The 115,343-nt window shown below is 38.6% G+C and carries 102 protein-coding genes and 1 other RNA gene (1 of these 103 running past the window's edge); 38 read left to right on the top strand and 65 right to left on the bottom strand.

Features of this window, described 5'->3' with window-relative positions:
- Positions 1–486 precede the first annotated feature (486 nt).
- An RNA gene (ffs, locus tag J8L70_RS07025) (signal recognition particle sRNA small type) lies at positions 487–583 on the bottom strand.
- 150 nt (positions 584–733) lie between these two features.
- A complete protein-coding gene (locus J8L70_RS07030) occupies positions 734–1,612 on the bottom strand; it encodes a DUF3014 domain-containing protein (RefSeq protein ID WP_211054831.1) in 879 nt (292 codons plus the stop codon).
- 166 nt (positions 1,613–1,778) lie between these two features.
- Between J8L70_RS07030 and J8L70_RS07035 the strand changes: the two genes are divergently transcribed.
- Positions 1,779–2,924, top strand: a complete 1,146-nt coding sequence (locus J8L70_RS07035; protein WP_211054832.1) for a patatin-like phospholipase family protein — start codon at positions 1,779–1,781, stop codon at positions 2,922–2,924.
- A gap of 55 nt (positions 2,925–2,979) precedes the next feature.
- On the opposite strand, the gene J8L70_RS07040 is transcribed toward J8L70_RS07035, so the two are convergent.
- Positions 2,980–4,953 carry a cation:proton antiporter gene (locus J8L70_RS07040; protein WP_211054833.1) on the bottom strand — a complete coding sequence of 658 codons (1,974 nt, stop codon included), beginning with the start codon at positions 4,951–4,953 and terminating at the stop codon, positions 2,980–2,982.
- Positions 4,954–5,085: 132 nt separating this feature from the next.
- On the opposite strand from J8L70_RS07040, the gene J8L70_RS07045 reads away from it, so the two are divergent.
- Positions 5,086–5,982, top strand: coding sequence for a GGDEF domain-containing protein (locus tag J8L70_RS07045; protein ID WP_211054834.1), 897 nt, complete (start codon positions 5,086–5,088; stop codon positions 5,980–5,982).
- A gap of 21 nt (positions 5,983–6,003) precedes the next feature.
- Here J8L70_RS07045 and J8L70_RS07050 read toward each other — a convergent pair whose 3' ends face one another.
- The 6 genes from J8L70_RS07050 to lpxB form a co-directional block, all read right to left on the bottom strand.
- A complete protein-coding gene (locus J8L70_RS07050; protein ID WP_211054835.1) occupies positions 6,004–6,360 on the bottom strand; it encodes a hypothetical protein in 357 nt (118 codons plus the stop codon).
- On the bottom strand, positions 6,348–7,655 hold the full coding sequence (tilS, locus tag J8L70_RS07055) for a tRNA lysidine(34) synthetase TilS (protein WP_211054836.1): 1,308 nt from the start codon (positions 7,653–7,655) through the stop codon (positions 6,348–6,350). The genes J8L70_RS07050 and tilS overlap by 13 nt, the downstream gene beginning before the upstream one ends.
- A gap of 127 nt (positions 7,656–7,782) precedes the next feature.
- Complete coding sequence (accA, locus tag J8L70_RS07060; protein ID WP_211054837.1) at positions 7,783–8,739, bottom strand: acetyl-CoA carboxylase carboxyl transferase subunit alpha; 957 nt, start codon at positions 8,737–8,739, stop codon at positions 7,783–7,785.
- A 16-nt stretch (positions 8,740–8,755) separates the two neighbouring features.
- Positions 8,756–12,247 carry a DNA polymerase III subunit alpha gene (gene dnaE / locus J8L70_RS07065; RefSeq protein WP_211054838.1) on the bottom strand — a complete coding sequence of 1,164 codons (3,492 nt, stop codon included), beginning with the start codon at positions 12,245–12,247 and terminating at the stop codon, positions 8,756–8,758.
- Positions 12,248–12,250: 3 nt separating this feature from the next.
- Positions 12,251–12,853 (bottom strand): ribonuclease HII, encoded by a 603-nt coding sequence (gene rnhB, locus J8L70_RS07070; protein ID WP_211054839.1) that lies wholly within the window; start codon positions 12,851–12,853, stop codon positions 12,251–12,253.
- On the bottom strand, positions 12,843–14,000 hold the full coding sequence (gene lpxB, locus J8L70_RS07075; RefSeq protein WP_211054840.1) for a lipid-A-disaccharide synthase: 1,158 nt from the start codon (positions 13,998–14,000) through the stop codon (positions 12,843–12,845). The genes rnhB and lpxB overlap by 11 nt, the downstream gene beginning before the upstream one ends.
- Before the next feature lie 276 nt (positions 14,001–14,276).
- Here lpxB and J8L70_RS07080 point away from each other — a divergent pair, with 276 nt between their 5' ends.
- From J8L70_RS07080 to cydC, 5 genes are read left to right on the top strand one after another with little or no spacing between them, the layout of a single operon-like run.
- Positions 14,277–15,860, top strand: a complete 1,584-nt coding sequence (locus J8L70_RS07080; protein WP_211054841.1) for a cytochrome ubiquinol oxidase subunit I — start codon at positions 14,277–14,279, stop codon at positions 15,858–15,860.
- Positions 15,857–16,996, top strand: coding sequence for a cytochrome d ubiquinol oxidase subunit II (cydB, locus tag J8L70_RS07085; protein ID WP_247664731.1), 1,140 nt, complete (start codon positions 15,857–15,859; stop codon positions 16,994–16,996). The genes J8L70_RS07080 and cydB overlap by 4 nt, the downstream gene beginning before the upstream one ends.
- Positions 16,997–17,008: 12 nt before the next feature.
- Entirely contained in the window at positions 17,009–17,173 is a 165-nt protein-coding gene (cydX, locus tag J8L70_RS07090) for a cytochrome bd-I oxidase subunit CydX (protein WP_211054842.1), read from the top strand.
- Complete coding sequence (cydD, locus tag J8L70_RS07095; RefSeq protein WP_211054843.1) at positions 17,163–18,935, top strand: thiol reductant ABC exporter subunit CydD; 1,773 nt, start codon at positions 17,163–17,165, stop codon at positions 18,933–18,935. The genes cydX and cydD overlap by 11 nt, the downstream gene beginning before the upstream one ends.
- Complete coding sequence (gene cydC, locus J8L70_RS07100; RefSeq protein ID WP_211054844.1) at positions 18,928–20,670, top strand: thiol reductant ABC exporter subunit CydC; 1,743 nt, start codon at positions 18,928–18,930, stop codon at positions 20,668–20,670. Before cydD ends, cydC begins: the two co-directional genes overlap by 8 nt.
- A gap of 155 nt (positions 20,671–20,825) precedes the next feature.
- Here the strand turns inward: cydC and lpxA are convergent, their stop codons facing one another.
- From lpxA to rpsB, 13 genes are all read right to left on the bottom strand, one after another.
- Complete coding sequence (gene lpxA, locus J8L70_RS07105; protein WP_211054845.1) at positions 20,826–21,596, bottom strand: acyl-ACP--UDP-N-acetylglucosamine O-acyltransferase; 771 nt, start codon at positions 21,594–21,596, stop codon at positions 20,826–20,828.
- 1 nt (position 21,597) lies between these two features.
- On the bottom strand, positions 21,598–22,050 hold the full coding sequence (gene fabZ, locus J8L70_RS07110; protein WP_211054846.1) for a 3-hydroxyacyl-ACP dehydratase FabZ: 453 nt from the start codon (positions 22,048–22,050) through the stop codon (positions 21,598–21,600).
- 10 nt (positions 22,051–22,060) lie between these two features.
- A complete protein-coding gene (gene lpxD / locus J8L70_RS07115; RefSeq protein ID WP_211054847.1) occupies positions 22,061–23,101 on the bottom strand; it encodes a UDP-3-O-(3-hydroxymyristoyl)glucosamine N-acyltransferase in 1,041 nt (346 codons plus the stop codon).
- 7 nt (positions 23,102–23,108) lie between these two features.
- Positions 23,109–23,627 (bottom strand): OmpH family outer membrane protein, encoded by a 519-nt coding sequence (locus tag J8L70_RS07120; RefSeq protein WP_211054848.1) that lies wholly within the window; start codon positions 23,625–23,627, stop codon positions 23,109–23,111.
- A gap of 11 nt (positions 23,628–23,638) precedes the next feature.
- A complete protein-coding gene (gene bamA, locus J8L70_RS07125; RefSeq protein WP_211054849.1) occupies positions 23,639–26,110 on the bottom strand; it encodes an outer membrane protein assembly factor BamA in 2,472 nt (823 codons plus the stop codon).
- A 99-nt stretch (positions 26,111–26,209) separates the two neighbouring features.
- A complete protein-coding gene (gene rseP, locus J8L70_RS07130) occupies positions 26,210–27,562 on the bottom strand; it encodes a sigma E protease regulator RseP (protein ID WP_211054850.1) in 1,353 nt (450 codons plus the stop codon).
- A gap of 3 nt (positions 27,563–27,565) precedes the next feature.
- The gene (gene ispC / locus J8L70_RS07135) at positions 27,566–28,771 is read right to left on the bottom strand and encodes a 1-deoxy-D-xylulose-5-phosphate reductoisomerase (RefSeq protein ID WP_211054851.1); all 1,206 of its coding nucleotides are present in this window, start codon (positions 28,769–28,771) and stop codon (positions 27,566–27,568) included.
- The gene (locus J8L70_RS07140; protein ID WP_211054852.1) at positions 28,768–29,634 is read right to left on the bottom strand and encodes a phosphatidate cytidylyltransferase; all 867 of its coding nucleotides are present in this window, start codon (positions 29,632–29,634) and stop codon (positions 28,768–28,770) included. The genes ispC and J8L70_RS07140 overlap by 4 nt, the downstream gene beginning before the upstream one ends.
- 21 nt (positions 29,635–29,655) lie before the next feature.
- On the bottom strand, positions 29,656–30,417 hold the full coding sequence (locus J8L70_RS07145) for an isoprenyl transferase (protein WP_211054853.1): 762 nt from the start codon (positions 30,415–30,417) through the stop codon (positions 29,656–29,658).
- Positions 30,418–30,512: 95 nt separating this feature from the next.
- Positions 30,513–31,070, bottom strand: coding sequence for a ribosome recycling factor (gene frr, locus J8L70_RS07150; protein WP_211054854.1), 558 nt, complete (start codon positions 31,068–31,070; stop codon positions 30,513–30,515).
- Between the two features lie 14 nt (positions 31,071–31,084).
- Complete coding sequence (gene pyrH / locus J8L70_RS07155; RefSeq protein ID WP_211054855.1) at positions 31,085–31,834, bottom strand: UMP kinase; 750 nt, start codon at positions 31,832–31,834, stop codon at positions 31,085–31,087.
- Between the two features lie 161 nt (positions 31,835–31,995).
- The gene (gene tsf / locus J8L70_RS07160) at positions 31,996–32,847 is read right to left on the bottom strand and encodes a translation elongation factor Ts (protein ID WP_211054856.1); all 852 of its coding nucleotides are present in this window, start codon (positions 32,845–32,847) and stop codon (positions 31,996–31,998) included.
- A gap of 106 nt (positions 32,848–32,953) precedes the next feature.
- Positions 32,954–33,682, bottom strand: a complete 729-nt coding sequence (gene rpsB / locus J8L70_RS07165; protein WP_211054857.1) for a 30S ribosomal protein S2 — start codon at positions 33,680–33,682, stop codon at positions 32,954–32,956.
- A 273-nt stretch (positions 33,683–33,955) separates the two neighbouring features.
- On the opposite strand from rpsB, the gene map reads away from it, so the two are divergent.
- From map to dapD, 3 genes are read left to right on the top strand one after another with little or no spacing between them, the layout of a single operon-like run.
- Entirely contained in the window at positions 33,956–34,744 is a 789-nt protein-coding gene (map, locus tag J8L70_RS07170) for a type I methionyl aminopeptidase (protein WP_211054858.1), read from the top strand.
- Between the two features lie 29 nt (positions 34,745–34,773).
- Positions 34,774–37,392: a [protein-PII] uridylyltransferase gene (glnD, locus tag J8L70_RS07175; protein WP_211054859.1), complete on the top strand. Its 2,619-nt coding sequence runs from the start codon at positions 34,774–34,776 to the stop codon at positions 37,390–37,392.
- An 8-nt stretch (positions 37,393–37,400) separates the two neighbouring features.
- Positions 37,401–38,228, top strand: a complete 828-nt coding sequence (gene dapD, locus J8L70_RS07180; RefSeq protein WP_211054860.1) for a 2,3,4,5-tetrahydropyridine-2,6-dicarboxylate N-succinyltransferase — start codon at positions 37,401–37,403, stop codon at positions 38,226–38,228.
- Positions 38,229–38,513: 285 nt separating this feature from the next.
- Here dapD and J8L70_RS07185 read toward each other — a convergent pair whose 3' ends face one another.
- The 7 genes from J8L70_RS07185 to pspA form a co-directional block, all read right to left on the bottom strand.
- Complete coding sequence (locus J8L70_RS07185; RefSeq protein ID WP_211054861.1) at positions 38,514–38,858, bottom strand: 4a-hydroxytetrahydrobiopterin dehydratase; 345 nt, start codon at positions 38,856–38,858, stop codon at positions 38,514–38,516.
- A 37-nt stretch (positions 38,859–38,895) separates the two neighbouring features.
- Entirely contained in the window at positions 38,896–39,693 is a 798-nt protein-coding gene (phhA, locus tag J8L70_RS07190) for a phenylalanine 4-monooxygenase (RefSeq protein WP_211054862.1), read from the bottom strand.
- A gap of 349 nt (positions 39,694–40,042) precedes the next feature.
- A complete protein-coding gene (locus J8L70_RS07195) occupies positions 40,043–41,068 on the bottom strand; it encodes a TIGR01620 family protein (RefSeq protein WP_211054863.1) in 1,026 nt (341 codons plus the stop codon).
- Positions 41,065–42,483 carry a YcjX family protein gene (locus J8L70_RS07200; RefSeq protein ID WP_211054864.1) on the bottom strand — a complete coding sequence of 473 codons (1,419 nt, stop codon included), beginning with the start codon at positions 42,481–42,483 and terminating at the stop codon, positions 41,065–41,067. Before J8L70_RS07200 ends, J8L70_RS07195 begins: the two co-directional genes overlap by 4 nt.
- Before the next feature lie 63 nt (positions 42,484–42,546).
- Positions 42,547–42,945, bottom strand: a complete 399-nt coding sequence (gene pspC / locus J8L70_RS07205; protein ID WP_211054865.1) for an envelope stress response membrane protein PspC — start codon at positions 42,943–42,945, stop codon at positions 42,547–42,549.
- Entirely contained in the window at positions 42,942–43,175 is a 234-nt protein-coding gene (gene pspB / locus J8L70_RS07210) for an envelope stress response membrane protein PspB (RefSeq protein ID WP_211054866.1), read from the bottom strand. The genes pspC and pspB overlap by 4 nt, the downstream gene beginning before the upstream one ends.
- A 74-nt stretch (positions 43,176–43,249) precedes the next feature.
- Entirely contained in the window at positions 43,250–43,909 is a 660-nt protein-coding gene (gene pspA, locus J8L70_RS07215) for a phage shock protein PspA (RefSeq protein ID WP_211054867.1), read from the bottom strand.
- A gap of 184 nt (positions 43,910–44,093) precedes the next feature.
- On the opposite strand from pspA, the gene pspF reads away from it, so the two are divergent.
- From pspF to J8L70_RS07250, 7 genes are all read left to right on the top strand, one after another.
- Positions 44,094–45,155, top strand: coding sequence for a phage shock protein operon transcriptional activator (gene pspF / locus J8L70_RS07220; protein WP_211054868.1), 1,062 nt, complete (start codon positions 44,094–44,096; stop codon positions 45,153–45,155).
- Between the two features lie 15 nt (positions 45,156–45,170).
- Positions 45,171–46,778, top strand: coding sequence for an ABC transporter substrate-binding protein (locus J8L70_RS07225; RefSeq protein WP_211054869.1), 1,608 nt, complete (start codon positions 45,171–45,173; stop codon positions 46,776–46,778).
- The gene (locus J8L70_RS07230; protein WP_211054870.1) at positions 46,778–47,812 is read left to right on the top strand and encodes an ABC transporter permease; all 1,035 of its coding nucleotides are present in this window, start codon (positions 46,778–46,780) and stop codon (positions 47,810–47,812) included. The genes J8L70_RS07225 and J8L70_RS07230 overlap by 1 nt, the downstream gene beginning before the upstream one ends.
- On the top strand, positions 47,799–48,692 hold the full coding sequence (locus J8L70_RS07235; protein WP_211054871.1) for an ABC transporter permease subunit: 894 nt from the start codon (positions 47,799–47,801) through the stop codon (positions 48,690–48,692). The genes J8L70_RS07230 and J8L70_RS07235 overlap by 14 nt, the downstream gene beginning before the upstream one ends.
- Positions 48,693–49,685, top strand: a complete 993-nt coding sequence (locus tag J8L70_RS07240) for an oligopeptide/dipeptide ABC transporter ATP-binding protein (RefSeq protein WP_211054872.1) — start codon at positions 48,693–48,695, stop codon at positions 49,683–49,685.
- The gene (locus tag J8L70_RS07245; RefSeq protein WP_211054873.1) at positions 49,685–50,446 is read left to right on the top strand and encodes an ATP-binding cassette domain-containing protein; all 762 of its coding nucleotides are present in this window, start codon (positions 49,685–49,687) and stop codon (positions 50,444–50,446) included. Before J8L70_RS07240 ends, J8L70_RS07245 begins: the two co-directional genes overlap by 1 nt.
- Positions 50,447–50,537: 91 nt before the next feature.
- The gene (locus J8L70_RS07250) at positions 50,538–51,035 is read left to right on the top strand and encodes a VOC family protein (RefSeq protein ID WP_211054874.1); all 498 of its coding nucleotides are present in this window, start codon (positions 50,538–50,540) and stop codon (positions 51,033–51,035) included.
- Between the two features lie 43 nt (positions 51,036–51,078).
- On the opposite strand, the gene J8L70_RS07255 is transcribed toward J8L70_RS07250, so the two are convergent.
- Positions 51,079–51,255 carry an SEC-C metal-binding domain-containing protein gene (locus J8L70_RS07255; RefSeq protein WP_211054875.1) on the bottom strand — a complete coding sequence of 59 codons (177 nt, stop codon included), beginning with the start codon at positions 51,253–51,255 and terminating at the stop codon, positions 51,079–51,081.
- A gap of 391 nt (positions 51,256–51,646) precedes the next feature.
- Here J8L70_RS07255 and J8L70_RS07260 point away from each other — a divergent pair, with 391 nt between their 5' ends.
- Entirely contained in the window at positions 51,647–53,536 is a 1,890-nt protein-coding gene (locus J8L70_RS07260; RefSeq protein WP_211054876.1) for an MFS transporter, read from the top strand.
- Positions 53,537–53,605: 69 nt separating this feature from the next.
- Here J8L70_RS07260 and J8L70_RS07265 read toward each other — a convergent pair whose 3' ends face one another.
- The 4 genes from J8L70_RS07265 to J8L70_RS07280 all read right to left on the bottom strand — a co-directional run bounded on the left by J8L70_RS07265 (position 53,606) and on the right by J8L70_RS07280 (position 57,543).
- Positions 53,606–54,796 carry an amino acid aminotransferase gene (locus J8L70_RS07265; protein ID WP_211054877.1) on the bottom strand — a complete coding sequence of 397 codons (1,191 nt, stop codon included), beginning with the start codon at positions 54,794–54,796 and terminating at the stop codon, positions 53,606–53,608.
- Positions 54,797–54,873: 77 nt separating this feature from the next.
- Positions 54,874–55,533 (bottom strand): GAF domain-containing protein, encoded by a 660-nt coding sequence (locus tag J8L70_RS07270; RefSeq protein WP_211054878.1) that lies wholly within the window; start codon positions 55,531–55,533, stop codon positions 54,874–54,876.
- Between the two features lie 55 nt (positions 55,534–55,588).
- The gene (locus tag J8L70_RS07275; RefSeq protein ID WP_211054879.1) at positions 55,589–57,238 is read right to left on the bottom strand and encodes a fused response regulator/phosphatase; all 1,650 of its coding nucleotides are present in this window, start codon (positions 57,236–57,238) and stop codon (positions 55,589–55,591) included.
- Positions 57,238–57,543 carry an STAS domain-containing protein gene (locus J8L70_RS07280; RefSeq protein WP_211054880.1) on the bottom strand — a complete coding sequence of 102 codons (306 nt, stop codon included), beginning with the start codon at positions 57,541–57,543 and terminating at the stop codon, positions 57,238–57,240. The genes J8L70_RS07275 and J8L70_RS07280 overlap by 1 nt, the downstream gene beginning before the upstream one ends.
- Positions 57,544–57,700: 157 nt before the next feature.
- Here J8L70_RS07280 and J8L70_RS07285 point away from each other — a divergent pair, with 157 nt between their 5' ends.
- A complete protein-coding gene (locus J8L70_RS07285) occupies positions 57,701–58,030 on the top strand; it encodes a stress response translation initiation inhibitor YciH (RefSeq protein WP_211054881.1) in 330 nt (109 codons plus the stop codon).
- A 53-nt stretch (positions 58,031–58,083) separates the two neighbouring features.
- Here J8L70_RS07285 and J8L70_RS07290 read toward each other — a convergent pair whose 3' ends face one another.
- Entirely contained in the window at positions 58,084–61,071 is a 2,988-nt protein-coding gene (locus tag J8L70_RS07290; protein WP_211054882.1) for an EAL domain-containing protein, read from the bottom strand.
- 468 nt (positions 61,072–61,539) lie between these two features.
- On the opposite strand from J8L70_RS07290, the gene J8L70_RS07295 reads away from it, so the two are divergent.
- Complete coding sequence (locus J8L70_RS07295; RefSeq protein ID WP_211054883.1) at positions 61,540–62,697, top strand: chorismate mutase; 1,158 nt, start codon at positions 61,540–61,542, stop codon at positions 62,695–62,697.
- Positions 62,698–62,777: 80 nt separating this feature from the next.
- Here J8L70_RS07295 and tyrA read toward each other — a convergent pair whose 3' ends face one another.
- From tyrA to ffh, 6 genes are all read right to left on the bottom strand, one after another.
- Complete coding sequence (tyrA, locus tag J8L70_RS07300; protein WP_211054884.1) at positions 62,778–63,911, bottom strand: bifunctional chorismate mutase/prephenate dehydrogenase; 1,134 nt, start codon at positions 63,909–63,911, stop codon at positions 62,778–62,780.
- A 388-nt stretch (positions 63,912–64,299) separates the two neighbouring features.
- Positions 64,300–64,659, bottom strand: coding sequence for a 50S ribosomal protein L19 (gene rplS, locus J8L70_RS07305; protein WP_211054885.1), 360 nt, complete (start codon positions 64,657–64,659; stop codon positions 64,300–64,302).
- Positions 64,660–64,692: 33 nt separating this feature from the next.
- Complete coding sequence (trmD, locus tag J8L70_RS07310) at positions 64,693–65,460, bottom strand: tRNA (guanosine(37)-N1)-methyltransferase TrmD (protein WP_211054886.1); 768 nt, start codon at positions 65,458–65,460, stop codon at positions 64,693–64,695.
- Entirely contained in the window at positions 65,460–65,996 is a 537-nt protein-coding gene (rimM, locus tag J8L70_RS07315) for a ribosome maturation factor RimM (RefSeq protein WP_211054887.1), read from the bottom strand. The genes trmD and rimM overlap by 1 nt, the downstream gene beginning before the upstream one ends.
- A gap of 17 nt (positions 65,997–66,013) precedes the next feature.
- A complete protein-coding gene (gene rpsP, locus J8L70_RS07320; protein WP_058561214.1) occupies positions 66,014–66,262 on the bottom strand; it encodes a 30S ribosomal protein S16 in 249 nt (82 codons plus the stop codon).
- 238 nt (positions 66,263–66,500) lie between these two features.
- Complete coding sequence (gene ffh, locus J8L70_RS07325) at positions 66,501–67,880, bottom strand: signal recognition particle protein (protein WP_211054888.1); 1,380 nt, start codon at positions 67,878–67,880, stop codon at positions 66,501–66,503.
- A gap of 252 nt (positions 67,881–68,132) precedes the next feature.
- On the opposite strand from ffh, the gene ccsA reads away from it, so the two are divergent.
- Together ccsA and J8L70_RS07335 are read left to right on the top strand one after the other, a co-directional pair.
- Positions 68,133–68,939, top strand: a complete 807-nt coding sequence (gene ccsA, locus J8L70_RS07330) for a cytochrome c biogenesis protein CcsA (RefSeq protein WP_211054889.1) — start codon at positions 68,133–68,135, stop codon at positions 68,937–68,939.
- Between the two features lie 61 nt (positions 68,940–69,000).
- Positions 69,001–70,269 (top strand): CNNM domain-containing protein, encoded by a 1,269-nt coding sequence (locus tag J8L70_RS07335; RefSeq protein WP_211054890.1) that lies wholly within the window; start codon positions 69,001–69,003, stop codon positions 70,267–70,269.
- 62 nt (positions 70,270–70,331) lie between these two features.
- Here J8L70_RS07335 and J8L70_RS07340 read toward each other — a convergent pair whose 3' ends face one another.
- A complete protein-coding gene (locus J8L70_RS07340) occupies positions 70,332–70,937 on the bottom strand; it encodes a transglycosylase SLT domain-containing protein (RefSeq protein ID WP_211054891.1) in 606 nt (201 codons plus the stop codon).
- A 114-nt stretch (positions 70,938–71,051) separates the two neighbouring features.
- Entirely contained in the window at positions 71,052–72,626 is a 1,575-nt protein-coding gene (gene gshA / locus J8L70_RS07345; protein ID WP_211054892.1) for a glutamate--cysteine ligase, read from the bottom strand.
- Positions 72,627–73,171: 545 nt separating this feature from the next.
- Between gshA and J8L70_RS07350 the strand changes: the two genes are divergently transcribed.
- Positions 73,172–74,719, top strand: a complete 1,548-nt coding sequence (locus J8L70_RS07350) for a methyl-accepting chemotaxis protein (protein WP_211054893.1) — start codon at positions 73,172–73,174, stop codon at positions 74,717–74,719.
- Between the two features lie 54 nt (positions 74,720–74,773).
- On the opposite strand, the gene clpB is transcribed toward J8L70_RS07350, so the two are convergent.
- From clpB to rluD, 3 genes are all read right to left on the bottom strand, one after another.
- A complete protein-coding gene (clpB, locus tag J8L70_RS07355; RefSeq protein WP_211054894.1) occupies positions 74,774–77,350 on the bottom strand; it encodes an ATP-dependent chaperone ClpB in 2,577 nt (858 codons plus the stop codon).
- Between the two features lie 96 nt (positions 77,351–77,446).
- Complete coding sequence (gene pgeF, locus J8L70_RS07360) at positions 77,447–78,178, bottom strand: peptidoglycan editing factor PgeF (RefSeq protein ID WP_211054895.1); 732 nt, start codon at positions 78,176–78,178, stop codon at positions 77,447–77,449.
- The gene (gene rluD, locus J8L70_RS07365; RefSeq protein ID WP_211054896.1) at positions 78,178–79,155 is read right to left on the bottom strand and encodes a 23S rRNA pseudouridine(1911/1915/1917) synthase RluD; all 978 of its coding nucleotides are present in this window, start codon (positions 79,153–79,155) and stop codon (positions 78,178–78,180) included. The genes pgeF and rluD overlap by 1 nt, the downstream gene beginning before the upstream one ends.
- Before the next feature lie 141 nt (positions 79,156–79,296).
- Between rluD and J8L70_RS07370 the strand changes: the two genes are divergently transcribed.
- Positions 79,297–80,058: an outer membrane protein assembly factor BamD gene (locus J8L70_RS07370; protein WP_211054897.1), complete on the top strand. Its 762-nt coding sequence runs from the start codon at positions 79,297–79,299 to the stop codon at positions 80,056–80,058.
- Between the two features lie 66 nt (positions 80,059–80,124).
- On the opposite strand, the gene J8L70_RS07375 is transcribed toward J8L70_RS07370, so the two are convergent.
- A complete protein-coding gene (locus J8L70_RS07375) occupies positions 80,125–80,463 on the bottom strand; it encodes a P-II family nitrogen regulator (RefSeq protein ID WP_211054898.1) in 339 nt (112 codons plus the stop codon).
- A 152-nt stretch (positions 80,464–80,615) separates the two neighbouring features.
- Between J8L70_RS07375 and J8L70_RS07380 the strand changes: the two genes are divergently transcribed.
- Together J8L70_RS07380 and J8L70_RS07385 are read left to right on the top strand one after the other, a co-directional pair.
- Entirely contained in the window at positions 80,616–81,179 is a 564-nt protein-coding gene (locus J8L70_RS07380) for a GspH/FimT family pseudopilin (protein ID WP_211054899.1), read from the top strand.
- Positions 81,180–81,311: 132 nt separating this feature from the next.
- Positions 81,312–81,845, top strand: a complete 534-nt coding sequence (locus J8L70_RS07385; RefSeq protein WP_211054900.1) for a GspH/FimT family pseudopilin — start codon at positions 81,312–81,314, stop codon at positions 81,843–81,845.
- A gap of 19 nt (positions 81,846–81,864) precedes the next feature.
- Here the strand turns inward: J8L70_RS07385 and J8L70_RS07390 are convergent, their stop codons facing one another.
- From J8L70_RS07390 to murJ, 13 genes are all read right to left on the bottom strand, one after another.
- Positions 81,865–82,278, bottom strand: coding sequence for a type IV pilin protein (locus tag J8L70_RS07390; RefSeq protein WP_211054901.1), 414 nt, complete (start codon positions 82,276–82,278; stop codon positions 81,865–81,867).
- 16 nt (positions 82,279–82,294) lie between these two features.
- Positions 82,295–85,405: a PilC/PilY family type IV pilus protein gene (locus J8L70_RS07395; protein ID WP_211054902.1), complete on the bottom strand. Its 3,111-nt coding sequence runs from the start codon at positions 85,403–85,405 to the stop codon at positions 82,295–82,297.
- Between the two features lie 2 nt (positions 85,406–85,407).
- Positions 85,408–85,893, bottom strand: coding sequence for a pilus assembly protein PilX (locus J8L70_RS07400; protein ID WP_211054903.1), 486 nt, complete (start codon positions 85,891–85,893; stop codon positions 85,408–85,410).
- Positions 85,881–86,876 carry a PilW family protein gene (locus J8L70_RS07405; RefSeq protein ID WP_211054904.1) on the bottom strand — a complete coding sequence of 332 codons (996 nt, stop codon included), beginning with the start codon at positions 86,874–86,876 and terminating at the stop codon, positions 85,881–85,883. The genes J8L70_RS07400 and J8L70_RS07405 overlap by 13 nt, the downstream gene beginning before the upstream one ends.
- 1 nt (position 86,877) lies before the next feature.
- Complete coding sequence (pilV, locus tag J8L70_RS07410) at positions 86,878–87,435, bottom strand: type IV pilus modification protein PilV (protein WP_211054905.1); 558 nt, start codon at positions 87,433–87,435, stop codon at positions 86,878–86,880.
- 101 nt (positions 87,436–87,536) lie between these two features.
- Complete coding sequence (locus J8L70_RS07415) at positions 87,537–88,232, bottom strand: response regulator transcription factor (protein ID WP_211054906.1); 696 nt, start codon at positions 88,230–88,232, stop codon at positions 87,537–87,539.
- A complete protein-coding gene (locus tag J8L70_RS07420) occupies positions 88,229–89,263 on the bottom strand; it encodes a histidine kinase (protein ID WP_211054907.1) in 1,035 nt (344 codons plus the stop codon). The genes J8L70_RS07415 and J8L70_RS07420 overlap by 4 nt, the downstream gene beginning before the upstream one ends.
- Positions 89,264–89,295: 32 nt before the next feature.
- Entirely contained in the window at positions 89,296–90,225 is a 930-nt protein-coding gene (ispH, locus tag J8L70_RS07425) for a 4-hydroxy-3-methylbut-2-enyl diphosphate reductase (RefSeq protein ID WP_211054908.1), read from the bottom strand.
- The gene (gene fkpB / locus J8L70_RS07430) at positions 90,225–90,665 is read right to left on the bottom strand and encodes an FKBP-type peptidyl-prolyl cis-trans isomerase (RefSeq protein WP_211054909.1); all 441 of its coding nucleotides are present in this window, start codon (positions 90,663–90,665) and stop codon (positions 90,225–90,227) included. The genes ispH and fkpB overlap by 1 nt, the downstream gene beginning before the upstream one ends.
- The gene (gene lspA, locus J8L70_RS07435; RefSeq protein ID WP_211054910.1) at positions 90,662–91,162 is read right to left on the bottom strand and encodes a signal peptidase II; all 501 of its coding nucleotides are present in this window, start codon (positions 91,160–91,162) and stop codon (positions 90,662–90,664) included. The genes fkpB and lspA overlap by 4 nt, the downstream gene beginning before the upstream one ends.
- Before the next feature lie 9 nt (positions 91,163–91,171).
- Complete coding sequence (gene ileS, locus J8L70_RS07440) at positions 91,172–94,000, bottom strand: isoleucine--tRNA ligase (RefSeq protein ID WP_211054911.1); 2,829 nt, start codon at positions 93,998–94,000, stop codon at positions 91,172–91,174.
- 21 nt (positions 94,001–94,021) lie between these two features.
- Positions 94,022–94,951 (bottom strand): bifunctional riboflavin kinase/FAD synthetase, encoded by a 930-nt coding sequence (ribF, locus tag J8L70_RS07445; RefSeq protein ID WP_211054912.1) that lies wholly within the window; start codon positions 94,949–94,951, stop codon positions 94,022–94,024.
- A gap of 84 nt (positions 94,952–95,035) precedes the next feature.
- Complete coding sequence (gene murJ, locus J8L70_RS07450; protein ID WP_348772138.1) at positions 95,036–96,616, bottom strand: murein biosynthesis integral membrane protein MurJ; 1,581 nt, start codon at positions 96,614–96,616, stop codon at positions 95,036–95,038.
- Positions 96,617–96,856: 240 nt separating this feature from the next.
- Between murJ and rpsT the strand changes: the two genes are divergently transcribed.
- A complete protein-coding gene (gene rpsT / locus J8L70_RS07455) occupies positions 96,857–97,117 on the top strand; it encodes a 30S ribosomal protein S20 (RefSeq protein WP_211054913.1) in 261 nt (86 codons plus the stop codon).
- 62 nt (positions 97,118–97,179) lie between these two features.
- Here rpsT and J8L70_RS07460 read toward each other — a convergent pair whose 3' ends face one another.
- On the bottom strand, positions 97,180–97,563 hold the full coding sequence (locus tag J8L70_RS07460) for a response regulator (protein WP_211054914.1): 384 nt from the start codon (positions 97,561–97,563) through the stop codon (positions 97,180–97,182).
- A gap of 102 nt (positions 97,564–97,665) precedes the next feature.
- Here J8L70_RS07460 and J8L70_RS07465 point away from each other — a divergent pair, with 102 nt between their 5' ends.
- From J8L70_RS07465 to smrA, 3 genes are all read left to right on the top strand, one after another.
- Positions 97,666–98,118 (top strand): hypothetical protein, encoded by a 453-nt coding sequence (locus tag J8L70_RS07465; protein WP_211054915.1) that lies wholly within the window; start codon positions 97,666–97,668, stop codon positions 98,116–98,118.
- Between the two features lie 100 nt (positions 98,119–98,218).
- The gene (locus tag J8L70_RS16060; RefSeq protein ID WP_247664733.1) at positions 98,219–98,464 is read left to right on the top strand and encodes a hypothetical protein; all 246 of its coding nucleotides are present in this window, start codon (positions 98,219–98,221) and stop codon (positions 98,462–98,464) included.
- Between the two features lie 122 nt (positions 98,465–98,586).
- Positions 98,587–99,165, top strand: coding sequence for a DNA endonuclease SmrA (gene smrA / locus J8L70_RS07475; RefSeq protein ID WP_211054917.1), 579 nt, complete (start codon positions 98,587–98,589; stop codon positions 99,163–99,165).
- Here the strand turns inward: smrA and J8L70_RS07480 are convergent.
- Complete coding sequence (locus tag J8L70_RS07480; RefSeq protein ID WP_211054918.1) at positions 99,162–99,308, bottom strand: hypothetical protein; 147 nt, start codon at positions 99,306–99,308, stop codon at positions 99,162–99,164. The genes smrA and J8L70_RS07480 overlap by 4 nt on opposite strands.
- A 99-nt stretch (positions 99,309–99,407) precedes the next feature.
- Positions 99,408–100,328 (bottom strand): glyoxylate/hydroxypyruvate reductase A, encoded by a 921-nt coding sequence (locus J8L70_RS07485; protein ID WP_211054919.1) that lies wholly within the window; start codon positions 100,326–100,328, stop codon positions 99,408–99,410.
- Between the two features lie 137 nt (positions 100,329–100,465).
- Here J8L70_RS07485 and J8L70_RS07490 point away from each other — a divergent pair, with 137 nt between their 5' ends.
- The 3 genes from J8L70_RS07490 to J8L70_RS07500 all read left to right on the top strand — a co-directional run bounded on the left by J8L70_RS07490 (position 100,466) and on the right by J8L70_RS07500 (position 103,765).
- The gene (locus J8L70_RS07490; RefSeq protein WP_211054920.1) at positions 100,466–102,172 is read left to right on the top strand and encodes a lysophospholipid acyltransferase family protein; all 1,707 of its coding nucleotides are present in this window, start codon (positions 100,466–100,468) and stop codon (positions 102,170–102,172) included.
- A gap of 66 nt (positions 102,173–102,238) precedes the next feature.
- Positions 102,239–102,748 carry a GNAT family protein gene (locus tag J8L70_RS07495; RefSeq protein WP_211054921.1) on the top strand — a complete coding sequence of 170 codons (510 nt, stop codon included), beginning with the start codon at positions 102,239–102,241 and terminating at the stop codon, positions 102,746–102,748.
- A 363-nt stretch (positions 102,749–103,111) separates the two neighbouring features.
- Positions 103,112–103,765: an OmpW family outer membrane protein gene (locus J8L70_RS07500; protein ID WP_211054922.1), complete on the top strand. Its 654-nt coding sequence runs from the start codon at positions 103,112–103,114 to the stop codon at positions 103,763–103,765.
- Between the two features lie 78 nt (positions 103,766–103,843).
- On the opposite strand, the gene J8L70_RS07505 is transcribed toward J8L70_RS07500, so the two are convergent.
- Positions 103,844–104,386 carry a thioesterase family protein gene (locus J8L70_RS07505; RefSeq protein ID WP_211054923.1) on the bottom strand — a complete coding sequence of 181 codons (543 nt, stop codon included), beginning with the start codon at positions 104,384–104,386 and terminating at the stop codon, positions 103,844–103,846.
- A gap of 105 nt (positions 104,387–104,491) precedes the next feature.
- Between J8L70_RS07505 and J8L70_RS07510 the strand changes: the two genes are divergently transcribed.
- Positions 104,492–104,986 (top strand): hypothetical protein, encoded by a 495-nt coding sequence (locus J8L70_RS07510; RefSeq protein WP_211054924.1) that lies wholly within the window; start codon positions 104,492–104,494, stop codon positions 104,984–104,986.
- Positions 104,987–104,999: 13 nt separating this feature from the next.
- Here the strand turns inward: J8L70_RS07510 and tyrR are convergent, their stop codons facing one another.
- The gene (tyrR, locus tag J8L70_RS07515) at positions 105,000–106,556 is read right to left on the bottom strand and encodes a transcriptional regulator TyrR (protein WP_211054925.1); all 1,557 of its coding nucleotides are present in this window, start codon (positions 106,554–106,556) and stop codon (positions 105,000–105,002) included.
- A 272-nt stretch (positions 106,557–106,828) separates the two neighbouring features.
- Between tyrR and J8L70_RS07520 the strand changes: the two genes are divergently transcribed.
- The 4 genes in view from J8L70_RS07520 to J8L70_RS07535 are tightly spaced (at most 21 nt apart) and all read left to right on the top strand, a layout consistent with a single transcriptional unit that may run on beyond the window.
- Complete coding sequence (locus J8L70_RS07520) at positions 106,829–109,045, top strand: CapA family protein (protein ID WP_211054926.1); 2,217 nt, start codon at positions 106,829–106,831, stop codon at positions 109,043–109,045.
- Between the two features lie 21 nt (positions 109,046–109,066).
- Positions 109,067–111,031, top strand: coding sequence for a CHASE2 domain-containing protein (locus J8L70_RS07525; protein ID WP_211054927.1), 1,965 nt, complete (start codon positions 109,067–109,069; stop codon positions 111,029–111,031).
- A complete protein-coding gene (locus tag J8L70_RS07530; protein ID WP_211054928.1) occupies positions 111,031–114,147 on the top strand; it encodes a poly-gamma-glutamate biosynthesis protein PgsC/CapC in 3,117 nt (1,038 codons plus the stop codon). Before J8L70_RS07525 ends, J8L70_RS07530 begins: the two co-directional genes overlap by 1 nt.
- A protein-coding gene (locus J8L70_RS07535) for a hypothetical protein (protein WP_211054929.1) crosses the window boundary here: on the top strand, positions 114,134–115,343 show its 5' portion. 1,064 nt of this gene lie beyond the right edge of the window; the window shows 1,210 of its 2,274 coding nt (coding positions 1–1,210); its start codon is at positions 114,134–114,136; the stop codon falls past the right edge of the window. Before J8L70_RS07530 ends, J8L70_RS07535 begins: the two co-directional genes overlap by 14 nt.

The raw sequence follows: 115,343 nt of genomic DNA on the forward strand, positions 1-115,343 counted from the left end.
TTCTTTAAACTCTTGGGTATAACGTTTGCCTTTGCTCATAAAACACCTCTTATTAGAAGTTACAATGTAACTTAGTGGGTGTCTAGCAAACTATGGTGGGTGTCTAGCAAACTTGGGACCTGTTGTAACTATCGTTTTTAGAAGGAATGTACCTAAAGCGCTATGCTAAAAGTACTTTAAAGCATATTTATACTGGAAGTTTCGTTATATGTTTTAACTCTATGGGGCATCCAAAAGCTCATGGGTTTAAAGTGAGTGGGTTTAAAGTGAATGGGGTCAAATTTTACTTCATACATCATCATTTTAATTGGCTGTTTCGGGCTCATAACCCCCTTATAAAATTTACCTGAGGATCTGTGAGGGGCTGAAAATTATTGCTGCGATGCAAACGCTTTAAATTATTTTTCAATAAAAAGGGTGTATTGATAATTTACATGATTTTAAAAGGAAAATTTATATCACCCAAATGAGGAATTTGGGTGGCAGTCTTACCAGCCACATCTCGGCACACACGTCACAAACTGTGGCTGCTCCCTTCCGGGCCTGACCAGGTTCGCCTGCTAGTGTTGCGAGAGGACCAATAAGACTACCATTGAGGGCCTTGGTTGGCGCGGGAGAGATTATCCCTACTTTTGCTACGTTATTCAAGGGCTAATCTAAAAAGAAAGTGCGATTGCATGTTTCATATACAATCGCACTGGTTTTTTATGACTTTTACGTTATTTACGGTGAATTATTGTTTTTCTAATTCTTGTTTTACGCGCATGAGTACCGATTTTATTTGTTTCATATTTTCGGGGCCTGTGCGCAATAGCTGCTTTTGCGCATCGGGTAAAAGTTCCCACTCTGAAAAAGCGTACTGGTATGTCACCGAATCACGTAATAAAGGCAGTGCTCCTTTTGGCTCGGGTGTATCTAATAGTAGGTCTATGGCATCGATTAATGTGTTATTAAACTCATTTTCGCCGTAGCCAATTTCGCTGTATGCTTCGTTAATTAACGGTGTGTACTCATTGTATAAACGCACAATTTGAGCGCTGCTCATGCTTGTAAATATTTTTACATAAGGGGTATAACGCTCATAACTGTTTGGATCAATTGTGAGTATTTCACCTTCGCGTACACTAAAGCTTTCTTCTGGTTGCACTATAGGGTTATGCTTTTTTGCTAATTTACCTTGGGCTAAATTATCAATATATACAACACCACGGCGGATCATGTCGTCGTTAACTAATAAGCTCATGGCGGTGTCTGGTAAATACTCATTTATTTTTGCATAAACGTTACTGTCGCTTTCATCAAGTGTTGGTAAAGGATTTACAACGGGTTCTGGCGCTTTTTCAATGGGTTTAGGTGGTACATTAACCTTTGGTTCCTCATTGACTTGCTCAGGCTCTTTTATTGGCTCAGGCTCAGCAACCGGTGCGGGTTTATATTCGTTAACGCTCTTTTGTGCTGTTACATGTGCGGGTTGTCTTACGGGTTCAGGCTCGGTAGGTTTAAACAATATAAAAACCACAACCGCAGCAAGTACGATTAAAACAATAACGGCAAAAATTAGGTTCTTTTTAGATTTATCTTGAGTGTCTAACCCATCTGATTTATCAGACATATAAACTCCATACAATTGAAGATAGATAATCACTTAGAGTGTACTAAGTGGAGAAAATTCATTTTTAACAAAAAAGGGCCAAGCTGCCAAGGTATCCTTTGATTCTTCTAGCTTAAAGACTTACAGTGCATAAATAAAGTAAAGCTGTAGAACTGTTACTGTTAATATGAAAATAAAAAAAATTGATCCAAACAAACCTAAAATTGCATTATTGCTAACAGGAGGTGGCGCGCGTGCGGCGTATCAAGTTGGTGTACTCAAAGCATTAGCGCATAGTATGCCAAGAACCGCCCCTTTGCCTTTTCGTATTATTAACGGTACTTCAGCCGGCGCTATCAATTCGGCCGGGTTAGCTTGTTATGCCTCTTGTGCCCATTTAGCGGTAAGAAAACTCGAAAACGTTTGGAAAAACTTTTCTACCTCAATGGTATATAAAAGTGATTTTGTCAGTGTATTTAGCCATATTGCGCGTAATATTTTAACCAGTTTTCAATCAGAGCATATTAACCACCCTCCTGCTAGCTTATTAAATAACAGTCCTCTTAGGGGGTTACTGCAAAATATATTAGAGCTACAAGGGATTGAGCGTAACTTACATCGACAGTTTTTAGATGCTATATCTATTACGGCTTCAAGTTATACGACCGGCGATTCGGTCGCCTTTTTTCAGTCGAATACTCAAACACCATGGCAACGAGCTAAACGCGAAGGTAAAGCAACTAAAATAAATGTAGAGCACTTAATGGCATCCAGCGCTATTCCTATGGTGTTCCCAAGCGTAAATGTGCAAAACCACTATTTTGGCGATGGGTCTATTCATCAGTTATCGCCGCTAAGCCCCGCTATTCATTTAGGCGCAGAAAAAATATTAATTATTGGTGTTGAGCAACCCAAAGAGCTTCATCCGCCAGGCTACTCTCCTCATTACCCAGGACTTTCTTCGATTGCGGGGCATTTACTCGACAGCGTATTTACCGATACCATGCAAGCCGACTTAGAGCGACTAGAACGTGTAAACCGTACATTGGGGTTGTTACCCGCTCGCGATAAACATCAAGAGTTAAAACAAATCCAAACGTGCATAATCAACCCTTCGCAAAACTTTAATGCCATTGCGGCGCAATATTACAGCGATATGCCGTGGGCCATTAAAGTATTATTACGTATGATTGGGGTAAAAAAACACTCACAATCAAGCTTAACTAGCTATTTATTATTTGAGCAACGCTACACTCAGCATCTTATAAAAATAGGCTACGAAGATGGACTAAAAAAACTACCACAAATGCGGCAGTTTTTAGATTTAGATTAAACTAAATTTAACTGGCGATGGGGTATAAAGTGGCTACTATTATGCGCTTTATCTTTTAGTTAATGCCATCGAGCAAGTAGTGCTCAAGTTTTTCTATACGCCTTGGTTTACCCTGTAACACCAAAATATCGTTTGCTAATAAAACGGTTTGCGATGAAGGGGCGTCAATTTCGCGCCCTTGCCTACGCAGCGCTTTTATCTGTACTTTATATTGCATAATATTTAGCTCATAAATGCTTTTATTAACGGCAAATGCAAGCTCTGGTAATGCCACTAAATGTAAGTACTTTAAGCCATCTGAGTTTAAATCTTCAGTATCAACCTGCTCACCTGCGTAAAAGCTTTGTAGTAATGGGTATCTGTTGTTTCGCTCATTACTGACACGTCTAATGATTCGGCTCATGGGCACGCCCGACATCGACAACACATGCGATACCAACATTAAACTCGCTTCAAGGGTTTCGGGTACAACCTCGGTTACACCAAGCTCTCTTAAACGCGCTAATTGTGTATCGTCTTTACTACGAAGTAATATTTTCACCTCGGGCGCAATATGTTTAATAGCATTAATGACCACTTGGGTTTGCTCAAATTCGGTAAATGTAATAATCACTAAACGAGCACGCTCAACCCCAAGCGTTTTTAAAATATCGCTTTGTTTTACATGACCAAAAATAACGGGTTCACCGGCGTTTATTCCTTCTTGTACTAATAAGGGGTTACTTTCAGCGGCAACATATTCAATCATTTCGGTTTTTAAAAATCGCGCAATGGTTTGCCCTACGCGAGAAAACCCACAAATCACGACATGGTTTGTATATAAAGGACTAACGTTAACGGGATTAGGCTGCTGTAAATGAGGCGAATTTAACATGCCTAAATGTTTTAAAATAAAAGGCGTTTTGTCTATTAGCGCAGGGGTAAGTGCCATCGAAAGCACACCTAAGGCAATTAAAAACGAACCTTGTTCAGAGCTAAGTAATTGATGCTGCCCAGCCAAGGCAATAAGTACAAAGCCAAACTCTCCCATTTGCCATAGCATAATAGCGCAGGCTATCGCATCTTGCTTGCGCTCGCCCATAAGCCGAGCGCAAATAGTAACAATACCAATTTTAACGCTAAACACTGCAACTAATGCAACAATAATCCAGAGTGAATTAAGTACCACAAACTGTATATTGAGCTGCATGCCTACAGTAACAAAGAACAAGCCCATTAATATGTCGCGAAATGGCCTAATATCCGCTTCTAGTTGGTGGCGATAATGGCTTTCTCCTAACATCATCCCCGCTAAAAAAGCGCCCAACGCCATTGATAAACCAAATGCATGAGTAAGCCCGCCCGCAAGTAAAGCGACTAAAAGGGTTGTTAAAACAAATAGCTCGTCGGTACGCACTTGGGCTATTTCATTAAATACTTTTGGTAAAATCCATTTACCAATTGCCCACAGTAATACACACACAAACGCGCCTTTTGATAACGCGCTTACTAACGCCCAACCAATTCCTTGCACATCACTGTTTGCCAATAAAGGCAATATAATTAACAGTGGGACAACTGCAATATCTTGAAATAACAATACACCAATTGCTAATTGGCCTCGGCGCTGATTTAGCTGCGCATTTTCTTTGAGTAATTTAACCACTACCGCCGTAGACGATAACGTTACAATTACGGCAATGGTAAATGCATTTAATAGTGAAAACCCTAAGCAGCCTAGCAATACTATCACCACAATTGCAGTGATAATGACTTGCAGCGACCCTAAACCAAACACTAAGTTGCGCATTGCCATTAAGCGCGAAACCGAAAACTCTAAACCTAAACTAAACAATAAAAAAACAATGCCAAGTTCAGCTATTAGCGCCATATCGTTTGATTGTGTTAACCAACCGACACCGTGGCCTCCAGCTAATACGCCGGTTGCTAAATACGCTAAAATGGGGGGTAAACCAATACGCTTAAAAACCCATACAAATAATACCGCAGCGATTAATAAGCCAAAAAATTGAACATTCATGCCTTGCAATGCCTATCTCCCTTGCCATTTTTTATTTGTTTATAAATTAACTATAGCAACCTTATGTTTTTCGACCAGTTTTAAAATGTGGCATAAAAATAGCTTATAACAATTAAAGTAACACTCCTGGGGGAGAATTTAATGGAAAATGTCCATATATTGACGCAACGCATATCTGCTCGTGGCGAATTTTTGCCGTTTTCGGCAGAGCAGTTTCGAAATAACGAACCTGAATCAGTTCATAAATTAGTAAGCGAATTACAGACCAGTTTAATTATTGAAGATGTATTAGCTATATACGTGGGTTATGCTAAACAATTACTGAATTTTTCGGGCGTGCAATTTAAATCAAATATTGGGGTTAACTCAACGTCAGAGAGTGATTTAAAGCAAACACCTTATTCATTTGATTTACACATTGCTGGCGAGTATTTAGGTCAACTTACATACTTTAGTAAGTACCCTTTAAGTGATGCTATAGAAGATAAGTTATTACAATTACATAACGCGCTTTTATACCCATTGCGTAATGCTTTAATGTACAGCCGAATGCTAAAGCTTGCCACTAAAGATGCCTTAACGGGTTTAAATAATCGCAGTCAATTTAATGAAATTTTAAAGCAAAAAATAGAAAACTGTCATCGCTTCAATCGTCCTTTTAGCTTAATGCTATTAGACTTAGATAACTTTAAACGGGTTAATGACAACTATGGCCATAAAGTGGGTGACGAAATGTTACAAACATTTTCAAACTTACTTAACTCAAGTATTAGAGGAACCGACTCGGTTTTCAGATTTGGTGGCGACGAATTTGCTATTTTAATTGAAGATCCTAAATTTACCACTAATCAAGTGATCGCACAGCGGATAATGAAATCGGTTAAGTGCTCTAAATTAATGGCAAAACATCATGTCACCACCAGTATTGGTTATACGCTAGCGACTAACAAAGATAACGAGAATGCCATTTTCTCTCGGGCCGACACCGGTTTATACAAAGCAAAAGCCGCTGGACGCAATTGCGCTAAAGCGTTTTAAATAATAAAAACCTAGCCCCAGCTAGGTTTTTTTTACTTTAGAAAGCAATTTAAAGCCCACCAGCAAAATAAAAAAGCCCAAGAAAAACCCACTGACCAAGTTAATTAAGGCAGCTAAATTCGTTAACGGTGTCAACAACACCACTAACAATGGAATGCTCACGCCTACAACAAAAAATACGCCGCCTTTGCCTAACCAATACGCTAACAAACTTGCGCCACAAAACCCCCCACCCACTAACGCATATATTAAGGTGGTTATATTCAACTCAAGTAACGCATTGGCTAAACCCGCAATTAAAATATTTACAAGTACTGCCACTGGGGCATAATTTACCAATGATAAGCCAACATGTGGCTCATTTTTTAATTGTTGCATTGCCAATACACTCCATTTTCATCTTTGTGTTTTTCACTTATAAAGTAACCCACTACTTGTACCAATTCATCGTTATAAAATATTAATGGGATTTGAGCGCGTAACCAAGGCGCAACTTTTGCATCCTTAAACCAGTGTTTAAGTGTATTACTACCGGGTTTATTTAGCGGTTGTATTCGCGCTGCATTGCAATTAAAGCGCACGCTTATTTGCTCATTTTCAGTTGCTTGTCTAACACCCGGGCCTTGCTGAAGTGTTAATATTCGCCCATCATTTAAGCAAACCCGATGACTATTTATTTCGCTATCATTCATTATCGTTAAGTTGCTCACAAAATATAAAGCCCCTTGATGACGACGTATTTGCCCTTGGGAAAATTCAATTACAAGTTGAGCATCTGCTTTTGCGTTTAATGCTTGTTGAATCAATTGCGATAACTGTTTTTGAGAAGGCATGGTTTGGCTAAACAGTGCAATCCAAGCACGCACTACGTTAGCAATACGAATATCACTAAACTGTTTAAATGATTGAATATTCAGCGCTTTATCGGGATTTAAACATTGTATTAAATCTGTTTGTGTATACTCGTCAAGCAATGCTTGTTGTTGCTGTAATAAGTTAACACTACGTGCTACACAATGCTCAAAACCTTGAAAACGCTCACTAAGTAGCGGCACGACACTGGCGCGTAAAAAGTTACGGTCAAACTGCTCATCGCTATTTGAATCATCGGTTATGTAACTAATTGCAAATTTATCTGCAAATTGTTCGATATCGCTGCGCTTTATATTAAGTAAAGGCCTAAAACACACACGGCCACTGGGTAAGCGTCTTGTTTGATGCATTGCCCCAAGCCCCTTTAAACCAGAGCCTCTTTTAAGTCGTAATAAAAACGTTTCAAGCTGATCGTTTACATGCTGACCTAATAAAATAATGCTGTTTTTAGCTGCTAAATTATCCAGTGCAGTATAGCGTGCATCACGCGCTTGGGCTTCTAAACTGGTACGACTCTGCGGTAAAATATCAACGCAAGCAAACTGAAAAGACACCGATAACTTTGCACATAACTGTGCACAAAAATCTTGCCACTGCTGTGCATACTCACTTAAACCATGATTAACATAGATAGCCGATACACTCACGCGTTCATCTTGTTTACTCAATGCATGAACCAAATGCAATAATACAACCGAATCAACCCCACCTGATAACGCCACAGTAAAATGTGTATTGTCAGCCTTTATCAAGGGGTTTAATGTGAGTGTAACTTGTTTAAAAATCGTGGTGGAATGCATTTTTTACCATATAAAAATCAATAAAAACCGATGAAGTGCCCTATTCTAAAGTAAAAAAGCCGCATTAGCGGCTTTTTTTATATTTAATACGACTTGCTTGAACTTAAAAAGTTAGCAGCCTATCGTTTTAGCAGTAACCAAACGACATTAAACGCTGGTAACGTTGCTCTAGCATGTCATCTAGTGATAAAGCTTGCAGCTCATCGAGATCACGCTTTAAACGTGTTTTTAAATTACGTGCCATTGCATCGTAATTACGGTGCGCGCCACCAAGTGGTTCATCAACTAAATTGTTAATTAAATCTAGCTCTTTAACACGTTCAGCGGTAACCCCCATGGCCTCAGCAGCCAATGGGGCTTTATCAGCACTTTTCCACAAAATAGATGCACAGCCTTCTGGTGAAATAACCGAGTACGTGCTGTATTGCAACATATTTACTCTGTCGCCAACACCAATGGCTAATGCACCGCCCGATCCACCTTCACCAATAACGGTACAAATGGTAGGCACTTTAAGTGCAGCCATCACTTTTAAGTTACGCGCAATGGCCTCTGATTGGCCACGCTCTTCGGCACCAACACCAGGATAGGCACCTGGGGTGTCAATAAAAGTCATAATAGGCATTTTAAAACGCTCGGCCATTTCCATTAAACGCAGTGCTTTACGGTAGCCTTCAGGTTTTGGCATACCAAAATTACGTTTAATTTTTTCAGCTGTATCGCGCCCTTTTTGCTGACCGATAACCATAACAGGTTGGCCTTCAAAACGCGCAACACCACCTAAAATTGCAGGGTCGTTTGCAAATGTACGATCGCCAGCAAATTCGTCAAATTCCGTAAAAATACGCTCGATGTAATCTCGAGTATAAGGACGCAACGGATGACGCGCTAACTGCGATACTTGCCAAGCACCTAACTCAGAAAATATTTTCTGCTTTAATTGTGCGCTTTTTTCTTTTAGTCGGCTAACTTCTTCTTCTAAACCTAGGTCTAATTCACCAGCGCGACTAACATTTTGTAATTCTTCAATTTTTACTTCTAATTCTGCAATTGGAAGCTCAAAATCAAGATAATTGAGGCTCATGCTCTAAACTACCTAATCAGTTAAATTCTAGTTCTACATCTTGCGCCGCCATCAGTGATAGCTTATGTATTAAGTCATCACTTGGCGTAACACACCATTCAATCCCTAATGTTAATTGTACCAACGCATCTGGACGCTGATAAAACACTTGGATTGGACACGTTCCCATTTTATAAGGTTCGAGTACTTTTTGTAATTTTTCGAAAAATCCAGCTTCGATCTGTACCATGTTCAGGGTCATTTTTATCGCTTTAATACGCTTTTCACGCGCCTGAGCAATGGTATTAACTTCTCTGGCGGTCATTGTAATACCCCCAGTGAAGTTATCAAAGCTGACCTGTCCAGATATCACCAAGATATTATTAACTTGCAGCATATCTTGGTACTTTTCAAACTCGTCTGAATACAAGCGTACATCAATACGGGCGCTCTTGTCATCTAAAGTTATTAAGCCCCAACGGTTGCCTTTTTTATTCACTAATACTCTAGCAGAAATAACTAAACCCGCTGCGGTGGCAAACACATCACGGTTAGTGGGTTGTAAATCAACAATTTTTCCACTGGTATAATGCTTAAGTTCACGGCGATACTGGTTTATTGGATGGCCCGTTAAATATAACCCTAATGTGTCTTTTTCACCATCAAGCCATTGATTATCGGTCAGTGGCGTTGCCGTAATAAAAGCCTGTTCAACTTCATCTGACTCCGTGGCTAACAAACCAAATAAATCAGCTTGGCCTAACGATTCTGCTTTTTTATGCTGATCTGCCGCACGCATTGCATCTTTTAAACTTGCTAGCAATGTGGCACGCCCGGGTTGAGTTTTATCTGGTCCGAGTTTATCAAGCGCACCGGCGTAAATAAGTTTTTCGGTTACGCGTTTATTTAGGCGTTTTAAATCAACACGAGCACAAAAATCAAATAAATCTTTAAATTCGCCACCTTGAGCACGGGCTTCTAAAATAGCATCAACAGGGGCTTCACCCACCCCTTTAATCGCGCCAATACCGTATACAATTTCCCCTTGAAGATTAACAGTAAACTTATATTCACCGGCATTTACATCGGGGGGTAACAAGGTCAGTTTCATGTTTTCACATTCATCAACCAAGGTTACAATTTTATCGGTATTGTCCATATCGGCCGACATTACTGCCGCCATAAATTCTGCAGGATGATGGGTTTTCATCCATAAGGTTTGATACGAAACGAGGGCATATGCAGCCGAGTGAGATTTGTTAAAACCATAGCCGGCAAATTTTTCTACTAAGTCGAAAATTTTAATAGCGAGTTCGCCATCAATGCCGTTGTCTCTGGCGCCATCTTCAAAGGTAGATCGTTGCTTGGCCATTTCTTCGGGCTTTTTCTTACCCATTGCACGGCGAAGCATATCGGCGCCGCCTAAGGTATAACCAGCTAACACCTGCGCTATTTGCATTACTTGTTCTTGATATAAAATAATGCCGTAAGTGGGATCAAGAATCGGTTTCAAGCTTTCGTGTTGATACTGAGCATCGGGGTAAGATATTTCTTCTCGCCCTAACTTTCTGTCGATAAAGTTATCTACCATGCCCGATTGCAGTGGGCCGGGTCTAAATAACGCCACTAGGGCAATCATATCTTCAAAGCAATCGGGTTTTAAGCGCCTAACTAGGTCTTTCATACCACGCGACTCTAGCTGGAAAACCGCAGTGGTTTCGGCGCGTAATAATAACTCAATACTTTTTTTATCATCCAGTGGAATGGTATTGATATCGACAGGCTCTTTGCCTTCACGGGCCATTCGCTCGTTGGTCATATCAACCGCCCACTGTAATATCGTGAGGGTACGCAAACCTAAGAAGTCAAATTTTACCAATCCGGCCGTTTCTACATCGTTTTTATCAAACTGAGTAACCGGAAATTTACCTTCGTCGTCGCAATACAAAGCAGCAAAGTCGGTAATGGTGGTGGGTGATATAACCACCCCACCAGCATGCTTACCGGCGTTACGAGTACAACCTTCTAAAATACGACACATGTCGATAAGGTCTTTTACTTCGTTATCACCATCGTAAGCTTCTTGTAATCGAGGCTCTACATCAAATGCTTTGGCCAGCGTCATCCCCGGATCGCCAGGGATCATCTTAGAAATACGGTCAACAAATCCATACGGGTGGCCCAGTACACGCCCTACATCACGAATTACCGCTTTTGCCGCCATGGTGCCAAAAGTAATAATTTGCGACACGGCATCACGGCCATATAAAGCCGATACATGATCAATAACTTCATCACGTCTGTCCATACAAAAATCGACATCAAAATCGGGCATTGATACCCGCTCTGGATTCAAAAATCGCTCAAACAGTAAATCAAACTCAAGTGGATCTAGGTCGGTGATTTTAAGTGCATATGCCACCAATGAACCTGCACCTGAACCCCGTCCGGGTCCGACAGGAATGTTATTATCTTTACTCCATTGAATAAACTCCATAACGATTAAGAAGTAACCTGGGAATCCCATTTGGTTGATTACATCTAACTCTATTTTTAAGCGTTCGTCGTATTCAACGCGTTTTTCTTGGCGCTCTTGTTCATCTGGAAATAAAAATAACAACCGTTCTTCAAGGCCATCCTCTGAGACTTTAACTAAAAAGTCTTCAATTTTAAGCGAGCCGGTTGGGTAATCGGGTAAAAAGTACTTGCCTAGCTCAACGGTTACATTACACCGTTTTGCTATTTCTACTGTATTTTGCAATGCCTCAGGAATATCGCTAAATAACTGCGCCATTTGTTCTGGGGTTTTTAAATACTGCTCTTGCGAGAAACGTTTTGGGCGGCGTTTATCATCTAAGGTATAGCCATCAAAAATAGCCACTCGAATTTCGTGAGCTTCAAAGTTTTCGGGCTTTAAAAAAACCACTTCGTTGGTGGCAACCACGGGAAGTTGTTCATTAGATGCAAGCTCTACCGCTAAATGAAGGTAATCCTCCTCAAGTGGGCGCTCTGTTCGTACTAATTCAATATAATAATTATCGCTAAAATGCTGTTTATAAAAACTAACAACCGACTCAATAACACCTGGGTTACCTTTTAATAATGCTTTACCTAGGTCGCCGTCTTTTGCGCCCGATAAAATAATAAGCCCTGCTTTTAATTCAACTAACCATTGACGGTCTATAACGGGACGATGAAAAACATGCCCCCGTTGATACGCTTTTGAAATAAGTAAGGTGAGGTTTTTATACCCTAAGTTGTCTTTGGCTAAAATGGTAATTCGACACGGTTCGCTTTCAAACTCTGGACTACGCAACCAAAAATCAGCCCCAACAATTGGTTTAATCCCCGCATTATGCGCAGCCCCATAAAAGCGTACTAAACCACATAAATTCATCTGATCGGTTATTGCTAAAGCTGGTAATTCAAGTTCTTGTGCTTTGGCTACAATGGGCTTTGTTTTCGCTAAGCCATCAACCATCGAAAAATCAGAGTGTACCCTTAAATGCACAAATTCTGGAGCAGCCATAATTTACGCCCCGCCCTTAGCGTTTAACAATACACGCTGAACCGGTTTAAAGCTTTTTCGGTGCTCGTCAATAGCGCCATACTGCTCAAGAGCCGCAAAGTGAGCTTTAGTCGGGTAGCCTTTATGCCCAGCAAAACCATATTGTGGATAGCGTGCATCAAGGGCTAACATTTCATCATCGCGAGCGACTTTAGCTAAAATTGATGCGGCTGAAATTTCAGCGACTAAGCTATCGCCTTTAACCACCGCTTGCGCTGGCATTGTTAATTTAGGTAAACGGTTACCATCAACAAACACAAACTCAGGTGTAATTGATAGCGCCTCGACTGCTCGACTCATAGCAAGCATAGTGGCCTGTAAAATATTAAGCTCATCGATTTCTACTGGGCTGCAACGGCCATACGCATAACACAATGCTTTTTCTTTTATTTCAATGGCTAATGCTTGGCGTTTTTTATCTGTTAATTTTTTCGAATCAGCTAAGCCTGCAATGGGCTTTTTAGGATCTAAAATCACTGCGGCGGTCACTACATCACCCACAAGCGGGCCGCGTCCTACTTCATCAACACCCGCAATGGCGGTTAAATTAGGTCGTTCAATTTGCATTTAATAACTCCGCAACAGCCGCAGCTGCCTGCTCACTGGCATTTAGTCTAATATTTTTGTGCATGGCTAAAAATTTTGCCTTTAATTGGGCATTATCAGTATTTAACATTGGAGTTAATGCCGCTGTGAGGTTGTCTACATTACACTCGTGTTGCAAAAATTCGGGGATAAGTGGCTCATCGGCCAGTAAATTAGGCAATGAAAAATACTTAATATTAAAAGTGAAAAAAGTTTTAAATATCCAGTAACTCATGGCTTTAATTTTATAGCCCACCACCATGGGTTTTTTATAAAGCATTCCTTCTAAGGTGGCTGTACCCGATGCTAATAAAATTGCATCAGCAGCTTGCATTGCCTCTTTCGATTGGCCATCAAGTAATATCACATTTAACGATGGCGCACTGGTTGCTAAAATAGCTTCAAATTGTGCTCTGCGTTTTTCGTTTACTAAAGGCACAATGACTTTAAGGGCCGGATTTTGTATTTGTAGTTGCTGCGCTGTGCGAATATAAGTATCGCTTAATAAACCCACTTCAGATCCACGGCTACCGGGCAGTAATGCAAGTACTTTATCTTGTGTATTCAATCCCAAAGCGGCTCTGGCTTTGCTGTCGTCAAGCTCAAGGGCAATATCATCTGCCAAGGTGTGCCCGACAAACGTACAGGGTACTTGATGTTTGTCGTAAAATTCTTTTTCAAAAGGTAATAACGCTAATACTAAATTGGTTGCCGCACTAATAGTATGAATTCGTTTTTCGCGCCATGCCCATACCGATGGGCTTACGTATTGAATTGTTTTGATACCGGCATCTTTGAGTGGTTTTTCTACCCGAAGGTTAAAATCAGGTGCATCAATACCAATAAATACATCGGGTGGGTTATCAATAAAATGCTGTACTAATTGTTTACGGATTTTAAGTAAACGCGGTAAACGCCCGAGTACTTCTACTAACCCCATGACTGATAATTCATCCATGTCATATAACGTTTTACAGCCTTGGGCCTGCATTTTAGGCCCAGCGATGCCTTCAAAAATCGCTTCAGGGTAATGTTGTTTCAATGCTTTTATTAGGCCTTCGCCTAAAATATCGCCCGACAGTTCGCCTGCAACAATTCCGATACGTAGTTGCTTTTTTTGTTTGTTCATTTGATTTTATTCATATATCAACGAGGCATTCATAATAAGTAGTTTAACGTGTTTTAGTGTTTGATTAAACGGCTAGCGTAGGTTTATCTTTAACAGCTTAAATCATAATCAAACAAGTTGATTTTAGGAACATCTAAGCATACTGTTTATGAATAATTTAGTTGACAAATTTTGAGCAAACACAAATAATACATAAAGTTTCAGTAATTACTGAAAATTCGCTAATTACAAAAGCTAATCATAAAATGAGTTTATTCACCCCTTTAGGAGCTACCAATGATAGATGAAACCTTTGTCGATCTATCCCGATTACAGTTTGCTGTTACCGCCCTATTTCACTTTCTATTTGTGCCATTAACAATAGGTATGACCTGGATTTTAGTTATTATGGAATCGGTTTATGTTATGACCGGCCGTGAAATATATCGCGATATGACTAAGTTTTGGGGCAAGTTGTTTGGGATTAACTTTGCTATTGGTGTGGCAACAGGCCTAACCATGGAATTTGAATTTGGTACAAACTGGTCGTATTACTCTCATTACGTAGGTGATGTGTTTGGCGCGCCACTGGCCATTGAAGGGTTAATGGCCTTCTTTTTAGAATCAACCTTTGTTGGTATGTTCTTTTTAGGCTGGGATAGACTCACTAAACGCCAGCACTTAGGGGCCACATTTTTGATGGCACTAGGGACAAATATGTCGGCATTATGGATTCTAATTGCCAATGGTTGGATGCAAAACCCAGTTGGAGCCGAATTTAATTACCAAACAATGCGCATGGAAATGACCAGTTTTGCTGAGCTTGTATTTAACCCTGTTGCACAAGTTAAATTTATTCACACAGTCTCTGCAGGTTATGTTGCAGCATCTATGTTTGTGTTGGGTATTAGTAGTTGGTACATCTTAAAAGGCCGCGATTTGGCTTTTGCTAAGCGTTCATTTTCGGTCGCATCAGGCTTTGGTTTGGCTTCGGTGTTGTGTGTGATCTTACTTGGTGATGAGTCGGGCTACGAGGTAGGCGAAGTACAAAAAGTGAAGCTGGCAACCATTGAAGCTGAGTGGCATACCGAACCTGCACCTGCAGCATTTACCGCAATTGGTTTCCCCGATTCTGAAGAGCAAGTAACCCATGGCGCGGTTAAAATACCTTATGCATTAGGACTGATAGCTACGCGCTCTCTTGATGAACAAGTTACCGGTATTTCAGATTTAGAAAAACAACACGAAGTACGCATTCGCAATGGGATGATTGCTTATGAGTATTTGCAAAAACTGAGAAATGGCGAAGATACCCCCGAAAATATAGCCCGTTTTAATAATTTAAAAGACGATTTAGGTTATGGCTTGTTACTTAAACGCTACACCGAAAATGTAGTCGATGCGACAGAAGAGCAGATACAAAAAGCCGTTAAAGATTCATTCCCTAAAGTAGGCCCAATGTTTTGGTCGTTTAGAATTATGGTTGCCTGTGGTGTGGCTATGTTAGCGGTATTTATACTGGCTTTTTATTACAACGCTCAACGCGTTATCGAGAATAAACGCTGGTTACTATGGGCTGCAGTATTAAGTATTCCATTGCCTTGGATAGCCATTGAGTTTGGCTGGATAGTTGCTGAATATGGCCGCCAACCTTGGGCTATTTCTGAAATACTGCCAACGTTTTTAGCAACCTCGTCACTGACGGTAAACGATATTTTAATTAGCTTAACTGGGTTTATTATTTTCTACACGGGATTAGCGATTGTAGAAGGTTGGTTGATGGTGCGCTTTATTAAGCAAGGGCCAAGTTCACTGCACACTGGTAAGTATCATTTTGAATTACCAAATAAAGCAAATAATAGCGCAGGAGAGCAATTATGATTTTTGATTATGAAACATTAAAAATGCTGTGGTGGTTACTCATTGGCGTATTGTTAATTGGTTTTGCTATTACCGATGGCATGGATATGGGTGTTGCTATGCTGTTACGCCTAGTCGGAAAAACCGATTCAGAACGACGTACAGTAATTAATACCATTGGTGCCCATTGGGATGGTAACCAAGTGTGGTTTATTACCGCTGGTGGCGCACTCTTTGCCGCATGGCCTATGGTTTATGCGGCTGCCTTTTCGGGCTTTTATTTTGCCATGATGCTGGTGCTTTTTGCGTTATTTTTTAGACCTCTTGGTTTTGATTATCGCTCAAAAATAGATTCTCCACGCTGGCGCAATAACTGGGACTGGGGCATATTTGCTGGCAGTGCTATTCCAGCTTTAGTATTTGGTGTGGCATTTGGTAACTTATTTTTAGGGGTGCCGTTTAATATAGATAACTTATTACGTGTAAGCTACCAAGGCTCGTTTTTTGCTTTATTAAATCCATTTGCGCTGCTTGCTGGTTTAATTAGTATCGCTATGTTGGTGGGTCATGCTGGTATGTGGTTGCAACTTCGTACTGCAGATAAAGTCGCTGAGCGTTCGGGGCAATATGGCCGCTATGCATTAATGGCATTTATAGTACTCTTTGCAGCAGCTGGGTTTTGGGTTGCTAATTTAAATGGTTATCAAATCGTGTCTATGGGTGATACCCAAGGCCATGCCGATCCGCTTACAAAAGTTGTTAGCACGGCACAAGGCGCATGGCTTAATAACTACAGTGAACGTCCGTGGACGATGACATTCCCAATATTAGGGTTTGCAATGGCTCTAGTTGCTTTATTGTTTTCAAAATTAAACAAACCTGCGCTGAGCTTAATTTCAACCAGCCTCATGTTAGTGGGCGTTATTATGACAGCAGGTGTGTCTTTATTCCCATTTATTATGCCCTCAAGCAATAACCCAGATATTAGCTTAACCATTTGGGATGCCGTTTCGAGCCATAAAACACTTAACATCATGTTTATTGCCGTAGCTATATTTTTGCCAATTATATTAACTTATACCACTTGGTGTTACGTTAAAATGTGGCGCAGAGTAACAGTTGACGAAATTGAAACAAACACACACGGCAGCTATTAAGGAGATTAAATTATGTGGTATTTCGCTTGGATTTTAGGGGTGTTATTAGCCTGTACCTTAGGGGTTATCAATGTAATGTGGTATGAATTTCATCAAAACAAAAACAGCATAGCTGATGATGAAAAAGCCGTACACGCGTTGTTAAACGATAACCTCCCCCCGAACGATGACAATTAAATCCCGACCAACTCGCGCGCAGCAACAATCACTGCGCGCGTTTTTAAAGCAACACAGTCAACCTGCCGCAACGTGGTTAAAACTTAGTATTGCTTTAGGTACATGTAATGCAATTTTAATGATTGCAGCAGCTTACCTATTAGCACAAGCAGTCCATAACGTCATGTTTGAACATCAACGTTTAGAGCAGGTAACTTATTTACTCTGGCCGCTTGCTGGCATTATCATTTTAAGAGCTCTTTTTATTGCCTTAAGTGAGCGTATTAGTGCGTATGCCGCCTTAAAAATAAAATCAGCTTTACGACAAAGTTTGTTATCGAAGTTAATGATGTTAGGGCCACATTACATAGAAAAACATGGCCAAGGCGCAACGTTAAACGTTTTACATGATGGTGTAGAAGCCTTACATGATTACTACGCAAAATATTTACCCGCGGTAGCCTATAGCGCGCTGATCCCTCTTGCCATTTTAGTGGTTATTTTTCCAACCGATTATAAAGCAGGACTGATTTTTTTATTAACGGCTCCGCTAATCCCATTTTTTATGATTTTGGTTGGCAGTAAAGCCGAAACATTGAATCAACAACGCTGGCAGCAGCTAGCCTTGCTTAGCAACTATTTTTTTGACCGAGTACAAGGGCTTACACAACTCAAACTGTTTAATGCAACGCGTACCGAGCTTAAACATATTGCCAAAATATCTGACGATTTTAGACACGCAACGTTAAGTGTTTTAAAAATAGCTTTTTTATCGTCTTTTGCACTGGAGTTTTTAGCGACAATTAGCGTGGCTTTGGTGGCTGTTATTATTGGCTTTAGGCTATTTTTTGGTACGCTTGATTTTGCGACAGGTTTTGTTGTTTTACTTCTCGCGCCTGAATTTTACTTACCACTTCGTCAATTAGGTAGCCATTATCATGCCCGATTACAAGGCATTAGTGCCGCCGCCGATATGGTCGATATTTTAAATGCTTCTGTTGATACACAAGAGCAACAAGCACCGTTAAACGACAGCAAAAACATAAATCGTATTACCCTAACTGACTTAAACTTTACTTATCCAAATAGCAACGAAGGCATTAAAAATATCAACCTCACTCTTCCTGATAAAGGCTTAATTGCAATCGTTGGGGCCAGTGGTTCAGGTAAAAGTACCTTATTTGATTGCTTATTAGGTTTTCATCCTCAAGCAATTAACGGCATCAGTATTAATGATCAGCCCTTAACTGCCCAAAACATATCAGAGTTACAAAATAGTGTTGCGTGGATACCACAAAAACCAACGCTATTTTATCAAAGTATCGGTGATAATTTAAAAATTGCAGACCCCGAAGCGACTCAACAACAGCTAGAGTACGCAGCTCAGCAAGCGGGTGCCCTCGAATTTATCAGCACGCTTAAAAATGGCTTTAATACACTTATTGGAGAGCAAGGTGAAGGGCTTTCTGGCGGCCAAAAACAACGTATTGCATTGGCTCGTGCATTTTTAAAGCAAGCCCCTATCCTTATGCTCGATGAGCCAACGGCTCACCTTGATAGCCACAGTGAGCATGTGATCCAAAATGCCATTAAAGCTTACGCTAAAAATAATTTAGTTCTTGTGATCGCGCATCGATTAAATACGGTAAAACATGCCGATAACATTATTGTGATGCACAATGGTGAAATCACTGAGCAAGGAAAATACTCACAACTTGCACAACAAAATGGTGCATTTACAGCCCTTTTGAATTCATCAGTAGAAAGAGTACACAATGACTAATTTTATTCGGCTATTAAAACTATGTCGTACGCATTATAAAGCGATGCTACTGGGGACTTTATTAGCAACTTTAACCGTGTTAGCCAATGTGGGTTTATTGGCTATATCGGGCTGGTTTTTAGCTTCGATGGCCGCAGCCGGTATTGCAGGGGTGCAAATGAATTACTTTACTCCTGCTGGCACCATTCGTTTTTTAGCGATTGTTCGTACTGCCTCTCGCTATGGTGAGCGTTTAGTTACACATAACGCTACATTTTTATTATTAAGTGAAATTAGAGTAAAAATGTTTGCCACATTAAGTGCGCTTAATAATCATGATTTGGCAATGAGTCGTAGCGCTGATTTAGTTAACCGCCTACAAAATGATGTAGATGCACTTGATAAGTTCTACCTTAATATACTATTACCCATGTTAGTGGCTTTATTTAGCGTGCCGGTGATCATGTTATTTATGTCGGCTTATAATGCGAATGTTGCGCTTATATGTTTTATGGGGATCCTCTGTATTGGGGTTATTATTCCCGCTTTATTGAGTATTAAGCTAAATAAAAATAGCCATAAAGAAACCCAATTGAGCGCCCAGCTGCGTGCAGAATTATCGGATACTCTCACAGGCTTAAGAGAGCTAAGTATTTATCAGGCACGTAACCAACAACTAAATAAATGCGACAACCTCAGCGAGCAATATAACCAACAGCTCTTTATTCGTCATAAAGCATTGGCAAATGCTGATGGCTTAAGTTTACTCATTGTGCAGCTAGCTATGTTGGCAAGTATGGTTACTCTTATCCCACTTGTGTATACAAATAGCATGGTCAATGTAGAGCTTGCTATGCTGTGTTTATTTGTTTTAGCAAGTTTTGAAAGCGTATTACAGCTTCCCAATGCATTTATAGAGCTTCCTAATGTGCTTAAAGCCGCACAAAGACTTTTTTCTTTAGAAGATAAAGCGCTTGCAAGTAAACACAATCACACGCAAACAATAGACACTGCATTTGATAAAAATAACATCACAATTAACCTTAAAAATATACGCTATCAGTATGATGAACAAATTGCGGTTGATAATGTTAACTTTAGTTTAAAGCCAAAACAAAAAGTGGCAATGGTTGGCACAAGCGGCAGTGGTAAAACAACTTTGGTGAATTTACTCACCGGGTTGTGGCCATTACAACAAGGTCAAATTTTAATAAGTGATGAAACCAATACTGCACAGTTACATTCATTAACCAATAATGCTCGTGCAGATATTATTAATGTTTTAGCCCAACAGCATCATATTTTTGATGGCACACTTAAAGATAACTTACGCTATAGCGCCCCAAAAGCGACAAATGATGAAATGCGACATGCGTTGAGTTTGGCCCAACTTCAACCTTGGTTTGAAAACTTAGACGAGGGATTAAATACCCGTTTAGGAACCGCCGGACGTAAAGTGTCACAAGGGCAATCAAGACGTATAGCAATGGCTCAGGCATTGTTAAAGGCTCCTGCGGTGCTTGTTTTAGATGAACCCACTGAAGGACTTGATAATCAGTCCAAACAAAGTGTTATGCAAGCTATTATGCAAGTAATGAACAACGCGACGGTGTTAACGATAACTCATGATCCCGCATTACTAAGGCACATGGATCATATTGTTTGGCTAGAAAACGGCCACGTAATAGCACAGGGTAGCCATCAAGAACTGAGTGAGAAATTTGATGATTACCTCGCACTCACAACCCAGTTTTAATCACGCTAACAGATAATAATAGCGCTTAATATCCCTTACATTGAGCAATGCATTAAATGCCGCGCAGTTATTACAAACCCAATCAGCGAGTAAAACCTAAACATAAAAAAACCACCCAACGTTGCCATTGGGTGGTTATTTAGCGCTCATCTACATTAACGTAAAATACCGCGCTCTGAACTTTTCACAAAATCGATCATTGTTTGTACTGCTGGATAGGTTTTAGCATCTTCAGCAAGCGCTGCCATTGCTTCATCTACAGACAAACTCTTACGATAAATTGTTTTATAGGCACGGCGTACAGCCATTACTTCGTCGCTTTCAAAACCACGACGTTTCATACCTTCGGTGTTAATAGCAACCGGTCCCGCAGGGATCCCTATCGTGGTCACAAACGGAGGAACATCTTTATTAATGGCTGAATACATACCAACAAATGCATGTGCACCAATTTTACAAAACTGATGAATGCCTGAGTTTCCAGCAAGAATAACCCAATCACCAACATGTACATGCCCTGCTACACTGGCATTATTGGCAAAAATAACGTTATCACCAACCACAGCATCATGAGCAACATGGGTATATGCCATAAATAGGTTATTGCTGCCTATTTTAGTAACACCTTCATCTTGGATCGTACCACGGTGTATAGTGGCACATTCACGAATCACATTGTTATCACCAATGATCAAAGAAGTCGGTTCATTATTATACTTTTTGTCTTGGCAGGCTTCACCCACTGAGGCAAACTGAAAAATATGATTACCAGATCCAATAGTTGAAGGTCCCTTAATAACGACATGTGATTCAATAATACAATTATCACCTATCACTACGTCATTACCTATAAAGCTATATGGCCCAACTGAAACGTTATTGCCTAGCTTTGCGCCTGGTTCGATTATCGCTGTAGAATGGATCACGTTAAAACTCTCTTCTCGCACACATTATTTCGGCAGTACACACGACTTTGCCATCAACTTTAGCTTCAGCAGCAAACTTCCATATATTGCGGCGCTCTTTTAAAAATGTTACATGCAAATGCATTGTATCACCAGGAACAACAGGCTGTTTAAAACGTGCATTGTCTACCGCTGCAAATAAATAGAGTTCATTATCGCTACGGTTTTCAACTGTTTTAAACCCTAATAATCCTGTCGCTTGTGCCATTGCTTCAAGGATTAATACCCCAGGAAAAATAGGTTGATGCGGAAAATGTCCGGTAAAAATAGGTTCATTTACTGAAACATTTTTAATGGCATGTAAAGATTCTCCAGGTGTGAAATCTATCACACGGTCAATTAGTAGCATCGGGTAACGATGCGGTAATAGACTTAAAATCTCTTGAATATCAAGGCTATTTAATTCATTTGCCAAAATAGCATCCTTATTTTTGTTCAACATTAATAGATTTGGTTAATTGCTCAAGCGCTTTTATACGATCTTTCATATCTGTAAGATTACGTAAATGAGCAATTGATTTTCGCCATTCTTTATTTGTTAAATGCGGCATACCTGATGAAAAAACACCAGACTCAGTAATTGATTTAGTGACCATTGACATACCGGTTAATATCACGCCATCACAAATACTAATATGGCCATTTATTCCAACCAAACCTGCAATTTGACAATACTTACCTATCGTTGTACTTCCTGCAACAACTGTACAACCCGCAATTGCAGTGCCAAAACCCACTTCAACATTGTGGGCTAGATGAACTTGGTTATCTAAAATCACGTTACTTTCGATAACCGTATTATCTATTGCGCCTCGGTCTATAGTTGCACCTGCGCCAACTTCAACATTATCACCAATTAACACTGAGCCTAGTTGTGGGATTTTAATCCACTGGCCTTGTTCATTTGCATAACCAAAGCCATCACTGCCAATGGTACAATTTGCTTGAAATAAACAATGACTACCGATTTCAACATCATGGTAAATACTCACATTCGACCATAATTTTGTTTTCGCGCCTATTCTAACACGTTCACCGATAAAACTGTTCGGACCAATCTGTACCTGTTCTGCTATCACAGCGTCCGCTTCAATCACCGCATTAGCCCCAATACTGGCTGAGTCGCTTATGATTGCACTTGGGTGTACCACTGCGCTTGGGTGTATCGCCCCTTTTGCTGAACGGGGTGTTGTATCCATTTTTTGAGCAAGCTTGGCATAACTTACATAGGGATTTTCAACGATGACCTTATTACCTTCATAATAAGGGGCGTCACTAGGACTGAGAATAACCGCGGTGGCATTAGTGGCTTCTAATTGCGGGCGATATTTCTTGTTCGCTAAAAATGCAATATGCCCAGTATGGGCATTTGCAAGTGTTGCTATTTTTGTTATCTCTACAGCGCCATCACCTTGAAGCTCGGCGCCGAGATATTCCGCTATTTGCGAAAGTGTATAAATGTGCATAAATAATTTATTTCTTACTTACTTGTTCAATCACTTTGTCTGATAAATCAGTCACTTCTTTTGGATTAAAGTAAATTACACCATCACGTGTTTTTACTTCATCAAAATCATCATCTTTTGCAATTTTAGTGATCGTATCAATAATTAACGTTTGTACTTTACCGATTTCTTCTTGTTGACGAGCTTTCATTGCTTGTTCAAGTGGCGCTGCTTTATCGGTTAAGTTTTTGCGCATACCTGTAATTTTTTTAATTAATTCATCTTTTTGCGCTTGGCTCATAGTTGTGCTTTCACGCTGAAACTTTTCAGTTTCAAAACGAATATCGCCTTGCAGCTTATCAAGCTCTTGACGACGCTCAGCAAACTCAGTTTGCATCGACGTTTCGATTTGTCTAGTTTGCGGGATTTGTTTAAACACTTGTTGCATATCAACAATGCCTACTTTATGAGCTAATGCACTTGCTGATGTTCCCATCATAAGTGTTGCTAAAACGGCTACCGCTGTTGATTTAAATAATTTTTTCACAATAAACTCCTTTAGAAAGTGTTACTAATATTAAAACTGATTGTTTTGGTATCATCGTCTTCTTCTTTTTGCAATGGATATGCAAAACTAATCAGCATTGGACCCATAGGTGAGATCCATTGTATTGATAGACCCGTTGACACTCTAAAGCGCATTGGATCTGCATAATCGTTAAGTTTTGCACGTTCGTCAACCAATAAGTTTTGGTAACGATCTACATTAAATTCGGTATCCCACACATTCGCGGCATCAACAAACAAACTGGTACGTACAGAACTGGTATTTTCTTCATCTAAGAATGGAGTCGGTACAATTAACTCCATGCCAGCTACCGCTTTAGCATTACCACCGATTCGACCAAGTGGTGTTAGTGTATCAAACTCACTTGCACTACCAATAGAACCGGTAGAAGTGCCATCTACACCAGGAGTACCTGGAATAGCTTGTGCACTTCGGGCAACCGCTTGCGGTAAGATGGTATTACGGTCAAAGCCTCGTAATTCCATTTCAGTAATTCTGAAAAACTCTTGGAATGGCAGCACTTGGTCATAGCCATTTGTATTACCGTAACCATTACCATAACCTAAAGCCGCGCGGGTAGAGAATACCCAACGGTGGTCATTACTAATTGGCCAGTAAAAACGCGAGTCGTAGTTAATTTTAAAGTAGGTTAAATCTGAATTTGGTGCAGTACCTGTTAAATTAAGCGTTTGTTTTGAACCCGCTGTTGGAAATAAACCACGGTTAACAGTCACTCGTGACCAACCAACACTCAACTCATACTTAGTAAAGTTAAAGCCTGCATCAGGGTCATCTGCATCTAAGAACGTTTCACGTAATACACGTGTTTGTTCATATTCAGCAATATCTGATAATTCTTCTTGAACCCAGCGAACACCAAAATTAACTCGGTTTACTGAGTCAATTGGAAAACCAATATTAGTTCCGATACCATAACTTTTTGACTTATAGTCAACTAAGCTAAACGCACTTGCATCATAGTTAGTGTAAAAAATACTACTACCTTGTGATACACCATCTGGCGTAAAATATGGGTCGGTATACGATAAACTAATGCTCTCAGAGCCTCGTGATGTATTTAAACTAAGCCCAACTTGGTTACCTGTCCCTAAAAAGTTAGATTCAGTGACACCAATGTTAAATTGCAGACCTAAATAAGAGCCATACGCTAAACCAGCACTAAAGCTACCTGCTGATTGCTCTTTTACTGTAAAATCAACATCCACTTGGTCATCAGCACCCGGGACCGGTAAAATATTAAAATCAACGGTTTCCATATACGGTAAACGTTGTATTTGTAATTTTGAGCGTTCAAGGTTTTGATTAGATAACCATGCACCTTCAAGCTGCGTCATTTCACGACGTAATACTTCATCTGCGGTATTTTGGTTACCACCCACAATAATACGACGAACATAAACTCGCTTACCCGGATTTACAGATAAAGTAAGTTGAACTTCTTTATTTTCATCATCAATATCTGGAATTGTTCGTACTTCAGCATTGGCATAACCAAAGCGTGCTAAATAACTTTTAATGAATTCTTCAGACGAAGTAACCACTGAACCGTTATATAGTTCACCGGCACGAAGTGGTATAACACTTTTAATTAAATCTTCTCTGCCAAGTAAATCACCTATAAAGTCAAAACCTTTAACTTTATATTTGACCCCTTCGGTAATATTGGCGGTCACATAAACCGATTCACGCTCTGGGCTCACCGATACTTGCGTAGAATCGATATTGAAACGTAAATAGCCTCGGTCTAAATAAAAGCTGCGAATGTTTTCTAAATCGCCTTCGATCGTTTGCTTTTGGTAGCGATCGCTGCCCATAAACTGCCACCACGGTAAATCTTGTTGCGATTCAGCCAGTGCTAGTAGTTCTTCATTTGAGAACAACTCATTACCCACTAAGTTAATTTGACGAATAGAGGCGGCATCGCCCTCATCAAATTCAAGTAACAGTTTTACCCGATTACGCGGCAGCTTAGTGACACTAATATCAATTTTTGCATTGTATTTACCAATACTATGGAAAAATTCAATTAAACCTTTTTCAATGTTATCAAGCACTGTTTTATCAAGGGGTTCACCTTGACGTATATCTTGTTGATTAAGTGAGTCAGTTAATTGCTCATCTTTAATATCATCGTTGCCTTCAAATTCAATTAAACTGATAGTCGGGCGTTCTGTTACTTTAAAAATAACATTATTACCATCACGCAACACTTTGATGTTGTCAAAGTGACCAGAGCGATACAACGACTTAATTGTTTTTGAAATTGTATAGTCATCAACATTATCGCCAACATTAATTGGGATATGAGTCAGTGCAGCACCAAGTGCAACACGCTGTAAACCATCAACTTTTAAATCTTCTACAATAAAGGAGTCTTGGCCCAGGGCTGCAAAGCTCGCCCCCAGTAAACTTGTAACTGCCAAATGTTTTTTTATAGCCATTTTATTATCTTTATCCTTTACAACTGTATTACCGCTCAATACCTATTAATTTAAATCGGTATTTTACAATCGTGTTCTAATTTGTAACTTGTGCACTAACTACAAGCGCGATACATCATTAAACAAAGCGAAACATGTTAGAAAAATGAGTAGCAAGGCTCCCACTTTAAAACCAACCTCTTGTGTCTTTTCAGAGACCGGTTTTTTACGAATAAGTTCAATAATGTAATACATTAAGTGTCCGCCATCGAGTACTGGCAGCGGTAATAAATTAAATACGCCCAGATTTACACTAATTAAGGCTAAAAAGCCTAAAAAAGCAGTAAAACCATAGCTCACGCTATTACCCGCACCCACAGCGATACCCACAGGCCCACTTAAATTCTTTACCGATACTTGGCCTGTAATTAAATTACCAATCATATCAAAGCTAAGTGTAATTAGTTGCCACGTTTTTTTTGTGCCAAGCACAATACTATCTAGCGGCCCTGAATGTCTAGTTTCAATATATCCCTCTGGCCAAGGCGCAATAAAAGGAGCAACCCCTAAAAAACCTTGTACTTCACCTTGCGCATTCTCACGCGCTTTAGGAGTAACTAACACAGTCACTATACTATCGTTCCTTTTTACACTAAATTGTAAAGATTTGTTAGCCGATTGCGTAATAAGATTAACTAATTGCGTCCAATTGTTTATTGTTTCACCGTCTACAGCCAAAATTGTATCATTAACTTGCAAATTTGCTTGTTCTGCGGCGGAACCTTCAGAAATAACGGCTACCTTTAATGTGACTTCAGGTCTGTAAGGAGTGATCCCTAACGACTGCAGTGGAGGTACATCTTGCTTATCGAGCTTCCACCCTGTTAGGTTGAGCGTTTTAATTTCAGTTTGATAGCGTTCATTTCGAACCGTAATGGGGACTTCTTTTTCGCCTAAACTAGCCATTAATGCAAACGTAGCATCTTGCCAGTCATTAATTTTGCTCTCACCAATATGTGTTATTTGTTGGTTAGTCACAAGACCTGCTTGAGCGGCCCTGCTGCCTTGTTCAATCTCACCAATGACCGGTTTAATAGATTGCACTCCAACCATGTACATGGTCGCTAAAGCGATAATTGCAAAAATAAAGTTAGCCATAGGCCCCGCTGCTACAATGGCAATACGTGCTTTAACTGACTTGGCATTAAACGATAAGTGCTTTTGCTCTTTTGGTACCTCATCCACACGCTCATCGAGCATTTTTACATAACCACCTAGAGGAATAGCGGCAATAACATACTCGGTTTTATATTTATCGTGCCATTTTAAAAGCGGCTTTCCAAAACCAATAGAAAAACGTAAAACCTTTACCCCAGCCTTTCGAGCAACCCAAAAATGACCATACTCATGCACGGTTACTAAAATACCCAAAGCTAAAACAAATGAGCCTAAGTTCCAAAAAAAATCTAACATCGTTTAATGACTCACTTTAGCTAATAATTGCGTTGCACAAAGGCGTGCTGCTTTGTCGCAAGCAAGTATATCATCAAGACTATTCACCGCATTAACCGGTGTTGAATCGAGTGTTTTTGCGTTAATAGAATAAATATCAGTAAATGCAATTTTACCTTGTAAAAAAGCAGCCACGGCGACTTCGTTTGCCGCATTAACGGTCGTGGTCGCGCCCTGCCCTGCATCACATGCATCAATCGCTAATTGTAAGTTAGGGTAGCGAGCAAAGTCTGGTTTGGTAAATGAAAAATCGCTGATCTCAGCAAAATTTAAAGCTTTAACTCCAGCATTAATACGCTTAGGGTATGAAAGCGCATGCGCTATTGGAGTACGCATATCTGGGTTCCCCATTTGCGCTAAAATAGAACCATCGTGATACGCGACCATTGAATGAATAATACTTTGTGGATGAATCACAACTTCGATATCACTGGCTTGGCAATTAAACAGCCATTTAGCCTCAATAAACTCCAAGCCTTTATTCATCATCGTAGCCGAATCAACGGAGATTTTTTGGCCCATTGACCAATTAGGATGGGCAACAGCTTCGCTAACGGTTACATTTTTTAAGGTATTTATATCACGCGTTAAAAATGGCCCACCAGAGCCGGTCAGTAATATTTTACTGACACCGTGTTCTTCTAATTGCTGATCTGCGTGAGCATTTTGTAGCGATGCAGGTAAACACTGAAAAATAGCATTGTGTTCACTATCGATAGGTAATAGCGTTGCGTTATGTTTTTTTACTTTGTCTATAAATAGCTGGCCAGACATAACCAGCGATTCTTTGTTAGCAAGTAGAACTTTCTTACCGGCCTCAACCGCACTTAACGTCGGTAACAAGCCCGCAGCACCAACAATAGCAGACATCACAGTATCTACATCTGGATGTGCGCACAAATCGCTCATCGCTTGCACAGAGTGCATCACTAAGGTTTGGCATGATGTGCCATTTAAATGAGCTGATAACTGCTCTGCGGCTGCTTGGTTAGCCATAACAGCATAAAGAGGCTCATGCTCTATACACAGTTCAGCCATTTTTTTTGCATTTTGCCCTGCTGTTAGCGCAAAAACATTAAATAACTCACTATTGCGCTTTACGACATCTAACGTACTTAGGCCTATAGAGCCTGTCGCACCTAGCACAACAAGGTTTTGTTTTTCACTCATAAACTCAATGCCCAGGCATAGCAAATAACAAACATAGGTGCTGCAGCTGTTAAGCTATCAATGCGATCTAAAATACCACCGTGGCCAGGTAAACAACTGCCACTATCTTTTAAACCGGCTTCGCGTTTAAACATACTTTCAAGTAAATCGCCCACAGCAGAAAAAAGTGCGATTAAAGCCGTCATCACTGCATATACAGGCCATAATGCTGGTTTTATTTCAGCAAAATAACAAAACACAACAACAAACACCATGGATGCAACCACACCACCAACTAAACCTTCTATGGTTTTATTAGGGCTGACTTTTGGCATTAATTTATGTTTGCCAAAGCTTTTTCCTGAAAAATAAGCGCCTACATCAGCACTCCAAACGATACCTAACACGACTAAAATGAGCACCGAGCCAAAGTGTGTTGACTCGCTATATTGCGCACTACGTAGCGTATTAAGTGCTAACCATAATGGGATCAAAGTGAGTAATCCCGCAATGCCACGCATTATTAAGCCTTCATTCCATGCTTTTGCCATAGCAGGATAACGCCATACTAAATAACTCGCCACAATCCACCATGCAAACGACAAAGTAAACAAGTAGTTAGCATCACCTACTAGACGGTTATTTTGCCATAAGCTTTCAATAGGCCAGTGTAAGTTAAGGGCAAAAAGTAACGCTGCGATTAATACGACAAATGCGCCGCGTTTCACTTTATCGCATAAATTCATAAACGCAGACCACTCCCACGCGCCGAGCAAAATAATGGCGCCTGCAAAGTAACTAAATAGCGTAAGCGGAGTATAAAAAACTAATGCTAACGCAAGAGGCGCCAACACCAGTGAAGTTAAAATACGTTGTTTTAACAAAATAAAATACCTTTATTGAAATTAGGTTTGAGCGAGTAATTGTTTTATTTGTTCGCCCGTACAACCAAAACGTCGCTCTCTGGCAACGTAACACGCTATGGCTTCAGCAAAAACAGCTTCATCAAAATCAGGCCATAATGTGTCAGTAAAATACAGTTCAGCGTAGGCTATTTGCCACAGTAAAAAATTACTAATGCGTACATCGCCACCAGTACGGATAAGTAGATCTGGCTGAGCCTGATCTGCCATACACATTTTTTCAGCTAAACGTTCTTCGTTAATATCTTCAGCACGTAAAGTGCCCTCAGCAACTTGTTCTGCTAACTGCTTAGCTGCGTTGGCAACATCCCAACGACCACCATAATTTGCAGCAACATTTAACTGCAAACCAGTATTATTTGCAGTTAACTCATGAGCCGAATCAACTTTATCGCGTAAACTATCTGAAAAGCGAGATAAGTCGCCAATAATCGTTAGTTTTACATTATTTTTATGGAGCTTTTTCACTTCTTTGCTTAAAACAAATAAAAAAAGCTCCATCAGTGTATTAACTTCATCTTCAGGGCGGCGCCAGTTTTCACTGCTAAAGGCAAATAAAGTCAACGACTCAATACCTAACTTGGTACAAAATTGCACTGATTGACGCACAGCATCAACGCCCTTTTTATGACCAAATACACGGGGTCTATTTCTAGCTTGCGCCCAACGTCCGTTGCCATCCATAATAATGGCAACATGTTTAGGCAAACATTGCTGTGAAATTGTATCAGTGTCCAGAACCATAAATATCGTTTATTCCATAAAAAAACGCCGCCTAGTATACCCTAGACGGCGTTTCAAAACTAATATATTTGTTATACCTGGTGCAGGTACTTCAATTAGATTTCCATTAACTCGGTTTCTTTAGCCGCTAAATGGGTATCCATTTCTTTTACAAATTTATCGGTTAATTTCTGAATAGCATCTTCGCCTTGACGCGCTTCATCTTCAGAGATTTCTTTATCTTTTAATAACGATTTAATATCGCCATTTGCATCACGACGAATATTACGAACAGCAACACGGCCGCCTTCAACTTCACCACGTACAATTTTGATTAAGTCTTTACGACGTTCTTCAGTCAGTGGAGGTAATGGAACACGAATAACCGTCCCGGCAGACATAGGGTTTAAACCTAAGTCAGAAGCCATAATCGCTTTTTCTACTGCTTGCGCTAATGACTTATCAAAGACGTTAATTGCTAAAGTACGTGAGTCTTCGATGACTACATTAGCCACTTGGTTTAATGGTGTATCTGCACCATAGTAAGATACCATTATGCCATCAAGTATTGCAGGGTGTGCACGGCCGGTACGAATTTTTGATAATTGACTTGTTAGTGCTGAAACACTTTTTGTCATGCGTTCTTGCGCATCTTTTTGAATATCGTTAATCACGGTTCAATCCTAATCTATTTGCTTGTTGGTTCAGAAGCTTGTGAAGAGATAAGCGTGCCTTCTTCTTCACCCATTATAACACGTTTTAATGCGCCTGATTTGTTCATATTAAATACGCTCAATGGCATATTGTGATCACGAGCAAGCGTAAACGCCGCTAGATCCATTACTTTTAATTCTTTATCAATAATTTCATTGTAACTTAAGTGGCGATAAAGCGTTGCATCAGGGTTTTTAACTGGATCGTCACTAAATACACCGTCAACTTTAGTTGCTTTAATTACTGTATCTGCTTCAATTTCGATTCCGCGTAAACACGCTGCAGAATCAGTGGTAAAAAATGGATTACCTGTGCCAGCTGCAAAAATAACAACACGGCCTGTTTTTAATAAACTAATTGCTTCAGCCCAGTTATAAGCATCACAAACACCATTTAATGGGATAGCCGACATTAAACGACAATTTACAAACGCACGATGCAGCGCATCACGCATTGCTAAGCCATTCATTACTGTTGCAAGCATACCCATATGGTCGCCTACAACGCGGTTCATACCCGCTTCAGCTAACGAGCCTCCACGTAAAAAGTTACCGCCGCCAATAACTAAACCCACTTCAACGTCAAGCTCTACTAACTCTTTAATTTCTTGCGCCATGCGATCTAACACTTTAGGGTCGATGCCGAATCCCTCATCGCCCATTAAAGCTTCACCGCTTAATTTGAGAAGAACGCGTCTAAAAATAGGTTTACGATTGATAGTCATAGTATTTTGGCCAACTTTTTTTAATAAATTATGGGTAAAAAATAACCGCGCTTATGATAAACATAAAAGCGCGGTTATTTTAAAGAATTTCTAAGCGTGAAGCAAAAGCAAATAGTACTTTAATTTCATCTAATTTCCTTTTGCATCACAAATAGTGAATCTTACTCGCCTTTAGCAGCTGCTATTTGAGCAGCAACTTCAGCAGCAAAATCTTCTTCTTTCTTTTCGATACCTTCACCAACTTCTACACGTACGAAGCTAGTAACTGTTGCGTTTTTCTCTTTAAGAACATCGCCAACAGACTTTTTAGGTTCCATGATGAATGCTTGACCAGTAAGAGAAACCTCACCAGTAAATTTCTTCATGCGACCGATAACCATTTTTTCAGCGATTTCAGCAGGCTTGCCTTCATTCATCGCGATATCGATTTGTACTTGCTTCTCTTTTTCTACAACATCTGCTGGAACATCACCAGGTGTTAAGTACTCAGGGCTTGAAGCAGCAACGTGCATTGCAACGTGCTTAAGTGTTTCTTCATCAGCAACACCAGCAACAACAACACCAATACGCTCACCGTGACGGTACTCAACAAGTGTTTCACCTGCGATGTACTGTAAACGACGAACATTGATGTTTTCACCAATTTTAGTTACTAACTCAACGCGAGCTTCTTCAAACTTAGCTTGTAAGTCTTCGATAGTCACAGTGTCAGCAATCGCAGCGTCAGCTACTTTGTTAGCAAATGCTAGGAAGCTTTCATCTTTAGCAACAAAGTCAGTTTGACAGTTAACTTCTACAAGAACTGCAACACCTTCTTTTTGCTTGATGATGATAGTACCTTCAGCAGCAATGTTACCTGCTTTTTTAGCAGCCTTTGCAGCACCGCTCTTACGCATATTTTCAATCGCTAACTCGATGTCGCCATCAGTTTCAGTTAACGCTTTTTTACAATCCATCATGCCAGCGCCAGTACGCTCGCGTAATTCTTTAACTAGGGCAGTAGTTACAGCCATTAGTAAATCCTCAAATCTGAAATCAGGTATTAGATAAGCGGGTTACCCGCTCTACAACAATAGCAAGTCTTCACCTTAAAAAGATGAAGACTTGATGACAGCTAAATTATTCAGCTTCTACGAAGTCGTCTTTTTCAGCTTGAGCAACGATGTTGTTCTCACGACCTTCAGTGATAGCAGCTGCAACAGAGCTAGTGTAAAGGTTGATTGCACGGATAGCATCATCGTTACCAGGTACGATGTAATCAACACCGTCTGGGTTAGAGTTAGTATCAACGATTGCAACAACTGGAATACCTAGGTTGTTTGCTTCACGGATAGCAATGTGCTCGTGGTCAGCATCGATAACGAAGATAGCGTCTGGAAGGCCACCCATATTTTTGATACCACCAAGGCTCTTTTCAAGCTTGTCCATTTCACGAGTAAGCATTAACGCTTCTTTCTTAGTTAATTTTTCGAAAGTACCGTCAGCGCTTTGAACTTCAAGATCTTTTAAACGCTTGATTGATTGACGAACTGTTTTCCAGTTAGTCAACATACCACCTAACCAACGGTGGTTTACGTAGAACTGATCACTCGCGATTGCAGCGTCTTTTACTGCTTCGCTTGCTGCGCGCTTAGTACCAACGAAAAGAACTTTACCTTTATTTGCAGCAGCGCCACTTAAAAACTTAAGTGCGTCGTTGAACATTGGTACAGTTTGCTCAAGGTTGATGATATGAACACGGTTACGTGCGCCGAAGATGAAAGGCTTCATCTTAGGGTTCCAGTAACGTGCTTGGTGACCGAAGTGAACACCAGCTTGAAGCATATCGCGCATTGAAACGTTTGCCATTTTATAAATCCTCTATGTTGTTTAGGGTTAGGCCTCCACATATCCCATAGCACCAACATTTTCAGTTTTATTAACTTCAAATGCACCCAAGTGTATGTGACGATACGTGTGTGTGTTAAAATAAAATTGTGGTTGTCTTAAATACAAAAAATCATTTAAGAATTTATTTGTAAAAAGACGGCGCGCTTTATACCATATTAAAAATAAATACTCAACGTCTCGTGCAAAATTTGTGCGACGACAAATCACAAAATAGACGACTTTGGAGCCTCAATGAGTGCTGTAATTAAGACCCCTGAAGAAATTGAAAAAATGCGTATTGCCGGGCGCTTAGCGGCAGATGTACTAGAGATGATTGAACCACATGTAGTGCCAGGAATCACCACAGATGAATTAAATACAATTTGTCATGATTATATTGTGAATGAGCAAAAAGCAATTCCAGCACCACTAAATTATCATGGTTTTCCAAAATCAATTTGTACTTCAGTTAATCATGTAATTTGTCATGGTATTCCAAACGACAAAGCACTAAAAGACGGTGACAGCGTTAATATTGATATTACGGTTATAAAAGACGGATATCATGGCGACACCTCAAAAATGTTTCATGTAGGGACTCCTAACATTCAAGGTAAGCGCCTTGCACAAGTAACGCAAGAAAGCTTATATCTGGCCATTAAAATGGTTAAGCCGGGTGTGCGTTTGGGTGATATTGGCGCTGCAATTCAAAAATATGCAGAAAGCTTTAATTATTCAATTGTGCGTGAATACTGTGGCCATGGTATCGGTAGCGAGTTTCATGAAGAGCCACAAGTTATGCACTACGGTAAAGCCGGTACGGGTGAAACATTAAAAGCAGGCATGTGCTTAACGATTGAGCCGATGGTCAATGCAGGTAAGCGCCAATGTAAGTTACTTAAAGATGACTGGACTGTGGTTACGCGTGACCGTAGTTTATCGGCACAATGGGAACATACTTTGCTTGTCACTGAAAATGGTGTTGAAATTTTAACGTTACGATCAGATGATACCATCGACAGGATTATCGAACACGCTTAATAAATAACAATAAACAGGAGCCAGCCCACGTGGCATTACCCAACAAAGTAAAAAAATTACTTAGCGATGCTGAGAATTTAACTGATTATCGCGATTGTTCTAGCTATTTTTATAAATGGTTACATAACGAATTTTCTAAACAACCGGTTGGGAATTTAATTAATGCCCGTGCAGAGTTTATTGACCGATTACTAATAAAGCTTTTTCAGGCATTTGATTTAGCTCATGAGCCTGACTTAGCACTTATTGCCGTTGGTGGTTATGGTCGGGGTGAGCTTCACCCCTACTCTGATATTGATATTTTACTATTGGTAACTCAAGACCCGAGCAAAGAGGTATGTGAAAAAATAGGTCAATTCCTCACTATGCTATGGGATTTAAACCTTGAGATAGGCCACAGTGTTCGTACCATCGAACAAGCTATAGAGCAAAAGCGAGAAGACGTTACCTTTGCAACTAGCTTGCTCGAAAGCCGTCTTATTTTTGGTAATCATATTGAGTTTGAAAAGCTTAAAAACTTTATTTTAGAGACGCCTATCTGGGGCTCTAAAGAATTTTTTGAAGCTAAAGTTCAAGAACAAAATTTGCGCCATAGAAAATGCCATGGCACGGCATATAACCTTGAGCCCAACATCAAAGAAAACCCCGGTGGTTTACGTGATTTACAAACCATTATTTGGGTGGCAAAAAAGCATTTTCGCGCTGAAACTTTGCAAGAACTCATAAATCATGGTTATTTAACCCATGAAGAATTCCAAGAACTTTCTGAGTGCCTTGAGAATTTATGGAATATTCGCTTTGCACTGCATTTAGCCGCAGGTCGTTCTGAAAACCGCTTGTTGTTTGATCATCAACCCAATGCCGCCGAAATACTGGGTTTTGGTAGCGACGGTAAAGCATCGGTTGAGCGCATGATGAAACGGTTATTTAGGATAATGAGCCGCGTACGTGAGCTAAATCAAATGCTTCTATCGTACTTTGAGCAAAGCATTATTCCTGAGACCACCAGCACCCCGGTTATCGAACTTGATCGTAATTTTGAGCGTGTAGGCCATCAAATAAGAGTTAAAAATCCATCTGTATTTTTTCGCCGCGATCAACTTTTTGTTTTATTTGAACACATTGCCGACAACCCAGATATCACGCACATTTACCCAAGTACTATTCGTACGATACGCCAAGTTCGTAGGCGCCTATTAGGTGATTTACAAGATTATGCTGCGTGTCGCGAAGCATTTTTACGCATAGTAAAACACCCAAACGGCATGGGCCGTGCATTTACACTGATGCACAAACACGGCATGCTTGCAGCCTATTTACCACAATGGCGTAACATTTTTGGGCAAATGCAATTTGACCTATTTCATGCTTATACCGTTGATGAACACACCCATAAGTTAATCAATAATATTTATCAGTATTTTGATAAAACCGGACACATAGAGTTTCCACTATGTAATGAAATTGTCACTCGCATGGATAAACCAGAGTTATTATATTTAGCGGGAATTTTTCATGATATCGCCAAAGGCCGTGGTGGCGATCACTCAGAGCTTGGCTCAGTGGATGCCATTGCTTTTGCTAAATTACATGGCTTTTCCAATAGCGATGGCAAACTAATATCGTGGCTTGTTGGTAATCACTTACTGATGTCGGTGACTGCTCAGCGTCGAGACATTAACGACCCTGATGTCATAAAAGACTTTGCTACAAAAGTGAGAACTGAACGCCAGCTCGATTATTTATATTGTTTAACCCTTGCCGATATTCGCGCGACCAATGATAAACTATGGAATGATTGGAAAAACACCTTATTACGCGAGCTTTATCTGCATACTCAACGAGCATTGCGCCAAGGGCTAGAAAACCCAATGGATCAACGCGATCAAATCCGTGATAAGAAACATCAAGCTAAGCAACGTTTAATAAATTTAAGTTACGATGAAGACAAAATCAATGCTATTTGGGCGCGCTTTAAAGCCAATTATTTTACCGGCTTTAGTGAGCAGCAAATTTCATGGCACACCGAACATTTATTAAATTGCGATGATTTAGCTAAACCCAGTGTGGCAGTATCAGATAAAGCAATGCATGGCGGTACCCAAGTGTTTGCATATAGCCCTTATGCAGGCTCACTCTTTTCGCTATTAGTGAGTGTGATTGGCTCTAAGCGTGCGCAAATTCAACACGCACAAGTACTTACTACACGCGATGGCTACGTATTATTTAACTTTGTCATTCTTGAAGTCGATGGAGACGCCATTGCCAGTAATCGCGCGCTCACCATTAAGCGTGGCTTAGAGCAAGTTTTAAACGAACCAACAAAAAAAATTCGCTTTAAAAAGAACCGCTCACAACGTTTTAAAGACTTTAACATTAAACCCAAAATTGTATTGCGCCCACACACTAAAAAAGAGCGCAGTTTAATTGAAATTCAAGCAGTCGATATCCCGGGTTTACTAACCAAAATAGCCGAGGTATTTCATGCTCACTCTTTACATATTCATGCCGCGCGTATTAGTACCGTCGGTGAACGTGTAGAAGATTTCTTTGTCGTATCAAATAATGACTATCAAGCACTGACTGATGAAGAACAAGTAAAGATTCATCAAGCATTACGTAAAAAACTCAACGCAGAAATTCAATAGAGGACACTATGTCAGATTTAAAAACCATGATAGAAAACGCCTGGGACAACCGTGACAGCATAAGCCCTAGTACGGTTACCGATGATGTTAAAAACGCCATCATTGATGCCCTGGAGTTACTAGATAGCGGTGCTGCTCGCGTTGCAGAAAAAATCTCAGGTGAATGGGTTGTTCACCAATGGCTTAAAAAAGCCGTATTACTGTCGTTTCGTATTCGCGATAACCAGCCAATGAACGACGGTGTAAATCAGTTTTACGACAAAGTCCCGCTTAAATTTAGCGACTACACACCCGAGCAGTTCCAACAAGGTGGTATGCGCGTAGTACCTAATGCGGTAGCACGTAAAGGCAGTTTTGTCGGTAAAAACGTGGTACTTATGCCATCTTACGTAAATATTGGCGCCTACGTAGATGAAGGCACCATGGTTGATACATGGGCTACCGTAGGCTCATGTGCACAAATTGGTAAGAACGTACATTTATCGGGCGGCGTTGGCATAGGCGGTGTTTTAGAGCCACTACAAGCTAACCCTACCATCATCGAAGACAACTGTTTTATTGGCGCTCGTTCTGAAATTGTTGAAGGTGTTGTCGTCGAAGAAGGCGCGGTTATTTCAATGGGTGTTTACATCAGCCAAAGTACCCGTATTTACGACCGTGAAACCGGCGAAATTCACTACGGACGCGTACCAGCAGGCGCTGTTGTTGTACCAGGTGCATTACCATCAAAAGATGGCAGCCACAGCCTTTACGCTGCAATCATCGTGAAGAAAGTAGATCAACAAACGCGTGAAAAAGTCGGCATTAATGCCCTACTTCGCTCAATTGATGAGTAATAACTCGGTTAAGTTCAATAAAACGAAACCTTATAATACGTTGAAGTAAGTTAACTTTAATTGTATATAAAAAGCCCTAAATAAAACATTTTATTTAGGGCTTTTTACTATTAATTTAGATTAAAAATGCATTTTAACCCACTGAATTACAATTATTTAATTCATATTTTATACGTCTATAAAAACCTTTAGTGATTACACGTAAATAAGAAACGTTTTTTCACTCAAAAACCAAAAAAGCACCTATCAAGATAAGTGCTTTTGGTTTTACTTTATTTGTATGACTTACAGTGCGTTAAATAACTCGTCAGTTTTAGCTGCGCAAATAAAGTCGTTTTTGTGTAGGCCTTTAATTGAATGGCTCCACCAAGTAACCGTGACTTTCCCCCACTCGGTTAATAAACCTGGGTGATGGCCTTCGTCTTCGGCCATGTCGCCTACTTTGTTAGTAAACGCGATTGCCTGTTTAAAGTTTTTAAATTTATAAACACGCTCAAGCTGCATAATGCCGTCGCGCACTTCTGGTACCCAGTCTGGGATTTTTGTAATAAGTTGTGCAAGCTCTTCGTCAGATACTTTTGGCGCATCACCATGACAGGCTTGGCATGTTTGTTCACTTAATGAAGACATTTTAAATCCTTACTTTAGCATTTCATTTTAATTAAAGTTAACTGGCTAATTTTTCTTTTGCTGGAAATTGAGGCTCGTATAAACCAAGCGACTTTGCTTGTGCAACTAACGCCATTATATTCATTTTCGATATTTCAAATAAATCATGAATCGAACTAATGGTGAAGTACACCGGTTGCATAATATCAATACGATAGGGGGTGCGCAGTACATCAAGTACGTTCATTGGTTTTATATCGGGCGTTGTTGAATAAACATATTGTGTTTCACCTGGGCTGGATAACACGCCGCCGCCATATATTTTTAAGCCTTTATCGCTCTGCATTAAACCAAATTCGATTGTAAACCAATAAATACGCGCTAAATAAGCACGATCTTTCTTTTCTGCTGCGTACCCTAGCTGCCCATATTTATGGGTGAATTCGGCAAAGTCTGTATTCGTCAACATGGCACAATGGCCAAATATTTCATGAAAAATATCGGGTTCTTGTAAATAATCAAATTCGTCACGACTTCGTATAAAAGTCGCCACAGGAAATTGCTTATTGGCTAGTAATCTAAAAAACTCATCAAAGTCAATGAGTGCGGGCACGGGTGTCACTTGCCAACCGGTTGTCGCTTTTAAAACGCTATTTAGCTCACTTAGCTGCGGTATACGATCATGAGGTAGGTTTAATTTATCTAACCCTTCAAGGTATTCATCGCAAGCTTTGCCTTTTATACACTGTAGTTGTCGTGTGATGAGTTCTGACCAAATCTTATGCTCTTCATTTGTCCAATGAATGATACCATTTTCGTCAGGGGCTTTTGATTTGTATTTATTCATTTTAGCCATGTTTGCCTTTACTTAGGGAAGACCCTAAATGTCTGCTTATCGATTGTGAGCTATCCTATTAAAAAAATATAAAAACTGTAATAGCCATGTGTAAAATCGTATTGTTTACTATACACAACCTAGTAAATAAAAGTTTACACCAAATTAAAGTCAAACAAATACCAATAAAAATAAGGCTAAAAGAAAGGTTTAGTGTAACTAAAAATTTACAACAGGCTTTTACTTGAGGTATGAGCAGGAATAAATAATAAAAAACGAACTAAATTGCTAACAAAGTAATAAGGCTCTGAGTAGAGCCTTAAATAAAATTAAATTTTTAAAATAACCATGTATGTATTTAATTCACTGGCTATGATGTCTTCTCTTCTTTACGATTGATTATTTTCCTCGCGATGCTTTGTACTGTGCCTTTTAATAAACTACGTTTATTTTCAAGGCGAGGTAACGGGCGACTTAACTCCATTGCTTTATAGCCAATACGTGCTGTAAATATCCCTGCACTGATACCTTGCGCAGCACGGCCAGATAATTTACCTAACAGCTCTGCACTTAATGCGGTGGCAGCTAAATCAGAAACAAGCTCTGCACTGCCTACAAACATGACTTGTTTTATCAGCATTCGATAAAGCTTTATACGGCTTGCATAACCAAAGCCAATCCCATAAATTTTACCAATCTTATCTATTAACTTAGTACCGCGCCAAAGTACTGCCATCATATCGACTAAAGCAAGTGGACTTAATGCCACTAACAATGCTGATTCGGTAGCAAACCGATTGATTAATTTTTTGGCTTGCGCATCTTGTGAAACCAATAAACTATTAGCATAAAGTGTCATGATCTCTTTATCGCTGTGATGCGCATCAACTTGGCTTTTAAATGTCTCAAAGTTATTTAATTGCTGATGTTTATTGAGCTTTTCAAGCCAAGGAAGTGCACCACCTACTTGTTCGCTATTTAATAACCTATCAGCTTCATGACGATGTAACTGATTGCGCTTTAAACTACGTAACATAGTGTATTCACGCCATAAGATGCGCCCAATAATTAATACCCCGCTAATTACAGCCGTTAAGTAAACACTCCCTAAAACGAGAGATTGTTCAAACGCAAACATAAGTGAATAAGTAAACTCTAATAATACAAGCGCAAAAAAACTAATAACAAAGACACCTTTTAGCGTTTGCCATTTAGACTTTTTAAATACCGGCTCTAAATTTATTTCATCCACGCTGGGTGTCTCTTCAACATCCTCTATATCGTCACTTTCTGAGTGGCTAATAATTTGTGCGGGGGTTAATGCCGGCTCAACATGCTCTTCAGTTTGCGTATTAATGCGCCTACCGGCTTGAAAAGTCTGATGTGTGTCGCTCATGATAACTTATCTCCTAGCAGGTACTGCATGACATGATCTAGACGGATATGTTTTAGCTGCTTATCTGGGGTTGGCATTGGTGAAAATGATAAAAACTCAAACCCTTGAGCAGGCCATTCGTTCATATTAAGCATACGGTTAGGTGGTTGAGGGGGCAGATACGTCAACCAATCTTGTTCATTAAGGGGTTTACCATAAATACAATCGAGAGTCTGGCCTTTATCAGTTACTTGGCGAGGCTGTGTTGCTGCAATAGACGACATTGCCATGGTTTCTATTTGCACACCATCAAATTTTAATTGATTACTTTGCTCATGCACTAACGAATCGAGTAATAAAGCTAAATCTTTATGATGTTTAGCACTGATATGATCTGACTTATTAGCGGCGAATAAAATTTTATCGATATTTGGTTTAAATAGACGCTTAAAAAAACCCGACTCGCCATAACTAAAATGAGCAAGCAATTGGTTTATCACGCTGCTTTGCTCTTTTAATGTTTCGTGCCCTTCATTTAAGGTACTTAATACATCGACTAACACTATTTGCCGATCGAAATGTTTAAAGTGTTCATTATAAAACGGTTTTACAACCTCTTTAACGTACGCATTAAAACGCTTTATTAAATGCGCTAAATTCGATCCCTCAACAACGGTATCATTATTAATATTAACCGGAAAAAACAGCAATAGTGGCGCGCCTTGTAAATCACCAGGCATTAGCATACGCCCAGGCTGTAACATGGCTAATTTAGTGTCTTTTTTAAGGCCAACTAACATCTGTTGATAAAGCTGTGAAATGTGCGCAAGTAAACTTTCATCAACGGGGGTGTTTAAATCAAGTTGCTCTAGGGCATCTAAAAATGCATGTGACGTTTTTACGCGTGGCATTTGTAATAGCAGTGGATATTGTTGGTTACACCATTGGTGATAGCTTTGCTCAAGCATGGGTAAATCGAGTAACCACTCTCCGGGATAATCAATAATATCTAAGTACAGTGTAGATTGAGGCGAAAAATGCCCACGTAATCCTGTATTACTTTGATACTTAATCGCTAATCGTAAGGTGTTTATACGTTCTGTTGACGCGGGCCATTTAGGGACTCCCCCCTCCAGAGGAAATAAAGCGTTTAGCGCATTTTGATATTCAAATGTAGGGACCTTTAATGCCTCTTGTGGCACTATTTTACTTGCTATATGACGCTGCTCTCGCATGACATCAAAAAACGGCAAATTTTTATGTTCGGCCTGAGTCGTTAAGTGCTTAACTAACGCGGTAATAAACGCTGTTTTTCCGCTACCACTGAGCCCTGTTACCGCTAATTTTACGTGTTGATCTAAACTACGGTGTAGCACTTTTTGCGCTTTACCCGTGACTTTTTTAAACGCATTTTTTGCAGATGAGGTATTTATCATAATAACTTAGCACTCAACCTGCCGTATTTAACTTTTACACAGCTAAAGTGCTATTTTTTCCTTTTAAAGTTTATTAATTTCACGACTAACCGTAAATTCACTCGAAGTAACATAGCGTTCCATCTCTTGTAGGCGTGTATCAACACGCGTTAAACGCTCTTTTAAATCTTGTAGAGCTCGACGTGGTGGTTCACCTTTTTGCCATACTTTAAATTTCACTTCAAGCGGGTCATCGTGGCTGTATTCACTACGGCTATGCTCTACCGGTTTTTTAATATCTAAGATAAACCATGCAGCGATATATGCGACAACAAAAAACGGTCCTCCGGTTAACAGTACCGCACTAACAAAAATAATACGAACTAACCATAACTCCATATTAAAGTAATCGCTTAGTCCTGCACACACCCCGGCAATTTTGCCTCGTTTAGGGTCTCTTAAGAGTTCTCGTTTATTACTCATACTTTACGTCTCCATTGTGGTGACTCTTGATCTAATAAAGCCTCTAACGTTTCAACTCTATCAGCCATTTTTTCTGCTTTTTGTGCTAGTTCAAGTAACTGGCGATGCTCGTGTTCGCTCAACCCCTGACTTACTTGTTTTTTACTGCGGTAATGTAAAATTAACCACAATGGCGCTACAAAAATTGTAAACATAACAACAGGTACAATTATTACCTCTGAATCCCACATATCCTCTCTCCTGGTTATTTATTTCGATGCATTATGCTCTGGGGCCATTGAGCCCCGGCATAAATTAAGTGTCATTATTTATCAGCAAGCTTCTTTTTAAGCTGTGCTAACTCATCATCGATTTGCTCATTTTTTTGTAAGTCGGCAATTTCATCAGCTAACGATTTTTTACCTAAATCGTATGATTCAACCTGCGACTCTAAGCCGTCTATTTTAGTTTCATAACGTTCAAAGCGGTTTAAAGCGTCTTCAACTTTTGAACTATCTAGTGCTTTTTTCACCTCAAGACGAGACTCAGCAGAACGTTGACGTAAAATAATGGCTTTTTGACGCGCCTTTGCATCAGCAAGCTTTTCTTGTAAAGTCGTCACTTCTTGCTGTAATTTTTGAATATGAGACTCAACATGCTCAAGCTCACCTTCGACAGCACTTACCGCTTCAGCCGACTTTTGTTTTTCAAGCAACGCTGAACGCGCTAAATCGTCACGGTCTTTATTTAAAGCAAGCTCAGCTTTGCTTTGCCAGTCACTTACTTGTGCTTTTAGCGTATCTACACGACGTACTAACTCTTTTTTCTCTGCTAATGTTTTTGCTGAAGTAGAACGAACTTCTACTAAAGTATCTTCCATTTCTTGGATAATAAGACGAACCATTTTTTCTGGGTCTTCTGCTTTATCTAAAATAGCATTGATATTAGAATTAACAATATCTGCAAAACGTGAAAAAATTCCCATAACATTTACCTCTGTGGTTGTTAACTAAATCAGTTGTAGAGATAGTATCAATATACTTGCCAACTTTTTAAAAATTAAAATACAGTTTATTTTCATAAAGTTAAACGAAAATTACAAATAACTTTAGTTATCTGTAATTATGAAATACACTAACTGTTAGTAAAAATGACTAAGAGTTAATAAAATGAGCCAATTTCGCCAACAAGATAATTTACTAGGTCAATCAGATAGCTTTTTAGCGGTACTTGATCAAGTATCGCAACTGGCAAACTTAGATAAACCCGTACTTATTATTGGTGAACGAGGGACTGGTAAAGAATTAATTGCCGCTCGGTTACACTTTTTATCAAAACGTTGGGATCAAAATTACGTAAAACTTAATTGCGCGGCTTTAAATGAAAATTTACTTGAGAGTGAATTATTTGGCCATGAAAGCGGTGCTTTTACAGGGGCAAGCAAGCGCCATGAAGGACGTTTTGAGCGTGCAAATAACGGTACCTTATTTTTAGATGAACTGGCAAACACCTCTGCGATGGTGCAAGAAAAGCTCTTACGAGTGATTGAATATGGTGAGTTTGAACGCGTAGGAGGCAAGCAAACAGTAAAGGTAGATACCCGATTGGTCTGCGCAACCAACGAAGATTTACCTTATCTGGCTGAGCAAGGTGAATTTAGAAGTGATTTACTCGATAGACTTGCATTTGATGTCATCACTCTGCCGCCCCTGCGTGAACGCCAAGATGATATTATGCTACTCGCAGAGCAGTTTGCTATGAATATGGCACGCGATTTAGAGTGGGAGCTGTTTAGTGGTTTTACACGCAGTGCCACTGAGACATTACTAAATTATGCGTGGCCGGGTAATATTCGTGAGTTAAAAAATGTCGTAGAGCGTAGTTTGTATCGCCATGGGAGCGATCAGATCCCCGTTCACCAGATTATTTTAGACCCGTTCGAAAGTAAATTTAGGCCTAAACAGCGTATTAAAGCCCCTATTGCAACAGCACCAGAAACGAGCGTTGTAAATGAGCCTATAATCACCACTCCTATATTAAATACGACGCCAGAACCTCAGTTTCCATGCAGTTTAAAAACATTATCAAACGATTTTGAAATCACAATGATAAAAAAAGCATTAGAACATAGTCAATTTAATCAAAAGAAAACTGCAGAAGTGCTTGGTTTAACGTATCATCAATTACGTGGTTATTTAAAAAAATATAATTTGTTAGATCAAGAAAAATAGTCAGGGGTTATGCGGGTGCATAAAATACTCATTGTTTTACTTTTATCAACCCTAGTGGGTTGTTTTGAAAATAAAAACGAAATCATAGAAGAAAAAAGCCAAGGCTTGGTATATTGTGCTGAAGCGAATCCGGTTTCGTTCAATCCGCAGATCACAACAACCGGTTCCACTATCGATATTATTGCTAATCAACTTTACAACCGCTTGATTAGTATTGACCCCGTAACGGCTAAATTTAAAAGTGAACTCGCCACCGATTGGCAAATTAGTGATGATGGAAAAGCCATTACTTTTACCTTACGCCAGGGCGTAAAATTTCATACCACAGATTACTTTACCCCCAGTCGGGATTTTAATGCTGATGACGTGATTTTTACGTTTAGCCGTTTATTTGATGTGTATAACCCTTATCATTTTATTGGTGATGCGAATTATCCATACTTTCAAAGTGTGGGACTTGATCAACTCATTCGTAAAATTGTCAGAGTGTCTGATTATAAAGTCAGGTTTGAGCTTTTTAATGCCGAAAGTAGTTTTTTAGCCAATATAGCTACCGACTTTGCCGTGGTCCTGTCGCAAGAATATGCCATGCAACTTAAGGCTAAAAATCAGCAAGCATTATTTGATCAATTTCCAATAGGCACAGGGCCTTATTTGTATAAAGAGTTTCGTCGCGACCATTTAGTGCGTTTTTATAAAAACCCCACTTACTGGAAACATAACGTAGCGCTTGAACAACTGGTATACGATATCACACCTAATGGGACGACTCGTATCGCAAAAATGTTGACGAAAGAATGCGATATTACCGCTCACCCCAGTAGTGCACAATTAAGTATTTTAGCCCAGCGTGATGATATAAATGTACTTAAAGAAACCAATTTGAATGTCGGCTATTGGGCGTTTAACACCGAACGTGAACCATTTAACGACTTACGGGTGCGCCAAGCTTTAGTGCATGCCATCGATATAGAAAAAATTATGCAAGCGGTGTATTTTGGCAACGGTACGCATGCTGAATCAATCTTACCCCCCACCTCGTGGGCTTTTGAAGCGCAACCTAATATGCCAAGCTTTGACCCTGAGCTGTCAAAATCACTCTTAAAGCAAGCAGGCTTAGCAAACGGTTTTGATATGACGATTTGGGCGATGCCCGTCAGTCGTATTTATAATCCCAATGCACGTAAAATGGCAGAGTTAATGCAAAGTGATTTACGCAAAATTGGCGTTAATGTAAGTATTGTTGAGTATGAATGGAATACCTTTATTCAACGTATTGGGGAGCATTTACACGATAGTGTGTTATTAGGCTGGGCAGCAGATACTCCCGACCCTGATAACTTTTTTAGTCCGCTACTGAGTTGTACCGCCACATTTAGTGGGAAAAACCCTGCTAATTGGTGTAACCCTGAGTTTGATTTATTACTCACACAAGCCCTAGATACCACCGATATAAAACAACGTAAAAAATACTACGATGCAGCACAAAAAATGATAATAGAGCAGTTACCTTTATTACCTATCGCACATGGTTTGCGCTTTCAAGCAAGCAGTACCGATGTTGAAGGTATTGAACTGGGACCCTTTGGTGCTATTTCACTCGATAATGCGAGGAGAAAATAATGGTCTTTGATTATGTGTTACGTCGCTTAGGGCTGTTTATTTTTATGATGCTTACCCTAAGTATTTTTACGTTTGCACTCAGTTATTTTTTCCCCGGCGATACACTGAGTAATTTAAGTGGTGTAACAAATGCAAACTTAGCCCAAGATAATGAACTAATAGATAAGTATCACTTTAATGACAACTATTTAACCCAATATATTGCTTTTTTAGGGCGTATTTTGCAAGGTGATTGGGGCGTCTCATTTTCGTCAGGTAGTGATATATTCCAACATATTTTAACGTTGTTACCCGCAACCTTAGAGCTGACATTCTATGCATTGATTATCTCTATTATTGTTGGTGTACCTGCAGGTATAATCGGCTCGGCATACCATAAACGCCTGCCTGATATACTGATTAATACAACAACCATGTTAGGTTATTCGGCACCTATATTTTGGTTAGCTTTAATATTAATTATGTTCTTTTCACTAAACTTAGGGTGGTTTCCGATGTCGGGCCGGCTCGGCTTACTATACGAAATACCGTCGTTTACCGGGTTTATATTAATTGATATAGCCGTCGCGGGATTCCCTTATTCGGGACATGCATTTTTAGATGCCTTACATCACCTTGCTTTACCAACCATAGTTTTAGCCATGTACCCTGCGACTGTATTAGTACGTTTTACGCGTGAATCAATGTTAACGGTACTTGATCAAAGCTATATAAAAACAGCTCGCGCTAAAGGTTTAAACCGACGTCAATTAATTATTCGACATGCACTTAGAAATGCATTGTTACCGGTGATAAAACAAATTGGCTTACAATTTAGTACTTTGATTACTCTTGCGATGATCACCGAAGTTATTTTTTCTTGGCCTGGTATTGGTCGTTGGTTAATTGATAGTATTTACCAGCGTGATTACCCTGCAATTCAAGGTGGGTTAATGGCGCTTTCGGTGTTTATTATTTTTGCCACTATCGTAACCGAGCTCACCTATACCCTACTCGACCCTCTTTCTCGGAATCAAGCTCATGGCAAAGTTTAATTTATTCTCTGAGGAGTCAAATAAGTCACCTCTGGCTCGGTTTTGGCGTAAATTTAAAAATAACCACCCTGCATTAATGGGCTTATGGCTGTTTATCGCATTGGTTTTACTCGCCGCTCTGGCTCCGTTTTTAGCACCTTATGGCGTAAATCAGCAGCACAGTGATGCGATACTCATCCCGCCATCATGGCGTGAGCTAGGCGATGTACGTTTTATTTTAGGTACAGATGATTTAGGCCGTGATGTATTATCGCGACTGATGAATGGTGCCACTTATACCTTTGGTTTATCTATTGTCGCTGCATTAATTACGACCTTAATTGGTGTATTGGTAGGTACTTATGCTGGTATTAGTCGCGGTATGCGTTCAAGCTTTTTAAACCATTTATTAGATATTACATTATCTATTCCCTCGTTATTACTCGCCATTATTATAGTGGCAGTATTGGGGCCTGGGCTAATGAATACCGTGTGGGCTATTATTTTGGCTTTACTCCCGCGTTTTATTCACTCTATACGTAACCTTATTGTTGAGCAGTTAAGTAAAGACTATATTACAGCGTTTAAACTCGATGGAGCTTCAAATTGGCATTTAATATCACGTGGTGTTTTCCCTAATATTTATGAGCATATCGTGGTTATCTTTACGATGGCATTGTCTACAGCAATTTTAGATATTTCGGCATTAGGATTTTTAAAATTAGGTGCACAGCCGCCAACCACAGAGTGGGGAGCAATTCTTGCTGAGAACTTAGGCTTAATTTATTTAGCCCCTTGGACTGTTGCTCTGCCCGGTATGTTGCTATTTTTAGCGGTATTATCAACTAATTTAGTAGGTGATGGTTTACGTCAAGTACTTAAAGAACGCAAGGCCGATTAAATGCAATTACTCGATGTTCGTAATCTTACAATAGAGCTACGTAGCTCTGAAACCTTAATAAGGGCCGTTGATAAAGTCAGCTTTAGCTTAAAAGAAGGCGAAGTACATGCACTTGTTGGTGAGTCTGGCTCAGGTAAAAGCCTAATAGCAAAAGCCATTGTTGGGGTGTTAAACGAGCGCTGGGTGATCACCGCAGACCGGATGCATTGGCGTGGCGTTGATTTAATGCGCCTCTCTGCAGAGCAACGCCGAAAAACCGTCAGCCAAGATATCGCCATGATCTACCAAGATCCAAGTCGTTGCCTCGACCCTACCGCTAAAATATTTGACCAACTAGCCGAAACACTACCGGATACTGCTGGCAGTGGTTTCTTTTTAAAGCGTAATCGTCAGCGTAAAGACCGTGTAAAGGCACTGATCCATAAAGTGGGTATAAAAAACCATAAACGAATTCTTGATAGTTACCCGCATGAGCTCTCAGAGGGAGTGTGCCAAAAAATAATGATTGCCATGGCCATTGCTCGTACACCTAAGTTACTTATTGCAGATGAGCCGACTACGGCACTAGAGAGCACCACACGTGCGCAAGTATTTCGTTTGTTAAAAAGCTTAAATCAACTTAAAAACATGTCAATTTTAATGATTTCTCATGAACTTGAAGAAATTTTTGATTGGTCGCACGGTATTCACGTTTTGTATTGCGGACAAATGGTTGAAGCGGGCCCAACAAACCGGATATTTAGTCAACCACGTCACCCTTATACACAAGCCTTATTACAAAGCTTACCTGATTACGAACATGGCTTGGCACACAAAGAACCTTTTTATGCACTGAAAGGAACAATCCCCCCTCTTCAGCATTTACCCATTGGTTGTCGATTAGGACCACGTTGTCCGCAGGCGCAAAAAGAATGTGTGGTAACGCCAAAGCTAACTAAACATCATAGTCATAGCTTTGCATGTCACTTCCCTTTAATAAAGGACATGAAGTAATGCAACCGATATTAAAAGTACAAGCACTCTCTAAAACTTTTCATGTACGTTCAGGGTTATTTTCTCGAGAAAAATTTGAGGTATTAAAAAATATTTCATTTTGTGTTGGTAAAGGCGAAACGCTAGCCATTATTGGCGAGACAGGATCAGGAAAAAGCACACTCGCAAAACTCCTTGCTGGTGCTGATAATGCCGATAGCGGGCAAATATTACTCGAAAATAACATTATTGAAGACCAAGGTGTGCGTGATGATCAATGTCGTCACATTCGTATGATATTTCAAGACTCAGCAGCGTCATTAAACCCAGGACTAACCATAGGGGAAATATTAAATGATTGCTTACTTTATAATACTGATTTAGATAAAGAGAGCCGTCTTAAGAAGATTGAAAATACCCTATCGAAAGTTGGCTTATTGGTTGATCATCAACATTATTACCCACATATGTTTAGCGTAGGTCAATTACAGCGTGTTGCGCTTTCTAGAGCGTTAATTTTAGATCCCAAAGTTGTGGTACTCGATGAAGCCTTATCTGCGTTAGATCCCTCTGTTCGTGCGCAAACGGTTAATTTATTACTAAAGTTACAAAAAGAGACCGGGTTAACTTATATATTAATTACGCATCATTTAAGTTTAGTTCGCCATATTAGCGACCAGTTAGTCGTATTAGATCATGGTGAAATTGTTGAATACGGGATCACAGAAAATATATTCCAAGCTCCTAAATCAAAAGTAACGCAACGTTTATTTAGCTGTTAGCAGCAAATTAATACTCTATCAAGTGCAATCAGTTAGCCCTTAATACGGTCTTGTTATATCTGACCAGGTTATTTAATTCACTTGAGGAACTATGATTAAACACCGTTTATTTATTGCTATTGCATCACTCTTAATTTTTACCAGTGCAAGCACTTATGCCCATCCTGAAAACACACAAGAAAATGCTAATAACGGAGTAAAAGGCGTAGATCATATCGGTTTGACCGTATCTGATTTACTCGCTTCAAAAACATTTTTTGTTGATATTTTAGGATTTAATGTCTTAGGTGAAGACACTCACTACCCTGCCGTATTTTTATCAAATTCGCATATTACGATTACTTTATGGCAAGTAAAAAACACAGCCCAGTTAGTTCCTTTCAATCGAACTAACAATGTTGGCTTGCATCATTTAGCATTAGCGGTAGAGAGCCTTGAAAAGCTTAACGAGCTTTATAAGCGTTTAGCACAACAAAATAATATTACTATTGAATTTGCGCCAGAAAATATGGGAAGCGGACCCACAAAACATATGATGATCACAGAGCCTAGTGGTAATAGGATTGAGTTTATTACACGGGTAAAATAAGTAATAAAAAGGCGCTATAAGCGCCTTTAAAAATATGTGAGTATTATGCGTTTTTCCCACAACACTTTTTATATTTACGACCATTACCACAAATACATGGATCATTTCGTCCTATTTTTGCTGTCGTTCTTGTTATAGGTGTTTGTGGTGGCGGGCAACAGCTGGTGTTAGTACAGCTCGATTGTGCGGGTGTATCAGACACATGACTATTTTCACTCATACTATATTACTCTCTTAGGTTCAAAATCGTGATTAATTAAAAAACTCATTATATATGAAGAACAAACTTTTCTTTTTGAGTCCGCTTAAAATTGATTATACATTTATATTATTAATATGTTGAACCTTTGGGAATAAATAAGTCCCTTAAAAACTGTAACAGCCCTGTATTTTCACTCTAACATGTAAAAATACATAGCCTTACTGAGGTAAACAGTTATTTTTACCGTGCTACTTTGTCATTGATGTAAAAGTGTTGCGCAATAAAAATGCAGTCCATACATAACGATTATAAAGAACATTGTCATACCTATATAAAACTGTGTAACCTAAGCGTTAAATGCATTAAGTGTACAATTGCATAATAAAAGTGTTAAACGTTAAGGATATATATGCACAAGAATAAGCACAGCTCTTTACTTAAAAGTAAGCTTTTTTTACCTCTATTTATTACGCAATTTTTTTCAGCGCTGAATGATAATGTATACAAACAATCCATATTGTTGCTATTAATATTTCAGGCTGCAAATGTTGCAGACGGTGCTTTATATTCGAATTTGGCGGCGGGGTTATTTATTTTACCTTTCTTTTTATTTTCGGGGCTGGCTGGTCAACTCGCTGAGAAAAATGAAAAATCGCACTTAATACGTAAAGTTAAGCTTGCCGAAATACCGATCATGCTGCTCGGTGCTATCTCGATACTGACGCAAATGGTGCCCTTAATGCTTTTAACGGTATTTATAATGGGATTACAAAGTACCTTTTTTGGCCCATTAAAATATGCCATTTTGCCACAGCACGTTTGCGCAAAAAAACTCACTAAAGCAAATGGTTTAGTTGAATCAGGTACCTTTGTTGCTATTTTATTAGGTACTATTTTTGGCACCTATTTCATAACACAACACAGTGGGGAGTTGTACATTAGTATTGCTATTATATGCTTAGCTATTTTAGGTTATTTTAGTAGCCGTTTTATTCCAATTGCACAGGCTAATAATACGCATATTAGTGTGAGTTATAATATTGTTTCGTCAACTAAAGATGTGTTTAAAGCCTTAAACCAGCAAACTGAGTCGGTTAAAAAGTCAGTATTAGGGATCAGTTGGTTTTGGTTAATTGGCGCAGTTATTTTAACGTCGTTACCTAATTACGTTAAACATATAATGGGAGGAGATGAGCTAGTAGTTACCGCTGCTTTGGTGGTTTTTTCACTCAGTATTGCGATAGGCTCTATTGCTTGTGAAAAACTATCTCGCTCACGAATAGAATTAGGTATTGTTCCCTTTGGGGCTTTATTAATCAGTTTATTTTTATATTTATTAAGTCAAAGCGCGCCTATTTCTTCGTATAATTTAGTACAAGATACAGCCCTTACGCTTAATCAAATACTCAATACGGGTGATATGTTATGGCACTTTGTATGGATGAGCGGCGTAGGTATTGCTGCAGGCTTTTATACCGTACCTTTATATGCGCTTATTCAGCAACGTACAAATGAAGACAGTCGCTCACGTGTTATCGCGGCTAATAATGTCGTTAATGCATTGTTTATGGTGGCAAGTGCCATTTTAAGTATTGTCACATTATCGGTTTTACAGTGGAGTATTTCACAGTTAGTGTTATTACTTGCCGGCCTAAATTTAGTTATTTCGATATATATTTATACAAAAGTCCCTGAGTTCTTTTTACGTTTTATTATTTATATTTTAGCGATTTGTATGTACCGTGTTCGAACTGATGGTGCACACCACATCCCTAATGAAGGAGCTGCGGTTGTCGTTGCTAATCATGTTAGTTTTGTCGATTGGATGTTTATTTTAGCAGCCTCTTCGCGCCCTATCCGCTTTGTAGTGTTTGCGCCTATTTATTATTCACCTGCCTTACATTGGCTATTTAAAGCCGCTAAGGCTATACCTATAGACAGCGAAAAAGCCAACCCTAAAGCTTTTAATAAAGCATTTGATAATATTGCTCAAGCATTAGATGATGGTGAATTAGTGGGTATTTTCCCTGAAGGTAAACTCACCAGCAATGGCCAAATAGATGTCTTTAAACGCGGTATAGAAAAAATTATTGTACGAACGCCCGTCCCTGTTATTCCTATGCATTTAGAAGGACTTTGGGGCAGTATGTTTAGCAGGCAAAAAAAGTTGCGCTTACCGCGTTTAAAGTTGTCACTTGTTAGAGTGAATATCGGCACACCCGTTAAACCTGAACAGGTAGAAGCAAACGATCTGAAACAACGCGTAATGGCACTCAACCCTTCTTCAAACAAAGAATAATGCCACAAAAATAAAAAAAGCCACTCAGATTAAAGTAACCTGAGTGGCTTTTTTATTTTTTTCTATCTGTTACTTACATACATCAGCCACAGCGTTAGCAAAGTAATCAATATTTGTATCACTAATACCGGCTACATTTACACGGCTAGAGCCCACAATATAAATACCATACTCTTGCTGAAGGCGTGCTATTTGCTCTTTATTAATACCTAAGAACGAAAACATACCATGTTGACGTTCAATAAAAGAAAAGTCTTGTGCGATACCTTTTGCCGCTAAGCTTTGTTTTATTAAACTGCGTAAGCCATTTATACGATTACGCATTTCATCAAGCTCTTGATGCCATTGCTGAGTTAACTCGGTACTACCTAAAATAGTATTAACAATATCTGCACCATGCGCCGGTGGCATAGAGTAAATTGCACGGACCACACTTAGCATGACAGAACTTGAAATATCTGCTGTTGCACTGTCTTTTGCAATTAATGAACACGCCCCAATACGTTCACGGTATAAACCAAAGTTTTTAGAGCACGATGAACAAATAATCAACTCTTCTACCGCATCAGCCAAAATACGTAAACCACGCGCATCTTCTTCTAATGAAGAACCAAAACCTTGATAAGCAATATCAACAAGCGGTGTAAAGCCAACATCTTTAGCTAGTTGCGCAAGTGTATTCCATTGCGTTTCGTTTAAATCCATACCACTTGGGTTATGACAACAAGCATGTACTAAGACAACATCGCCTTTTGGAACTTTAGATAATGTTTCGATCATTTCATCAAACATTAAATCTTTGTTTTCATAATCGTAGTACGGGTATTCTTTAACTGATAAACCCGCAGCTTCAAATAAACTAATATGGTTAGCCCATGTTGGGTTAGTAACCCAAATCGTCGCATCTTTGTTACAACGTTTAATAAATTCAGCTGCAACACGTAATGCACCAGTTCCACCAGGAGCCTGTGCAGTACGAACACGATTAGCTAATAATGCTTGGTGCTCACCAAGTAATAAGCTTTCCATTTTGTGACAAAAATCTAAGTTACCTGCTAAGCCAATATACGATTTGCTTTTTTCGTTTTCAAGGCGAAATGCTTCAGCTGTTTTTACAGCTTTTAATACAGGGGTATTCCCTTGCTCGTCTTTATAAACACCGACCCCTAAGTCAATCTTATTTGGGTTAGTATCTTGTTTATACGCTGCCATAAGGCCAAGAATAGGATCGGTTGGTAATGGTTTTAATGCTGAGAACATTGGCTATCTCTTATTGGTTAGGAGTTTGCAGTGAACTTAAGCTTAACATAAAAGTTCACTACTTTGGCTAGTGAAATTTACAACATAAAGTGAGGAATTTTAATACAGCATGCAATCAATAATGCCAATGTTTGATCATTAAAAAAATCACTACTAAATGCTTCTGCATCAATAATACCGATACATTCATTTTTAGAATTAAACAGTGGTATACAGGCTTCTGATTGCACCTTTGGATCGCAGGTATAATATTCTCCTCCCTGCGCTAAGTAGGTTGCTACATTGTTGATGATTCGTCCATGCTTTGACAACGCTACTTGAACATTATTACTCCCTTGAGCAAAGGCTTCAGTTAGAGGGAATAAAGGACGACTTGGGGCCCCATGATAAGCAAGCTTTAATAATTGCTTACCTTCGTTGGTGTCAACCGCTTGATAAATACCATACCAATCAACACCTGTTTGTTGTTTTACATAATTAACAATATTTTGTAATGCTGCAATTTTTTCTTCCGAGTCATCATTTTTATTAATATGATCGCTCAGCTTAAAAGGCTCATCTTGTAAGTAACCAAATAAACTACACGCGCCGCCCTCGCCTAGCTCTGGAATTTGATACTGCCATACAGCTTCTGGTACAGGGGTATCTAATAAGTATTGCTCAAGCTTATCAAGCTCACAACTGATTAAGTTAATATCAATATTGAGTTGAGCGGTGTTTAAGTAAGAAGAAATCATTTGGCCATCCATACATCTATAGTTCATAAATAATAGCATGGTTATTTTAATTGAGCTAGTTCAACTTATAACAGATTTCAACTTGATTTCCTGAGGTGTTATACGTAATTTTTTCGGCAATTTCTTCAAGCAATGATAACCCTCGGCCAAATTCGGTATTATTATGTTCAGGTGATGTTTCCTGACTGATAAACCCCCGCCCAGAGTCACAAATTATAAAATACAAACACAGCGTGTCGGGACAATAACGCATATCAATAATGATCATCGCGTCTTTCAGGTTTTCCATTGCTTGCACTCTTAATTCATAGTATTTAAAAAAACCATCCTCTTGATTTTTAATTGCTGAATTTAAGCCCAAAACGCCATGTTCCAAAGCATTATTATAGGCTTCAGATAACAATAAAAAGATATTAGAGCGATGTGATTTTAAGCCTGCAACACTACTTAAAATATTAACCGTATCAAATACAGGATCGGTGGTTTTTATTTGCTTACTATTTAGGCTCAATGACATATTAAAGGCAAGTGTTGAAAACGCTTCTACTTGCCCTGCTTCTACTTCAATTGGCAAACAATCAAGTAAAACTAAGCTCAAATCATCTTGTTGCTCACTGCCATCAGCAAATGCATTCACATGTTTAATAATCTCAGCACAGTTAATATTTTCCGTGCTAGTTAATGATGCTAAAAAACGCTCTTCGCCGTAATAGTCATCATGCTGATTGTTGGTTTCTATTATTCCGTCTGTTGCAAGTACAATACGCAACCCATTGTGAACCTCAAAATGAATGACTTCATGTTCAAACTCATCTTCATCGAGTATTCCCAGTGCCATATGTTGCGATTCAAGTGTACGTAAAACGGCCCCATTATTATCAATGAGGTAAGCGTCAGGTAATCCTCCAAGCCACGCTGAAATACTTTTTCCTGAAACACTAAGTTCTATAATCGTTGCTGCACAAAACATGTGTCCAGGCAAAAGTGCGTATAGCAACTTATTAATTTCAGCGGCTATATCATTAACCGCCATGCCTTTGTGGACCATAGTGTAAAATACACGAGTCGTGGGTAGTGCGCCGATTGCGGCAGATAAACCATGACCTGTAAAATCACCTAACATACAGTAAAGGTTACCAATCGGACTTTGTGCGACCAAAAACGTGTCACCGTTAAACATCGATGCAGGCGAAAGATGAAAATCAACAATCCCACTAAAATCGGCATGATTTTCTAATGAGTTTTTAAAAATATGTTCCACAATCTCATGCTCTTGTTGCATTTGGTTACGGTGATATTCTAATAACTCATTTTGTTGATGTGCTTTTATACTTAATGTTCTGGTTCGACAATGAGCTTTTATTTTGGCTATTAAAATAACTTTATCGAAAGGTTTATGAATAAAATCATCTCCCCCGACAGCTAAACAATGTTCAAAGCTTGCCTCATCATCGAGAGAAGAAATAAAAATAATCGGTAGGTAAACATCTTTAAAACGCGCTTTAATTTTCTTAGCTGCTGTAAAGCCATCCATTACGGGCATTACAGCATCAAGTAAAACCAAATCGATGCCTTCTTTATCTAACACGTCTAATGCTTCTAAGCCATTATTAGCATGTAATAAAACATAATTTAATGGCTCAAGTATCTTGGTGATTAATATATGGTTGAGTGGTTGATCATCTACAACCAATATTTTAAGCATTAGTTAATATCAAACTTTTTATCAAAACGTGATATTTGTAATATTTTTTTTAGCTGTGGCTGGCAGTTACTAATTTCTACCCTAGCTATTTGATGCGAAATAGTTTTTTTCATATTCAACAACATGCCTAGTGCAGAGCTATCCATATAGTTAGTGTCGCGTAAATCAACTATCACTTTTACTGTTCTCTCATCCATTTCAGAGTAGGCCTTGCGAAATGATTGCACTAGGTTGAAATCAAACTTTCCTTTGATTTGAATGGTTAAAGTTGTGCCATCAGCAGAAGTACTGCTCGATAAATTCATAAAATTTCCTATTTCCTGATTCCGTTACCATAAATATAACCCTTGTTGCTCATTTCTCAAAAAAAAATAGAACATTTTTACTAATTAAATCACTACTAAGCCTAATTTTGTTATTATTGTTTGTATATTTTTATTAACGATTAAATATGGATCACGAATGAATGACAGCCGTTTAGTATATTCAACCGATACAGGGCGCATTGAACAGCCTAAAGCCGAAAAAGAAGTTGCCAATAAACTATTCAAAGATGGTGCGCTGCGCATCGAACGACAAACCAAAGGCCGTAAAGGTAAAGGGGTTATGCTTGTTGTCGGCATAGATAGTCAGGCATACGATCTTAAAAAGCTCGCAAAAACCATCAAAAGTAAAATGGGCCAAGGTGGAGCCGTAAAAGACGGCATTATTGAAGTACAAGGTGATGATAGAGATAAATTAAAAGCTATTTTAGAAAACTTAAAATTTAAAGTAAAAATAGCCGGTGGTTAATACCTTCAAATATTCAAGACACGCATCATTAAATGTAATGATGCGATGTATAACTAGCCTAACCGTTTAAATAATTGCGATAACTCTTGTTCAGGGATCGGTTTACTATAATAGTAACCTTGCACTATGAAACAATTATTTTTTTGTAAAAACTCAATCTGCTCAACAGTTTCAACACCTTCAGCTACAACATCTAAATTAAGCTTTTGTGCCATGGCAATAATTGCAGCCGTAATTTCAGCGTCATTATCATCATCAGGAATATCCATGATAAATGAACGGTCTATTTTTAACACATCCACAGGAAAACGCTTTAAATAACTTAGTGAAGAATATCCGGTACCGAAATCGTCAATTGATATTGATACGCCTAATGCCTTTAACTCATGTAATTGTGTGATTGCGGCCTCAACATGACCCATTAACATACTTTCTGTTAATTCTAAGTGCAGGTTTTTAGTGTTGACGCCTGTTTTTTTAATAATGTCTTTTAACATAAATACTAAGTTAGCGTCTTTAAACTGCCTTGCAGATAGATTTACTGATACTGTACTTGCTCGCTCCTGCTGCTCTAAACGTACCGCAAACTTACATGCCTGTTGTAAAACCCATGCACCTAGCTCAACAATTATTCCGGTCGCCTCTGCAACTGGAATAAATTTAAACGGAGAGATATAGCCTTCTGTTGGATGCTCCCAGCGTATTAATGCTTCATAACCAATTATATCATTGCTGCGAGAATCAACTTGAGCTTGATAATGCACACTAAATTGGCGTTTTTTCATCGCTAAACGCAGTTCACTTTCAAGAAAGAGTCGTTCATTTGCTGCCGCATTGAGTTCTTGGCTATAAAAATGAAAAGTATTACGCCCTTTCGCTTTTGCCTCATACATTGCTAAATCGGCATGCTTTAGTAATAAATCTTCTTTGAGACTATCGTGAGGTGCCATAGTAATACCGATACTCGCACTGATAATAACTTCATTATTTCCTAATTTAATTGGCTCGTTTATCGTTTTTTGTATGGTATTAGCAACATCTGTTGCGTGGGCTTGTTCTTCGATCCCACTTAATAATACGGCAAATTCGTCACCCCCTAAGCGGGCAATTGTATCTTCAATACGTAACCGTTTTTTTAGCCGGTTAGCCACTTCGATTAAAAGCTGATCGCCCGAATCATGGCCTAATGTATCGTTAATCCGTTTAAATTCGTCTAAATCAAAATAAAATAATGCAAAAGCAAAATGGCCACGTTTTGCAAGCGCCATCGATTTACGTAATTGCATTCTGAAAAAAGTACGATTGGCTAATCCCGTTAGGGTATCGAAATACGCAAGGTGTTCCATTTTTCGCTGACTTTCTTTTATAAATGAAATATCTTGTGCTGATGCCACATAGCTGGTTATAGTGCCAACAGAGTCTCGTATCGGAGATACGCTTAACGATACCCAAGTTGGTTTTTTATCTTTTGCGGCAATTAATGTATCTCCACGCCAATAATTTCGACTATGTAAATCAGTTGAAATATCTTTGACAATAACAGACATTTCACTTGCGACTATGCTTAATAATGACTCATCAATAAAGTGACTTTCACTAAACCCTGTCATCTCCAGCATTTTAGGGTTTACGTATTCAATATTAAAAGAATTATCGGTAAGAACCACCCCTGTACCAGAAAAAGCAACAGCTTTTGATAATCGATTAGCTGCTTTTTCTGCGACCTCTTTCTCGTTAATACGTTGATTTAAACCATTTATAAGTTTACTTATCTCAACTGACATGTCTTTGAAAGATGCATTTAACACCCCTATTTCATCTTTACTTTCACTAGGAAATTCAGTGTCTAACCTACCTCGCCCAAAGCTTGTTACGGCATAAACTAAAGCATGTATGCGTCGTAACACTAATTGATACAAAGCTTGGTGCAATAATAATGTGACGAAAATAGCGTAAAGAACAAACAGTCCAAAAAATTTAATTTTTAAGTCCATAAGTGCAGTATGAACACGTGAGCGCTCTTCATACACTCCAACATACCAATTGAGTTTAGGGATTTTATTAATATTAATAATATATTCTAAACCTTCTTGCTGAAAAGAATCCGCAAGTGAATTTCTTTGCGTCGATATCACTTTGCTCACAATCTGTTGTAATGAAGAGTTTAAGAAGTTTTGTGTATAAACGCCTTTCCCTGCTCGACCCATAGATTGAACATATTTTTCATGAAGCTTTGGGTGAAAAAGTAAATGGCCTTGGTTATCAAACACCACTAATTGTTTTTTTTGGTCTTCGATAAGCAATTGCTCTAACAAGGTATTTAATGATAACTGAACACCAGTAAGCCCCCAAAAAGCATCGTTTAGATAAATAGGAACCGTCAGACTAACCACCTGTTGTTGCCACACATCATCAAAATAAGTTTTTGACCACACCGCTAATCTATCCGGATTGTTTTCAGGTTGAGTTAAAATATAACTCGACTCTTTCGTAAACTCATGATTTGAATCGATGCTATTCACTAAATCATGAGGTGAAACACGAATGAAGTTGTCTTGATTTACAACATAAAAATTTAAAAATTCATGGATTAAACTCGGCGCTATAAATTGCCATAATAATTGTGTTTGCTGAAGTAGTTGCTCAGTGTACGGTGAGGAAATTTGATGTGGTATAAATGCACCTGACACGCCATCTTCAGATATGCTTCTTATCGGCCCATCTGACTGCGATGATACTAACGGCGGTATTTCATCTATTGATAAACTCTTATTAATAAAAAGCTCATTATAAACCACTTTATTCGCTTCTATTGCGAGACTTTCTTTATGTGAAAGAAAACGCTTTAACTGTAACGTAATCGCATCGTTAGCAAACTTTAAGTTTTCATGTTCTTCAAAAACAAGTTGCTTTTCTTGTGATTGCAGCATGAGCCCTGCGGCAAAAATCCCTGCGATTAAACAAATAGCTGAAATTAAAAGCGAAAGCTTTACACTCAGTGAGTTAATGCCAAACCGTGAAGGAGGGTGACGAAAAACCACAGGCTAACCTTATTTATATAATTGTTATTTTTAAAACCATTGACACAAATATACCAGATTAAACTCTTTTATATAAATTTTTTGTAATATTTATTAGTAAAAAAACAAACTTATTAACATTAATGTGTATTCATACATTTAAAGCAATAAAAAAGTTATTTACACACTTATTTTACACACCATTTGTTATTATAATTTCACCTAAAACTGATGTAATCTGTCAATCACATCAAATAACGTTGTTGATAGATTATTTGATGTTGACTTTGTAGCCAACACTCCATACATTAGGCTTATGAAAATTATCTCGCACGATTCAATTACTTTTTATAGCTTCTTTTTTTTCTTTAGATAAAAGAGGCTGAGCTGTTTGTGAGATAAACTCAATCGAATAGTAAAGCCTCCCACCGGGAGGCTTTTTTGTATGTGCTGTTTTATACAGCAACTTTTTGGAATGAGGAACCCAAAATGACCAATGATGCATTGCACTCTTTGCGCCACGATATAAATGAAATAGATTCTGAGCTACTTATATTATTAGCAAAACGACGCCGTATTAGCCATGGCGTCGTTGAATATAAAATAGCCAACAATAAACCAATTCGAGATGAAGCGCGAGAGCAAGCGCTATTAGAGAAACTAATAGGCTATGGTAAATCACTTGGTTTAGATGCTTATTATATCAATAATGTCTTTCAAATTATTTTAGAAGATTCAGTTTTAAACCAACAAGCAATGCTGCAAAAAAACCTCAACCCCGAGGCTTTAAGCGAAACTCACCGAGTTACCTACCTAGGCGGCCAGGGTACATACAGCCAGCTTGCATGTCATAAATACTTTAGTCGCCGACCTGGTAAGCTAGTAGAAATTGGTTGTTCTTCATTTGAAGAGATCACAACGAAAGTAGAAAATGGACAAGCTGATTTTGGCTTGCTACCAATCGAAAATACCAGCTCAGGGAGTATAAATGAAGTATTCGACTTACTTCAACATGCACAAGTCTCGATTGTAGGCGAAGTCACTCACAGTATAGAGCATTGTTTATTAACGACCCCAGGCACTGAACTAAGTACAATCACCAAGTTATTTGCTCACCCACAACCCTTTGCGCAATGTAGCCGTTTCTTACAAGGGTTAGGTGATTTACAGCAAGAAACCTGTGATTCAACTGCCAGTGCGTTAAGTAACGCGTTAAACACACCAAATAGTGCTGCGATAGGGTCTGCACAAGCTGGTAAACATGTTGGTTTAGAAGTAATAAAATCAAATCTGGCTAATCAAAGCGAAAACCACAGTCGCTTTATTGTCGTTGCACGTAAACCATTGCAAGTATCAAAACAAATCCCTACCAAAACCAGTTTAATTATGGCAACGACACAACAGGCTGGTTCTTTAGCTGATGCATTAATGATTTTTAAACACCATAAAATCAATTTAGTTAAACTAGAATCTCGCCCTATGCCAGGCAATCCATGGGAAGAAGTGTTTTATGTCGATCTTGAAGCTAACTTAATTGATAACCAAGTGAAAGAAGCACTGGAAGAGTTAAAAGAATATACTCAATATGTACGTATTTTGGGTTGCTATCAAAGTGAATCTTTACAAGCTGTCAGTGTTGATAGCTAGGTAATAAAAATATAAAAAAAGGGCTTAACAGCCCTTTTTTTATATTTAATATTTAATATTTAATATTTAATATTTAATATTTAATCGAGCACTTTCGCGTCATTCGCTTTATTTAATAAGCTACGACTTTGCGTTAAAAACTGTGCGGTAGAATCCGAAAAATAAGCTTTCGCTTCAGCAAACGCATCAATTAAAGCTCCTTTATCACCCGCTTTTAATTTTGCTAGCGTATCAGCGAAAGTATTTTGATATTGCGCAAGTAAATCTTCAACGTTATCAAATTGCGCCAACATGATATCTGAATAAAGCTCCGGTGATTGAGCAAACAACCGCCCTACCATCATCAACTCTAATTGATAAATAGGTGACGAACAACTGCGTAACTCGGTTAGCGTATGCCCCTGTTTAGCTAAAAACTGACCATATACAAAAGTGGTTAAATGACGCATAACCTGGATAATCTGCATCGCTTCATCATGCTTTTTCGCATCTAACTCAACTAACTGACAACCCCATACTTGCAACTGCTCTAATAAGCCTGCAGCGACCTCAGGAGTTCGTCCTTCACATACGACCACAGTTTGTTTCACCCAATGTGAAATATCTGGACCAAACATAGGGTGTAAGCCAACAACAGGACCTTTATGCGCTTTTTTTAGTACATTTAATGGCGCTTGCTTAACCGATGTAATATCAACTAACAAACAATCATCATCAAGAGGAGGCAATGCATTAGCGACTGTTTCCAATGCATTAATAGGTACACTCAGCATGACCAGTTTCGCCCCTTGCAAAATGTCAGCTGCATTTTCTTGCTGCTCTTTGTCTAGAATTTTAACTTCGTAGCCCGAGCGCATAAATTGTTGAGCAAATAACTGTCCCATGGCCCCATTACCACCGACAATAACCACGGGTGATAATTGCGGTGCGGCACAAGCCAGCTTTGCTTGTTGATTTTGATAAGCTTCGCGCATCATTCTGCGTAAAATATCTTCAACCAGCTCAGGACTCACCCCTTGCTTAACCGCCTCTGCTCTGCGAGCCGCTAGCAAGCTGGCCTCTCTTTCTGGTGCATGTAATGGCGCGCCAGTTTGCTGTTTAATTGCGCCAATTTGCTCAGTTATACCATTACGTTTAGCAAGTAAAGCAACCAACTGGGCATCGCACTCATCAATGCCTTCTCTTAATTGGTCTAATTCTTTTATATCTGCCACGCCTAACACCACCTTAAAGCAATTTTGTAAATATATATTTACAAGAAAGTAAACTAAAAACTACGATAAATACTAACAGGATCAGTTAATTGATAAAAGGGTAAAAAATAAAAGTTATTAGTGATTAAAGTAAGCCAAACCTGTTTACTTAATTAATGACAATATTTGTAGGAGGAGTTTTCACACAACAAAGCAAACAATTACTATTTAGTGACTTAAAATCAGAAACGTTGCTCGTTATTAATATGTGTTGCACACAGTAAATTGAATATGTGTACACTTTTAAGCGCATTATTTTACGAGAATAAATATTTGTTATTTAAAAACCAAAACGGGTTGTATCCCTAAGGATACAACCCGTTTTATTTGCGTTGATAAACAGCGCGTATTAGTTAAGTTTTTCTCTAATACGTGCAGATTTACCAGAACGCTCACGTAGGTAGTAAAGTTTCGCACGGCGAACTGCACCGCGACGTTTAACTGCTACACTATCGATAAGTGGGCTATGCGTTTGGAATACACGCTCAACACCTTCACCGTTCGAGATTTTACGAACTGTGAATGCTGAGTGAAGACCACGATTACGCTTAGCGATTACAACACCTTCAAAGGCCTGTAGACGCTCTTTAGCACCCTCTTTAACACGTACTTGAACAACCACTGTATCACCAGGGCCGAACGCTGGTACGTCTGATTTAAGCTGCTCTTCTTCAAGCGCTTTGATTATATTTTGGTTTACTTTTGCCATTATGTTTCTCACTTTCCTAGGTGTAACTGTCTTCTAGCCACAAGCTTTTTGGTACTCTTGCTGAAATTGTGCGAGTAATACCGCTTGCTCCTCAGTCAGAGCTAGGTTATGCAACAAGTCAGGACGTCGTAACCAAGTTCTTCCTAATGACTGCTTAAGCCGCCATTTTGCAATTGCTTGGTGGTTTCCACTGAGTAATACAGCAGGCACCTTTTTGTCGTCCAATGTTTCTGGCCGTGTATAGTGAGGACAATCTAGCAAGCCATTCGAAAATGAATCTTGCTCTGCTGATTGGTTATGCCCTAAAACACCTGGCACTAATCGCGCTACTGCATCAATTAATGTCATGGCAGGTAGTTCACCACCACTCAAAATAAAATCACCAATTGACCATTCTTCGTCAACGTATGACTCTATTATTCTCTCGTCTATACCTTCATAGCGACCGGCAACTAAAATCAACTTATTGGAGTTTGCGAGTTCGCTTGCTCCTTGTTGATCTAATTTGCGCCCTTGCGGCGACATATAAATTACTTTTGCACCATCACCTGCAGCCTGTTTGGCTTCATCAATGGCTTGCTTCAAAGGTTCAACCATCATTAACATGCCTGGCCCACCCCCGTAAGGGCGGTCATCCACGGTTCTATGCTTATCAGTAGCATAATCTCGTGGATTAAAGCAGTTAAAATTAATTAACCCTTTTTGCACTGCGCGACCAGTGACCCCTTGCTGTGTAATAGCATCAAACATATCAGGGAAAAGGCTTATCACCCCAACCCATAAAGGATGTGTTTGACTCATTAAAAGCCAGGATCCCAATCTACAGTAATTTCTCTCGCTTCATGCTTAACCTCTTTAATAACTGAATCAGTTAAAAAGGGAATTAAACGTTCCGCTTGACCAAATGCATCTTTACTGTTTGCTTTAACAACCAGTACATCATTTGATCCTGTCTCCATCAGGTCATCAACAGTGCCTAAGTTATAACCTTTATCAGTTATAACCGACATGCCGATAAGATCTCGCCAATAGAACTCACCTTGCGGTAGTTCTGGTAATTGCGCTGAATCAACAGAAATTTCAACATTGGTATAAGCCACTGCTGCATCTCTGTCATCAACATTCGCAAATTTAGCGATAAAGCCCTTATTATGGCGACGCCAGTCGACCACTTCTAAGGTCTGCCATTTACCTTGCTGCCCTATCAACCACGGGCTGAAATCGAAGATCCCTTGGGGATCATCAGTAAATGAATGTACCTTAAGCCAGCCCTTTATACCATATGGGGCACCGAGCTTTCCTACGACAATAATTGATGAGGTGTTCTCTTGACTCATGGTTACACTTACGCCTATTAAGCCGCTTTACGAGCGTCTTTAACTAATTTTGCTACACGATCTGAAAGACCTGCGCCTTGACCTACCCAGTGATCAACACGAGATAAATCTAAACGAACTTTTTCTTCCTGACCTGAAGCGATTGGGTTAAAGAAACCAACTTTCTCGATGAAGCGACCGTCACGCGAGAAACGGCTATCCGCAACCACAATTTGATAGAAAGGGCGTTTTTTAGCGCCACCACGTTGCAAACGAATAGTTACCATACCGTCCTCTAAATAGATTGACTGTTTTCATTAATAAGATTTACTCCCCAGTATGGGGAGCCGGTGAATTGTACGAGTTTTTACCAACAATGCAAGTAAGAAGTGAGCTAAAACCTCACTTTAGTAGGTTAAACCATGATCTGAGCAGTGATAAAAACAATATAAAGCGTAAAGTGCATAATTTATGCAGTAAAAAAGGAGCTGATTGCTCCTTTTTTATTCTTAAATACTGCTTGGGCTAAAATTTAGGACCGCCTCCGCCCATCATTCCAGGTGGTAACATCCCTTTCATACCGCGCATCATTTTTTGCATGCCGCCTTTGCCTTTCATTTTTTTCATCATTTTTTGCATTTGCGTGAACTGTTTTAACAGCTTATTAATTTCTTGCACTTGTGTACCAGAACCTGCCGCAATACGCTTTTTACGTGAACCTTTGATAATTTCAGGACGAGCACGTTCTTGTTTTGTCATTGAACTGATAATCGCTTCCATTTGGATAAAGGTTTTATCGCCCATTTGCCCTTTTACAGCATCAGGCAAATTAGCCATACCAGGTAATTTATCAAGCATCGACATCATCCCGCCCATGTTTTTCATTTGCTTAAGCTGATCAGCAAAATCATCTAGCGTGAAGCCATTCCCTTTAAATACTTTTTCAGCAACTTTAGCAGCTTGCTCTTTATCTACTTTCATTTCGACTTCTTCGATTAATGAAAGTACATCACCCATTCCAAGTATACGAGAAGCAATACGATCTGGATGGAAAGGCTCTAGTGCATCGGTACGCTCACCCACCCCCATAAACTTAATCGGCTTGCCTGTAATGTGGCGTATAGATAAAGCAGCACCACCACGCGCATCACCATCTGTTTTGGTTAATATCACCCCAGTTAAAGGTAATGCTTCGTCGAATGCCTTTGCTGTGTTGGCAGCATCTTGACCCGTCATCGCATCAACAACAAATAAGGTTTCAATAGGGTTAATTGCTTTATGTAAGTCTTTTATTTCGTCCATCATGTCACTATCAACATGTAAACGACCTGCTGTATCGACTAATACAACATCAATAAATTTCTTTTTTGCGTGAGAAATTGCTGCAGTTGCAATATCAACTGGCTTTTGTGAGATGTCACTTGGGAAAAAATCAACCTCAACTTCATTCGCTAAAGTCTCTAACTGTTTTATCGCAGCAGGACGATATACATCGGCACTGACGACCAACACCGATTTCTTTTTACGTTCTTTTAAAAATTTAGCCAGTTTACCGACACTGGTTGTTTTACCAGCACCTTGTAAACCCGCCATCATTACAACGGCTGGAGGCTGTGCATTTAGGCTAAGCTCTTCATTTGCTTCACCCATGGCTTTTTCAAGCTCTTCACGCACTATTTTAACGAATACTTGGCCCGGACTTAAACTTTTAGTAACTTCAGTACCAACGGCGCGCTCTTTTACCTGTTTAACAAACTCGCGTACTACAGGTAACGCAACATCGGCCTCTAAAAAAGCCATGCGTACTTCGCGTAACGTATCTTTAATGTTGTCTTCAGTTAGACGTCCACGCCCACTGATATTTTTTAAGGTTTTACCTAATCGTTCTTGTAAGTTTTCAAACATGGAAAGTTCCGATAAGCCAATTATTTATAATTAATGCTTGCTTGGGCAAAAAATGACATTGCTAAGGCATTAAGTTAATGATTTAAAATTTTAATTAAAGATAGTATACCGTAAATGCAGGCATACAATACAGTATTCAAGTACTGCTTATGAGTTTCTTTTTATAAGGTCTATGCAATTGCTTTGCTATAAAATACAATGCAGTTAATTGAATACAATTTTTAACCATATTAATTAAGTGGCCAAAGCACAATGCTTATTATTAGTTTAACTATTATTGCCAGTTTATTTTACGTACTTGCCACCTCGCATGTATTATCACGACTTTTTCACAAGCAAGGCCCCAGCCAAAAAGTCACGGTTATACTCAGTACTGTAGCTATACTCGCGCATATGCTATTACTCGTTAACTCTGTATTTAGGGCTGATGGACAAGATTTAAGTACCGTAAATATTTCATTATTAACGTGTTGGGTTATTGTGGTTTCGGTCACCGCTGTATCACTTAAGTTTCCTGCGACATTATTATTGCCTGTTGTTTATGGCTTTGCTGCTATTCTCACTTTAGCGAGTTTAGTTATTCCTCATCATATTTTATTGCAAAGTATTAATATTGATATAGGGCTGGTAACGCATATTTCATTATCATTGTTAGCTTACTGTATTTTAATTATTGCTACTTTATATGGCGTGCAATTTTACTTTATTGATAAACGTCTAAAACGCAAAGACTTAGCCATCGTAAATAGTCACCTTCCACCATTAATGGTTGTAGAAAAACAACTTTATCAATTACTCAATTTAGGGACTGTCTTACTCACTCTTGCACTCCTATCGGGGTTTGCTTTTTTAGAAGGCATGTTTGCAAAAGAGTTTATCCACAAAACAGTACTGTCTTTAATTGCATGGGCAATCTTTGTTATTGCGGCATTAGGGCATATAAAAAATGGTTGGCGCGGTAAACCGATTGTGATCACAATTATGATAGCCGCTTTTATTTTAACACTGGCTTATTTTGGCAGTCGTTTTGTTCAAGAAGTCGTTTTAAATAAGTTTTAACTTGACTGTACTTGCTCACTCTAGCTTAATACACACTGATTTATAAAAAAAGGATCCATCGTTGGACGACATATCGACAAGTACGCTGTTTATCATCTTAGGTTTATTGGTGCTTTTTTCTGCTTATTTTTCTGGCTCTGAAACCGGAATTATGTCAATCAATCGTATTCGTTTGCGCCATCTTGAAAAAGAGAACCACCGCGCAGCAAAACGAGTCGGTAAGTTACTTACTCGACCAGATAGGCTTATCGGCCTCATATTAATTGGTAACAATCTGGTTAATATTGCCGCGGCGCAGGTTGCAACTATTATTGGTATTCGATTATATGGCGACTTAGGTATTGCAATCGCCACCGGTGCGTTAACTTTAATCGTACTTATCTTTGCCGAAGTCACGCCTAAAACATTAGCGGCGTTATATCCCGAAAAAGTCGCATTTCCTAGCTCAGTGATCCTCAAGGGGCTATTAAAAATATTATTCCCGTTTGTTGTGTGTGTAAACTGGCTAACAAATGGAATGTTACGCCTGTTTGGTATTACCACAGAACAAATTGAAGAACACAGCCTCAGTAAAGAAGAGTTAAAAACGGTTGTAAGTGAATCAGGTGCACTGATCCCTGCTCGTCACCAGAGTATGTTGACTTCTATTTTAGATTTAGAGCAAGTGACTGTTGAAGACATCATGATCCCACGCAATGAAATTATTGCCATTGATATTAATGATGAATGGAAGGTCATTAGCCGCCAATTAACTCATGCTCAACATACGCGCGTACTGCTGTATCGTGACCAAATAGATGATGCTGTTGGATTTATCCATTCGCGCGATGCACTGCGATTATTAACAAAAGAGCAATTCGACAAACCGTCATTATTACGAGCTGTAAGAGAGATATACTTTATTCCTGAAGGGACCTCTCTGAATACCCAGCTATTGAAGTTTCAACAATCGAAAGAACGTATTGGTTTAGTCGTTGATGAATATGGCGACATTCAAGGTTTAGTTACCCTTGAGGATATTTTAGAAGAGGTTGTAGGTGACTTTACAACCACTCAAACTCGTACCCCAAGTGAAGAAGTAACAACTCAACCAGATGGCTCTTGTATTGTTGATGGCGGTGCTAACATACGAGACATTAATAAAGAAATGGGATGGGAATTCCCGCTTGATGGCCCTAAAACATTAAGTGGACTCATCGTTGAGTATTTAGAAGATATCCCTGAGGCTAATATTAGCTTACGTATAGCGGGATACCCTATTGAAGTATTAGAAGTAAAAGAGAACATGATTAAGCTTGTAAAAGTGCTACCCAGTGAGCGAAAAAGCTAATCAAATATGTCAAAAATAAAGGAGTCGATTGACTCCTTTATTTTAGGTCTCTCAAACATCTATTAAAATAAACGTTCAAACCAGCTTTTATCTAAATCAGCTTCACAGCGTTTTAATTGTTGCGAATAACGACTAGCTCGATGTTTAACCTTATTTGCAACGGCCATAAGCCATTTTTTCTTTTTATAGCTACCGCGTTTATACCCGCCCCACCCTTCGTGGTAATTTAGGTATTGTGCATAAGCATCCCATTTAGATATACCATTTATTTTATGGGTTTTATAAACAAACCATGCCATAAAATCGATAGCATCATCAAAATCATCTCTATCAGCGCCACTATTATCTGTTTCGCGGATATAATCAGACCATGTCGGGGTTTTTGCTTGAGAATACCCATAAGCTGAGCTCGCTCTGCCTGTAGGTATAATCCATAAAAAGTATTCCATCGGCGGTGCCGCATCATGTTTAAATGAGCTTTCTTGATACATCATACTCATAAGAACATGCTTCGGCGATCCCCACTTCTCTTGCGCATCTTTAGCATCAAAATACCAATCTTCTTTTTCTTGGAAAATTTTACAGATATCTTGAGGTTGTTTAGGAGGGGCTGTGGCACAGCCAGCAAGAGACAGAGCAATAGATAAAATAATTATGTTTTTTGTCATTGTTATACATGCTCATTTAGCGCTAATAAGGCATAAATTTAAATAATTAAGTTGTAATATACACACCTTTATATAAAAACGCAGCTTAAGTAAGCTGCGTTTTATTTATTATACTTATTGAGCAAAGTACTGATCTAAAAAAACTTTAAATGTAGTTGTGTCCGCTTGCTCTATTTTTGTCAGCGCCTCATTAGAAGCTTGTACTTGGTGTGTTAACCACTCTTTTGAATACACTTGGTAATCGGTTTGCTGATGACTCAATTTGTACTTTTTCGCAAGCGCTAAAGCAAAATGACCATTATCAAGCCCTGACTCCACTAATGTATTCACGTAGCGTCCAGAGTAAGTGAGCTGCGGTTTATCAATCCAGCTAGCCATACGCGAAATTGTTTCGCTGTAATAACTTACCCCATATTGTTTATCCATAAACTGCGCAACATTTTCGAGCTGTGAAAAAATCTCATTCCCCCACGACGTGAGTGTGCGCTCTTGATTTTTATCGTTTAAAACAAGCTTTTGAGCACGCCCTTCATTAACAACTTTTTCTAAGTTGGCGTTGGCGCTCATTTGCTCATCCCACTGCATATCAGGTGAGTTTTTTAATAGACAGTAAGTTAAAAATACATCTAAAAAGTGAATTTGTTCAATATCAATACCTGTTTCACTAAATGGGTTAACATCTAATGCGCGTATCTCAACATACTCAATACCTGCTCTTAATAATGCATCCGTTGGTTTTTCACCCGCTTGGGCATTACGCTTAGGACGAATTGGCGAATAAAATTCATTTTCAATTTGTAAAATGTTTTTATTCAGTTGCTTTGGTTGCTCACTGGTATAGTCATCTAAATCAGCATAAATATCTGAAGGGGTATTAATTGCTTTTTTGAGCCCCGCTACATATTCATCTAATGAGTTATACATCACGCGTAATGATGACTGAGCGCTGTTGGTATACCCTAGATCGCCTAAACGAAGTGCAGTCCCCACTTCTAAATAAAGTGTACCTTTGCCTAGTTTTTTAAATGGTAACTGTGTTTCTCTACCTTGTAAAAATGAACCACACAATGCCGGCGATGCGCCAAACAAATAGCTAATCAACCATAATTCACGTTTAAAATTACGAATAAGCCCTAAGTAACCATCAGATATAAAGTCCTGTAAAGGCGCTTCACTTTGCTGTAATGAATGCAGGCTTTGCCAGAGTGTTTCGGGAAATGAAATATTAAAATGCACACCAGAAATTGCTTGCATCATACTGCCATAACGATTTTTTAACCCTTCTCGATACAAGGTTTTCATTTTGCCAGTATTCGATGAACCAAATTGCGCTAATACAATATCATCTTGATTATCTATAAAGCACGGCATGCTAATAGGCCACAATAATTCATCACCCATATGTTCTAAGGTAAACTTTTGTAGATCTTTTAATTGCGCTAATGTTTCTGCAGGAAACTCGCTGACAGGTGTAATAAACTCAAGAAGAGACTCAGAAAAATCTGTGGTAATTTGACCATTTGTTAATGCACTTCCTACACCTTTTGGGTGGCCGTTTTTAGAAATGGCACCCGAGTCTTTAATTCTTAGAGACTCTCTTTCAATTCCACGCATAATGCCTTTTATTGAGTGCTGGTATTGTTCTGCTGATAACGCACTCAGCGTGCTTGTTAAATCATGTGTTGTCAAAAATGCTTCCTCGAGCCACTTGGCATAATCTTAAGGTTATGGGGGCTAATTATTTATACTCAAGATTAAAATAGGCTGTTTGCAAAAAAACTTAATTGTATTGCCATTAATCTTGCCACCGCATTAATAAATATACAATGTCTTTACTACCACGGTACTGCTAATAAATTAAATAACATGTAATGATACGGTAATATTAACGAATATTTTTCTGTGTCGTTAATCCCATAAAGTTCACGTTAGACGAGTAATATAACTACGTCATATTTTACTTGTTGATAAACAGACCGTCCTTTTACGATAAAAAATACATCGTAATAAAAATATTAGTAGCCGTAATACGGCGATTAAACCTATTTAGATTATATTTAAAATCAATTAATTGGCTTTTCATTTGCACTTTGCCTTTCTCATTAAAATAAAATTGATTTAGATCATAAAAAACCTGCTTAGTACCTTAACTAGGACTAATATCCCATATCTGACATTTAACTTTAGTATTAAAATAAACGGCATATACAACAGTTTAGTATGGAACAATTACAATGCGTCGTAATCAACATACCCAAGATAAAGAAGTTTTATTTGATCAAAGCCAAGAATTGGTATCAACCACTGATTTAAGGGGAATTATCACCTACGCTAACCCTGCTTTTTGTGATATTGCAGGGTATTCTAAAGCTGAATTAGTTGGTAAAAACCATAATATAGTCCGCCACCCTGATATGCCCAAAGCCGCATTTAAAGAAATGTGGGATACATTAAAACAAGGACATTCATGGCGTGGGGTAGTAAAAAACCGCTGTAAAGATGGTAGTTACTACTGGGTTGATGCGTTTGTCACTCCAATATACGAACATGGTCAATTAGTTGGGTATCAATCAGTACGCATTAAACCCTCACAATCCATTAAACAAAAAGCCATGGCTTTGTATCAACAAATAAATTCAGGGAAGTCATTATTTAGCTGGCGAGAAAGCACGTCTCTGCGACGTACAATTACGGGGTTAATATTACTCACATGGCTAATTAGCTGTGCATTTTTAGTTTCGGTTAGTTTTGCTGCTATAAATACATTTATTTGCCTGCTCGTTTTAGCCCTAAATTATGATGAACTCATCGTTACTCCGAGCCAACTTAACCTGCAAAAAGCACAGTCTGACTCTGTTTCGCGCTATGTATTTTGTGGCCAACATCCGTATAGTATTAGCCAGTATCGCGAATACATGCTCAATGCAAAGTTACGCACGGTACTGGGTCGAATGAAGGACTCTACTGTTGATTTTAATAACATTGCCACCAGCTTAGATGCTCAATCTACATTAACTGAGCAAGGTATTTCAGCACAAGGCGAACGCTTAGCACAAATTGGCTCTGCAATGATGCAAATGAGCGCGACCATCGGTGAAATATCAACAAACACCTCAAATACCGCACACAAAGTTGATATTACCCATCAAAGTTGCCTGGAAGTTAAACAGCATATCGCCGGTAATCGAACCATGGTTTCAGATTTAGCGGTGCATGTAGAAAAAGCCGCAAATACAGCGTCAGGCTTAGCCTCTGAGGCCGATAAAATTGGCCAAGTAATGAGTGAAATACAAGGCATAGCCGAGCAAACAAATTTATTAGCACTTAATGCGGCTATTGAAGCTGCACGCGCCGGTGAACATGGAAGAGGATTTGCGGTTGTTGCCGATGAAGTGAGAGCGTTATCTTCGCGGACACAAAATGCAACAGCACAGATCCATAGCTCAATAAAAGAAATACAAGATACCTTGTTTACCTGGTCTAGCATAATGCAAGATACGAAGTCTCAAGCTGATGAGTGTGTCGACTCTACAGAGCAAAGCCAACAGGAGCTTGATGAAATTTATATGCAAATTAGTAAAATAGCTGAGTTAGCCAGTGACATCTCCACCGCTGCAATGCAGCAACAAGGTGTAAGCCAAGATATTAGCAATAATATTACGGATATTAAGTCGCTCGGTGATAATAATTTAACATTAAGCTTTAATGTCGCTAAAGATGCCGCAGAATTAGTTGATGGCTCACGAAAGGTCAACGACATGATACTTACATTTAAAATTTAATAATTATTAACGCGTAATTAGGCTCCATGTTACGAGCCTAATTACTCTTTTTGTTTATTGAGTGGTAAATGTAAGCCCTTGCTCGTTAGCATCAATCAGTATTAAACACCCACTGACATACTCTCCCGCTAATAGCTTTTGTGCCAATGGATTTTCTATTGTTTGTTGAATTGCACGCTTGAGAGGTCGTGCACCGTAAACGGGATCAAAGCCACTGGCTGCAATTCGTTCAAGTGCCGCATCGGTTATTTCAAGCAAATACCCCATTTCTGTTAATCGTTCGCGTAATTTAATGAGCTGAATATCGGCAATTTCTTTTATATGCTCATGAGCAAGAGAATGAAACACGACGGTTTCATCAATTCGGTTAATAAACTCAGGTCTAAACTGCTCAACCAAAACCCCCATTACTTTTTCTTTAAGTGTGTCGTAATCGTGGTTTCCTGCTTGCTCTTGAATAATATCTGAGCCTAAATTAGAGGTCATAATGATAACTGTATTTTTAAAGTCTACAGTTCGCCCTTGGCCGTCAGTTAAGCGACCATCATCTAATACTTGAAGTAAAATATTAAATACATCAGGGTGTGCTTTTTCCACTTCATCAAGCAAAATAACAGAATAAGGTTTACGTCTCACCGCTTCGGTTAAATAGCCTCCCTCTTCGTAACCGACATAACCCGGAGGTGCGCCCACTAAACGAGCCACCGAATGTTTTTCCATAAATTCAGACATATCAATGCGTACCATTGCATCTTCAGTGTCGAACATAAAGCCAGCTAACGCTTTGGTTAATTCGGTTTTTCCCACCCCGGTTGGACCTAAAAATAAAAATGAGCCGATAGGTCTATTTGGATCAGCAAGTCCCGCTCTCGAACGACGAATAGCATTTGCAACCGCCCCGACGGCTTCATCTTGACCAATCACTTTACCGTGTAATTGTTGCTCCATTTGTAATAGCTTTTCACGTTCACCTTGAAGCATCCGAGAAACCGGTATTCCCGTCCAACGCGACAATATTTCGGCTATTTCATCTTCACCAACCTGGTTTTTTAATAAGCTCATATCTTGCATTTCGGCTTGAGAGGCTAAATCAAGTTTACGCTCTAGCTCTGGGATCCGGCCATATTGCAGTTCTGACATACGCTGTAAATCACTTGCTCTTCGCGCCACATCTAAATCTAAACGCGCTTGCTCTAATTCAGCTTTTATTACTTGCGTGCCCTGCAAAGAAGCTTTCTCCGCATTCCATACTTCATCAAGCTCTCTGTATTGGCTATCAAGTTCACTGATCAATTCTTGCATTTCGCTGCGGCGCTTTTGGCTCGCCTCATCTTTTTCTTTTGATAGTGCGTTATCTTCGAGCTTTAATTGAATTATTTTACGCTCCAGCTTATCAAGTGATTCTGGTTTTGAATCTATCTGTAAGCGAATAGACGAACCGGCTTCATCAATTAAGTCAATGGCTTTGTCTGGGAGTTGGCGATCACTAATATATCGATGCGATAACTGAGCAGCCGCAACAATAGCGGGATCGGTAATTTCGACTGAATGATGTAATTCATAACGTTCTTTAAGCCCACGTAAAATAGCAATTGTATCTTCTACTGTTGGCTCCTCTACTAACACTTTTTGGAAGCGGCGCTCTAAAGCAGCATCTTTCTCAATAAATTGTCGGTATTCATCTAACGTTGTCGCACCAACACAATGTAGTTCACCTCTGGCCAATGCTGGTTTTAGCATGTTACCAGCATCCATTGCGCCATCAGATTTACCTGCACCGACCATAGTATGAATTTCATCAATAAATAAAATAACTTGCCCTTCTTCTTTAGCAAGTTCGTTTAATACCGACTTTAAACGCTCTTCAAATTCGCCTCGATATTTTGCACCTGCTACAAGTGCCCCCAAATCAAGTGATAAAACGCGTTTATTTTTTAACCCTTCAGGAACTTCTAAATTAATAATACGTTGCGCTAGTCCTTCGGCGATCGCTGTTTTCCCCACACCAGGCTCACCAATTAAAACAGGGTTGTTTTTAGTTCGACGTTGTAACACTTGAATCGTGCGTCTAATTTCATCGTCTCGGCCAATAACAGGGTCTAATTTCCCCTGCTCTGCGCGCTCAGTTAAATCAATCGTAAATTTCTCTAATGCTTGACGTGTTTCTTCTGCATTAGCATCGTTAACTTTTTGCCCACCACGAATTGCTTTTATTGCACTTTCTACCTTCTGAGAAGTAATATTTAGCGCTTTAAAAATATCGCCTAATGGACCTTTGTCTTCACAGGCTGCCAGTACAAATAGTTCACTCGAAATAAACTTATCTTTGCGCTTTTGCGCATACTTATCACACAGGTTAATCAAAGACACCATATTATGTGATAGCTGGACATCACCACCAACCCCTTCAACTTTGAAGAGTTTTTCTATTGCTTGCGATAACTTAGTATTGAGTTCGTCGGCACTCACCCCAGTTTGAGCAAGTAAAGCACGCACACTCGAACCATTTTGCTTAAGTAACGAATACATTAAATGTACTGGTTCAATAAATTGATGATCGCGCCCAAGTGCCAATGACTGTGCATCTGAAAGCGCAGATTGAAATTTGCTTGTAAATCTATCTAAACGCATTTTGAGTTACCTATTAAAAAATTAACTGTTTAATTAATGGGTATACTACGGGGTTAGTTCAAGGTATGAAATAAATATAATCTTAAAGCTCAATACTTAATTGCGCCAAATAACACTTCCCATTCGACCCGTGTTACCCTCTCGGCGATATGAAAAAAATAATGAGTCATCAGTCACAGTGCAGTACTCACCACCACTAACATTAGTGATGCCTAATAAATTAAGTTCAATACGTGCCAGTTGATAAATATCAGCAAGATACTTTGCGGGCTTATTTGTACTTTTAAAAGCCGTATTAAACTGTGCATGCTTGTTACAAAACAATTCAACAACTTCATGGCCAACTTCAAACTTTTTGGCACCAATTGCTGGACCTAACCACGCCAAAATTTTACTTGGTGCACAGTTAAAGCAACTCAGCGTATTAGCAATAATGCCTTGCTCTAATCCTCTCCACCCTCCATGTATAGCTGCTACTTCGCTGGCGCAATCACTTGTTAACAAAATAGGCAAACAATCAGCGGTCATAATAGCCAAAGGTTGATTAGATAGTTGAGTGTACAGTGCATCCCCATTATGAGTAAGGGTGCTATCAAACTGCGTAGTGACTTGAATAACCTTGGCACTGTGAATTTGATTTAACCAAATTGCTGGAGCAGGTAAATATTTACTAACTAAATCGCGATTATGCAAAACATGTTGAGTATTATCGTTAACATGCAATCCTAAATTTAAGCTATCAAATGGTGTGCTCGACACACCACCTAACCGTGTAGTACTAAGTGTACCCACGTTTAAGTGGTGCCAAGGTGCACAAAGTAAATGCATTAAATATCTAAATCAGGATTGGCTTTAGTATCTTCACGTAACACTTGCGTCATTGCCACCATGTCATCTGGGATAGGCGCTTGCCACGTCATCATTTCACCGGTAATAGGATGTGCAATACTTAATTTAACCGCATGCAATGCTTGGCGATTAAATTCACGTAGCATCTGGAACAATTCAGGGGTTGCTCCTTTTGGTGGACGTGGACGTCCGCCATATGCACGATCACCAATTAAGGCATGATTTAAAAAAGCCATATGAACACGTATTTGGTGTGTACGACCCGTTTCTAAGCGAAGGCGTAAACGCGTATGAGCACGGAACTTTTCTGCTACACGATAATGTGTGATAGCTGGCTTGCCCATCTCATGAACGGCCATATGTGTACGTTGTGTTGGATGACGACCAATTGGCTTTTCAACCATTCCACCGGCTGTCATTGTGCCATTACAAATAGCTTCATATTCACGCGTGAAGTTTTCTCGCTTTTGCAGTGCTGTAACTAAATGCGTTTGTGCTGGAATTGTTTTTGCCACCACCATTAAACCCGTAGTGTCTTTATCTAAACGATGCACAATTCCCGCTCTAGGCACGTTAATAATGTCGGGGTAGTGGTGAAGTAACGCATTTAATACGGTACCATCAGGATTACCTGCACCAGGGTGAACAACTAAACCCATTGGTTTATTGATAACTAAAATATCATCATCTTCATAAACGATGTTTAATTTGATATCTTGAGCTTCGTATTCGCGTGGTGCTTCGATTGTTGTTTCAACACTTACAGTTTCACCACCGAGTAGTTTTTCACGTGGAGTGTTAAAAATTTTACCATCAACGCTGATTTTATCATCCAAAATCCACGTTTTTATACGTGAACGTGAATAATCAGGGAACAATTGCGCTAATATTTGGTCTAGACGTTTACCACCTAAGTCTGTTGGGACCTCGGCTTGAAGAGAAATTTGCTCTGACATTAGTAACTTTACCCAATTTACCAGTGCAAGCTGTGCTCGACTGGGTTAGAATCGCTTTTTATAAAAGCATAATATAATACGCATAGTTTACTCGGTTTTACCGCCTTGGCCTAGCCGAAGACATCGAAGGTAGCAAATAAAATGATAAATAAGATAGGGAAACGTGCATTTGCCATTGTTTTTTCAGTTTCAGTACTCAGTTTAGGTGCTTGTTCGTCTGCACCTGACCAAGAAGATATCGAACGCGTACCAAATAGATCAGCACAAGCGCTTTATCTAGATGCAAAACAAGCGCTCGATAACGGTTTATATGCGCGTTCGATAGAGCTCCTCAGTGCTATCGATTCTCGTTACCCATTTGGTCCATACTCAAAACAAGTACAAATGGATTTAGTGTATGCTCACTACCAATCAAATAATACCGAGCAAGCATTAGCCACCATTGACCGTTTTATACGTTTAAACCCAAATCATAAAGATTTAGATTATATGTATTACATGCGCGGTTTAGTTAATATAAAAGCAGATAAAAATGCTTTCCAAGAATATTTTGGTATCGATAGAGCTGATCGTGATGCCCACAGAACCCGTGTCGCATTTACAGATTTCTCAACGTTAGTTAAACGCTTTCCAGACAGTGATTATGTTCCTGAGGCTAAACGTCGCCTAGTATGGTTATTAAATCGGATGGCACGCTATGAGTTAAAAGTGGCAAATTATTATTACGAACGTGAAGCCTACCTTGCAGCCGCTAACCGAGGTAAATACGTCGTTGAGCATTATTCACAAAGCAGCTACTTAAACCCTGCACTTGAAATAATGGAAAAAAGCTATGATAAGCTAGGATTAACACAGCTGAGCGAACACGCAAAAATGACCCGTGAATTAAATAAAGAACGTTAGTTCATGACCATTAATAAAAAAAGCGCTTTTTTAAGCGCTTTTTTTATTAAGTTTAACAAGCGTTAATTAAATAGCATCTTCATCTTCTTCAGCAGTACGAATACGTACAACACGCTCTACCTCTGTAACAAAAATCTTACCATCGCCAATTTTACCTGTTTGCGCAGTTTTAACTATCATCTCAATTGCTCTATCAACATCCTGATCAGATAAAATAATATCAAGTTTAACTTTAGGCAAAAAATCAACCATATACTCAGCACCACGATAAAGTTCAGTGTGCCCTTTTTGACGGCCAAAGCCTTTTACTTCAGTAACAGTCATACCTGTAATACCCAAATCCGATAACGCTTCTCTTACATCATCTAGTTTGAACGGTTTTATAATCGCTTCAATTTTTTTCATAATAAGTTTCTTTAAAATAGAGTGTTGCATCGATTTTAGACAATACCGTAGCCCAAGGCAAACAGTGCCTGTAAATTACGATGATTTAATCAACAATAATGCTATTATAAATATTATGTATTTAGCGGTAATAATTAAACAGTGAGAAATAAATGAAGAAAAAAAATAGTGGTTTTACGCTGGTTGAATTAATGATTGCGCTTTCTGTTGCCGCTGTAATCGCTTCTATCGCGCTATGGGATAGTAGCGATGTACTTGAAGAAAACAGAGCTGAGAACTTCTTATTAGAACTAAAACGAAACATTAGCTATGCCCGCTCTCAAGCAGCAAGCACCGATGAAATAGTGGTAATTTGCCCAGCCCCACAATCAAACGTTAAAAACGCCAAAAGTACATTAGAATGTAAAACGAATCGCTGGGATGGCGCTCGTCGCATTATTATGTTCATAGATGGTATTGGCGCCGACGGCACAAGAGATGGTAACTATGATGAAACTGACGATTCTTTATTGCGAGTGATGGATCAATTAAATGAAAATGATGCATTGAGTTTTTCTGGCGAAAAATTCATTCGTTTTAATACCAGTGGCAGAATTACCTCGACTCCAGGTGATTTTATTTATTGCCCTGGTGGAGACGATGAAAATAATAAAGCATTAACCTTATCGCAGTCAGGGACTGCCTTTTATGCGGGCAATACAAATAGCGGCTGCTAATGTGTGTACTGTACTGTTGCCATTAACTTAGCTTATTATTTTTATATATTTTAAATATGTACCTAATAACTATATTGATTAACGCGGTATGCTAGCTAAGCTTAAATAAATTAAGCTTACGAGGTTTCAAGGATGAAGCTAATACCGACACATTTTATCTATTTGGGGTTTACTTTAATTGAAGTATTTTTTGTAATAATAATTTTAAGTATTTTAACTTCATTATCATTTACTTACTTTTCCGATTTTCTTGCTAAAAACCGGCTCGATAGCCAAATCAGTTTATTACATAAAACTATAAGCTTAAGTAGGTTATATGCCATTAAAAATAGCAACTTTATTACCTTATGTAGCTTGCACAATGAACGCTGTGAGAAAGACAACTGGCACCTAGGTGTGACAGCCTTTATTGATAATGATAAATCGCAAACCCGCAGTGCATCAGAGCAAATAATTTATACATTTAGTCAAAGCAACCCACAGGATACGCTGACATACCCACGTACCGCCATCACTTTTCGTCCCGATGGTTCAGTTAATGGACTTAACAATGGTACTTTTCTTTATTGTCCGAGTTATAAAAAAGCAAGCCTTGAAGGGCTTGCGATTACGGTCAGTCCAATAGGGCGAGTAAGAGTAAAGTCGACAGATCTATGTCAACAATAATAGACTAATCACTTAAACCTTATTTACCCCAACAATAATCAATATCAGATGTGCCTTTATCCCCTGTCGCCCCTCGTAAACCGGTGTCGGTAATAAAGATAGTTTTGCAATCAGTATCTTCTTTTACTGGGCCGTCAATAGGTTTAGCAGTAATTTTAAAGCCAGTATCTTCTAAATCAATCTCAACAGAAAAATGGCCATTCTCCGTTTCATCACTTAAGCCAAGGTCGGTTAAAACTTTTGTGTACTCTCGATTATCAACAAAGAATTGCTCTTCTTTATTAGCTGCATCAAGTAGATAGGCTGCGGCTTCCGCGCGCGATGCCCTTTTTACATATTCGGTGTAATTAGGCAGTGCAACGGATGCTAATATGCCAATAATCGCCACCGTAATCATTAACTCAAGTAATGTAAATCCTTGGTATTTATTCATAGTCATCTGCCTTGGGCTAATTTTCAATTTCATCATTTTGCTCTTTCTTATAAATAAAGGTCTGTTGAGTTTTGAAGCCAAATCCAATTGGCTGGTTTTTATTCACAAGCTCTATCTTACCATCCACAATTTGTAAGCCCGGTCCATTAATTTCAACGGGTAAAAATGGATTTGCAGTATTCTCTCCCGTTAAACTTGGACTAATTAAATAAAACTGACTTTGCTGAACAACATCAACCGTTTCGTCATTATCACACTTACCATCATTATTACTATCTGCGCAAGAAGGCCCTTCTCCAAAGTATAATTGCGGTGTATCTGGTACATCGGTGCTAGAGCTAAACTTTAGACTATCATAAACCTTAGTCCCATAATGTAAATGAAAAGCATACAAAGAGCCACTCCCCCCTGTTAAGGTACATTGGTTTTCGATTGGTTCTTCTGAGGCGGGTGTGTAAGACGTAAAATAAGCAACGCCACCGATTACTGTCGCTGCAGCAAGTGACTTTTCACCCTCAGCTAATTGATAACGCCAACCTTTAAACTCACCTAAGTCGACTTCGAGATCGGTGAACTTTTCAACATCATCTAACGCATTGCCAAAAGGATCACTGCTGATATCCATTAAACTATCTGTTGTAATAGCTCCAGGCCACGATGTTTTATATGACTTTGTTACAATATTTTCATCTCGAATCATAAAGAGTTGATCTTGTACTGTACTCCCCAAAGGGTTTGATCGATTGCCACTTGCAATAACAACCGCATCGTAAGGAGTATCTAAGCGCGTAATAACCGTTTCACCATTCACTTGCACCTCAGATACTTTACTAAACATAGTACGAGCTACAACGGGTTTATAAAAAAAGCGTCTATCGTTATCCGCATTCCCTTCGCCGAGCTCTGCAAGTTTATAGTGAGATATATCGCTACTGTTACTTGTCGGAATATCTATACGCCACACTCCACCAGCGGTATCACTGGCATAAATTCTATCGACGTAACCATCGTAATCTGAATCAAGCGTTGTCAGATCCGAAGCAATACTGTGTTTACCTTTAAAATTATTTTTATTCGGTGTTAATTCCCACACTTTTTTACCTGTTTTAGCATTAACTATATAAATACCCCGACCAACACTATCATTTGTTCTTGTCGTGTTATCTTTATTAGCATCGTAACCTGCACCAAACACTAATAATGGATCGGTACCAAATGCTTTTATATAGGCTATTTGCGGCTTTGACCATGTTTGCCCTAACTCTTTGAAGTCCTCAGAACCGCCCTCTATTGGTGTTTTCCAGAGTGATTTAGGATTATCTGGATCGCTAATATCTATAGCATAATAATTGCGTCCCCCCCTTCGCATTCCTGAAAATGCCCACACTTCATCACCTTTACTAGCATCAATTACGCCATCATTAACTCCCTCTTCATTTAAGCTTTGATCGTTAAAATAAACACTAATTGTTCCGTCCATTCCGTAGACTTTTGTATTTTCTTGGTTTTTTCGAAGAGGTGGAATATTTGCGAATAAACTTGAAGGCATAAAGGCCCAACTTTCGTCGACAGTGCTTCCTTTATCGCTAAACATATGAATAAATCCAGCATTTGTGCCGATTAATATGCGGATTGTGCCATCGCCATAATCCAATGCAACAGGCTTAGAGTGTAAAGGATCGCCAAAGATATCTAATCGATTGTCACTAAATGAATTATCATTATCTTCATCATCAACATCAATTCCCCTAGCCCAATTTACATCAGTCGTTGATAAGCTAAGACTATTATTATCAAGCGCCAAAATATCATTTACTTGTTGGCTATTAAATGTGGTTAATACGCCTTGCTTTTCAGTATACAGATGACGTTCATTAGGGCTTTTAGTGGCTAAAAGTAGATTTACGCCTCCTTTTCCAACTAGGTTCCCATCCGCAGATTCGTTATTTGGCAACCAAAATGTCCGTGCTGTATCTGCGATCCCCCCGGTTTCATCAAGCGCTTGATTTCCAGCTGAGTCGATAATTTCAGCTCCAGATACTTTTAATTTTTTGAGATTTCCACTCCACCTAGCCCCTGTTTTTGGGTAAAACATTGAAAAATAAATAGCTTCTCTACTACGAGTTTGATCCCCGCTATTACTCGCCACAGAGGGAGATGAAAAACTATCATTCACTTTCCTTATTTTAGAAATGGTGCTTTTAAGTGCATCTGAAAGTTCATCGGCTGTATCTGCATGTAAATACTGTCCTCCTCCTGCTTTTGCAGTATTTGACAATAATGACTTGCCATTTAAGCTCATTCCGCTACCAAACCCAATGGTATACACTCGCCCTAAATCTGTTACATCCGGTGTTGGCGAAAATAAATCAACTTCTGTCTCATCATTTCCATGAATAGACTGTGCTAAAGCAGCTAAATAGCTTCCATCACTATACCCTGGGTTTTTATCAAAGGTTTGTTTATACAGGCTCTTAATCTCATTGTTTTTTCCACTATCATAAGTCGGATCACCATCCGTCATTAAAATAACATTCACTGCGTTATCACAACGTAATGGTTCACCTTTAATGGGTGTAAAAGGAGAGATATAATAAGAGTTATTTGCGTTATAGCTTGTACCAGTTTCGCCACTTAAATCACGATCTTTAATATTTTTTCCATAAGCCACTTTATTACCAGTTAAATATAAATACGCCTCCCATAAAGTTTCTGATAGAGGCGTTGAGCCATCTGCAATGAGTGCCGAAATTTTGTCTTGGACAACCGCTCTTGATGAGCCCAGTTTTGCTAAAAGATATCCACCCGCTCCCCCATTAAAACGCATTAAACCAAAATCTATATCTGCATTATCATCGACTAATTGGCTCATTGCATCACGAGCCACGCCTAAACGGCTATCGGGGCATAAATTATAGCGCTTACTTTGATTATTATAGCCACAGTCATAACCCGTACTGGTTGAAAATGCCATACTTCCTGATGTATCAAAAAGCATAAGTACACGTGTTTTTTCTTCGCTGCTTATATTATGGTTTACATATAATTCGATATCTTCGCTAAAACATGTACCACTTATCGACATTGCTAATAAAGAACCGACAATTTTAGTTTTATATAAATACATGATCAGATCCCCTTATTTGCGGTTGTCATTTCTTGCGCTATTGCAGTAACGACACTTAATTCATGTTTACTTTTACTACCGTACTCTATACTGGTTGTTACCTGTAACATGTTACATGAAATACCTGCGGTAAAATTAAATCGCCTTGGACACTCAAGTGATTGAATACCTTTATTTAAATTTATCATTACACTGGGCATTTTCGTATTTTCTGCTAAATTCATTCCACTTTCAGGCACCTCTGCTTGGCTATATAAAAATCGACTCGCCCCGCCCAAACTGGTCTCTTTAGCAATCATTCGTTGTACTTCACCAATCAATTCATTTTCAGCAACTTCACGCTCTTGCGCTGCATTTGTTATTTTTATATCAATACTACTGCTACTCATTAATGTGATTGCTATCATCGTTACAGCTAAGATCATAATGAGGGCTGTTAATAACACGATCCCACGTTGTTTATTTTGTTGTAAATTTACAAGTGCCATAAGTTTGCTCCTACGTTATTAAGCCTAATCGTAGTGGTAAATACAGCCCTTCTATACCCATCGTTAAAGCTTAATTCCCTACTATTACTATCGTTACCTAACGTATATGTTTGGTTTTTGACCGTGCTATGACTATCTTCTTTTAAAGTTCTAACCAATAAAAATAGCTGAACTGCCAAAACCATTTTTCTATTTTCCCAATCCGCTGATGTCATATCGCTAACATTACGATAACTATCAATACGGCCATCGTTATTGGTGTCTAAACCAAATAAAAACCGCATATTTTCAACTCCTTCCATAATGCTTTCAGCAGTCATTTTGCTGCCATTTAAACGTTTTCGCATTAACACAGGTACCGTTATTTTTTTATTGTTAACTTCATAAGTTTGCTCTGCGATATAATAAACATGATGGCTATAGGGCCACACAGTGGCATTTAAATTTAACGTATTGGCACTGACCACCCCACGAACAAACTGTGCTTGTTCTTGCTCTGCTATAAAGTAGTTCTCATCGCTTTGCATTTCGTTATTAGTAATATCAACAACTAACTGCTTTCCCTGTAAAAATTTAATTTGTAAAATATCAGACCCTTTAACGGGATTATTAATACAATTTAGTTCTTTGTTTGTATTTGCCGTTGTAGCAAAAATAGTACGAAAATTACTTTGGCTAGTTATATTAGGGAAACTCGCATTATTGAGCCCACTTTCACAATCCCCTGCTGGCGCAGTTTGTGTACTTACATTTGCACCGGTGAATGAATCTTCATAAAAAGTACCCCAAAATCCCACTTGCTCAATATCACGTTGCATAATATTAATAGCTAAACGACCAGACTCTTGGATCTCCCCAATGGCTATTGTATCGGTGGTGGTTATTTTCATACTTAAATAAGTAAACATCACGCCACCTAAAATAATGACCCCGATAAACAAAGCAATCATCATTTCTATAAGTGTAAATCCTCGCTCACGCATCTTAACCCCTTGCATATATATAGCTGGTTAATACCACTAAACGACGGTTATTCTCTTTACTCCCGCAACTAATATCATTGGTTGTTGTTGTCGCTTTAAATTCTTGGCGCCCTAACCACGACACAATCACTTGCACATTAAATGCTTTTGAGTTCGAACCAGAGACAACCTCGGGGTTAATACATACGGTTGCATTATCTAAAGCGCCTGTATTTTCACGCGCTCTAATCGCTCTTTTCCATTGCTGTAAATCAAAAAGAGCAATTTGTGCAGCACTACAGGTGCCACTGAAGCACGTGGAGGCAGTGCTTAATTGCGAAGTACTGGTAAATTCACGTTTATATAAACCGACAAGATCCGAAGTATCATTTGCTCTTATTCGTTGTAAAATATCGTTACCAAGGGCAATGGCAGCAGAACGTTGTAGTGCATCAAAACTCGCTTGCTTCGCCTTAGCTTGAAGTGCTACCGCCCCTAACAAGCCAAAGCTCAAAATAATAAAAGCAATAAGCACTTCTATTAACGTAAAACCATTCGTTAAATGTGTGTACTTTTTCATTGTCATTACACTTAATCATTTATTAATAATATAAAGTGTATTAACAATTACAGGGCAAACAACAAATATATAGATGAGCGGTTAAAGTTGTAGATAAACGGTTAAATTTCGGCTTTAACCATTTTTAAAGCGCGGCGACTAACAGCGATTAAGTGATCACAGTGTGCCAGTTCAACAACATGTCCCGAAGCCTTGGCATGCATCGCGATAATGTTATTTTTATTTACCAGTGTATTGCGATGAACTCGCAATAAGATATTAGGATATTGAAGTTCTAATTGTTTTAAACTCTTTTCAATTAATGCGCTTCCTCCTTGAAAGACAACATGAGTATATTTATCTTCTGCCGAAACATAGATCACCGTTTCGATTGCAATACTGCGCACGCTACCGGCTAGTTTGTACGTTAATTTTTGTTGTTGATTATGCACTTGAGCACGATTAAGTTGTCCTAACTTGGCTAAAGCGAGGGCTAAACTTTGCTTTGATATAGGTTTTACTAAATACCCAGCGACATTGAGCTGTAAAGCATCTAATGCATGCTCAGGATGCGCTGTGGTAAATATAATTGCGGGAGGAAGAGAGAGTTCATCTAATGCTTTGGCAACGTCTAAACCACTTAACTGTGGCATGTTTACATCTAAAAGCACAAGCTCTGGCTGAGTTGCTTTAATAATTTTTAATGCCTCACTCCCATTTTCGGCTTGGTTAATACATTGTATGGCTGCATTGGATTCTAACAAACGCTTTAAACGGGCACGTGCTAAAGGCTCATCATCAACAATAAGTACGTTCATTGTTTCACCATTAATCGTTTTGGCAAAACTACTTTTACTCTAAATGTATTGTCTTTTTTGGCAATTGTTAGCTTTGCTTTGTGCTGATAAAAAATATTTAAGCGCTGGCGAATATTTTCCAGTGCCATTCCATTACCTTCCCTGTGCTCAGGTGGATTGTTAGCTATCGGATTACTCACAATGATGGTTAAGTAATTTGCCGTAACATGTAACTCAACTTTTATATTCACTGGGCTTAACGAAGGTTCAACACCGTGGATAACGGCATTTTCAATTAACGGTTGCAGCGTTAAGCACGGTACCGCAATATTTGGAATATGTTCAGGGAGTAACCAATCAATATTTAGTCGTTGATTAAATCGCCATTTTTCAATGTTTAAATATTGCTTACACAGTGTTAGCTCATCTTCTAGTGCAACGCTTTTTCCTGCCCGCATAGCCGCTTGAGACAAAGCAGCTAAGCCTAACAGTGATTGCTCTGCAGCACTTGCATCATAGTGTGTTAACTCAGCAGCGGTGTTTAAACTATTATATAAAAAATGAGGCCTTATTCTTGCCTGTAGTGCATCTAACTCTGCACGAGATAATGCATGTGTTTGTTTATTTTTATCATAATGAATTACCAAAAATTGTACAAACAAGGTGGCTAACAGAAAAACACTAAACATATTACAGAGCATGAAAATAAGTAATTGTTGAGCGGTCGATATGGAAAAAACAGTGTGTGCAAATAATAAACTAAACAACCCGGCATTGAATGTAAAAACAATGATAAAACTCGTTAATTGTAGCGCCGGATTTAAAGAAGATAAAAAAGAGCGTAATAAATATAAGCAGTAACAGCTAACGATAACCGTTGTATGTAAAAACATACTGTTGATTGCTAAATAATACCAAACCCCGCCAACCCTATTTGGTGCGAGGGCTAAAATTATAGCAATAACTTGTGTAACAACTAATAAAGAAAGAATACCTCGTTCATTAAAAAGGGCCGAAAAAAGCAAGGCATCTTGTTGACGCTGTTTGCTCATACGACCCTCCTATGGTTCTATTTTATTTTAACTTAGCGTAGCTCAACAGGCACCGCGAAGACAATATTTTCTTCTTCACCTGGGTTTTCAATAACTTGTTCGCCACCTAATTCTTTTAATCGAGAAATAACCTGCTGAACTAAAACCTCAGGAGCTGAAGCTCCTGCTGTCACGCCTACAGCTTGCACACTTTCAAACCATGATGCTTGAACGTTAGTCGCATCATCAATTAAATAGGCAACAGTCCCCATTTTATCAGCAAGTTCACGTAGGCGATTTGAATTAGAACTGTTTTTAGCTCCAACAACTAATAATACATCGACCTTATCAGCTAAATCACGTACCGCATCTTGGCGATTTTGTGTAGCGTAACAAATATCATCTTTACGTGGACCATCAATAGCAGGAAATTTAACCCTAAGCGCATCAATCACATCAGCAGTGTCATCGACCGATAACGTGGTTTGGCTACAATAAAAAAGGTTTTCGGCACTTTTAACTTTAAGCTTTGCAACATCATCGGCTGTTTCTACTAAATAAATCCCACCCGATTCATTATCATATTGCCCCATGGTCCCTTCCACTTCGGGATGCCCATGGTGTCCAATTAGAATGCATTCTGTGCCTTTGCGGCTCGCGCGAGTAACTTCCATATGCACTTTAGTTACTAATGGGCACGTAGCATCAAATACTTTTAAATCACGGCGTTTAGCTTCTTGCCTTACAGCTTGTGATACACCATGTGCACTAAAAATAACAATGCTGTCATCGGGTACTTGATGTAATTCTTCAACAAAAACAGCCCCGCGGTTTTTAAGCCCATCCACGACATATCGATTATGCACCACTTCATGACGCACATAGATAGGCTTTTCAAAAATATCTAATGCACGCTCTACAATACTAATTGCACGATCTACCCCAGCACAAAAACCACGCGGGTTTGCTAATAAAATATTCATTAGCCCGTAACCTCAATAATTTCAACATCAAATGTTAAACGCTGTCCCGCCAGTGGATGGTTAAAATCAATCGTTACCGATTCACCTTGCACTTCACGCACCAAACCTGGTAGTTCAGTGCCATCTGGTTGAGTAAAAGCAATAATAGCGCCTACTTTTGCCGGTGTATCTGGACCAAATTTACTACGTTCAACATAATAAATATTGTCGGGGTTGGGTTGGCCAAAAGCATCTTCTGGCTCTAACTCAAATGATTTATTATCGCCTGCGGTTAAGCCAAGTAAACACTTTTCAAAATTAGCCGTTAAACTGCCATCTCCCATCGTTAACTTTGCAGGTTTATTATGCACTTTAGTTGAATCAGCTGCTGAGCCATCCGCTAAAATAATAGAGAAATGAAAAATAACTTGAGAGTTTTCACCAATCACTGCTTGGCTCATACTTTATGCTCCTTGGGGCTTTCACCAGTAAAGGCATCAAATAATAATAAAGCGGCACCAATACAAATGGCACAATCGGCAATATTAAATACGGGAAAATGAGAATCTTTGTAAAACACATGAATAAAGTCAATTACATAACCATAAGCGATACGGTCATACAAATTCCCAACAGCCCCAGCTAACACTAATGCATATGCACTGCATAACACTTTATTTGTTGCTGGTAAGCGTTTTAGCCACCATACAAGTAAAGCACTAATCGCAATTGCTATGGCACTTAAAAACCAACGCTGCCAACCACCTGCTTCACTTAAAAAACTATAAGCAGCACCGTAATTATGCACATAGGTAATATTAAAAACAGGAAGTAAGTTAATCGACTCGCTATAAGTCATTGTATTTACTACCAGTGTTTTACTGGCAAAGTCTACTACTAATAGTAATAGACTTAACCAAAGCCACACTAAGCCACTTTTTTGGGCTAGTTTGATCACTTTAAACTCCTAAGCGAATTGGCGTTGTTCACCTTCACCATCTACATTACTCACACAACGACCACAGATTTCAGGGTGTGCAGGATCAACCCCTACATCATCGCTGTAATGCCAACAACGCTCACATTTAGCAGCATCAGTAGCGGCAACACTAATGTATAACCCTTCAATTTCTGTTGCTTGTGTATCGTTAGGCTGGCTTTGTACTTGCTCTACAGTGACCGCAGAGGTAAGTAATACAAAACGTAGCTCATCACCTAATGCAGTTAATGTGCTGCTTAGCGCTTCGTTAGCGTATAAATTAACGGTTGCTTGCAAAGTAGCACCAATGACTTCTTCTTTACGCGCAGCTTCTAAAACACGATTCACTTCATCGCGAACATTTAAAATAGCTTGCCAATCGTCATTACTAAATTGTGTACTTGTCGGTTTTTGTAAACCTTCATACCACACAGATGTAAATACAAATTCGCCACGTTCACCAGGTAATGCTTGCCAAATTTCTTGCGCTGTAAAACTCATAATCGGTGCCATCCAACGCGTCATCGCCTCAGCAATATGGTACAAGGCTGTTTGACATGAACGACGAGCATGACTATCACTTTTCGCAGTATATTGACGGTCTTTAATAACATCTAGGTAGAATGAACCTAATTCACCCGTACAGAAATTCATCAGCTTTTGCGTTACTAATAACATTTGGTAATTATCATAAGCAGATACAATTTCTTCTTGCAGCTGTGCAGCTTGCCCTACGATCCATTTATCAAGCTCAACCATTTCATCAACTGGCACTTGATCCGTTTTCGGATCAAACCCACTTAAGTTAGCTAATAAATATCGGCTCGTATTACGAATACGACGGTAACGATCGGCAGAGCGTTTAAATATCTCATCAGACACAGTCATTTCTGCAGTGTAGTCGGTAGAAGCAACCCACAAGCGTAGAATGTCGGCACCTAGCTTATTCATCACATTTTGTGGCGAAATAACATTACCTAATGATTTAGACATTTTACGGCCGTTTTCATCAACAGTAAAACCATGAGTTAATACCTGACGGTATGGTGCATGACCATTAATCGCAACCGATGTCATCATTGAAGACATAAACCAACCACGGTGTTGATCTGAACCTTCAAGGTATAAATCAGCTGGGCCAGTAAGTTCTTCACGCGCATCAACTACACACGCATGTGATACACCAGAATCAAACCATACATCTAACGTATCTTGTACTTTCATGTATTGTTTTGCGTCTTCTTCACCTAGTAAATTTACAGGGTCTAAGTCATACCATGCTTGAATACCCGACTTTTCAACTAAGTCGGCAGCTTGTCCAATTAACTCTTGTGTATTTGGATGCAATGCACCTGTATCTTTATCGACAAATAAAGCAATTGGCACACCCCAAGTACGTTGGCGCGAAATACACCAATCAGGACGCCCTTCTACCATGTTAGCTATACGGCTTTCGCCCCACTCTGGTAACCACTGTGTATTTTTTATTTCGGCTAATGAATCTTGACGTAAATTAGCCTGATCCATACTTACAAACCACTGCGGTGTCGCACGGAAAATAATAGGCGTTTTATGACGCCAACAATGAGGATAACTATGCGTTAACGCATGATGATGCATAAGAGCACCACGTTCAGTAAGTACTTCAACTACGCTCGCATTAGCTTTAAATACATGTTGGCCTGCAAATAATTCAGTATCAGGCAAGTAAACACCATTTGCACCGACTGGATTAGCAACTTCTAGGTTGTAATTCAAACCGGCTACAAAATCTTCTTGACCATGCCCTGGCGCGGTATGAACAACACCGGTACCTGATTCAGTCGTAACGTGCTCAGCAACAATAACAGGAACATCAAAGTCATAAAATGGATGAGCTACTTGTAAGTTTTCTAATGCAGCCCCTTTTACATAACCTAAAATATGATAATGATTAAAGCCAAAACGGTCCATTGCATCTTTTACTAACTCAGCGCCTAATATAAGACGTTGTTGTGAACCTTCATCATCAACTTGAACTAAAGCGTATTCTAAGTCTGCATGTACGGCTACTGCACGGTTAGCTGGTAAAGTCCATGGCGTCGTCGTCCAAATAACAGTCCCTACGCTCCCCGTACCTTGATGCGCTTGCGCTAAGTCAAATGCCTTAATCACCGCGTCTTGATCGGCAAATATAAAACGTACATCAATGGCAGGAGATTGCTTATCTTGATATTCAACTTCGGCTTCTGCTAAGGCAGAACCACAATCGGTACACCAATGCACAGGTTTAGCACCTTTGTGTAAATGGCCTTTTTCGATAATACGGCCAAGAACACGAATCGCATTCGCTTCAAAATCAAAGTTCATTGTTAAATAAGGTTTATCCCAATCAGCAAACACACCTAAGCGTTTAAAATCAGTTTTTTGCCCTTCAACTTGCTTTTTAGCGTATGCACGACACTTTTCTCTAAATTCGGCCGCACTGACTTTAACGCCAGGCTTACCAACTTTTTTCTCTACCATTAATTCTATTGGTAAACCATGACAATCCCAACCAGGAATGTAAGGTGCATCAAAGTCAGATAAGGTTTTAGCCTTAACAATAATATCTTTTAAAATTTTATTAACTGAATGACCTAGGTGAATATCACCATTTGCATACGGAGGGCCGTCATGCAATATAAAAGTCTTTTTACCTTTTTTGGCATTACGAATTTGACCATATAAGTCTTGCTCATACCATGTTTTAAGCATTTTTGGTTCACGTTGGGCCAAATTGCCGCGCATTGGAAACGTTGTTTCCGGTAAGTTCAAAGTATGTTTGTAGTCGCTCATTTATCCTACTTTCCGTTTCGGCTACCTAATTAAACCAAAACACTGCTTAGCGGCTGCAACATCAGTTGCAATTTGTGCCGTTAATTGTGTTAATGTCTCGAATTTTTTTTCATCACGTAGCTTTTTAATCAGCTCGACGTGCATAAACTGTCCATAAATATCTTGCGAAAAATCAAAGAGGTGAACCTCTAATAGTGCGCGTGTTCCATTAAAAGTGGGTTTGTTACCAATATTGGCAACCCCAAAAATCTGTTGTGAGCCAATAAAAGCCCTCACTGCAAATACACCATTTACAGGACATACTTGACGTTTCAAGGCAATATTTGCCGTTCTAAACCCAAGTTCACGCCCTTTTTCCCAACCGTGTATTACACGCCCAGAAATAGCATAATCATGGCCAAGCATCACTTTAGCATTTAATAAATCGCCAGACGCTAATGCCTCACGAATCAAAGTACTGCTTACTCTAGCATTTAATTGGCGAAAACTCGCGGTGCTTTTAACATCCATGCCGGCTTTTTCGCCAATACGGGTTAACAATTCAAAGTTGCCTTTTCGCTGTTTACCAAAACGAAAATCATCTCCCACTGTCAGTGCTTTTACACCTAACTTGCTTAGCAATACATCATTAACAAATTGCTCTGCGCTTACATTGGCAAATTGCTGATTAAAACTGATACAAATCACCCGGGCTATTCCCAGCGCTTTTAATAACCTAAGCTTATCTCGCAGCCTAGTTAAACGTGCTGGCGCATTTTGCTTAGCAAAAAACTCTTGTGGCTGAGGTTCAAACAACATCACTGTGCTGGGTAAGTTATGCGCTTTCGCATCACTAAGTAGACCTTTAATCACTTCAGCATGACCTAAATGCACACCGTCAAAATTACCAATAGTCAGTACACAGCCAAAATGATGCGCACGAATATTGTGTATACCTCTAATTAATTCCATGCCACCTAATGCCTTATTTCAACGCGTTTCTATTTACCTGTAACAGTGTAAATTATGCAGAATTGCCCGATTATAATCTTTTTTTTAGTTTGATTCAGTAGTTGCAACACTTTTTATCGTATTTAGTCTAATACCGAGTAAAAACAGCACTAAAAAATAAATAGCCCCCGCTAGTAACAGTAAACCGAACAACAGTAAAACTTGATCATAAAACACCCACTCTTTCCAGGTAAATTGGGTCGAAACAAACCCTATACACACGCCCATCACTATAGCGCCGAATACACACTTAATAGTAAATTTTGAACTGAACGCTGAAAACGAATACACCTGATCTTTTTTAAGTTGTCGATATAATAAATACGCATTGCAACTTGCCGATAGCGATGTCGCTAATGCAAGGCCTAAATAACCAATAAAAGGAGCCAATATAATATTAAAAACCATATTCAGTACTAACGTAATAATGCCAATACGCACAGGTGTTTTAGTATCTTGACGAGCATAAAAGCCTGGAGCCAGTACTTTAATAAGCATAAAACTGACTAAGCCCACTGAATAAGCAACAACGCCAAAACTAACGGCACTGACATGATCAATTTCACTGTGTTCAAAAGCACCATGATCAAATAAAACAGAAATAATTAAAGGGCTAGTGATCATTAACCCCACCATGGCCGGTAAACCCAAAAATATAACAAACCGCACGCCCCAATCTAAGGTATGTTGAAAGTCATTTTTATTATCACTACTGTGTAATTTAGAAAGCGCAGGCAAAATAACGGTCGCTATACCAATCCCAAATAAGCCCAACGGAAATTCAATTAACCTATCAGAGTAATATAACCAAGCGATAGACCCTGTCATCAACATCGAAGCGATAACGGTATCGAGTAATAAATTAATTTGGCTAATGGATACCCCAAAAAGTGCAGGAAGCATTAGCTTTCTTACCTTTTTAACATTTTCATCTTTCCAACCCCATTTGGGCCAAACTAACATTTTTGCCCGCAATAAAAAGGGAAGCTGAAATAGTAACTGAACCAAACCACCTACAAATACACCAATAGCAAGTGAGTAAGCACCCACACTAAATTTATCATGCAACAAAATAGCACAGCTAATAATACTGACGTTCAGCAGTACGGGCGTAAATGCAGCTACGGCAAAACGATTGTAAACGTTCATCAGAGCACCGCTTAATGCGACTAAACTAACAAAAAACAAATAAGGAAAGGTTAATTTTAATAATGCACTTGCCAACTCAAATTTAGCGCCATCAGGTCCCCCTTGCCACCAATCAATAAACCAGCCGGTACCAAATAGGGCTGCGATTACCGGCGAAGCTATCACGCCAATTAAAGTAACAATCAGTACAATACACCCAAGAGTTCCCGCGGCATTGGCAACAAACAATTTTACTTTATCATCACCTTGTTGTTCTTTTATTTCGCTTAAAACGGGTACAAATGCTTGCGCAAATGCGCCTTCTGCGAATAAACGCCTTAAAAAGTTAGGGATACGATTAGCAAAAAGAAAAACATCGGCCGCCGCACCAGCGCCTAATAAATTAGCCACCACGGCATCACGCACGAGCCCTAATATTCTTGATATCATAGTCATACAGCTCACTATCATACCGGAGCGAAATAAACCCTTGGCCACATTAAACCTATAAAAAATTCCTTAAGTTGAGCGATTATGCCTAAAATTAGTTTAAATCACTAGGCTGTTACAGCCTGCTTTGTTACAATAGCGATATTAACTGCTAAAGCGGCAAATTGATGTTCGTTATAAGGAGCAGTTTTTCTTGGATTGTTAAAAAAACATTGACAGCCATGATAAAAACAGGCATATTCCACGGCCTTTAATTTAAGCTTTATTTAAGATTGTTAGGAGCAAACCTTGGCTAACATCAAGTCTGCAAAAAAACGCGCTATCACCAGCGAAAAAAACCGTCAACACAACGCAAGTCGTCGTTCAATGATGCGTACTTACTTCAAAAAAGTAACCGTAGCTATTGAAGCTGGTGACAAAGAAGCTGCACAGCAAGCTTTTTCTGTTGCAACACCTATCTTAGACCGTTACGCAACTAAGGGTCTAATTCACAAAAACAAAGCTGCTCGTCATAAGAGCCGTTTAGCTGCTAAAATTAAAGCACTATAATTTGTTTTTGAAATTAAAAAAACCGGCTTAGCCGGTTTTTTTTTGCTTAAAATTTAATGTCATTATAAACAATTAAGTTCTGGGTAAAACTTATTAAGTATTAAAGCAATTCTCTTTGGGTTAAATGGTTTTACCACATAACCTTTTGCGCCTAGATTAATTGCCTCTTTAATTTCTTCAACATCAGAATGCGCTGATGCCATCACAACATTTGTTTGAGGGTTTAATTCATTAATTTGAGCAATTAAATCTTTACCATCTCCGTCAGGCAACTCTACATCTAAAAAAATAATATTAAACGCAGTTGTTTTACACTCGTTAATACACTGCGAAGCCGTTGCGGCCTCTGTTACATTTTCTATACCCAAATGCATTAGAGTTTGCTTTAAAAATCCACGTACTGTGCTAACATCATCAACAATTAAAATTGATAGCTGTGTATCCATGTGTTTCCCCGTAAGCTTTACATTAGCTTAAGTGATTATTTAACTTAGTTTTAATTATTATTTCATTATAGAGACCTACGCTAAAAAGGCCAGATTTGCTTTATGTCTAAAACGTCAAAGAAACAAACTTTACTTACAAGCCAACCAAAAAAACGTAAACCGGCTAAAAACACCAATAAACTTAAGCCAACAAATACACAAATAAATGGAGCAAAAGCTAGCGAAAAAAAACCAGGCGCACCGCAAAAAAAGACTCGCTCAAAAAAAGTGGGATTCACTTTATTAGCAAGCTGTCTTTTAGTGCTTTTTATTTTCCCTAAACCGACTTTACTCAGCTATCAAAAACTTGGCATGTTAAGCGAAAGCATATACTGGCCAGGTTTTTTTGGTTATGGTAGCCGGTTAGTTGACTCTCACTTTCATCCGCAAGTAGATAGTGACCGAAAAACACTTTACTTATGCAGCGACAAAGCCAATCCTAAAAGCTGTCAGAAGTATACTATCGTCGCGGATAAAGGGGTTGTTTCTGCGCTCAAAGCTTACTTTAACCATTAAAAAAACTAATCTGAAAATTTAAAATTACTTGGTTGAAAGGTGTGCAAAAGATCACCATAATGGCGCTCCTTTTTTCAACAACTGAACTATTGAAACGACCATGCTAAACGAGCTAGATTGGCTTTTAAACACGACATTACTTGCACTTGGGTTAGGTGCTTTTTTTATTAACCAACTTACACTGCTTCGTATTGCTGCGATAAGCGCGTGTGCCTTACTGTTTATATCTTTTAATTTAGATTTTATGTCGTCAAGCGTGATTTCAAACATGAGTTTAGTGCTGATAAATACATTTTATTTGTTCAAGGTGTATACCTTTGGGCAGTTTAATGTAAGCCAAAGTTAAACAATTCTCTCCCTAGAATTTTTTATAGCCCAGCCATGCTGGGCTTTTTTATTTAAAGAGTTGGCTGTCATGTTGAACTAAGTTAATATTTCTAACGTATAAATCAACTTTTGGGCGTTATTATGTCAATTTCTGATTTCGATTTATTTTTATCTTCGATGGAAGATGTTACCCCACTTAAACATGACACCATTGACCCTATTGCAAACAATGCGACCTTCGCTTTAGCGCAACAAGAAAAACGCAACGCTGCGCAATTACGTTTAGCCGATGACGAAAACTACTTATTAACAGAGCGAGTTGAATTGCTCGATCCATACGCTATGCTCAGCTATAAAAAAGAAGGTGTTCAACATGGCGTGTTTAAAAACCTACGCTTAGCAAAATATCAATTAGATGCCACTTTAGATTTACATGGCCAATTACTTAAAAATGCTCGATTAGCATTATTTAATTTTGTTAATGACTGCCACCAGCGAAATATTAGAGTGGTGTTAATTAGACATGGCATTGGAATTAAGAATAAAAGTCAGCCGGGTGTATTAAAAAGCTATGTAAATAAATGGCTTAAACAACTACCTTGTGTACTTGCGTATCACACAGCACAGAAGCACCACGGAGGAAGTGGTGCAACCTATGTGCTAATAAAGAAAAGTGATGAGAAGAAACACGAAAACCGTGAAATTCATAGCAAACGTTAAGCCAGTACCTCAATTGTATTATCATCCATAATATAGGCGTGTTGATATTGCCCATTACCTTGGTTAAACCATGCAGATACACCTAGGATTACTACTGAGATAACTACTAAACTTAATTTGACACCACTATGACTAGACTTCATTACAACCTCTTTTATTTTTATTATGTTGCTTATAGTTTAACCACAGTAATAAAAATGACACAAGGTAACAAGGTGTTTTATAAATTATTTAGTTTGGTGTTAATAACCTTTTGTTCTATTAATCTTATTAATAAGCGGCACTTTATCGTTAAAACAGTTGATATTGTGAGCGATTTGTTCAACTACATTATTAATATCAGATAATGCGGCACAATGCGGGGTAATCGTTATTTTTGGGTGAGACCAAAATGGGTGGTTAGGCGATAAGGGTTCTTCATTAAAGACATCTAATGTTGCCGCTGCAATTTTATTGCTATCTAAGGCGTCAATTAAATCGCTATCAATTACATGCTGCCCCCTTGCTACATTTATTACAATTGCATGCGCTGGCAGCTTATCTAAAAGCTCGCTATTAATAATGCCCTTTGTCGTCGGTGTTAAAGGTAACAAGCACACTAACACATCGACAACCGGTAGCATTTTATTTAATCCCGACAGCCCAAAATGTAGTTCGACATTGCTATCCTCTCGAGGATGGTTAGCCCATGCACTCACCGTGAAATCATTTTTAAGTAATTTAGCAGCACATACTTTGGCAAGCTCACCATAGCCAAGTAATCCAACGTGGTTAAAATGTAATGCCCGCTTAGGTTTCCAGGTTTCATTAGCTTGCTTTATGAAATATTCTTTTAATCTTAACTTATGTGCCAACACGTGAGTTAACACATAGTCAGCCATATCATTAGCCAACTGCGTATCAACAATACGTACCACCTGTACCGTTTCCTCTAATACAGATAAATCAATACTATCGACACCAGCGCCAAAAGAAGACACAACTTTTAGATTTGGTAGTTGTTGCCACATATCTAATGGCGCATTCCAGGCAAGAACAAATTTAATACCGCGGGGATCATCACAATCAGGCCATTGCTCTATTTTAATACCTGCGAGCCTGGCACTTAATTTAGCAATTAATTTGGTGTTATCTCTTCGCGAAATTGCCACTAATACCGACATGATGATCTCCTGTTATTAAATAATGTAATAAAACACACATGCAAACTATTTAAAAGGTCACACTATTGCAAAATAAATGTCATACCTAAAACTTAACCTAGCACCACAGCATGCACTAATGTGTAAAAGAGGTTTATATGATAAGCGTTGATGAAGTAATTGCAGCAAAGCTACCACAACTTGAAAACTCGCCTAAACTAAAAGACTTTGTTAAAAAAGGATTAGGTTATTTATTACATGAACAAGAGTTTGTTGCTTTTGCCGATACCTACCCTCATTTACAGGGGATTGAATTTGTTGAACAAGTATTAGATGAACTTAATTTTGATACTCGTTACAAGTCAAATCAGATGGAAAATATACCCAGTGAAGGTAAGTTAGTGATCGTGGCTAATCACCCTCTTGGCTCTGTTGATGCACTGGCATTAATTAAAGTGCTATCAAATGTGCGCCAAGATTTAAAAGTTGTTGCTAATCGCATGCTAATGTCAGTGACTGCTATGCATTCATTATTATTACCCGTTGATAACTTATCTGGTACAAGTAAAAAACAAGAATTATCAAATATTCAGCAACATTTAAAAAACGAAGGAGCACTGCTGATATTTCCGGCTGGTGAAGTGTCTCGCTTAAGCCCGACAGGAATTAAAGATTGTCAATGGAACAGTGGGTTTTTACGCATGGCTAAAAAATCAAACAGCCCGATATTACCGGTATTTATAAAAGCAAAAAACAGCCCTCTTTTTTATGGGACTTCAATGGTTTATAAACCACTGGCCAGCTTATTATTAGTAAAGGAAATGTTTAAACAACGAAAAAAGTCACTTGAATTTGAAATTGGCGCTTCAATTCCTCCAGAATCCTATTTAATTGATAATCTTAAAGACAAAGAAATTGTTAATCTTATTAGAAAACAATTATATCGACTTTGCAGTAAAAAAAATCTCCCCCTTAAAACCCAAGCACCAATTGCGATAGCCGAAGGGAAAAAAGATTTAAAAAAAGCGATAGAAAATTGCCAATTATTAGGTGAAACTCAAGATGGCATGCATATATACTTGTATCAATACCAAGGGAGCTCGCCATTATTTAGAGAGCTGGGCCGCTTGCGAGAAATTGCATTTAGAGCAGTAGGCGAAGGAAGTGGCAAACGCCGTGATGTAGATAAATATGATATGGATTACCAACATTTAGTACTTTGGGACCCCACTCAATTAGAACTTGTTGGCGCATACCGGTTAGCTTGTGCACAAGAAATCATAAATAAACATGGCCGCGAAGGTCTATACACAGATAGTTTATTTAGTTACACCCATAAAATGGATCCTTATTTTAATCAAGGGATTGAATTGGGCCGAAGTTTTGTGCAGCCGCAGTATTGGGGCCGAAAAAGCCTAGATTATTTATGGTATGGCATCGGTGCGTTTATTAAAAACTACCCTCAATATCGTTATTTGTTTGGTGCTGTGAGCGTATCAAATACTATGCCAAACCAAGCAAAAGCACTGCTAGTCTATTACTATCAACATTATTATCGCGCTAAACAAACTCTCGCCACCCCAAACAATGAGTTTAAACTCCCTCCCAAAGAAAGCACACTATGTACAAGCACTTTCCTTGGCAATAATTTAAAAGAAGACTTTGTTGAACTTAAACATGTTTTGGCTAATATGAACGCACAAGTACCCACTTTATTTAAACAATATACTGAGTTGTGCAAGCCTGGCGGTGTTGAATTTCTAAGTTTTAGTATTGACCCTGAATTTAATAATTGTATCGACGGTTTAGTCTTGGTCGATTTACACCGTGTCAAAGATAATAAAGCCAAGCGCTACCTGAGTTAAATTAGTGCTTGCGTGTAAACTCATAGGGCGTTAGCTTAATCATTTATTTATTAACTTTATAAGCTAATGATTACTCTGCGCCCTTTTAAACACCTTGATATTTCAGACTTACAACGTATTTTAAACAACGAAGTCGTCACTCAATATTTATCATCGAAAATTCCTTTTCCATACACTCAAAGCGATGCGAGTTGGTGGATCACTACAGGCTCTCAGCAAGGTTATATTAAAGCCATTGAACTTAATGATAAGTTAATAGGTTGTATTGGTATTATTCCTGGCGAATTTGAATATCAGTGCAATGGTGAAATAGGTTACTGGCTTGATCCTGCTTATTGGGGAAAAGGCATTATGAAAAGAGCAATTATTTCTATCACCAATGAGGTATTTACTCATACCTCATTGCAGCGAATAGAAGCGGCGGTATTTAGTGATAATATCAATTCGCAGCACGTATTAATAAAAGCGGGATTTAATCATGAAGCCACTTTAAAGCGTGCAATTTATAAAGCACCTTATTTTTATGATAATCATATTTTTAGCTTGCTGCGCAGCACGACGCTAAGCAACTCATAAAATAAGTCATAGCGATGTACAACGTACACTTAGTAAAAGTGATTAAATATTTACAGTGTGAGCATACTAACGGTTTTTATTCGTGCTCAAAGCCATATAAATTAATAACAGTTAAACACTTATTGTTAAAATTAAATACTCATTTTGTATCGCTCAATCAGGTCCTTAGCAAGACAATTTTGCGACGATTCATTTCACAATTAGTCAACACATAATACGATAAAATACGTTAAAGTTAATCTATATCAATAAAATGATTTACAACTTTCAAATATTTTTGAAAGTTTGATCTAACGCAGTTTTTCATATGAACTTTTAAACAATAATACATCCAATTACACAGTTATTGTTGGAGATACCTCTATGAAAACCTCATTAAAAGTCGCTTTAATTAGTTCTTTATTAGCTTTAACACCTGTCGCTAACGCAGCCCTTAGCGTTAACGTCGGTGCTATTAATGTAAACCCAGATGATTCTAGCTCTGCAATAGATCAAAACTCAGCACTAGGCTTAAAAGGCAGCGATAATACTCAATTAGGCATAACTGTAGATTATGCCTTTAATGAAAAATGGGTATTGGAATTAATCGCAGCAACGCCATTTAGCCATGATGTCCAAGGTAGTGGTGCAATAGAAGGCAATAATATTGCAACGATCAAACAGTTACCGCCTTCTCTTATTGCGCAATACCATTTTTTAGATAGCAGTAATAAGCTACGTCCTTTTATCGGTGTTGGGGTAAATTACACAACCTTTTTTGATGAACAGCCAACAGCCGCATTAAAATCGGTACTTGGCACTGATGATGTGACCGTTGAACTTGATGATTCGTTCGGTTTTGTCGCACAAGTAGGTGCAAATTATAAAATAGACTCGAATTGGGGATTGCATGCGATGGTATCATTGATGGATATAGATACTGATGCCACCGTGTATGCCAATGGCGAAAAAGCTCTCACATCAACGGTCGAACTAGATCCTGTTGTTGCGATGTTCGCAGTGAAATACAGCTTTTAAAAATAGTGTATAACTCATAAAAAAGCGTGTGTTAGTAATTAACACACGCTTTTATTTAATTAAAACAAACCGGTACTGTTAACTATTGGCCGGTAAGTTACTTCGTTTTTTTTGTTCTAGCATTGCTTTCCAATGCATCACTTCACTTGGCAAGCTAGGTGTTTCACCTTCATACCCTGCCACTTCAAGCATTTGCTTTACACTAATCACAGATTTTTTTGTCTTAAAAACACCTCTAACATAGGCAATCGCGTGTAAACCTCGCTCAGATTGAAATTTCTGCTCTATGTAAAAATACTTATGATCCCAACCTACTAAGCGTGTGCTAATGGTAAAGCGCTGTAATGGTTTAATATCACGAATATAAGTAATGGCTGTTGCATTCACAATAGGAAACCAGCGGCGTTTTATAATTGGCTGTAGCAGCCCTACTCGCTCAGTCATCCAAGTACGAGATAAATCCATCATCGCCAAATAACGAGAGTTGGTTAAATGCATATTTATATCGCAATCACTAGGTAATGCTTTGTATTCAATATCAATAGTGTCTAATAAAGGTTGAAGCACTTTATTACGTTTAATTTTAAAAAATAACAAAATAAGACGAAAATATAAATTCACAGTGAGGGTCTTAGCAGTAATATTTCATTAAGTGTAACACGCCAACTTGCTTAGATAAAAACTCTGTTTTACTCTCATATTCCAAAATTATAAAAATAAGTCATTATGAAATATATACTGCATTGTATTGTTACTATTGGTTTTTGTTTATTTAGCCATAACACTCTAGCCAGTTTTAATTTACCAGGAAAAGGTGTGATCACTTATCCTACTGGTATACAAAAGCAATTTAAATTTGGTTTTGCGTGGGATGAGCAAAGCAAACAATTTACTATTGCCGATAAAAGCTACAACATGTCACAACTGCCCGATTCTTACTCAGTTGCTATTACTTTATCAAAAGATGATAGTCAGGTTTGGGTACAAGAATTTAATAATGGGTTTATTGAGTCGTTTGAATGGCATATAGGTGAGCACACCGTTACCCTTAAAAAACAAAAATTTAATGAACCAGTAAAAGGAGATTACGTTATAAACTTAAATGAGCGCAGTTATTTTTTTACTCGAAGTAACGCAAGTATTGTGATTAATTTTGATAAACAGGGTATACAAAACATAGCAATTAACGGGGTAACGAAAAACATGGGAACTAAAAAATAGCTCCCTTAAAAGATTAAACCTTTACTGTTTTTCTATTGATACCGTAATCTCGTAACTTGTTTGCCACCGCAGTATGACTGAGGCCTAATCGTTTTGATAATTGTCGTGAGCTTGGGTAAGCGGGGTATAATTTACGTAGTAACGTCGCTTCAAAACGCTTCATAGCTTGCTCTAATGACCCTTCAAAGTCAGATTCTAAATACCCTAAATCATGGGTAAATGTTGGTAACTGTAAATGTTCAACACATAATTGATCATCGTCCAATAATGAAACAGCTCGATAAATTGCATTCTCTAGCTGTCTAACATTCCCAGGCCAAGGGTATTGTTGTAAAAATGCTAAACACTGTGGAGATAAAGCAGGAGTTACATGCCCGTTTTGTTGTGCATATTTTTGAATAAAATGCTCAGCTAAAGGGCCTATATCGGCTTGCCTATCTCTTAGTGGCGCAATTTCAAGCGTTAGTACATTAATTCGGTAATACAAGTCTTCCCTAAATATCCCTTCTTGCACCATCGCTGGTAAATCTTTTTGTGTTGCAGCAATTATCCGAACATTCACTTTAACTTCGTTTTCATCGCCGACTTTTCTAAATGTACCATCTTGTAAAAAACGCAATAGTTTGGTTTGTAGTTGGGTAGACATTTCACCTACCTCATCTAAAAAAACCGTTCCCCCGTCTGCTTGCTCTAATACCCCCCGCTTTGGCGAGATATTATCTTCATAACCGGCATAGCCAAATAATTCAGATTCAGCAACGTCATCAGGTAAAGACGCACAAGATAATGCAATAAAAGGTTTTACCGAGCGACTTGATGCATAATGGCACGCGCGGGCTAAAAGTTCTTTACCTGTGCCTGTTTCCCCAGTAATTAAAATAGGTGCTTCTAACTGTGACATTTTACGCGCTTCACGCACCACTCGACGCATCGCGGTACTAAAATTATGAATCGTCGCAAAGCTTTCTTGGCCATAGCGTCTAAATGCACTCACCTGCTGCCCCAAACGGCTTTGCGATTTGATATTAATAACCGCACCGGCAAGCACGTCTCCTTCCCCCCCTTGAGGTACAGAAATAGGTAAAATATCAGCAATAAAGTCTTCCCCAGCAACGTTTACCCGAGTGGTTTGCCCTAAAACCTCTTTACTTTCTAACCATCGAGTAAAGTTAAACCCTTTTAATAAATTATTAATATTATCGCCAAGCACTTCCTTATTAGTTAGTTGCAAATCACGACAAGCGGCATCATTACATAGCCTGACATACCCTTTGGCATCGATTGAAATAACCCCATCAGGGAGTGCACTTAATAGCGTATTAAGTTCATTATGTTCACGTTCAGAAGGTAAAAAAGGGGTCGTTCTAACATCTTCAACACCATCAATTAATCGAATAGATGGCATTATTTTTTGAAATTGTTCAAACTCAATTTCAGGGAAACTGACATACATCCGACTATTATGTGAATCAACCTCAATCCCTTTTAAATCGACTTGGTAATTTACTAATATATTTAGTATTTCTTGAGCAATGCCAATTCTATCAGCACAATGAATGTCTAAACGCATGTTATAACCAACTAAAGGAAATTATACCTCTGATAATACGCTAACAATTAGTAAACCGTAAAGATTTTTGGACAAAATGTTATTGTCATAAAACACTAACTAATAAAAAATAATTAACTTAATTATAAAAAAAACATTATTACATAACTCACTTCCTCCTTGATGAATATAAACAATAAGAAAGTATTATCTTTTCAAGTTGAATGTATTTATAATCAATTGTATGTAAAATGTTAAAACCCTGAATTTAATCATTAAAGGTGTTCGAATAAATGAATTGTAAGAACGTTGTTATTTTTGTATTAGCTTACTCTTTGATTGGTTGTAACGTAGAAGACTCAACAGTTGTTAGTGAAACAGAATCACAAAAAACAAATGCCCAATTAAAAAGCGAACTAATCGCAACTTCATATTCAGGGACTATCACTATTAATAATGAATCGTTACAACCGGTTTCCGGAGTATCAATTCAGTTAGCTGATCAGCAATTTACAACAAATGAAAATGGGGTCGTTAATCTTAGTGATATTAGCTATGGAAATCATAGTGTATTTATCGAAAGTAGCAGTTACCTTCCATATACGAGCACCCTATTAATAAATGACAATGCGTTTGCATATAATCTTACTATTCAAAGCAAGTCGAGTACTCAAAGCAGTCTATTGTTTGCAGGTGATACCATGTTCGGGCGTCGCTTTTTAGATCCATCTTTAACAACAATGACAACGGATATCCCTGATGTAGAAGACGCTTTAATACGACCTGCAACAGCAAGTGAAGATGCGCAAGCACTCACACACTATGTCTCCTCGTTTTTCCAAGCAGCTGATTTTGCATCGGTCAATTTAGAGTCTCCAATCACAGATACCCCTCAAACCCTTCACCCGAGCAAAGAATTTAGCTTTTTTTCACTCTCTGATACCTTAAATGGTATTAAGTCTATTGGTGTTGATTATATAGCTCTTGGCAATAATCACGTATATGACTTTTTAGAAGATGGCTTAGAAGATACATTACTTGAAGTCGAGCAAGCTGATCTCGCTTACAGTGGCGCAGGGGTAGATATTGCTAGTGCATATCAACCTGAATATATAGATGTGGGTACATTAAAACTGGGTTTATTTTCAGCAACATCAATTACTGGAATAGAACATGAAATTACCTATGTTACTGGTGAAAATAAAGGCGGAGCGGCTGATTTAACTGAGACTGCTTTGGTCGATGCATCCCTAGAGCAAGCAAAGCAAAGTAGTGACTTTGTAATTGCTCAAATGCATGGCGGCAATGAATACAGCTATGCGCCGACAAGCTATATTGAAGGGCGTTTTGAAGCACTATCACAGCAAAATACAGATTTATTGATTGCTCATCACCCTCATATTGCTCAAGGTTTTGCGGTATATAATAATGTCCCAGCTATTTTAGGTTTAGGGAACTTTGTTTTTGATCAAAATCGCCTTGAGACCCTGCTGGGTGTAGCGGTCATGACGACCGTCGATGCAGACACTAAAAGCATTGCAAATACATACGCTTATCCAATATATATTGAAGAATATCAACCTCGCTTTACACGGGGCTTTTTAAGCGATTATTTATTGCGTCGCTTAGCCGAACTGTCTGATGATAATATTACTTTGATACCTAAAGAGGGTTACGCAAAAGTATACTTTGAAAAAAATAAAGCCACAGTCAGCACTAATTCTGTAGAAATCACCTTGCAAAGTGATCAAACTTTAGTTGATTTACGTAACTACGCACCAACAAGTAAAGCCTTTTTATCTAAAGTAGAATTAATTGAAGGAACAATCCCTAGTAATATAAAACTGGGACGAGACATGATGATTTTTGGTGATTTTGAAGATTGGGATAATGATAATGAGCAACTTGAGGTTGCACGTTGGGATCATAGCGCAGATAGTATTGCGCTATGTGTTAGCGATGTACGTACAGGAGAACAAGCACTATGCTCTACTCGTACACAATTTTCTAACCAACCTTCATTCATTTCTTTTAAACAAACGATTCGTACCATGGAATTGCAAGATGATGCAGGTAATGATGAAGTGTTTAAAGACTTTAGTTTACTCGGTTATAGTAAAGCCGATAACGCTGGTAAACTTGATGCTGAGATAGTGTATACAACCGCTGAAGATAACCTTGAATTTTCAACTCAATATGTAGATATCGAAAATGCAGGAACACATGACTGGCAAGCATTCCAACATGATTTTTCTCTTCCATCAGATGAGACAACATTAGGCCCTGATTCACTTCCTCCGCGCGGAATAAAACTCGCTTTTCGTCATTTTTCACCTGAATCATCAGAGGGCACTTTAATGCTTGATGATATCGCAATGATTTCATGGCAACAGCCTATTTCGCTTACCAATGAGCAATGGCAAACCGAAAAAATGCACGGTTTTGATTTTATGCATTTGCAATCTGATAGTACGGTTAAGTTACGCTTAACATTCAGTACATTAAATTAAAACCTTTTAGCGAGTAAAATAGTGAATTTTAAACAACAATTATCTCTATTGAAAAGACAACAAACTGGTTGGTTTATTTTTATTCTGTTTGCAATAATTGTTATTAGCAATTCACTATCATTATTTAGAAGTGCAAACGCCTATTTCTATACGACACTGGCAGGTTTCAGTCACTCTCAAAAGAGCGATGTTGTATTAATTGAAAGTGATTTTTTAACTCAACAACATAACCACATTGTCGATGAACTTTTAAATTACTCACCACGCGATATTATTATAGTTAGTAATGAACCTTTATTTCGTGTAGCGAAAAGTAAAGCCGAAAATGTATATTACCCTCACCCATCTTCAAATCAATGTTTATTAAAATTAGAGAGTTGGTCTAACTACAATATCGTCCTAACAAATCAAACAAAGAGTTTATGCCAATCAATTTGGCCTATGATTTTTCCGCAATATGAATTTGACTCTGAGCAATTAATCAACTTTTCATTAGCGCCAAGCGCTTTACCTAAGTTTTCTTCTAAAAGGTTACTTGAACAAGATATCTTAACAGGCCAGCTCCAAAATAAAATCGTTATTGTTGGACAAAAAGATGCAGGCTTTGGCGCAAATTTAAATATTCCAAAATTAGATGAAAGTACAAACAACCTTTATTTGCTCGCATATACTGCCGATACATTATTAAAACAATCGGCTGTCGAAATACTCCCTCTTTGGCAAAGTACTATTGTGCAATTATTGCTGGCAATTATACTTCTGTTTTTTTATCAAAAAACATCAATATACAATAGTTTACTGCTTGCCTTTAGCCTTACATTAATTCTAGGTGGCATTGGTTACTTTATTTTAACGATACAGCAATTATTTATACCTTTAGGCCAACTTTGTTTGCTGAACTTTATTTGTTTATTATGGGTGGTATTTGTTAGAAAACTGAATGAAGACAGTGAACTTGTAAATATAATTGGCAACATCCAACAAAAAATGGTGGGGCGGTATTTACCTAAGTCATTTATTAAACAAAGCTCGCCTTGGGATTCAATTATACACTTAATCAATCAACAGTTAGATTTAAATAAATCAATTTTCCTTGCTCGAAAAGAAGGCGATCACCGTCTCAGCGAAGTCAGATCAATAAACTGCGATATAAAAGATATCAAAGAAATGCGTCGAGATTATAAACGTGCCCCTTATTCAGAAGCACTTAAGGTCTATGGGGTTATTAAAATCGAACGACAGTTTTTCAAAACGATCGGTGAAAATGAAGTTCAATACATAGTTCCGTTAATTTATGCAGGGGATGTGCGTGGTTTTTGGGCCATGACGGTAATTACGTCAGAGAAGTTTAATGAGCAAGCGTTTGAGAAAAACGTGAATTTATTCGCATCGCAAGTAGGTGAGTTACTATTTCATTACCGCATTTATGAAACACAAGAAAAAGAAGCTCAAGGCTGGTTTACTAAGCTATTAACCTTAAGAATAAAAGAGCCATTAAGCCAACAGGCAAAGGCTTCAATAGCTGAAATGGAGCAAAAATTAAGCACCTTAGAGCACATGTTTAATCATATACGCTCAGCAACCGTTCAATTTAATTTATTTGGTCAATTGGTGCAAATTAATAAGTCACTTGAAAAACTAGCCCTTAAGCATCAACTACCCGTTTTTGAAATGTCTGCATTGGATTTATTGTGTCAAACCACAGAGCTAGGGGTTGAAGAAGCAAAAGGGAAACTAAGGTATATCACTTTAAATAAAGCCGAAAGCTACTTTGAAGCAAACTTAGATGGCACAATTTATATTTTAAATGTTCGTTCAATTGGTATTAACCAAATGCAAAGTGCATCTGGTGACCCTTTTCAAATAGCGGGTATTTCGTTCGAGTTTATCGATCTTGCATTTTTTATTGACGAATTACCTCATACCGATAAATTATGCGACTTTATTTGTGACCAACAAAAAGCTAAAACAAGGGAAAACATTTAATGGGTGATTTAATCCTTAATTTTTTCCCAGCGGGCGGAGGATTAGGCCAATCAGTTATAACAACCGTTTGGGTTGGGGTTGCCGTTGTTTGCTTTTTAAATTTACGTTTTGGCTTTCCTTTAACAGGCTTGGTTGTACCGGGATACATTGTTCCGCTTTTAATCGTTAGTCCAACATCAGCGGTTGTTATATTAATTGAAGCAATCGTGGTCTATGTTCTTATGCGCTTAAGCGCAAAGTATGCCATGGAAAAGTTTGGTTACGCTGAAATGTTTGGCCGAGATCGGTTTTTTGCCATAATCTTAATAAGCATTTTGGTACGAGTACTAATGGACACTCTTTTTTGGCCATTTGTAGCAACCTTCTTAAGTAGCTGGGACATTACTTTTGATTACTCTTCACAACTTTACTCTCTTGGTTTAGTCATTATTGCCCTGACTGCAAATGTGATGTGGAATGGTGGTTTCCGCTATGGAATGAAAGTCACGCTAATTCAGCTATTGGTTACCTTTTTAATCGTGCGTTTTATCTTAATGGGCTTCACCAACTTTAGTATAGCCAACTTAGCAATTATGTATGAAGACGTAGCTGTATCTATTATAGCGGCCCCTAAAGCGTATATAATCTTAGTTATCACCGCATTTATAGCATCGCGTGCCAACTTAAAGTATGGCTGGGAGTTTAATGGGATTATGCTGCCTGCCTTACTTGCTTTACAACTGATGCAACCAAGTAAGCTACTGACTTCATTCGCAGAAACCGCAATCATATTAATAATTGGAGCATCGTTACTTAATTTTACTCGTTTAAAACATGCGAATATTGAAGGGGCCCGATTACTATTGCTCTTCTTTAATATCGGGTTTATTTATAAGCTCATTTTAAACTACGGCGTCATATATTATTTCCCGCAAATAAAAGTCACTGATACATTTGCTTTTGGTTATATGCTTGCAACATTGTTAGCATTAAAAATATATCAAAAAAATGCCTTAGGCCTAGTCGTCAGAGCGACATTTCAAACATCTGTGCTCGGTGGTTCGTTAGCAATAGTTATCGGTTTTTTTGTCATGTTCATCCCCTCATTGTTTACAGGCACTGACGAGCAATCAATCACACAAAATAAAACTGTCACATCATTATCTCAACAAATTAGTGAGTACAAAAGCTTTCTATACATAAAAGATAATACCAAAATTGATATTAGCAGTTATCAATCCAGTCAAAATAGAGTGATTTTCAAACAAGCTATTTATGAATTAAATAAAGCCCCTAATTCAGAGCCGGTACTACAAAAAGTAGGCGAAAAGCTTGCACAGGTTCAATTTCAATTATTATTTGATGAAAACAATATTTATATCAGAGATACACGTAAGGACTCGCAACGTGGTTTCTTTGTTATTGCGAGAAAACCGAACACACAATTTGTTGTATCAGTTCCCTACCCTACCTCTGAAAGTATTGCCAGTGATTCAGCAGGGCTTATCTATTCGCATTACAACGCAAAAGCCTTAGTGTTCGGTACCAGTTTAACACCGACCCTAGAGCTTAATGATAACAATACTCAAAGCCCGTTTTATTTAGCATTTATTGAAGCTTTAAACACGAACGAATTATTTCAAGTAAGAGAAAGTAATACAAAAACGAATACCGTCCTGCAACAAAAGCACCCATTAGTTCAAAGTCAGTATTGGATTTATAATCAGCTTCCAGATAAGCTAAGCCAACGTGCTATTGCGAACTTATTAGGCAGTGAAGAAACCTTTTTTGGCGTAGCTACGCCACACAGTTTGCCGAGTAAAACATTCACAGGAGCTATGTTTGAGCTATTTTTAAATAGTGATAATTATGTCTCTTTACTGGCCAATTTAAATCAGCAAAAAAATTCAAGCGCGCTTTACCCTATCAACGTTTCGTCTGAACCGATTGAGAAAATAATACAAGATTTTTCATACCATATAACAACAAAAGGAAGTGGTGATTACACCCCCCTTACGTTAAATGATGCCGCACTGTGGGAGTTTGAAATTCTCGTGCCTCTTTATCGCATTAAAAGACAGCTTGATAATAATGAGTTGAGTGAAAGTGTTAAAAATCAATTAAACCAGGTCAATAGCACTTTACAGCTTACTGGCTACCAATTGACCTTAGTGCAAAACAAACAAGGTCGCTTTTTGTTAATTGCTCCTCAAGATAATCCCAATGCTTATAAGAAAGGACAAGGGTTATACCTATTTAATTTAAATATAGGTTCAAAAATTAACCTTGAAGTACCCAGACCCATTTTCGAAAGTAATACGTTACGTTTTGCCGGGCAACTATATTTAAGTACCAATGCCGAACACTTATTAATTGCCGGTGCACATCCGTATGCACAAGAAGAAGCAAACCTGTTAGCACCACACAACGTAAACTCTCTTTTTAATGTTATTCACCAAAGTTATTTAAGGTTTTTAAAAGATACACCGGTGTTAAATTTACAAGTTAGAAGTCACAGTGCGCCTTCGTGGGTGAGACCATCGGCTCTTGCTTTTCAATTTACACAAATCAACCCTGAACATAACCACCTTTTAACAGATTTAGAGCAAGGTCTAGAAGATTTATCGGTCAATTACGAATTAGTTGCCGGGCAAAAATCGACAAGAGGACTTGAATTAGGCACATCACCACAATCAGGTTATCAAATATTTTCACCTTACAGTGAACTAGCCACTTTATGGTTAGCATCTGACTTTAAAGAAAATTTCTCGATAAATAAATCAAGCTTAATACAGCGTCTGTTAGCGGTTTCTAATACTCCTGACATTGTTTCTTTTAACCCTAGTACATTATCTCCCGATAGCTGGCAATCACTCAATACAATGCAAAAAGATCAACTCAAAGAAATCATTAATAACTATGCAACGACACAAAGAGTCGGCTCGCTTTTGTCTATCTGTGAAAATTATAAGTCTTGCTCATTACAAACAATTCAATTAGAGGGGCAAGGAACATACGCGCTAGTAATAAAGGCGCAAGGTAAGTTACTCGCTATTTTTAATCCTTTAACAAATCATTTAACAGATAGTGAAGAGTTTGCTAGCAAAATGCGCAGAGGTGATTATGTTATTAATTAAGCGCTTGTTTAAGCTTTTTATAGCATTGCTAATTCTGACGGTTGTTAGTATCGCCGCTATGCGGGTTTATATTTGGTTACAATCAGCAGAGAGAGTGAGTGCAAGAGCCGAGGAAGAAACTCGTTCAAATGTACAATGGCTCAGCACAGACAAGTCACTCACTTTTGTTTTTTCATCCACTCGAACTCGTTCTATTCGTGTATTATCTAATGCTATTTTTTCTGAGAAAATGCAGTTTGAAGAACCCGTACAATATGCAATTCAATACACATTACTTGATAGTGATAATAACAAAATTGCTGAAAACATTTACCATCATGCGTCAAAGTTAACGCCCAGTGATAACGAATATCAAATCAAACAAATAATCGAAAACCGTAATGCGTTAAATGTCGCATCGGGCCAATCATTTTATTTATCTGAAAAACTATTAAAATCTGCAAGCGCTATTTCTTTAAAATTAATATCAGAACAGCCTTTGTTAAGCGGAGTCGTCGTCAGAGTACATGGTAAAACGCTTAATGATATCACCGAGCCAGAAGCCGCTTGGCTAAAGCTACCGGTTGATCGACGTGAAAGAGCAACTAATTACCTAAATATAGGATTAAATGCATTATCCGCTGACGAAATTAGTAATGCCGTTACTTTTTCATGGTTTAAGATGGCACCACAAGGTATCCCTGACGTTGATTTTAGAACGGATACACTGTACGAAACTTTACCCTATAACGTCACAACTTATGACTTTTCACAGCAACAGTTAAAGTTAGGTGATTATTATACAGATGAAAATCTTTGTGCCAGTATTTCATTAGCACAAGCGGATAGCTTAAAATTTACAATTAGTCATACACAAAATAAGCCGACGCTTACTTGGTATGATAAAAACCAAATAGAAAAACCAAGGCTCGTCGATTTTAATATTATTAACACTGACAATATATTTCAGACTGAGCGTTTACAGCCAGGTTTAGTCACTATTTGCTCAGATACACCATTGCTCAGTAACTTTAAGTTCGCCTCGGAGTTACCGGTGCTAACGAGTCAAGATAGTTATTATCAAATTAACAACGAGTTATCTGCCGAATACACTATTGATCAAAATACTCACTTAAATATTGAATTACGTTCACTTGAGAATAATAAAACCAATGTCATTATACTTGATAAAAATGGACTAGAAATCGAACGATATA

Source organism: Pseudoalteromonas sp. MMG010, from assembly GCF_018100905.1.
Lineage (GTDB): Bacteria > Pseudomonadota > Gammaproteobacteria > Enterobacterales > Alteromonadaceae > Pseudoalteromonas.

Bases quoted from the DNA above. Each gene is read 5' to 3' on its own strand.
- fkpB (WP_211054909.1), bottom strand. From the start codon at position 90,665: ATGAGCCAAGCAGTGATTGGTGAAAACTCTCAAGTTATTTTTCATTTC.
- J8L70_RS07295 (WP_211054883.1), top strand. From the start codon at position 61,540: ATGACCAATGATGCATTGCACTCTTTGCGCCACGATATAAATGAAATA.
- rseP (WP_211054850.1), bottom strand. From the start codon at position 27,562: ATGTTAGATTTTTTTTGGAACTTAGGCTCATTTGTTTTAGCTTTGGGT.
- J8L70_RS07420 (WP_211054907.1), bottom strand. From the start codon at position 89,263: ATGAGCAAACAGCGTCAACAAGATGCCTTGCTTTTTTCGGCCCTTTTT.
- J8L70_RS07240 (WP_211054872.1), top strand. From the start codon at position 48,693: ATGCAATTACTCGATGTTCGTAATCTTACAATAGAGCTACGTAGCTCT.
- J8L70_RS07400 (WP_211054903.1), bottom strand. From the start codon at position 85,893: ATGGCACTTGTAAATTTACAACAAAATAAACAACGTGGGATCGTGTTA.
- ileS (WP_211054911.1), bottom strand. From the start codon at position 94,000: ATGAGCGACTACAAACATACTTTGAACTTACCGGAAACAACGTTTCCA.
- ispC (WP_211054851.1), bottom strand. From the start codon at position 28,771: ATGAGTGAAAAACAAAACCTTGTTGTGCTAGGTGCGACAGGCTCTATA.
- J8L70_RS07500 (WP_211054922.1), top strand. From the start codon at position 103,112: ATGAAAACCTCATTAAAAGTCGCTTTAATTAGTTCTTTATTAGCTTTA.
- J8L70_RS07385 (WP_211054900.1), top strand. From the start codon at position 81,312: ATGAAGCTAATACCGACACATTTTATCTATTTGGGGTTTACTTTAATT.
- cydX (WP_211054842.1), top strand. From the start codon at position 17,009: ATGTGGTATTTCGCTTGGATTTTAGGGGTGTTATTAGCCTGTACCTTA.
- pspF (WP_211054868.1), top strand. From the start codon at position 44,094: ATGAGCCAATTTCGCCAACAAGATAATTTACTAGGTCAATCAGATAGC.
- pspA (WP_211054867.1), bottom strand. From the start codon at position 43,909: ATGGGAATTTTTTCACGTTTTGCAGATATTGTTAATTCTAATATCAAT.
- J8L70_RS07380 (WP_211054899.1), top strand. From the start codon at position 80,616: ATGAAGAAAAAAAATAGTGGTTTTACGCTGGTTGAATTAATGATTGCG.
- cydC (WP_211054844.1), top strand. From the start codon at position 18,928: ATGACTAATTTTATTCGGCTATTAAAACTATGTCGTACGCATTATAAA.
- pgeF (WP_211054895.1), bottom strand. From the start codon at position 78,178: ATGCATTTACTTTGTGCACCTTGGCACCACTTAAACGTGGGTACACTT.
- J8L70_RS07035 (WP_211054832.1), top strand. From the start codon at position 1,779: ATGAAAATAAAAAAAATTGATCCAAACAAACCTAAAATTGCATTATTG.
- map (WP_211054858.1), top strand. From the start codon at position 33,956: ATGAGTGCTGTAATTAAGACCCCTGAAGAAATTGAAAAAATGCGTATT.
- pspB (WP_211054866.1), bottom strand. From the start codon at position 43,175: ATGTGGGATTCAGAGGTAATAATTGTACCTGTTGTTATGTTTACAATT.
- phhA (WP_211054862.1), bottom strand. From the start codon at position 39,693: ATGGCTAAAATGAATAAATACAAATCAAAAGCCCCTGACGAAAATGGT.
- J8L70_RS07230 (WP_211054870.1), top strand. From the start codon at position 46,778: ATGGTCTTTGATTATGTGTTACGTCGCTTAGGGCTGTTTATTTTTATG.
- J8L70_RS07510 (WP_211054924.1), top strand. From the start codon at position 104,492: ATGAAATATATACTGCATTGTATTGTTACTATTGGTTTTTGTTTATTT.
- J8L70_RS07530 (WP_211054928.1), top strand. From the start codon at position 111,031: ATGGGTGATTTAATCCTTAATTTTTTCCCAGCGGGCGGAGGATTAGGC.
- rplS (WP_211054885.1), bottom strand. From the start codon at position 64,659: ATGGCAAAAGTAAACCAAAATATAATCAAAGCGCTTGAAGAAGAGCAG.
- J8L70_RS07465 (WP_211054915.1), top strand. From the start codon at position 97,666: ATGTCTAAAACGTCAAAGAAACAAACTTTACTTACAAGCCAACCAAAA.
- clpB (WP_211054894.1), bottom strand. From the start codon at position 77,350: ATGCGTTTAGATAGATTTACAAGCAAATTTCAATCTGCGCTTTCAGAT.
- pspC (WP_211054865.1), bottom strand. From the start codon at position 42,945: ATGAGTAATAAACGAGAACTCTTAAGAGACCCTAAACGAGGCAAAATT.
- rluD (WP_211054896.1), bottom strand. From the start codon at position 79,155: ATGTCAGAGCAAATTTCTCTTCAAGCCGAGGTCCCAACAGACTTAGGT.
- rimM (WP_211054887.1), bottom strand. From the start codon at position 65,996: ATGAGTCAAGAGAACACCTCATCAATTATTGTCGTAGGAAAGCTCGGT.
- J8L70_RS07350 (WP_211054893.1), top strand. From the start codon at position 73,172: ATGCGTCGTAATCAACATACCCAAGATAAAGAAGTTTTATTTGATCAA.
- accA (WP_211054837.1), bottom strand. From the start codon at position 8,739: ATGAGCCTCAATTATCTTGATTTTGAGCTTCCAATTGCAGAATTAGAA.
- J8L70_RS07080 (WP_211054841.1), top strand. From the start codon at position 14,277: ATGATAGATGAAACCTTTGTCGATCTATCCCGATTACAGTTTGCTGTT.
- ffh (WP_211054888.1), bottom strand. From the start codon at position 67,880: ATGTTTGAAAACTTACAAGAACGATTAGGTAAAACCTTAAAAAATATC.
- J8L70_RS07370 (WP_211054897.1), top strand. From the start codon at position 79,297: ATGATAAATAAGATAGGGAAACGTGCATTTGCCATTGTTTTTTCAGTT.
- tsf (WP_211054856.1), bottom strand. From the start codon at position 32,847: ATGGCTGTAACTACTGCCCTAGTTAAAGAATTACGCGAGCGTACTGGC.
- J8L70_RS07255 (WP_211054875.1), bottom strand. From the start codon at position 51,255: ATGAGTGAAAATAGTCATGTGTCTGATACACCCGCACAATCGAGCTGT.
- cydB (WP_247664731.1), top strand. From the start codon at position 15,857: ATGATTTTTGATTATGAAACATTAAAAATGCTGTGGTGGTTACTCATT.
- J8L70_RS07235 (WP_211054871.1), top strand. From the start codon at position 47,799: ATGGCAAAGTTTAATTTATTCTCTGAGGAGTCAAATAAGTCACCTCTG.
- J8L70_RS07050 (WP_211054835.1), bottom strand. From the start codon at position 6,360: ATGCAACAATTAAAAAATGAGCCACATGTTGGCTTATCATTGGTAAAT.
- trmD (WP_211054886.1), bottom strand. From the start codon at position 65,460: ATGAGTCAAACACATCCTTTATGGGTTGGGGTGATAAGCCTTTTCCCT.
- cydD (WP_211054843.1), top strand. From the start codon at position 17,163: ATGACAATTAAATCCCGACCAACTCGCGCGCAGCAACAATCACTGCGC.
- lpxD (WP_211054847.1), bottom strand. From the start codon at position 23,101: ATGCACATTTATACACTTTCGCAAATAGCGGAATATCTCGGCGCCGAG.
- J8L70_RS07485 (WP_211054919.1), bottom strand. From the start codon at position 100,328: ATGTCGGTATTAGTGGCAATTTCGCGAAGAGATAACACCAAATTAATT.
- J8L70_RS07390 (WP_211054901.1), bottom strand. From the start codon at position 82,278: ATGAATAAATACCAAGGATTTACATTACTTGAGTTAATGATTACGGTG.
- pilV (WP_211054905.1), bottom strand. From the start codon at position 87,435: ATGAAAAAGTACACACATTTAACGAATGGTTTTACGTTAATAGAAGTG.
- J8L70_RS07030 (WP_211054831.1), bottom strand. From the start codon at position 1,612: ATGTCTGATAAATCAGATGGGTTAGACACTCAAGATAAATCTAAAAAG.
- J8L70_RS07275 (WP_211054879.1), bottom strand. From the start codon at position 57,238: ATGCTTAAAATATTGGTTGTAGATGATCAACCACTCAACCATATATTA.
- J8L70_RS07340 (WP_211054891.1), bottom strand. From the start codon at position 70,937: ATGACAAAAAACATAATTATTTTATCTATTGCTCTGTCTCTTGCTGGC.
- J8L70_RS07145 (WP_211054853.1), bottom strand. From the start codon at position 30,417: ATGGTTCTGGACACTGATACAATTTCACAGCAATGTTTGCCTAAACAT.
- bamA (WP_211054849.1), bottom strand. From the start codon at position 26,110: ATGGCTATAAAAAAACATTTGGCAGTTACAAGTTTACTGGGGGCGAGC.
- J8L70_RS07395 (WP_211054902.1), bottom strand. From the start codon at position 85,405: ATGTATTTATATAAAACTAAAATTGTCGGTTCTTTATTAGCAATGTCG.
- J8L70_RS07245 (WP_211054873.1), top strand. From the start codon at position 49,685: ATGCAACCGATATTAAAAGTACAAGCACTCTCTAAAACTTTTCATGTA.
- J8L70_RS07280 (WP_211054880.1), bottom strand. From the start codon at position 57,543: ATGAATTTATCGAGCAGTACTTCTGCTGATGGCACAACTTTAACCATT.
- rpsP (WP_058561214.1), bottom strand. From the start codon at position 66,262: ATGGTAACTATTCGTTTGCAACGTGGTGGCGCTAAAAAACGCCCTTTC.
- J8L70_RS07415 (WP_211054906.1), bottom strand. From the start codon at position 88,232: ATGAACGTACTTATTGTTGATGATGAGCCTTTAGCACGTGCCCGTTTA.
- J8L70_RS07460 (WP_211054914.1), bottom strand. From the start codon at position 97,563: ATGGATACACAGCTATCAATTTTAATTGTTGATGATGTTAGCACAGTA.
- J8L70_RS07195 (WP_211054863.1), bottom strand. From the start codon at position 41,068: ATGAGCGACACACATCAGACTTTTCAAGCCGGTAGGCGCATTAATACG.
- tilS (WP_211054836.1), bottom strand. From the start codon at position 7,655: ATGCATTCCACCACGATTTTTAAACAAGTTACACTCACATTAAACCCC.
- J8L70_RS07185 (WP_211054861.1), bottom strand. From the start codon at position 38,858: ATGTCTTCATTAAGTGAACAAACATGCCAAGCCTGTCATGGTGATGCG.
- J8L70_RS07495 (WP_211054921.1), top strand. From the start codon at position 102,239: ATGATTACTCTGCGCCCTTTTAAACACCTTGATATTTCAGACTTACAA.
- dapD (WP_211054860.1), top strand. From the start codon at position 37,401: ATGTCAGATTTAAAAACCATGATAGAAAACGCCTGGGACAACCGTGAC.
- J8L70_RS07285 (WP_211054881.1), top strand. From the start codon at position 57,701: ATGAATGACAGCCGTTTAGTATATTCAACCGATACAGGGCGCATTGAA.
- J8L70_RS07405 (WP_211054904.1), bottom strand. From the start codon at position 86,876: ATGCGTGAGCGAGGATTTACACTTATAGAAATGATGATTGCTTTGTTT.
- tyrR (WP_211054925.1), bottom strand. From the start codon at position 106,556: ATGCGTTTAGACATTCATTGTGCTGATAGAATTGGCATTGCTCAAGAA.
- J8L70_RS07200 (WP_211054864.1), bottom strand. From the start codon at position 42,483: ATGATAAATACCTCATCTGCAAAAAATGCGTTTAAAAAAGTCACGGGT.
- ccsA (WP_211054889.1), top strand. From the start codon at position 68,133: ATGCTTATTATTAGTTTAACTATTATTGCCAGTTTATTTTACGTACTT.
- J8L70_RS07250 (WP_211054874.1), top strand. From the start codon at position 50,538: ATGATTAAACACCGTTTATTTATTGCTATTGCATCACTCTTAATTTTT.
- J8L70_RS07045 (WP_211054834.1), top strand. From the start codon at position 5,086: ATGGAAAATGTCCATATATTGACGCAACGCATATCTGCTCGTGGCGAA.
- smrA (WP_211054917.1), top strand. From the start codon at position 98,587: ATGTCAATTTCTGATTTCGATTTATTTTTATCTTCGATGGAAGATGTT.
- J8L70_RS07480 (WP_211054918.1), bottom strand. From the start codon at position 99,308: ATGAAGTCTAGTCATAGTGGTGTCAAATTAAGTTTAGTAGTTATCTCA.
- ispH (WP_211054908.1), bottom strand. From the start codon at position 90,225: ATGAATATTTTATTAGCAAACCCGCGTGGTTTTTGTGCTGGGGTAGAT.
- ribF (WP_211054912.1), bottom strand. From the start codon at position 94,951: ATGGAATTAATTAGAGGTATACACAATATTCGTGCGCATCATTTTGGC.
- rnhB (WP_211054839.1), bottom strand. From the start codon at position 12,853: ATGCAAATTGAACGACCTAATTTAACCGCCATTGCGGGTGTTGATGAA.
- J8L70_RS07270 (WP_211054878.1), bottom strand. From the start codon at position 55,533: ATGATTTCTTCTTACTTAAACACCGCTCAACTCAATATTGATATTAAC.
- J8L70_RS07375 (WP_211054898.1), bottom strand. From the start codon at position 80,463: ATGAAAAAAATTGAAGCGATTATAAAACCGTTCAAACTAGATGATGTA.
- J8L70_RS07490 (WP_211054920.1), top strand. From the start codon at position 100,466: ATGATAAGCGTTGATGAAGTAATTGCAGCAAAGCTACCACAACTTGAA.
- rpsB (WP_211054857.1), bottom strand. From the start codon at position 33,682: ATGGCAAACGTTTCAATGCGCGATATGCTTCAAGCTGGTGTTCACTTC.
- J8L70_RS07265 (WP_211054877.1), bottom strand. From the start codon at position 54,796: ATGTTCTCAGCATTAAAACCATTACCAACCGATCCTATTCTTGGCCTT.
- dnaE (WP_211054838.1), bottom strand. From the start codon at position 12,247: ATGGCTGCTCCAGAATTTGTGCATTTAAGGGTACACTCTGATTTTTCG.
- lpxB (WP_211054840.1), bottom strand. From the start codon at position 14,000: ATGAACAAACAAAAAAAGCAACTACGTATCGGAATTGTTGCAGGCGAA.
- J8L70_RS16060 (WP_247664733.1), top strand. From the start codon at position 98,219: ATGCTAAACGAGCTAGATTGGCTTTTAAACACGACATTACTTGCACTT.
- J8L70_RS07260 (WP_211054876.1), top strand. From the start codon at position 51,647: ATGCACAAGAATAAGCACAGCTCTTTACTTAAAAGTAAGCTTTTTTTA.
- pyrH (WP_211054855.1), bottom strand. From the start codon at position 31,834: ATGACTATCAATCGTAAACCTATTTTTAGACGCGTTCTTCTCAAATTA.
- J8L70_RS07520 (WP_211054926.1), top strand. From the start codon at position 106,829: ATGAATTGTAAGAACGTTGTTATTTTTGTATTAGCTTACTCTTTGATT.